General features: G+C 59.8%; 113 protein-coding genes, 1 tRNA gene, 1 other RNA gene and 1 pseudogene (2 of these 116 cut by a window edge). 51 read left to right on the top strand and 65 right to left on the bottom strand.

Translation table 11 applies throughout. From position 1 onward, the window contains the following. Nucleotides 1–203 carry the 5' portion of a DUF1330 domain-containing protein gene (locus tag ACQY8Q_RS14025; RefSeq protein WP_428427131.1) on the bottom strand. The gene continues 85 nt to the left of window position 1, outside the view, so 203 of the gene's 288 nt are visible here — the first part of the coding sequence; it begins with the start codon at nt 201–203; its stop codon lies beyond the left edge, outside the window. 221 nt (nt 204–424) lie between these two features. Between ACQY8Q_RS14025 and ACQY8Q_RS14020 the strand changes: the two genes are divergently transcribed. Continuing rightward, the gene (locus ACQY8Q_RS14020) at nt 425–1444 is read left to right on the top strand and encodes a right-handed parallel beta-helix repeat-containing protein (RefSeq protein ID WP_428427130.1); all 1020 of its coding nucleotides are present in this window, start codon (nt 425–427) and stop codon (nt 1442–1444) included. Here ACQY8Q_RS14020 and pyrF read toward each other — a convergent pair whose 3' ends face one another. The 4 genes from pyrF to dnaN form a co-directional block, all read right to left on the bottom strand. Further along, nucleotides 1445–2137, bottom strand: coding sequence for an orotidine-5'-phosphate decarboxylase (gene pyrF, locus ACQY8Q_RS14015; protein WP_428429784.1), 693 nt, complete (start codon nt 2135–2137; stop codon nt 1445–1447). It lies immediately after the preceding gene. Between the two features lie 2 nt (nt 2138–2139). Further along, nucleotides 2140–2730, bottom strand: coding sequence for a histidine phosphatase family protein (locus ACQY8Q_RS14010; RefSeq protein WP_428427129.1), 591 nt, complete (start codon nt 2728–2730; stop codon nt 2140–2142). Between the two features lie 9 nt (nt 2731–2739). After that, on the bottom strand, nt 2740–3336 hold the full coding sequence (pmtA, locus tag ACQY8Q_RS14005) for a phospholipid N-methyltransferase PmtA (RefSeq protein WP_428427128.1): 597 nt from the start codon (nt 3334–3336) through the stop codon (nt 2740–2742). A 237-nt stretch (nt 3337–3573) separates the two neighbouring features. Beyond that, nucleotides 3574–4692: a DNA polymerase III subunit beta gene (gene dnaN / locus ACQY8Q_RS14000; protein ID WP_428427127.1), complete on the bottom strand. Its 1119-nt coding sequence runs from the start codon at nt 4690–4692 to the stop codon at nt 3574–3576. A gap of 256 nt (nt 4693–4948) precedes the next feature. On the opposite strand from dnaN, the gene rsmI reads away from it, so the two are divergent. From rsmI to ACQY8Q_RS13945, 11 genes are all read left to right on the top strand, one after another. Continuing rightward, nucleotides 4949–5878 carry a 16S rRNA (cytidine(1402)-2'-O)-methyltransferase gene (gene rsmI, locus ACQY8Q_RS13995; RefSeq protein WP_428427126.1) on the top strand — a complete coding sequence of 310 codons (930 nt, stop codon included), beginning with the start codon at nt 4949–4951 and terminating at the stop codon, nt 5876–5878. After that, nucleotides 5868–6236: a YraN family protein gene (locus ACQY8Q_RS13990; protein WP_428427125.1), complete on the top strand. Its 369-nt coding sequence runs from the start codon at nt 5868–5870 to the stop codon at nt 6234–6236. Before rsmI ends, ACQY8Q_RS13990 begins: the two co-directional genes overlap by 11 nt. A gap of 104 nt (nt 6237–6340) precedes the next feature. After that, on the top strand, nt 6341–7639 hold the full coding sequence (locus ACQY8Q_RS13985; RefSeq protein ID WP_428427124.1) for an extracellular solute-binding protein: 1299 nt from the start codon (nt 6341–6343) through the stop codon (nt 7637–7639). Between the two features lie 441 nt (nt 7640–8080). Further along, complete coding sequence (locus ACQY8Q_RS13980) at nt 8081–8905, top strand: ABC transporter permease subunit (protein ID WP_428429783.1); 825 nt, start codon at nt 8081–8083, stop codon at nt 8903–8905. 14 nt (nt 8906–8919) lie between these two features. Beyond that, nucleotides 8920–9762, top strand: coding sequence for a sn-glycerol-3-phosphate ABC transporter permease UgpE (ugpE, locus tag ACQY8Q_RS13975; protein WP_426240054.1), 843 nt, complete (start codon nt 8920–8922; stop codon nt 9760–9762). A gap of 12 nt (nt 9763–9774) precedes the next feature. Next, nucleotides 9775–10890: a sn-glycerol-3-phosphate import ATP-binding protein UgpC gene (locus tag ACQY8Q_RS13970; RefSeq protein ID WP_428427123.1), complete on the top strand. Its 1116-nt coding sequence runs from the start codon at nt 9775–9777 to the stop codon at nt 10888–10890. Nucleotides 10891–10993: 103 nt separating this feature from the next. After that, nucleotides 10994–11314 carry an ArsR/SmtB family transcription factor gene (locus tag ACQY8Q_RS13965; RefSeq protein WP_428427122.1) on the top strand — a complete coding sequence of 107 codons (321 nt, stop codon included), beginning with the start codon at nt 10994–10996 and terminating at the stop codon, nt 11312–11314. Continuing rightward, a complete protein-coding gene (locus tag ACQY8Q_RS13960; protein ID WP_428427121.1) occupies nt 11311–11742 on the top strand; it encodes an SRPBCC family protein in 432 nt (143 codons plus the stop codon). Before ACQY8Q_RS13965 ends, ACQY8Q_RS13960 begins: the two co-directional genes overlap by 4 nt. A 43-nt stretch (nt 11743–11785) precedes the next feature. Then, nucleotides 11786–12028, top strand: a complete 243-nt coding sequence (locus tag ACQY8Q_RS13955; RefSeq protein ID WP_428427120.1) for a hypothetical protein — start codon at nt 11786–11788, stop codon at nt 12026–12028. A 33-nt stretch (nt 12029–12061) separates the two neighbouring features. Next, a complete protein-coding gene (locus ACQY8Q_RS13950) occupies nt 12062–12682 on the top strand; it encodes a YdeI/OmpD-associated family protein (RefSeq protein WP_428429782.1) in 621 nt (206 codons plus the stop codon). An 879-nt stretch (nt 12683–13561) separates the two neighbouring features. Then, nucleotides 13562–13795 carry a hypothetical protein gene (locus ACQY8Q_RS13945; protein ID WP_428427119.1) on the top strand — a complete coding sequence of 78 codons (234 nt, stop codon included), beginning with the start codon at nt 13562–13564 and terminating at the stop codon, nt 13793–13795. 115 nt (nt 13796–13910) lie between these two features. Here ACQY8Q_RS13945 and ACQY8Q_RS13940 read toward each other — a convergent pair whose 3' ends face one another. Next, nucleotides 13911–14330, bottom strand: coding sequence for a hypothetical protein (locus ACQY8Q_RS13940; RefSeq protein ID WP_428427118.1), 420 nt, complete (start codon nt 14328–14330; stop codon nt 13911–13913). 683 nt (nt 14331–15013) lie between these two features. Between ACQY8Q_RS13940 and gshB the strand changes: the two genes are divergently transcribed. Both gshB and ACQY8Q_RS13930 read left to right on the top strand, forming a co-directional pair. After that, nucleotides 15014–15961, top strand: coding sequence for a glutathione synthase (gshB, locus tag ACQY8Q_RS13935; protein WP_428427117.1), 948 nt, complete (start codon nt 15014–15016; stop codon nt 15959–15961). Between the two features lie 255 nt (nt 15962–16216). Beyond that, nucleotides 16217–17749 carry a YifB family Mg chelatase-like AAA ATPase gene (locus ACQY8Q_RS13930; RefSeq protein ID WP_428427116.1) on the top strand — a complete coding sequence of 511 codons (1533 nt, stop codon included), beginning with the start codon at nt 16217–16219 and terminating at the stop codon, nt 17747–17749. A 67-nt stretch (nt 17750–17816) separates the two neighbouring features. On the opposite strand, the gene cysK is transcribed toward ACQY8Q_RS13930, so the two are convergent. Both cysK and ACQY8Q_RS13920 read right to left on the bottom strand, forming a co-directional pair. Beyond that, complete coding sequence (gene cysK / locus ACQY8Q_RS13925; protein WP_428427115.1) at nt 17817–18785, bottom strand: cysteine synthase A; 969 nt, start codon at nt 18783–18785, stop codon at nt 17817–17819. Between the two features lie 132 nt (nt 18786–18917). Continuing rightward, on the bottom strand, nt 18918–19535 hold the full coding sequence (locus ACQY8Q_RS13920) for a LysE family translocator (RefSeq protein WP_428427114.1): 618 nt from the start codon (nt 19533–19535) through the stop codon (nt 18918–18920). A 154-nt stretch (nt 19536–19689) separates the two neighbouring features. Here ACQY8Q_RS13920 and ACQY8Q_RS13915 point away from each other — a divergent pair, with 154 nt between their 5' ends. Then, nucleotides 19690–20322 carry a LysE family translocator gene (locus tag ACQY8Q_RS13915; RefSeq protein WP_428427113.1) on the top strand — a complete coding sequence of 211 codons (633 nt, stop codon included), beginning with the start codon at nt 19690–19692 and terminating at the stop codon, nt 20320–20322. A 37-nt stretch (nt 20323–20359) separates the two neighbouring features. Continuing rightward, nucleotides 20360–20917, top strand: a complete 558-nt coding sequence (locus ACQY8Q_RS13910; RefSeq protein ID WP_428427112.1) for a cysteine hydrolase family protein — start codon at nt 20360–20362, stop codon at nt 20915–20917. 6 nt (nt 20918–20923) lie between these two features. Here the strand turns inward: ACQY8Q_RS13910 and ACQY8Q_RS13905 are convergent, their stop codons facing one another. Continuing rightward, on the bottom strand, nt 20924–21226 hold the full coding sequence (locus tag ACQY8Q_RS13905) for an NIPSNAP family protein (RefSeq protein ID WP_113313657.1): 303 nt from the start codon (nt 21224–21226) through the stop codon (nt 20924–20926). Between the two features lie 20 nt (nt 21227–21246). Then, the gene (locus tag ACQY8Q_RS13900; RefSeq protein ID WP_428427111.1) at nt 21247–22143 is read right to left on the bottom strand and encodes a DMT family transporter; all 897 of its coding nucleotides are present in this window, start codon (nt 22141–22143) and stop codon (nt 21247–21249) included. Nucleotides 22144–22276: 133 nt separating this feature from the next. Here ACQY8Q_RS13900 and ACQY8Q_RS13895 point away from each other — a divergent pair, with 133 nt between their 5' ends. Then, nucleotides 22277–22723 carry an Lrp/AsnC family transcriptional regulator gene (locus ACQY8Q_RS13895; protein ID WP_428427110.1) on the top strand — a complete coding sequence of 149 codons (447 nt, stop codon included), beginning with the start codon at nt 22277–22279 and terminating at the stop codon, nt 22721–22723. 3 nt (nt 22724–22726) lie between these two features. Here ACQY8Q_RS13895 and ACQY8Q_RS13890 read toward each other — a convergent pair whose 3' ends face one another. Both ACQY8Q_RS13890 and dut read right to left on the bottom strand, forming a co-directional pair. After that, nucleotides 22727–23620 carry a GNAT family N-acetyltransferase gene (locus ACQY8Q_RS13890; protein ID WP_428427109.1) on the bottom strand — a complete coding sequence of 298 codons (894 nt, stop codon included), beginning with the start codon at nt 23618–23620 and terminating at the stop codon, nt 22727–22729. Continuing rightward, a complete protein-coding gene (gene dut, locus ACQY8Q_RS13885; protein WP_428427108.1) occupies nt 23620–24090 on the bottom strand; it encodes a dUTP diphosphatase in 471 nt (156 codons plus the stop codon). Before dut ends, ACQY8Q_RS13890 begins: the two co-directional genes overlap by 1 nt. A gap of 96 nt (nt 24091–24186) precedes the next feature. Here dut and ACQY8Q_RS13880 point away from each other — a divergent pair, with 96 nt between their 5' ends. Continuing rightward, nucleotides 24187–25770 carry a peptide chain release factor 3 gene (locus ACQY8Q_RS13880; protein WP_428427107.1) on the top strand — a complete coding sequence of 528 codons (1584 nt, stop codon included), beginning with the start codon at nt 24187–24189 and terminating at the stop codon, nt 25768–25770. Between the two features lie 164 nt (nt 25771–25934). On the opposite strand, the gene ACQY8Q_RS13875 is transcribed toward ACQY8Q_RS13880, so the two are convergent. Further along, nucleotides 25935–27308: an FAD-dependent oxidoreductase gene (locus ACQY8Q_RS13875; RefSeq protein WP_428427106.1), complete on the bottom strand. Its 1374-nt coding sequence runs from the start codon at nt 27306–27308 to the stop codon at nt 25935–25937. A gap of 214 nt (nt 27309–27522) precedes the next feature. On the opposite strand from ACQY8Q_RS13875, the gene ACQY8Q_RS13870 reads away from it, so the two are divergent. Together ACQY8Q_RS13870 and ACQY8Q_RS13865 are read left to right on the top strand one after the other, a co-directional pair. Next, nucleotides 27523–28566 carry a ketopantoate reductase family protein gene (locus ACQY8Q_RS13870; RefSeq protein ID WP_428427105.1) on the top strand — a complete coding sequence of 348 codons (1044 nt, stop codon included), beginning with the start codon at nt 27523–27525 and terminating at the stop codon, nt 28564–28566. 3 nt (nt 28567–28569) lie between these two features. Next, nucleotides 28570–28926: pseudogene (locus ACQY8Q_RS13865) on the top strand (VOC family protein). 10 nt (nt 28927–28936) lie between these two features. Here the strand turns inward: ACQY8Q_RS13865 and ACQY8Q_RS13860 are convergent. From ACQY8Q_RS13860 to ACQY8Q_RS13820, 9 genes are all read right to left on the bottom strand, one after another. Next, complete coding sequence (locus ACQY8Q_RS13860) at nt 28937–29611, bottom strand: HAD family hydrolase (protein ID WP_428427104.1); 675 nt, start codon at nt 29609–29611, stop codon at nt 28937–28939. Between the two features lie 138 nt (nt 29612–29749). Beyond that, nucleotides 29750–30361 (bottom strand): LysE family translocator, encoded by a 612-nt coding sequence (locus tag ACQY8Q_RS13855; protein ID WP_428427103.1) that lies wholly within the window; start codon nt 30359–30361, stop codon nt 29750–29752. A gap of 77 nt (nt 30362–30438) precedes the next feature. Beyond that, nucleotides 30439–31233, bottom strand: coding sequence for an AraC family transcriptional regulator (locus tag ACQY8Q_RS13850; protein WP_428427102.1), 795 nt, complete (start codon nt 31231–31233; stop codon nt 30439–30441). A 14-nt stretch (nt 31234–31247) separates the two neighbouring features. Further along, on the bottom strand, nt 31248–31652 hold the full coding sequence (locus ACQY8Q_RS13845; protein ID WP_428427101.1) for a GFA family protein: 405 nt from the start codon (nt 31650–31652) through the stop codon (nt 31248–31250). Between the two features lie 44 nt (nt 31653–31696). Next, nucleotides 31697–32497, bottom strand: coding sequence for a 5-deoxy-glucuronate isomerase (gene iolB, locus ACQY8Q_RS13840; protein WP_428427100.1), 801 nt, complete (start codon nt 32495–32497; stop codon nt 31697–31699). Nucleotides 32498–32695: 198 nt separating this feature from the next. Continuing rightward, the gene (iolE, locus tag ACQY8Q_RS13835; RefSeq protein ID WP_428427099.1) at nt 32696–33613 is read right to left on the bottom strand and encodes a myo-inosose-2 dehydratase; all 918 of its coding nucleotides are present in this window, start codon (nt 33611–33613) and stop codon (nt 32696–32698) included. A gap of 147 nt (nt 33614–33760) precedes the next feature. Next, nucleotides 33761–35611 carry a 3D-(3,5/4)-trihydroxycyclohexane-1,2-dione acylhydrolase (decyclizing) gene (gene iolD / locus ACQY8Q_RS13830; RefSeq protein ID WP_428427098.1) on the bottom strand — a complete coding sequence of 617 codons (1851 nt, stop codon included), beginning with the start codon at nt 35609–35611 and terminating at the stop codon, nt 33761–33763. Nucleotides 35612–35792: 181 nt separating this feature from the next. After that, nucleotides 35793–37724 (bottom strand): bifunctional 5-dehydro-2-deoxygluconokinase/5-dehydro-2-deoxyphosphogluconate aldolase, encoded by a 1932-nt coding sequence (locus ACQY8Q_RS13825; RefSeq protein ID WP_428427097.1) that lies wholly within the window; start codon nt 37722–37724, stop codon nt 35793–35795. 104 nt (nt 37725–37828) lie between these two features. After that, nucleotides 37829–38692 carry a MurR/RpiR family transcriptional regulator gene (locus ACQY8Q_RS13820; RefSeq protein ID WP_428427096.1) on the bottom strand — a complete coding sequence of 288 codons (864 nt, stop codon included), beginning with the start codon at nt 38690–38692 and terminating at the stop codon, nt 37829–37831. 333 nt (nt 38693–39025) lie between these two features. On the opposite strand from ACQY8Q_RS13820, the gene ACQY8Q_RS13815 reads away from it, so the two are divergent. Next, nucleotides 39026–39853 carry a class II glutamine amidotransferase gene (locus ACQY8Q_RS13815; protein ID WP_428427095.1) on the top strand — a complete coding sequence of 276 codons (828 nt, stop codon included), beginning with the start codon at nt 39026–39028 and terminating at the stop codon, nt 39851–39853. Here ACQY8Q_RS13815 and coaBC read toward each other — a convergent pair. The 4 genes from coaBC to ACQY8Q_RS13795 all read right to left on the bottom strand — a co-directional run bounded on the left by coaBC (nt 39839) and on the right by ACQY8Q_RS13795 (nt 44802). Next, nucleotides 39839–41044 carry a bifunctional phosphopantothenoylcysteine decarboxylase/phosphopantothenate--cysteine ligase CoaBC gene (gene coaBC, locus ACQY8Q_RS13810; protein WP_428427094.1) on the bottom strand — a complete coding sequence of 402 codons (1206 nt, stop codon included), beginning with the start codon at nt 41042–41044 and terminating at the stop codon, nt 39839–39841. The genes ACQY8Q_RS13815 and coaBC overlap by 15 nt on opposite strands. A gap of 101 nt (nt 41045–41145) precedes the next feature. Then, entirely contained in the window at nt 41146–43704 is a 2559-nt protein-coding gene (locus ACQY8Q_RS13805; protein ID WP_428427093.1) for an HWE histidine kinase domain-containing protein, read from the bottom strand. Then, the gene (locus ACQY8Q_RS13800; protein ID WP_428427092.1) at nt 43691–44251 is read right to left on the bottom strand and encodes a biliverdin-producing heme oxygenase; all 561 of its coding nucleotides are present in this window, start codon (nt 44249–44251) and stop codon (nt 43691–43693) included. Before ACQY8Q_RS13800 ends, ACQY8Q_RS13805 begins: the two co-directional genes overlap by 14 nt. Nucleotides 44252–44379: 128 nt before the next feature. Next, complete coding sequence (locus tag ACQY8Q_RS13795; protein WP_428427091.1) at nt 44380–44802, bottom strand: MerR family transcriptional regulator; 423 nt, start codon at nt 44800–44802, stop codon at nt 44380–44382. Nucleotides 44803–44885: 83 nt separating this feature from the next. Between ACQY8Q_RS13795 and ACQY8Q_RS13790 the strand changes: the two genes are divergently transcribed. Then, nucleotides 44886–47204 (top strand): heavy metal translocating P-type ATPase, encoded by a 2319-nt coding sequence (locus ACQY8Q_RS13790; RefSeq protein ID WP_428427090.1) that lies wholly within the window; start codon nt 44886–44888, stop codon nt 47202–47204. A 36-nt stretch (nt 47205–47240) separates the two neighbouring features. Here ACQY8Q_RS13790 and ACQY8Q_RS13785 read toward each other — a convergent pair whose 3' ends face one another. The 4 genes from ACQY8Q_RS13785 to ACQY8Q_RS13770 all read right to left on the bottom strand — a co-directional run bounded on the left by ACQY8Q_RS13785 (nt 47241) and on the right by ACQY8Q_RS13770 (nt 52679). Then, nucleotides 47241–48887: an alpha/beta hydrolase gene (locus ACQY8Q_RS13785; protein WP_428427089.1), complete on the bottom strand. Its 1647-nt coding sequence runs from the start codon at nt 48885–48887 to the stop codon at nt 47241–47243. Nucleotides 48888–48931: 44 nt separating this feature from the next. Then, nucleotides 48932–49399, bottom strand: coding sequence for a nucleoside deaminase (locus ACQY8Q_RS13780; RefSeq protein WP_428427088.1), 468 nt, complete (start codon nt 49397–49399; stop codon nt 48932–48934). Nucleotides 49400–49476: 77 nt separating this feature from the next. Continuing rightward, nucleotides 49477–51423, bottom strand: a complete 1947-nt coding sequence (locus ACQY8Q_RS13775; protein WP_428427087.1) for a MacB family efflux pump subunit — start codon at nt 51421–51423, stop codon at nt 49477–49479. 11 nt (nt 51424–51434) lie between these two features. Beyond that, nucleotides 51435–52679 carry an efflux RND transporter periplasmic adaptor subunit gene (locus ACQY8Q_RS13770; protein WP_428427086.1) on the bottom strand — a complete coding sequence of 415 codons (1245 nt, stop codon included), beginning with the start codon at nt 52677–52679 and terminating at the stop codon, nt 51435–51437. 55 nt (nt 52680–52734) lie between these two features. Between ACQY8Q_RS13770 and ACQY8Q_RS13765 the strand changes: the two genes are divergently transcribed. Continuing rightward, entirely contained in the window at nt 52735–53205 is a 471-nt protein-coding gene (locus tag ACQY8Q_RS13765; protein WP_428427085.1) for a hypothetical protein, read from the top strand. 53 nt (nt 53206–53258) lie between these two features. Here ACQY8Q_RS13765 and ACQY8Q_RS13760 read toward each other — a convergent pair whose 3' ends face one another. The 3 genes from ACQY8Q_RS13760 to ubiE form a co-directional block, all read right to left on the bottom strand. Further along, the gene (locus tag ACQY8Q_RS13760) at nt 53259–53795 is read right to left on the bottom strand and encodes a GNAT family N-acetyltransferase (protein ID WP_428427084.1); all 537 of its coding nucleotides are present in this window, start codon (nt 53793–53795) and stop codon (nt 53259–53261) included. Between the two features lie 195 nt (nt 53796–53990). After that, entirely contained in the window at nt 53991–55565 is a 1575-nt protein-coding gene (gene ubiB / locus ACQY8Q_RS13755) for a 2-polyprenylphenol 6-hydroxylase (RefSeq protein WP_428427083.1), read from the bottom strand. 62 nt (nt 55566–55627) lie between these two features. Continuing rightward, the gene (ubiE, locus tag ACQY8Q_RS13750; protein ID WP_428427082.1) at nt 55628–56404 is read right to left on the bottom strand and encodes a bifunctional demethylmenaquinone methyltransferase/2-methoxy-6-polyprenyl-1,4-benzoquinol methylase UbiE; all 777 of its coding nucleotides are present in this window, start codon (nt 56402–56404) and stop codon (nt 55628–55630) included. 207 nt (nt 56405–56611) lie between these two features. Here ubiE and mutM point away from each other — a divergent pair, with 207 nt between their 5' ends. The 3 genes from mutM to dnaA all read left to right on the top strand — a co-directional run bounded on the left by mutM (nt 56612) and on the right by dnaA (nt 60508). After that, nucleotides 56612–57502 carry a bifunctional DNA-formamidopyrimidine glycosylase/DNA-(apurinic or apyrimidinic site) lyase gene (mutM, locus tag ACQY8Q_RS13745; protein WP_428427081.1) on the top strand — a complete coding sequence of 297 codons (891 nt, stop codon included), beginning with the start codon at nt 56612–56614 and terminating at the stop codon, nt 57500–57502. Between the two features lie 202 nt (nt 57503–57704). Beyond that, entirely contained in the window at nt 57705–57971 is a 267-nt protein-coding gene (gene rpsT / locus ACQY8Q_RS13740) for a 30S ribosomal protein S20 (RefSeq protein WP_113246161.1), read from the top strand. Nucleotides 57972–59056: 1085 nt separating this feature from the next. After that, on the top strand, nt 59057–60508 hold the full coding sequence (dnaA, locus tag ACQY8Q_RS13735) for a chromosomal replication initiator protein DnaA (protein WP_428427080.1): 1452 nt from the start codon (nt 59057–59059) through the stop codon (nt 60506–60508). An 81-nt stretch (nt 60509–60589) separates the two neighbouring features. On the opposite strand, the gene ACQY8Q_RS13730 is transcribed toward dnaA, so the two are convergent. Beyond that, on the bottom strand, nt 60590–61981 hold the full coding sequence (locus tag ACQY8Q_RS13730; protein WP_428427079.1) for a leucyl aminopeptidase family protein: 1392 nt from the start codon (nt 61979–61981) through the stop codon (nt 60590–60592). Between the two features lie 138 nt (nt 61982–62119). Here ACQY8Q_RS13730 and ACQY8Q_RS13725 point away from each other — a divergent pair, with 138 nt between their 5' ends. Further along, nucleotides 62120–62941 carry a tetratricopeptide repeat protein gene (locus tag ACQY8Q_RS13725; RefSeq protein ID WP_428427078.1) on the top strand — a complete coding sequence of 274 codons (822 nt, stop codon included), beginning with the start codon at nt 62120–62122 and terminating at the stop codon, nt 62939–62941. A gap of 18 nt (nt 62942–62959) precedes the next feature. Here ACQY8Q_RS13725 and ACQY8Q_RS13720 read toward each other — a convergent pair whose 3' ends face one another. The 10 genes from ACQY8Q_RS13720 to ACQY8Q_RS13675 form a co-directional block, all read right to left on the bottom strand. Further along, nucleotides 62960–63109: a hypothetical protein gene (locus tag ACQY8Q_RS13720; RefSeq protein WP_428427077.1), complete on the bottom strand. Its 150-nt coding sequence runs from the start codon at nt 63107–63109 to the stop codon at nt 62960–62962. 48 nt (nt 63110–63157) lie between these two features. After that, the gene (locus tag ACQY8Q_RS13715; RefSeq protein ID WP_428427076.1) at nt 63158–64147 is read right to left on the bottom strand and encodes a type II secretion system F family protein; all 990 of its coding nucleotides are present in this window, start codon (nt 64145–64147) and stop codon (nt 63158–63160) included. 13 nt (nt 64148–64160) lie between these two features. Beyond that, on the bottom strand, nt 64161–65171 hold the full coding sequence (locus ACQY8Q_RS13710) for a type II secretion system F family protein (RefSeq protein WP_428427075.1): 1011 nt from the start codon (nt 65169–65171) through the stop codon (nt 64161–64163). A gap of 8 nt (nt 65172–65179) precedes the next feature. Further along, nucleotides 65180–66646, bottom strand: a complete 1467-nt coding sequence (locus ACQY8Q_RS13705; protein WP_428427074.1) for a CpaF family protein — start codon at nt 66644–66646, stop codon at nt 65180–65182. A gap of 30 nt (nt 66647–66676) precedes the next feature. After that, nucleotides 66677–67966, bottom strand: coding sequence for a CtpF protein (locus ACQY8Q_RS13700; RefSeq protein ID WP_428427073.1), 1290 nt, complete (start codon nt 67964–67966; stop codon nt 66677–66679). Nucleotides 67967–67996: 30 nt separating this feature from the next. Beyond that, nucleotides 67997–68755: a CpaD family pilus assembly protein gene (locus ACQY8Q_RS13695; protein WP_428427072.1), complete on the bottom strand. Its 759-nt coding sequence runs from the start codon at nt 68753–68755 to the stop codon at nt 67997–67999. A gap of 12 nt (nt 68756–68767) precedes the next feature. Further along, nucleotides 68768–70306 (bottom strand): type II and III secretion system protein family protein, encoded by a 1539-nt coding sequence (locus ACQY8Q_RS13690; RefSeq protein WP_428427071.1) that lies wholly within the window; start codon nt 70304–70306, stop codon nt 68768–68770. Continuing rightward, nucleotides 70303–71115, bottom strand: coding sequence for a Flp pilus assembly protein CpaB (gene cpaB, locus ACQY8Q_RS13685; RefSeq protein ID WP_428427070.1), 813 nt, complete (start codon nt 71113–71115; stop codon nt 70303–70305). The genes ACQY8Q_RS13690 and cpaB overlap by 4 nt, the downstream gene beginning before the upstream one ends. A 177-nt stretch (nt 71116–71292) precedes the next feature. Next, a complete protein-coding gene (locus tag ACQY8Q_RS13680; protein WP_428427069.1) occupies nt 71293–71805 on the bottom strand; it encodes an A24 family peptidase in 513 nt (170 codons plus the stop codon). A 180-nt stretch (nt 71806–71985) separates the two neighbouring features. After that, nucleotides 71986–72159 carry a Flp family type IVb pilin gene (locus ACQY8Q_RS13675; protein ID WP_428427068.1) on the bottom strand — a complete coding sequence of 58 codons (174 nt, stop codon included), beginning with the start codon at nt 72157–72159 and terminating at the stop codon, nt 71986–71988. A 316-nt stretch (nt 72160–72475) separates the two neighbouring features. Here ACQY8Q_RS13675 and ACQY8Q_RS13670 point away from each other — a divergent pair, with 316 nt between their 5' ends. The 7 genes from ACQY8Q_RS13670 to ACQY8Q_RS13640 all read left to right on the top strand — a co-directional run bounded on the left by ACQY8Q_RS13670 (nt 72476) and on the right by ACQY8Q_RS13640 (nt 78092). Beyond that, the gene (locus tag ACQY8Q_RS13670; protein ID WP_428427067.1) at nt 72476–72901 is read left to right on the top strand and encodes a pilus assembly protein N-terminal domain-containing protein; all 426 of its coding nucleotides are present in this window, start codon (nt 72476–72478) and stop codon (nt 72899–72901) included. 203 nt (nt 72902–73104) lie between these two features. Then, nucleotides 73105–73722 (top strand): TadE/TadG family type IV pilus assembly protein, encoded by a 618-nt coding sequence (locus ACQY8Q_RS13665; protein ID WP_428427066.1) that lies wholly within the window; start codon nt 73105–73107, stop codon nt 73720–73722. A gap of 19 nt (nt 73723–73741) precedes the next feature. Continuing rightward, on the top strand, nt 73742–74341 hold the full coding sequence (locus tag ACQY8Q_RS13660) for a TadE/TadG family type IV pilus assembly protein (protein ID WP_428429781.1): 600 nt from the start codon (nt 73742–73744) through the stop codon (nt 74339–74341). 132 nt (nt 74342–74473) lie between these two features. Next, nucleotides 74474–75694, top strand: coding sequence for a phosphopentomutase (locus ACQY8Q_RS13655; protein ID WP_428427065.1), 1221 nt, complete (start codon nt 74474–74476; stop codon nt 75692–75694). After that, nucleotides 75691–76659: an adenosine deaminase gene (locus ACQY8Q_RS13650; protein ID WP_428427064.1), complete on the top strand. Its 969-nt coding sequence runs from the start codon at nt 75691–75693 to the stop codon at nt 76657–76659. The genes ACQY8Q_RS13655 and ACQY8Q_RS13650 overlap by 4 nt, the downstream gene beginning before the upstream one ends. A gap of 108 nt (nt 76660–76767) precedes the next feature. After that, entirely contained in the window at nt 76768–77397 is a 630-nt protein-coding gene (gene upp / locus ACQY8Q_RS13645; protein ID WP_428427063.1) for a uracil phosphoribosyltransferase, read from the top strand. A 179-nt stretch (nt 77398–77576) separates the two neighbouring features. Next, nucleotides 77577–78092, top strand: coding sequence for a retropepsin-like aspartic protease family protein (locus tag ACQY8Q_RS13640; RefSeq protein WP_428427062.1), 516 nt, complete (start codon nt 77577–77579; stop codon nt 78090–78092). Here the strand turns inward: ACQY8Q_RS13640 and deoA are convergent. The 7 genes from deoA to ACQY8Q_RS13605 form a co-directional block, all read right to left on the bottom strand. Next, a complete protein-coding gene (deoA, locus tag ACQY8Q_RS13635; protein ID WP_428427061.1) occupies nt 78082–79401 on the bottom strand; it encodes a thymidine phosphorylase in 1320 nt (439 codons plus the stop codon). The two genes, ACQY8Q_RS13640 and deoA, sit on opposite strands and share 11 nt — an antisense overlap. Beyond that, nucleotides 79398–80171, bottom strand: coding sequence for a deoxyribose-phosphate aldolase (gene deoC / locus ACQY8Q_RS13630; RefSeq protein ID WP_428429780.1), 774 nt, complete (start codon nt 80169–80171; stop codon nt 79398–79400). Before deoC ends, deoA begins: the two co-directional genes overlap by 4 nt. Nucleotides 80172–80308: 137 nt before the next feature. Continuing rightward, nucleotides 80309–81100, bottom strand: a complete 792-nt coding sequence (locus ACQY8Q_RS13625; protein ID WP_428427060.1) for a purine-nucleoside phosphorylase — start codon at nt 81098–81100, stop codon at nt 80309–80311. Beyond that, entirely contained in the window at nt 81097–81489 is a 393-nt protein-coding gene (locus ACQY8Q_RS13620; protein ID WP_428427059.1) for a cytidine deaminase, read from the bottom strand. The genes ACQY8Q_RS13625 and ACQY8Q_RS13620 overlap by 4 nt, the downstream gene beginning before the upstream one ends. 2 nt (nt 81490–81491) lie before the next feature. Next, complete coding sequence (locus ACQY8Q_RS13615; RefSeq protein WP_428427058.1) at nt 81492–82463, bottom strand: ABC transporter permease; 972 nt, start codon at nt 82461–82463, stop codon at nt 81492–81494. A 3-nt stretch (nt 82464–82466) separates the two neighbouring features. After that, nucleotides 82467–83600, bottom strand: a complete 1134-nt coding sequence (locus ACQY8Q_RS13610) for an ABC transporter permease (RefSeq protein ID WP_428427057.1) — start codon at nt 83598–83600, stop codon at nt 82467–82469. Continuing rightward, nucleotides 83597–85132 carry an ABC transporter ATP-binding protein gene (locus ACQY8Q_RS13605; protein ID WP_428427056.1) on the bottom strand — a complete coding sequence of 512 codons (1536 nt, stop codon included), beginning with the start codon at nt 85130–85132 and terminating at the stop codon, nt 83597–83599. Before ACQY8Q_RS13605 ends, ACQY8Q_RS13610 begins: the two co-directional genes overlap by 4 nt. Before the next feature lie 277 nt (nt 85133–85409). Here ACQY8Q_RS13605 and ACQY8Q_RS13600 point away from each other — a divergent pair, with 277 nt between their 5' ends. Further along, nucleotides 85410–85619, top strand: a complete 210-nt coding sequence (locus ACQY8Q_RS13600; protein ID WP_428427055.1) for a SlyX family protein — start codon at nt 85410–85412, stop codon at nt 85617–85619. Between the two features lie 84 nt (nt 85620–85703). Here ACQY8Q_RS13600 and ACQY8Q_RS13595 read toward each other — a convergent pair whose 3' ends face one another. The 4 genes from ACQY8Q_RS13595 to ACQY8Q_RS13580 form a co-directional block, all read right to left on the bottom strand. After that, nucleotides 85704–86696 carry a BMP family lipoprotein gene (locus tag ACQY8Q_RS13595; RefSeq protein WP_428427054.1) on the bottom strand — a complete coding sequence of 331 codons (993 nt, stop codon included), beginning with the start codon at nt 86694–86696 and terminating at the stop codon, nt 85704–85706. A 311-nt stretch (nt 86697–87007) separates the two neighbouring features. Continuing rightward, nucleotides 87008–89218 (bottom strand): TonB-dependent siderophore receptor, encoded by a 2211-nt coding sequence (locus tag ACQY8Q_RS13590; protein ID WP_428427053.1) that lies wholly within the window; start codon nt 89216–89218, stop codon nt 87008–87010. A 183-nt stretch (nt 89219–89401) separates the two neighbouring features. After that, nucleotides 89402–90286, bottom strand: coding sequence for a helix-turn-helix domain-containing protein (locus ACQY8Q_RS13585; protein ID WP_428427052.1), 885 nt, complete (start codon nt 90284–90286; stop codon nt 89402–89404). Between the two features lie 255 nt (nt 90287–90541). After that, nucleotides 90542–90859, bottom strand: coding sequence for a hypothetical protein (locus ACQY8Q_RS13580; RefSeq protein WP_428427051.1), 318 nt, complete (start codon nt 90857–90859; stop codon nt 90542–90544). Nucleotides 90860–91135: 276 nt separating this feature from the next. Between ACQY8Q_RS13580 and ACQY8Q_RS13575 the strand changes: the two genes are divergently transcribed. The 5 genes from ACQY8Q_RS13575 (at nt 91136) to ACQY8Q_RS13555 (ending at nt 93675) form a co-directional block, all read left to right on the top strand. Continuing rightward, nucleotides 91136–91225: transfer RNA gene (locus tag ACQY8Q_RS13575), tRNA-Ser, on the top strand. A 210-nt stretch (nt 91226–91435) separates the two neighbouring features. Further along, on the top strand, nt 91436–91678 hold the full coding sequence (locus tag ACQY8Q_RS13570) for a hypothetical protein (RefSeq protein ID WP_428427050.1): 243 nt from the start codon (nt 91436–91438) through the stop codon (nt 91676–91678). A gap of 227 nt (nt 91679–91905) precedes the next feature. After that, on the top strand, nt 91906–93180 hold the full coding sequence (locus ACQY8Q_RS13565; protein WP_428427049.1) for an alpha/beta hydrolase: 1275 nt from the start codon (nt 91906–91908) through the stop codon (nt 93178–93180). 110 nt (nt 93181–93290) lie between these two features. Next, nucleotides 93291–93482 carry a hypothetical protein gene (locus ACQY8Q_RS13560; RefSeq protein ID WP_428427048.1) on the top strand — a complete coding sequence of 64 codons (192 nt, stop codon included), beginning with the start codon at nt 93291–93293 and terminating at the stop codon, nt 93480–93482. Between the two features lie 10 nt (nt 93483–93492). Continuing rightward, a complete protein-coding gene (locus ACQY8Q_RS13555) occupies nt 93493–93675 on the top strand; it encodes a hypothetical protein (RefSeq protein ID WP_428427047.1) in 183 nt (60 codons plus the stop codon). Between the two features lie 165 nt (nt 93676–93840). On the opposite strand, the gene ACQY8Q_RS13550 is transcribed toward ACQY8Q_RS13555, so the two are convergent. Then, complete coding sequence (locus ACQY8Q_RS13550; protein ID WP_428427046.1) at nt 93841–94098, bottom strand: BON domain-containing protein; 258 nt, start codon at nt 94096–94098, stop codon at nt 93841–93843. Between the two features lie 72 nt (nt 94099–94170). Beyond that, entirely contained in the window at nt 94171–94425 is a 255-nt protein-coding gene (locus tag ACQY8Q_RS13545) for a DUF982 domain-containing protein (RefSeq protein ID WP_428427045.1), read from the bottom strand. 140 nt (nt 94426–94565) lie between these two features. Here ACQY8Q_RS13545 and ACQY8Q_RS13540 point away from each other — a divergent pair, with 140 nt between their 5' ends. Then, complete coding sequence (locus ACQY8Q_RS13540) at nt 94566–95510, top strand: AEC family transporter (protein ID WP_428429779.1); 945 nt, start codon at nt 94566–94568, stop codon at nt 95508–95510. Between the two features lie 84 nt (nt 95511–95594). Here the strand turns inward: ACQY8Q_RS13540 and ACQY8Q_RS13535 are convergent, their stop codons facing one another. Continuing rightward, the gene (locus tag ACQY8Q_RS13535) at nt 95595–96296 is read right to left on the bottom strand and encodes a c-type cytochrome (protein ID WP_428427044.1); all 702 of its coding nucleotides are present in this window, start codon (nt 96294–96296) and stop codon (nt 95595–95597) included. A 156-nt stretch (nt 96297–96452) separates the two neighbouring features. Between ACQY8Q_RS13535 and ACQY8Q_RS13530 the strand changes: the two genes are divergently transcribed. The 3 genes from ACQY8Q_RS13530 (at nt 96453) to ACQY8Q_RS13520 (ending at nt 99327) form a co-directional block, all read left to right on the top strand. Then, complete coding sequence (locus tag ACQY8Q_RS13530; protein WP_428427043.1) at nt 96453–97205, top strand: 3-deoxy-manno-octulosonate cytidylyltransferase; 753 nt, start codon at nt 96453–96455, stop codon at nt 97203–97205. Between the two features lie 12 nt (nt 97206–97217). Beyond that, the gene (locus tag ACQY8Q_RS13525; RefSeq protein ID WP_428427042.1) at nt 97218–98072 is read left to right on the top strand and encodes a prephenate dehydratase; all 855 of its coding nucleotides are present in this window, start codon (nt 97218–97220) and stop codon (nt 98070–98072) included. A 178-nt stretch (nt 98073–98250) separates the two neighbouring features. Then, complete coding sequence (locus ACQY8Q_RS13520) at nt 98251–99327, top strand: porin (protein WP_428427041.1); 1077 nt, start codon at nt 98251–98253, stop codon at nt 99325–99327. A gap of 55 nt (nt 99328–99382) precedes the next feature. Here ACQY8Q_RS13520 and nudC read toward each other — a convergent pair whose 3' ends face one another. Further along, nucleotides 99383–100357: an NAD(+) diphosphatase gene (nudC, locus tag ACQY8Q_RS13515; RefSeq protein ID WP_428427040.1), complete on the bottom strand. Its 975-nt coding sequence runs from the start codon at nt 100355–100357 to the stop codon at nt 99383–99385. Nucleotides 100358–100359: 2 nt separating this feature from the next. Next, entirely contained in the window at nt 100360–100764 is a 405-nt protein-coding gene (locus tag ACQY8Q_RS13510) for an HIT domain-containing protein (RefSeq protein WP_428427039.1), read from the bottom strand. Between the two features lie 104 nt (nt 100765–100868). Here ACQY8Q_RS13510 and ffs point away from each other — a divergent pair. The 3 genes from ffs (at nt 100869) to ACQY8Q_RS13495 (ending at nt 103276) form a co-directional block, all read left to right on the top strand. Further along, nucleotides 100869–100965, top strand: an RNA gene (gene ffs, locus ACQY8Q_RS13505) — signal recognition particle sRNA small type. A 67-nt stretch (nt 100966–101032) separates the two neighbouring features. Then, complete coding sequence (locus ACQY8Q_RS13500; protein ID WP_428427038.1) at nt 101033–102913, top strand: DNA polymerase III subunit gamma/tau; 1881 nt, start codon at nt 101033–101035, stop codon at nt 102911–102913. 39 nt (nt 102914–102952) lie between these two features. Then, the gene (locus ACQY8Q_RS13495; RefSeq protein WP_113313667.1) at nt 102953–103276 is read left to right on the top strand and encodes a YbaB/EbfC family nucleoid-associated protein; all 324 of its coding nucleotides are present in this window, start codon (nt 102953–102955) and stop codon (nt 103274–103276) included. A 111-nt stretch (nt 103277–103387) separates the two neighbouring features. On the opposite strand, the gene ACQY8Q_RS13490 is transcribed toward ACQY8Q_RS13495, so the two are convergent. Next, nucleotides 103388–104107, bottom strand: coding sequence for a DUF2865 domain-containing protein (locus tag ACQY8Q_RS13490; protein WP_428427037.1), 720 nt, complete (start codon nt 104105–104107; stop codon nt 103388–103390). Between the two features lie 352 nt (nt 104108–104459). After that, nucleotides 104460–105071 (bottom strand): MOSC domain-containing protein, encoded by a 612-nt coding sequence (locus ACQY8Q_RS13485; protein ID WP_428427036.1) that lies wholly within the window; start codon nt 105069–105071, stop codon nt 104460–104462. Nucleotides 105072–105129: 58 nt separating this feature from the next. Between ACQY8Q_RS13485 and recR the strand changes: the two genes are divergently transcribed. Then, nucleotides 105130–105735: a recombination mediator RecR gene (recR, locus tag ACQY8Q_RS13480; RefSeq protein ID WP_428427035.1), complete on the top strand. Its 606-nt coding sequence runs from the start codon at nt 105130–105132 to the stop codon at nt 105733–105735. A gap of 278 nt (nt 105736–106013) precedes the next feature. Next, entirely contained in the window at nt 106014–107234 is a 1221-nt protein-coding gene (locus tag ACQY8Q_RS13475) for a lytic murein transglycosylase (RefSeq protein WP_428427034.1), read from the top strand. A 53-nt stretch (nt 107235–107287) separates the two neighbouring features. Here ACQY8Q_RS13475 and ACQY8Q_RS13470 read toward each other — a convergent pair whose 3' ends face one another. The 3 genes from ACQY8Q_RS13470 to ACQY8Q_RS13460 all read right to left on the bottom strand — a co-directional run bounded on the left by ACQY8Q_RS13470 (nt 107288) and on the right by ACQY8Q_RS13460 (nt 109865). Then, complete coding sequence (locus ACQY8Q_RS13470) at nt 107288–107722, bottom strand: SRPBCC family protein (RefSeq protein WP_428427033.1); 435 nt, start codon at nt 107720–107722, stop codon at nt 107288–107290. Then, nucleotides 107709–108050, bottom strand: a complete 342-nt coding sequence (locus ACQY8Q_RS13465) for an ArsR/SmtB family transcription factor (protein ID WP_428427032.1) — start codon at nt 108048–108050, stop codon at nt 107709–107711. Before ACQY8Q_RS13465 ends, ACQY8Q_RS13470 begins: the two co-directional genes overlap by 14 nt. A 186-nt stretch (nt 108051–108236) precedes the next feature. Then, nucleotides 108237–109865, bottom strand: coding sequence for an MFS transporter (locus ACQY8Q_RS13460; RefSeq protein ID WP_428427031.1), 1629 nt, complete (start codon nt 109863–109865; stop codon nt 108237–108239). Nucleotides 109866–110129: 264 nt separating this feature from the next. Here ACQY8Q_RS13460 and rimP point away from each other — a divergent pair, with 264 nt between their 5' ends. Together rimP and nusA are read left to right on the top strand one after the other, a co-directional pair. Beyond that, nucleotides 110130–110747 (top strand): ribosome maturation factor RimP, encoded by a 618-nt coding sequence (gene rimP / locus ACQY8Q_RS13455; RefSeq protein ID WP_428427030.1) that lies wholly within the window; start codon nt 110130–110132, stop codon nt 110745–110747. A gap of 58 nt (nt 110748–110805) precedes the next feature. Further along, nucleotides 110806–111741: the 5' portion of a transcription termination factor NusA gene (gene nusA, locus ACQY8Q_RS13450; protein WP_428427029.1), read on the top strand. It continues 672 nt past the right edge of the window; the window shows 936 of its 1608 coding nt (coding positions 1–936); it begins with the start codon at nt 110806–110808; the stop codon falls past the right edge of the window.

Raw genomic sequence — 111741 nt, 5'->3', positions numbered from 1 at the left:
CAGTCGATCGCGGCCTGCAGCGACGGGAATTCGATCACAACATTGCGGGCACGCACATCACCCTCCAGACGCTGGAAAGCACCACCCCGCGCCAGAAAATTAGCGCCGTACTTCTCGAACGCCGGCTTGGCCGCAGCAACGTAATCCTTGTAACGCTCGGCATCGCGGACATCGACCCGCGCAATCCAGTACCCCTTGGCCATGGCAATCTCCCTCAATTCGTCGCAAGATGGCAGTATTCCCGTGGTTTCTCCGCCAAATTGTCTGGGCGGTCAAGACGGATAAAATGGCCCCTGCCGCAACCGCTGGTGGTCGGCAGCTGAGCGAGCAGTGGGACGTTTTTGTGAAGAACGCAGTATTTTTCAAAACAGTTGCATCACTCTGTACGCTGGCCTTCCTGACAACCGCCGGTTCAGGACGGGTGATGGCCCAGTCTACCCCCGTGACGGCACTAAAGGCTGCCGCATGCAGCGCTGGAGTGCGCTCGACATTGACAGCCCCGGCAACGGCAGCAAGCTCGACGATCAAACTGACCTGCAGCATCACGCTTCAACGGGATGACGTGATTACCAAACGGATCATCTATGCGGGCAGCAAAGCGTCGGGAACCACGCTCGACTGCGGTGGGGCAACCATCACCGAAGACACGCTCGAAGCGCTTGGCATCAACAAGCCGATGATCCAGATTCAGTCTGTGAAGAAAGCCGATGGCAGCTGGGACGTTCCCACCGATATGACCATCACCAATTGCAGCATCACGGGATCCATCCGCCTGCAGGGCCTTGGTGCGAATGGACAGGCCAAGCAGGTTCAGCTTTCATCGCTGAACGCCGACCACACCCAGAAGGCACAGGCGGCCGCACCCACCCGGATAATGTTTTCCCGATTGAAGCTGACCGGCGATGGTCCCATCCCGCTCTATCTCGGACCCGGGCTGACGCAGGTCACGCTCACCCGCTCGCAACTGACAGGCACCGGCGTGACAGCGATGTATCTCGATGCCGAATCTGCCAACAACACGATCACCAACAATACGTTTTCGGTGCAAACAAAATCGCGCGAACAAATTGCCATCGACAGCTCCGCCCGCAATGTCATTTCCGGCAATACGTTCACCAACCCGGTGAACGGCGGCATTTTCGTCTATCGCAACTGCGGCGAAGGCGGAACGATCCGCCACCAGAAACCGCAATACAACACGATTTCCGGTAATACCTTCCAATACCAAACAGCATTTCTGGCAAAACCTGCCGTCTGGCTGAATTCACGCCGTGGCGCGCAACGCTACTGCTTCCGCGACCCTGCCCATCCCTTCGGCAGCAGCCTCAGTTCGCAGGACTTCGCGCAGTTCAACACCGTGACAGGCAATCGCCTGATCGGTGGCGGAGCGGCGCTCATTCGCAATTCCGATCCGACAAACACCATCGAAAACAACAGCAATTGATCAGAGTGCACCGCTCATTTCAGCAAGGATAGCCAGGGCCGCAGCCTGCGGATCGGCGGCATGGACGATCGGGCGGGCAACGACGAGATGGCTGGAGCCGGCGCGCAAGGCATCGGCCGGTGTCATGACACGCTTCTGGTCGCCCTTGTCGCTGCCCGCTGGGCGGATGCCGGGGGTAACAATCGCCATATCCGGGCCGACAATCTTGCGGACGGCGGAGGATTCTTCGGCCGAGCAGACGATGCCGCCCATGCCAGCGGCGCGGGCCTGTTCGGCACGGCGCAGCACCAGCGCATGGGGGTCGTATTGATAACCGGCGTCGATGACGTCCTGCTCATCCATCGAGGTGAGCACGGTGACGCCGAGCAGGCAGAGATCAGAGCCTTTTGCCGCCTCAACAGCCGCTTTCATCGCCTTCGGATAGGCATGCAACGTCAGCATCGACATGCCCATCTTGGCAATGTTCTCGACGCCCTTGGCCACCGTGTTGTCGATATCGAGCAGCTTCATGTCGAGGAAAATCTTCTTGCCGTCTGCGGCGAGATCGCGGGCAAATTCGAGACCACCGGCAAAGGCCAGCTGGTAGCCGATCTTGTAGAACAGCACGTCATCGCCAAGTGCTTTGACGATAACCTCTGCTTCGCCGATGGTTGGGATATCAAGCCCGACAATCAGCCGGTCACGTGCGGTCACAGTCATTTTTGCCATCCTTGCCAGAGCTCCATGGCGGTCCAGTCGCATGCAAGGGAACGGTCTGCAAGGGAAAATGCGTAGAGACAGCCGCCACCCGCCAGCTGATCGTGGCTGCGTGAAATCGGCAGACCGACCAGGTGACATTTTAGCAGCGTGCCGACACCGCCATGTCCGACAAAGGCGATCGGCTTTGCCGGATCATGCCGGTCCAGCATAGACGTGACGGTTGTGACAATCCGTTTCTGGGCATCAATCGCCCGCTCCCAGCCATGGAAACTCTGTTCGGGATTGGCGAAGAACCAGTTGGCAGCCTTTTCGAATTCTTCAGGCACGAGAAAACCGGTGGCCGAGCGGTCATTTTCACCGGACTGCTCCAGGACCTCGACATCCACACCGCTCGAACGCGCAAGAATCGCGGCCGTTTCCAGTGCCTTGGTCTCGTCGCTGGAAAGAATGCGGGAAAGCTGCCTTGTCCAACTCTTCTGCGCCGTCCTTTCGGCCCGCGCAGTGCCGACCTCCGACAGTCCCCAGCGTGGCACGGGCACATCCGGCTCCAGTCGGATTTGCGGATGGGTTATGTAAACCCCGAACATCGACAGGCCTCAATGCGTCTTGCGGTAAACCCACAGCTGCGCCGGCGGAATGTTGCGGACAACGAAATCATAATGGGAAATCTGGTAGCGATCCGGCATCGCGACAACCGGCGAGAGCGGGCCGTAGGAAATCTGGATAACCGGGCGGCCGACCGGGATGCGCGACAAAAGATCGTCGATCAGCGAAACCCGCATATGCATCGGGAAGTTCAAAAGCGGCACGGCGGAAACGACGCTGTCGAACTGCTGGTCGCGCCGCGCGCCAAGCGTCTTGTCGAGATCGAAGGCGTCGCCGTTGATGAAATCGACCTCCGGGTAGGTCTTGACCAGATGCTGATAGAAATCGGTGGAAAATTCGATCGACACCAGATTTTCCGGCTGAACGCCCTTCTGCAGGATCGCCTTGGTGATGACGCCGGTGCCGGGTCCAAGCTCAAGAACGGGAAGGCCCGAATGCGGATTGACGACGCTGGCCATCCGCCGCGCGGTGATGCCGGATGTCGGCACGATCGAGCCGACAGCCTTCATATTGCTGCGCCAGCCCTTGAAGAAACGGATTTCCTCGTCGAATTTCTTGCCAAGCCGCTCTTTCAGACGAAAATTCATGCGTATCTCCAGCAAAACCTCGTCCGCGTCCCATACAGGCCTCATGCCTGCCGGTGCAAACGCAACGTCTCGAACTGCGAAATGATTATGTGTTGTCGGGCGCGACAAAAACAAGTCATTTCGCGTCATTATATCAGTCTGCCAACAACCAGTTAACCCCGCTCTCGCCGTTGGATAACCGGATACGAAAACGGCCGGATCAGATCCGGCCGCTTTCCATTTCAAATATCCCCGGGCCTAAACCCGCATTGGCATCAGAACATAGAGCGCATCATCGCCCGCCATGTCGCGCACCAGCGTCGGCGATCCGGCATCGGCCAGCATGAAAACGGCATCGGTGCCGGACAGCTGGGCGGTGATATCCAATAGGTACTTGGCGTTGAAACCGATTTCCAGCGGGTCGCTATCGTAGCCGACGGCCAGCTCTTCCGTCGCGCTGCCTGAATCCGGGTTGTTGACGGTCAGCGTCAGCTGTCCGTCCGATAGCGCCAGCTTGACGGCGCGGCCGCGCTCGGAGGAAATCGTCGAAACACGGTCGACGGCCTGTGCGAAAGACTGGCAGTCGATCTTCAGTTCCTTGTCGTTATTGGCCGGAATGACGCGCTGGTAATCGGGGAACGTGCCGTCGATCAGCTTCGAGGTCATGATGATCGAACCTATCGTCAGGCGGATCTTGGCATCCGACACTTCGACGGTGACGATCACATCGGGATTATCCACCAGCTTCTGCAATTCGCTGACGGTCTTGCGCGGGATGATGATGCCCGGCATGCCTTCCGAGCCCGACGGTGCTTCGAGATCGGCACGGGCGAGACGGTGACCGTCGGTGGCAACGGCACGCAGCTTCAGCTGGCCCTTGCTTTCGATCGTGTGGATATAGATGCCGTTCAGATAATAGCGGGTCTCTTCCGTCGAGATCGCAAACTGAGTGCGATCGATCAGCATCTTCAGGTCCGTCGCCTTCATGCGGAAGGTGTGGGTAAAGGCGCCAGCGGTCAGATCCGGGAAATCGGACTGCGGCAGGCACTGTAGCGAAAATTTCGAGCGGCCGGATTGGACGGTCATCGCCGTGCCTTCGGCATTGGTGGCGAGCGCCACTTCGGAGCCATCCGGCAGCTTGCGGACGATATCGTAGAGCAGGTGCGCGGGCACCGTCGTCGCACCGGGTGTTTCCACCTGTGCAGGCGTCGCCTCGGTGATTTCAAGGTCGAGGTCGGTCGCCTTCATTTCAAGGCTGGCGCCGTCGGAGCGCAAAAGCACGTTCGAGAGGATCGGAATGGTATTGCGACGCTCGACCACGCGGTGAACGTGGTTCAGCGACTTCAGGAGATTGGACCGCTCGAGAGTAATGCGCATGAGATGCTACCGCTTTCAACCATCGCCGGGCGGGCCGCGCCTCCCGGCTTGAACTTTAAAGTGTCCCCTTTCGGACGGGGAAGATGTGGACAGGCAAAATGGCAGAAACAAGCCGTCAAAAGCAAGGGGTAACGGTGGTTGAGCCCAGTATTGTTTGCATTGCCGCAAATCTGCGGCTCTTGCCGAAGCGATGCCGCTCACCCATAAAGACCGGGCGCCGGCTGAACGGCGGGTAAAGGCATGAAGGCAGACCGTTTTGGAAAAGCAGGCATCGGGCGAAACGCAGACGAACGAGCGGCAGAAGAGCTACCGCCTGCACAATGTTGCGGTGCCCGCACGGCCGCTGGAACCGGCGCTCTATCTGGTCTCAACCCCGATCGGCAATCTCTCTGACATCACCCTGCGCGCACTGGAAACACTGGCCGGTGCTGATGTGCTGGCCTGCGAAGATACGCGCGTTACCCGCGTGCTGCTCGACCGCTACGGCATCGTCAACCGGCCCTATGCCTATCACGAATACAATGCCAACGAAGTTGGCCCGAAGCTCCTGGCCGCACTTGACCAGGGCAAGTCTGTTGCGCTTGTCTCCGACGCCGGCACGCCGCTGGTCTCCGATCCCGGTTACCGGCTCGGCCAGATCGCCATCGAGGCCGGGCACCGGGTCGTGCCGATCCCTGGCGCTTCGGCGCCCTTGGCAGCCCTCGTCGGCTCCGGCCTGCCGAATGACGCCTTCCTCTTCGCCGGATTTCTGCCCTCCAAGGACAAGGCGCGCCGCGACCGGTTTGCCGAACTTGCCAATATTCCAGCGACACTGATGTTCTTTGAATCCCCGCACCGGATCGCGGCCACTATCGTTGCGGCTCATGATGTGCTCGGCGGTGAACGGCGGGCGTCCGTCTGCCGCGAATTGACCAAGACCTTCGAGGAATTCCGCCGCGGTACGCTGGCCGAACTCAAGGCGTTTTATGACGAAGGCGCCACCGTCAAAGGCGAGATCGTGCTGGTCATCGGCCCACCCGATGCACCGGCAGCACCAGAAGCCGACGATGTCGACGCCATCCTTATGAAGCTCGTCAAGGACATGTCGACTGGCAAGGCGGCGACCGAGGCGGCGAAACAGACCGGCCTCAACCGCAAGGAACTCTACGACCGGCTGCTGGAGCTCAAAGACCGGGATGAAACCTGAGCCGCCGGACCAGAAAAGACGAAAGGCGCTCAGGCGCGGCTCGCTTGCGGAATATCGCGCCGCCCTTTGTCTCCTTCTCAAAGGCTACCGCATCGTCGCATTCCGCTACCGCACGAAACTCGGGGAAATCGACATTATTGCACGCAAGGGCAATCTGATCGCCTGCGTCGAGGTGAAAGCCCGCCGCTCGCTTGAAGATTCTGTTTTTGCCGTTTCTGATTTTGCACAGCGCCGCATCCGCGCCGCAAGCGACCTCTGGCTCGCCAGACAGCCGGATTTTGCCGATCTTTCAGTCCGCTACGACATAATCTCCGTCACACCCTGGCGCTGGCCGGTCCATCTTGCCGATGCTTTTTGAACAGCTGTGCACAGTTGTAATCGTCGCGTCACAAAAGCGTTATGCGGACGTCATGAAAGGGCTTTAGCCGGTTCCTCACCTTAAACCTGGTGAAAGGAACGACAATGATCAGGAAATTCACGATGACCGGCCTCGCGCTGGTTTTCTCCGCCACCTCCTCGTTTGCCGCGACCAATATCAGCTGGTGGCACGGCATGGCCGGCCGCAACGGCGAAGTCATCAACGAGATCGCCACCAAGTTCAACGCATCGCAGACGGCCTGCGCGCTGACCCCGGTTTCCAAGGGCACCTATGAAGAAGCGCTTGCTTCCGGCATCGCCGCTTTCCGTTCGGGTGAACAGCCCAATATCCTGCAGGTTTTCGATGCGGGTGCAGCAACGATCATCAACGCCAAGGGCGCCGTCATCCCGGCTGAGGACCTGATCAACAACGCCGGCTACAAGTTCGACCGCGATGCCTTCATCGATGGCGTTCGCTATTTCTACGCCGATAGCGACGGCAAGTTCGTCGGCATGCCGTTCAACTCGTCGGCTCCGATCATGTACATCAACGACGAAGCCCTGAAGAAGGCCGGCGTCGAAGCCCCGAAGACCTGGGAAGAATTCGAAGCTGCCGCTCCGAAGCTGAAGGAAGCCGGATTCATTCCGCTCGTCCAGTCGCAACTGACCTGGCAGTTCACCGAGAACTTCTTCTCGCGCAACAACATCCAGTTCGCCACCAACAACAACGGCTATGACAGCGTCACCGATACGACGCTGAAAGTCACCGACCCGAACCTCGTCATGATGTTCGACAAGCTGAAGGCCTGGGCCGACGAAGGTTATTTCGCCTATTACGGTGCCGGCTGGAACGATAACCAGAAGATGTTCGAAGAAAACAAGGCTGCGCTCTGGATCGGCTCGTCCGGTTCGTTCGGCGGTCTGACCAAGACAGCCCAGATGCCGTTCTCGGCAACCTTCCTGCCGTACTGGGGTTCGATCAAGGGTGCGGGCACCTCGTCCTTCATCGGTGGTGCTGCCCTTTTTGCAATGGCCGGCAAGCCGGAAGCAGAAAACAAGTGCGTCGCCGACTTCTTCCAGTTCCTGACCTCGCCTGAAATCCAGGTCTTCTACCACAAGGCCACCGGTTACGTTGCCATCACCAAGGCAGCCTACGAGCTTGCCAAGAAGGAAGGCTACTACGCCGAGAAGCCGGCCGCAGAAATCGGCATCAAGCAGCTGATGCTGCCTGCCGGTGAATGGTCGAAGGGCTACCGCCTCGGCTTCTACCCGCAGATCCGCGAAATCATGGAACGCGAATACGGCCGCATTTTCGCCAACGAAGTCACCGTCAAGGACGCCTTCGACACGATCGAGAAGGAAGGCAACGAACTTCTCGCCCGTTTTGCAAAGACGGCTGGTTGATCTCTGATCTCCCTCCCCCTTGTGGGGAGGTCGGAGCGAAGCGACGGGGAGGGGTTCTTCTTTTTAAAAGTCCCCTCCCCAACCCTCCCACAAGGGGGAGGGAGTTCGCCCCTCATCCGGCCTGTCGGCCACCTTCTCCCCGTGAAACGGGGAGAAGGAACCAGCAGCAGCCTCTGTCATCCCCTCTCCCCGCCTGCGGGGAGAGGGCTAGGGTGAGGGGCAAAGCTGCCCCTCCGTAAACTCGGATATTTTGAAAGCCCGTTCATGACGAACACGCCCACATCCCAGGCAATGTCCGGAACAGTCGCCTCCCCCACACCAGGTGGGTTTCGGCGCGTGTTTGGCCTGAATACATCCGCCAGCAAGCCGCCGGAAGACACCGACGCCAAGCGCGTGCAGTTCAACTCGCGGCTCCTGCCCTATCTGTTTCTCGCTCCGCAGATGGCGATCATCTTCGTGTTCTTCTACTGGCCCTCGGTTCAGGCGATCCATTCGTCGTTCTACCTTGAGGACCCCTTCGGCTTCGGCTCTACCTTCGTCGGCATGGCCAACTATACCGACGTGCTGAAATCCGGCGAATATCTGGGCATTGCCCGCTTCACCGCCGTGTTCACAGCACTCGTCACCTTCTTTTCGCTGGCGATCGGCCTGCTGCTCGCCGTCAAGGCTGACGGCGTCATCCGCGGCAATGCCACCTACAAGACGCTGCTGATCTGGGTCTACGCCATCGCCCCGCCGGTTGCCGGCCTGATGGGCATGATGATGTTCGACCAGCATATCGGCCCACTGGTGAAGTTTGCCGCCTTCTTCGGATGGGATATCAAGGTCGGGCTGAACTACAACGACACGGCCTTCGCGATGATCGTCGTCTCGGTGTGGAAGCAAATCCCCTACAATTTCATATTCTTCCTGTCCGGCCTGCAGGGCATTCCGGTCTCGGTGCGCGAGGCGGCGCTGATGGACTGCCGCTCCGGCTTCCGCCGCTTCTGGACGGTCATCCTGCCGCTGCTCGCGCCGACCGCCTTCTTCCTCCTCATCATCAACACCACCTACGCCCTGTTCGACACGTTCGGCGTCATCGACGTGATGGTGAAGGACAAGGCCGCCAACAACCCGATCACGCTGGTCTACAAGGTCTACATGGACGGCTTCCGCGGCAATGATCTCGGCGGCTCCTCGGCCCAGTCGGTCATCCTGATGATCATCGTCTTCGTGCTCACCATCTTCCAGTTCCGCTTTATCGAGCGGCGCGTCCACTATAATTGAGCGGGGGCGAGATCATGCATCGCACGAAACTTTTCGACCACTTTATCCTGATGATGGGCGTCTTCTTCATGGTCGGGCCATTGCTCGTCGCCCTGATGACCTCCAGCCACGAGGCCGCCGATATCCATCGCAACGGGTTGCAGATCCTGCCCGGCGGCCATTTCATCGATACCTACACCACCGTGCTCACCAAGCAGGGGGGCTTTACCGGCAAGATCACCGGGCTCAGAATGATGATGAACTCGCTGATCCTCGGTATCGGCTTTGCAGCCGGAAAGATTATCCTGTCGATGCTGGCGGCCTATGCGCTGGTCTATTTCCGCTTCCGCTTTGCCACCATCACCTTCTGGATGATCTTCACGACGCTGCTCCTGCCGCTCGAAGTGCGCATCCTGCCGTCCTACGAGGTGATGAACACGCTGAAGCTGACCAATACCTATACCGGCCTGATCGTGCCGCTTCTGGCATCCGCCACCGGTACCTTCTATTTCCGCCAGTTCTTCAAATCGATCCCGGACGAGCTCTTGGAAGCCGCCCGCATCGATGGTGCCGGACCCTTCAAGTTCTTCATCGACGTGATCGTGCCTTTGTCAAAGACGATGATAGCGGCGATCTTCATCATCATGTTCGTCTATGGCTGGAACCAGTATCTCTGGCCGACGCTGATGACCACCGACGAGAGCTTCTTCACGCTGGTGCGCGGCATCAAGCAGATCCTGCTCGTCTGGGTCGGCTCCAACATTCCCGACTATAACGAGGCCTTTGCCCTGGCGATCCTTGCCATGGTGCCGCCTGTGATGATCGTCATGATCTTCCAGCGCTGGTTCATCAAAGGCCTCACCGAAAGCGACAAGTAGAGGAACGCCACCATGGCAGCGATCAACATCACCAATGTTTCGAAGATCTACGCAGGCGGCGTCGAGGCGGTCAAATCCGTCTCCATCGACATCACCGACGGCGAATTCATCGTGCTCGTCGGCCCCTCCGGCTGCGGCAAGTCCACGCTGCTGCGCATGGTGGCTGGCCTCGAGGCAATCTCGAAGGGCACCGTCGAGATCGGCGACCGGGTGATCAACGACGTGGAACCGGCCGAGCGCGATATCGCCATGGTCTTCCAGAACTATGCGCTCTATCCGCATATGACCGTCTATAACAACCTTGCCTATGGCCTGAAAAACCGTGGCACGCCGAAGGCCGAGATCGAGGCGCGCGTCGCGGAAGCCGCCCGCATGCTGGAGATCGAGCAGTACCTGACCCGCAAGCCCCGCGCCCTTTCCGGCGGCCAGCGCCAGCGCGTCGCCATGGGCCGCGCCATCGTGCGCAAGCCCGCTGCCTTCCTGTTCGATGAACCGTTGTCCAACCTCGACGCCAAGCTGCGCGTCTCGATGCGCGGCGAGATCAAGCAGCTGCAGAAGCGCCTCGGCACGACGTCGCTCTACGTCACCCACGACCAGCTGGAAGCGATGACGCTGGCCGACCGCCTCGTCGTCCTCAACGGCGGCCAGATCGAACAGATCGGCAAGCCGCTCGATGTCTACCACACCCCCGCCTCCACCTTCGTCGCCAGCTTTATCGGCTCTCCGGCAATGAATCTCGTCCAGGCAACGCGCGAAGGAACACGCATTCATTTCGGCAGCCAGGTGCTCGACACGGGTCGCACGGCAAGCATGCCGGGACTGGTGACCGTGGGCATCCGCGCGGAGGACCTGCGGATTGCGGCTCCAGGCGAACAATCACTCATCCAGAAGGTCGACTATATCGAGGAACTGGGCGCCCAGCGCCTGGTGCACGGCACCGTCGACGGCAAGAAGCTGACCGCCTCCCTCTCTCCCGACATCGAGATCGGCGAGACGATGGCGCTGACGATCGCCCCGGAACGTCTGCATTTCTTCGATGACACCACGGGCAAACGTCTGGCACAGCCATTCGCGGTATCCGAGGGCAGGCGCGACACGGCGCAGACGCTGGAGATGGCTGCCGGGTGAACGCTAACAGCGGCCACCTTATCTCCTGTTCAAAAAACACTTGACGAACCCATAACTGTTTGGCTATTGATCCGCACAGATAGCCAACGAGTTATGGATTGTTATGCCAGATCAAGCCACGGTTTTCAAAGCGCTCGCCGATCCGACGCGGCGCGCCATCTTCGAAGGGCTATGCCGCGACGGTGATCAGACCGTCGCAACATTGACGGCCCGGGCTGGCATTTCGCAGCCAGGCGTGTCGAAGCATCTGGCCATCCTCAAGGGGGCCGGACTGGTCAGCGACCGCCACGAAGGACGCCAAACCCAATACAGCGCCCAACTCGAGGCCCTTGCGCCTTTGACCGAGTGGACAGATCAGATGACGGGCTTCTGGCAGGGGCGATTCAACAAGCTCGAAGATTTGCTGAACAGGATGGATCAATGAGCGCGGCATCGGCTTTAACACGCACCGTCATTGTCGAGCGCGAAATCGCCCATCCGCCGGAAAAGCTGTGGCGCGCCCTCACCCAGCCGCATCTGATCTCGGAATGGCTGATGAGCAATGACTTCAATCCTGCAGTCGGTCACCGCTTTAATCTTCGCGGCGAATGGGGTGGCGTCCTCGACTGCGAGGTGCTCGTGGTCGAGCCGCACAAAACGCTGTCCTATACCTGGATTTTCAAGCACGACGATCCAGCCTTCGATCTGAACAGCGTCGTCACGTTTACGCTCACGCCCATCGCAACGGGGACCCATCTGCGCATGGAGCAGTCTGGATTCCGGCCGGATCAGAAGCTGGCCTATGGCGGTGCCAAAGCAGGCTGGCGCACGTTTCTCGCAAAGCTGGAACAGGTTGTCACGGAGACCGCTTGACGGCCTCCAAAGTCCTCAGCACCCATAACGGCAGGAGTTCTCAATGCGTTCGACTATGTGGATTCGCCAGGGTCACCGCTGGCTATCGATCCTGTTCACTCTTGCCGTCATTGCCAATTTTGTGGCGATGGCGCTGGGCGAGCCTCCACCGTGGGTGGTTTACGCGCCACTGCCACCGCTCTTTCTTCTGCTGTTCACGGGCCTCTACATGTTCGCCTTGCCATATGCGGCCAAGTGGCATGGATCCAAGGCTAGCCGGACGCACTGCTTCTTGTCCTTCCCCTGATGCAATCAATCGAAAGAGCTCCTGGCCGCCATGATGATCACGGACATTGAGGACTACTTCACAAAAGGATGCGGGCGCTGCGAGCGTTTTGCCGGACCGGACTGTTCCACCCGGCAATGGTCGCTGGGCCTGAACGGCCTGCGCCAGATTTGCACCGAAGCGGGGCTGGTCGAAATGGTAAAATGGGGCCACCCCTGCTACATGCACCAGGGACGCAACATCGTCATCTTCGGCGCCTTTCGCGGCGATTTCCGCCTGACCTTTTTCAACGCTGCACTGATGAAAGACCCCGAAGGCGTTCTCGAAAAGCAGGGCGCGAATACGCAACATCCCGACATGATCCGGTTCGTGGATAATGCTGACGTCGCACGGATGGAGAATGTGATCCGTTCGTATCTGAAGGAGGCAATGGATTATGCGCAAGCCGGTATCAAGCCACCACGTGACACGAGTGAATTGGAGCTGCAGGATGAGTTGATTGATGCACTGGACTCCGATCCCGAACTTGCAGAAGCCTTTTGGAGCCTGACGCCGGGGCGACAGAAAAGCTACGTCATCAATCTCGGCTCAACCAAGAACCCCGCAACGCGAATGGTCCGCATCGAGAAATTCCGGCCGAAGATCATCGCCGGAAAGGGCGCTCTGGATCGGTGAGCGGCGCGCCAGTCTTTCCCGGGCCTGATCACTACCGGCATTCGCGCCAAAGACCAGCGGAGCGCGGAAGCGCGTGGAGAGACTGGCGATCGCGAATGCATGCGCCGCAATCAGCACCACTGTCGGCTTGACGGTCCGAAACGATCCGCCCTGCGGTACTCAACTAATGGGTTGTGCGGCCTGACAGTCAGCGTCCGCTTGCTACGGTATATTTTTCCAAGATCAGATATGATTGTCAGATCGCAGTGAATTTTCGCCTGATCTGTGATGGCGAGTGTGATGAAAGCGTCCGCGAGCCAACCGTGTGGCATCGCATTCGATCTCATCATTCTTAGAATAGCATCATTGTAGAACTTAGTTGCAAACTCGAACGACTCATTTTCTGGGAGCGTGACCCCGTTTGCCAAACGGAACTCAATTTGACGTTGCTCTATCCCTTCAAGGAACGAACGGTACTGGCCCAAGGCCCAATACCCGCCCAGGTCATTATATCGACTGAGAAACGTCTCAAGGACGTCATGCGAGATACCCTGAAACTGGCGTCGGCGTCCCATTGTGCCCCGTGTGTTAGATGGAATGACATTCAATTTTTAGTAGTTCGAATAGGTCATTCATTCAACTGGGCAACGTCGTGTTGGTGTGGCGCCTTTTGGCACACCCGGCAGTGGACGAACTATCTGGACGGCCGCAATTGGCGCAGAACTGCCGGAGCGTTGCCCGCATGCGCCCGGTCCCTCTGATCTTCTCCATCACCACCTCCTTGAAAGCCGGCGCGATGCTCAATCCATCACCACCCGTTGACTTCAGCCTTTTTCACCGCGATAGGGTCAAGCCAAACGATCTGGCAAGCGCCAGCCAAACAACAGCAGGAGTGCAAGCGTGAGCGAACTGACCGTAGCGGATGCGACAAACCGCATTTATGAATCGCTCCAGGCTGATAACGCCGACATCGACGTGCATATCGCCAATCTCAAGGCAGCATTGGCGCAGGCGGGTTTGAAAGAAGCCGTGTTCGACCCGGCCAGGCTGGTGCAGAACAACCGTTCTGGCCGGAAGCTCATGCAAGCCTATTTTCGCCAGCGCGGCGTGACGGTCAAATTCTCGGCGTCATGAAACTTCCTATGACGTCAAGGCCACGCCTACGGAGGCGAATTGAAGTGCCGTTTCCGTTACCAGGCACACCTCTGCCGAGGTGACTTGGCGGTTTTCGGGCGCATACGCAGGCAGCTCAGCGAGAAATCGACACCTTTTTGCATAGGGCAGCGATTTCGCAACCATAGCTGCTTGTCAATTCAAAGAGAACCAGTTTGCCGATGAGGATTTCCTCCCGCTTGTCATCCATTGCTTTGCGATATGCGTCGTGGAAGTCTTTGGCTGCTGACTGATGAGGGGACGGGTACAAAGCTGCAAGCCGATCTCTGGTAACATCGGTGCCTGTGGAGAGGCGTATGTCGGATACAATGTTACCCAACTGAAAGTCATTAGCGACAAATGCCACCGTGTCGCAAAGCGTCAACGAGAAATGCTGGTCATCGACAGTCTTCAGACCCAAATTAACGACATCGTCTGCGACCGCGATACTCGTTAAACCACCGTCGTGAAACCACGGGCTGTGAAGGAAACCAAGTTCGCTTAGCTGGTAATCCAAAGGCAGCTCCCGTTTTCAAAGAGGCTATGCCTAACGCAATGTTCGCGGAACGCAACACCGCTTCTGGTGCGCAGCCGCCACTGCCTCCATCTTCCCCTTAAAAAAATCATCCCCGCAAATCCCCGCCCTCAAAACCCGTGCCATACTTCTTTCCGTCCCATCACGGATACACCGGTTTGCGTTGCCGGCGAGGTGGGGCCGGTGCCCGGATGGTTTGGCGAAACGCGCGCGAAATCCCCGGGGCTGCGTGAAAGGTGGTTCTCCTCCGGTTCGCAAATGAGCCGGGCGTGCCGGGTGGTCACGCCGTCTTTTGACGGCCCAGGGCCAAACCCCGCCACATTGGAAGGCCTGGCGGATAAGCGGCCAGGCTGGGGCATTGGAGGCTTTCTCCTCACACGGGAAAGCGCAGAAGAACCTGAGAAGCGCGGCAAAAGACACTGAAACGGGGCACATCGTGTGTCACCTACTCCTATCTACTGCGGCACCCGATGTGCCCCGGCCAATTCCGCCAGGCAAGAGCCTGGCGAACCTGCAGATGTTTCAAGCCACGGGCGAAAAAGCCGCCGCGTGACGGAGAAGGCGTGTTCGATGGAGACGGCAGCAGAAATCTGTATGGCGTCCCCGATGCCATTTGATATAGACAAGCTCTCTCAACGATGCCGACGATCAACAGGGAATGTCTCATGGCGAAAATCGTAAATGTCGCGATCCAGATGGATCATGTCTCGGGCATCAATATCGCTGGCGACAGCACGTTCGCGATGAGCCTTGAGGCGCAGTCGCGCGGCTACAAGCTCTTCCATTATACGCCCAACCAGCTGTCGCTGCGTGACGGCAAGGTGATTGCCACGGTCGAGCCGATGACCCTTCGCGACGTCAAGGGCGATCACTACACGCTGGGTGACGCCGAACGCATCGACCTGTCGACCATGGACGTGGTGCTTTTGCGCCAGGATCCGCCCTTCGACATGGCCTATATCACCTCGACGCATCTGCTGGAGCGCATCCATCCGAAGACGCTGGTGGTCAATGACCCGGCCTGGGTGCGCAACTCGCCGGAAAAGATCTTCGTCACCGAATTTCCCGACCTGATGCCGAAGACGCTGATCACCCGCGATCCGGCCGAGATTGCCTCGTTCCGCGCCGAAATGGGCGACATCATCCTGAAGCCGCTCTATGGCAATGGCGGTGCCGGCGTCTTCCATTCGACACGCGACGACCGCAACATGTCGTCGCTCCTGGAAATGTTCGGCCAGATGTTCCGCGAGCCCTTCATCGCGCAGGAATACCTGCCGGCGGTGCGCAAGGGTGACAAGCGCATCATCCTCGTCGATGGCGAGCCGGTCGGCGCGATCAATCGGGTGCCTGCCGAACACGACGCCCGCTCCAACATGCATGCGGGCGGCACGCCGATGCCGACCGAACTGACGGCGCGGGAAAAGGAAATCTGCGCCCGCATCGGACCAGCACTTCGCGAGCGCGGCTTCCTGCTCGTCGGCATCGATGTGATCGGCGACGTGATGACCGAGATCAACGTCACGTCTCCCACCGGCATCCGCGAAGTGAAGAAATTCGGCGGCGCCGATATCGCCGCCCTGCTCTGGGACGCAATCGAACGCAAGCGCGCCTGACGCTCTCTTGAACAGACCGGGGCGGATAGCCGTCCCGGTTCAGCCGATGCAACCCGATTTCATCTCCCGGATGTTCGCGGTTGTTCCGCTCCGTTCCTGAATCACAACCGAGCCACAACCTGGCCGATTGGAATGGTCGAATCCGTTCGATAATTGTTCTTGTTTTATTCCGTTATTCGTGCAAGATTTTACACCACAACCGGAGAAGGTTGTGGTGGCGGCTTGTCGGCCTGCCTCGCGGCGAGAGGGGCAATCATGGTCGCGCGTGTCAGTACGGTTGCATTTCAGGGCATAGAAGGCGTGCCTGTCGATGTTCAGGTGATGGTTGCACCGGGCAAAGTCGGCATGCAGATCGTCGGCCTTCCGGACAAAGCGGTGGCGGAAAGCCGTGAGCGGGTCCAGGCAGCGCTGCACGCATCCGGCCTGTCGCTTCCCGCCAAGAAGGTGACGATCAATCTCGCTCCCGCTGATCTTCCCAAGGAGGGCTCGCATTTCGACCTGCCCATCGCGCTCGGCCTGATGGCGGCGCTCGGCGCCATTCCCGGCGATGCGCTGGATGGCTATGTGGTGATCGGCGAACTCAATCTCGACGGCACCATTGCCGCCGTCTCCGGGGCGCTTCCCGCCGCCATCGGCGCCAATGGACTTGGCAAGGGCCTGATCTGCCCATTTGACAGCGGCGCCGAGGCCGCCTGGGCCGGATCGGAGATCGACATTCTGGCGCCGCGCAGCCTGATTGCGCTCGCCAATCATTTTCGCGGCACGCAGGTTCTGTCACGTCCCGAACCGGCCGTGCGCGCCAGCCCGGCCAACATGCCGGATCTCGCCGATATCAAGGGCCAGGAAAGCGCCAAGCGGGCGCTCGAGGTGGCGGCTGCCGGAAACCATAATTTATTGATGGTCGGCCCGCCCGGCTCCGGCAAGTCGATGCTGGCCGCTCGCCTGCCCTCGATCCTGCCGCCGCTGTCGCCGACCGAACTGCTCGAAGTGTCGATGATCCACTCCATTGCCGGGCAACTGGCAGGCGGTAAGCTGTCGGACCGCCGGCCGTTCCGCACCCCGCATCATTCGGCCACCATGGCGGCAATGATCGGCGGCGGCCTGCGCGCCAAGCCGGGAGAAGCGTCGCTGGCGCATAATGGCGTGCTGTTCCTCGACGAGTTTCCGGAATTCACGCCGCAGGTGCTCGATGCGCTGCGCCAACCGCTCGAAACCGCCGAGTGCATCATTGCCCGCGCCAACCACCGCGTTACCTATCCGGCTGCAATCCAGCTTGTCGCCGCGATGAACCCCTGCCGCTGCGGCATGGCGGGGGAGCCCGGGCATAGCTGTGCGCGTGGACCGCGTTGCGTCTCCGATTATCAAGGCCGCATCTCCGGGCCGCTGATGGACCGGATCGATATCCGCATCGATGTGCCTTCCGTCACCGCCGCCGATCTGATCCGCCCGGCACCGGCCGAACCCAGCAGCGTCGTTGCCCGGCGGGTGGCGCGTGCCCGCAACATCCAGATGGACCGCTTCATCGCCCTCGGCATGCCGCACATCCTGTCCAATGCCCGCTGCTCGACAGCGATGATTGAAAAGATGGCCGAACCCGACGCTGGAGGACTGCAATTGCTGCGCGATGCGGCAGAAAAGATGAAGTTTTCGGCGCGCGGCTATCACCGTGTTCTGAAAGTGGCCCGCACCCTTGCCGATCTCGATGAAAAATTGACGGTCGGCCGCATTCATCTGGCTGAAGCGATCTCCTACCGGATCGCCGGAGAACGTCTGACGGCTGCTGCGTAGTCCTGAACTGAAAAGACCGCCTCTTTCGGAGGCGGCCTTTCAGAGCTTTACGGGATCAGACCTGCAATCAGCCGCCGAGGCCTTCGAACAGCGCCGTCGACAGATAGCGTTCGGCAAACGACGGGATGATGACAACGATGGTCTTGCCTTCGTTTTCCGGGCGCTGGCCGATCGTGATCGCGGCCTTCAGGGCGGCACCCGACGAGATGCCGACCGGGACGCCTTCAAGACGCGCCACGTGGCGGGCGGTCTCGATCGCGTCCGGGCTCGAAACGGTAACGATCTCATCGTAGATTTTCGTATCGAGAATGGCAGGCGCAAAGCCGGCGCCAATCCCTTGAATCTTGTGCGGGCCGGGAGCGCCACCGGACAGGACAGGGGATTCGGCCGGCTCGACGGCGATGACCTTGATCGATGGCTTTTTCGCCTTCAACACCTGGCCGACGCCGGTGATCGTGCCGCCGGTGCCGATGCCGGACACGAGGATATCGACGCCGCCGTCAGTGTCGTTCCAGATCTCTTCGGCCGTCGTCTTGCGGTGGATTTCCGGGTTGGCCGGGTTTTCAAATTGCTGCGGAATGATCGCGTCAGGCAGCGTCGCGGCCAGCTCTTCGGCCTTGGCAATGGCGCCCTTCATGCCCTTCGGGCCTTCGGTCAGCACCAGTTCGGCGCCGAGCAATGCCAGCATCTTGCGGCGCTCGACCGACATGGTTTCCGGCATGGTGAGGATGAGCTTGTACCCCTTGGCGGCAGCGGCAAAAGCCAGCGCAATGCCGGTATTGCCCGAGGTCGGCTCGATCAGCGTCGTCTTGCCGGGGGTGATCTTGCCCTGCGCTTCCAGCGTTTCGATCATCGCGACGCCGATACGGTCCTTGACGGAGGCGATCGGGTTGAAGAATTCAAGCTTTGCCAGCAGGTTGGCCTTGACGCCATTTTCCTTGGCCAGCTTGTCGAGACGCACGATCGGCGTATCGCCGATGGTCTCGGTGATCGAGGAATAGACGCGGCCGCGGCCGGGCTTGCGCTGGTCTGACATGAAGATCTCCCTTTTTCATCAGTTGCAGGGAGAATAGGGGCAAAGCCCTCAGCTTGCCAGAGTGTCCTTCTCCGGCACTTTGTCGCGGTTGGAAAAAACGATTGCAGAACCGCCTGTTTCAGAACGATTTTTTCAGGCGGCGCGTGTGGCGATATAGGCGGCGGTGGTTCCGATGATACCGGCGGCGATGCGGTTCAAAGACTTCAAAGCCCTGGGCTGCTTGAGAAGCAGCCGTGCCCGCGACGCCAAAAGGATGTAGGGGATCAGAACCGCCATCAGCACCGTAAACGTTGCGATCACAAGTACGGCATATTCGTTGAGGCCGATCGTATGCACGTCGATCAATGTCGGAACTAGAGCCACGTAGAACAGCATGGTTTTCGGGTTGCCAAACGTCACCAGCAGGCCGGACAGGAAGGACAAGCCCATGCTGGTGCTTTTCTTGGCTTTGATATCCTGCGGCAAAAGCCCGGCGGTCCACAGTTTGTAGGCGATGTAGACCAGATAAAGCGCACCGAGGATCTTGATGACCATGAAAGTCGTGGTGAAGGTCTGCGCCACAAGCGCCAGTCCCAGGATCACCGCCGTCAGATAGACGAGATCGCCCAGCGCAAGGCCAAGTCCCATGAAGAAGGTCTCGCGGAAGCCTGAGCCGAGCGCTCGCGCCACGATCGCAGTCATGCCGGGACCGGGGATTGCGGCAGCGATGAAAAGCGCGGTGCAATAGGCAAAAAGTGTGGTGAGGCTCATCATCGGCTCCGTAGACCTTAGAAGGGAACATCTAGCCGGTTTTCTGGATGCTGGCAATTTGCGCGGCATTGATCGAAACATCCGTTGCCGCTAATGCAATGCAGATCACAGACGGAATTCCCGCCTCATACGCTCTTCAATGGAGATACCGTTCATGCCTGAAGCAGCAAGTCTTGCAGCCTTTGCCCTGGTGGCACTTGGCATGGTGCTGACGCCCGGCCCGAACATGATCTACCTGATTTCCCGCTCGCTCTGTCAGGGGCCGATGGCGGGACTGATCTCGCTGATCGGCGTCGCGCTCGGCTTTCTCGTCTACATGCTGTCAGCCGCTTTCGGCATCACCGCGCTGCTGTTTGCCGTGCCTTATGCCTATGATGCGCTGCGGATCGGTGGCGCGCTCTACCTGCTCTATCTCGCCTGGCAGGCGGTGCGTCCGGGCGGGCGATCGGCCTTCGAAGTTCGCGATTTGCCAAAGGATTCACCCAAGCGTTTGTTCCTGATGGGCTTTGCGACCAGCCTGCTCAATCCGAAGGTCGCCGTGCTCTATCTGTCGCTGCTGCCGCAGTTCATCGATCCGTCGCTCGGCCATATCTTTCTGCAGTCCGTCGCCTTCGGAACGATCCAGATCGTCACCAGCGTCTCCGTCAATTCACTCTTCGTGCTGACGGCAGGCTCCATCGCCACCTTCCTCGCGGGCCGTCCGGCCTGGCTTTCTATCCAGCGCTGGCTGATGGGCGGCGTGCTTGGCGCGCTTGCCTTGCGCATGGCAACGGACAGCCGCCGTTAAGGCCATTTCCTTTTTGACAACCAGACCAGAGAATATCATGACAACTGCACTTCTTATCATCGACGTCCAGAACGCCATTCTTGACGGCGAAGGCACCCCAGAGCGCCAGCCGGCCATCGATGCCGCACTCACCGAAACCATCGGCCGCCTGCAATCAATCCAGGCCCGCGCCCGTGCCGCGCATATCCCAGTCATCCTCGTGCAGCACGATGGTGGCCCCGGCGACCCGCTGGCGCGATCCTCCCAGGGCTGGGGCTTGCGCCGCGAGATCGCGCCGGTGCTCGGAGAAACGATCATTCACAAGACAAGCTGCGACAGCTTTTTCCAGACCGCCCTTGAGGAAGAGCTTGTGAAACTGTCGGTCACCCACCTGGTGATCGGTGGCTGTCAGACGCAGTTCTGCGTTGATACCACGGCGCGGCGCGCTGTGACGCTGGGCTATGATGTCACCCTTCTGTCCGACGGCCACACGACCGGCGACATGGGCCAACTGACCTTTTCGCAGATCATCGCCCACCACAATCGCGTGCTCGGCGGCTTCAATGCCGGTGGGCATGCGATCGAGCTGCGCGGGTCGGGCGAAATCACGTTCTGAGTTTGCCTAAAAGACCGGCCGCATGAAGCTGCGCTCGTAGCTGACGATGCAGCGGGTCTTTTCGGCCAACGCAAAAGCTGAGAGGCATTCGGCATCCACGGCCATTTTCTCGCGGTAGTCTTCATAGGCAGCGAGACTGGGAAAGCTGAACAGGGCGAGCGCGATGTTGTTCGTCCCTTCATGCGGCATGAAATAGCCGTGATGCGTGCCGCCGAGACGGTTGACCAGCGGGATCCACAGCTTGGCGTATTCCTCGAATTCGGCAAGCTTGTATGGATCGATCGTGTAGCGCAAATAGCAGGTGATCATGCGGGCCTCCATGGGTGAACTCAGCTTGCCTGATGCCGCATCCGGCGGGGCCATGTCCAGCCAAATGTCATGCCGGCAGCCGCAATCAGGATCGCCGCCGAGCCGAGAAGCTGGGCTGGCTGCAACTGATGCCCGAAGGCGAGGCGATCAACAACGAGCGCTGCGACAGGATAGATGAAGGACAGCGCGCCGGTCAGGTGCGTGGGCAGCTTCTGGATCGCACCATAGAGCAGCACATACATCAACCCGGTATGAACAGCCCCCATCGTCACCAGCAGCGCCCATTGATAAGCCTGCGTCGGAAGGCCGGAAGCGCCAGCGAAGGGTGCGAGCATGATGAGGCCGGTCACCACCTGGATGAGGGCGATCAGATGCGGCGGAGTTCCTTTCAGCCGCTTGGCGACAAGCGCCGCTAGCGCGTAAAAGAACGCGGCTGCCAGAGCCATGGCGATGCCCATCAGGTAATCGCTGCCCGCGTAACCACCCGCCGGCTTTGCCTGAACGATCGCGACCATGCCGGCAAAAGCGACGGCGAGCCAACCGAGCTTCGTGGCCGTGATCTTTTCCCGGAAAACCAGGCCACCGATGGCCAGCAGCATGAAGGGCTGAGTGTTATAGACCATGGTAGCGATCGAGATCGACGAACGCGAATAGGCGCCGAACAAAAGCAGCCAGTTGGCGACGATGGCGACGCCGCCGAAGACGGCAAGTGCGAACAGTTGCCATGTCAGGATACCGGAGCGGAAATGGCCAAGTGCCGCGCAGATCGCCAGCAGCGTCAGCGCCCCGAACAGGCAACGCCAAAGCACGACATCGATCACCGGCTGGCCGGACATCAGCACGAACCAGCCGATCGTGCCTGAAATCAGCATGGCAGCCGTCATTTCGATACTGCCGGTCCGGATATCCTTTTCCATCACATCCACTCCTTTGAACGATGCAGAAGAATATGATGCGGCAACGCCGGAATATATGGATATCATAAGGCAATGACGATAAAATACCTTATCATTGAAGGACGATTGCCAATTTAACCTTCCGGAGTTCCCGATGCTTGATGATCTCGACCGGCGCCTGCTTGATATCCTCTCCCTCAACGCACGCATCTCGCTGAAGGAGCTGGCGCAGGAGGCGGGGCTTTCCTCGCCCAGCACCGCGGACCGGCTGCGGCGGCTGGAAGATCGCGGCGTCATTACCGGCTTTACGGTTTCCATCAATCCCGTGGCGCTGGGATATGCGCTGCAGGCGATCGTGCGTGTTCGCCCCATGCCCGGCATGCTGCATATCGTCGAGAAGATGATCCAGGAGACGCCGGAATTTGTCGAATGCGACAAGGTGACGGGCGACGACTGCTTCATCGCCAAGCTGCTGGTGCGCGACATGGAGCAGCTCGATACGATCCTCGACCGGATCGCCGAACGATCCCAGACCAACACGTCGATCGTCAAATCGTCACCGGTCAAGCGCCGGCTGCCGCCACTTGGCGTCAATAAGTAGGCGTCAGAACTCGGCCATGGGCGACAGCATGACGGGTCCGGACAGGCCGGCAGCGCTGCCGCGAACCATCAGGCTGATATCGGATTCGAAGGTCGCCGGCGTGTCCGGCCAGTCCAGCCGGTCTGAAGGAAAGCAAACCTCGACATGATCAGGACGCTGATCAAGCGCAGAAAGAATGGCGGAGAGCGGCGGGATCGTTTTGCCGGCAATATCGAGAAGCTGGAAGGATGCTTCGTCGCTCTTCCACGCAACCACCACGTCGAACTGCTCGAGATAGGTGAGCCTGATGTCCGGATCAAAGACACCGTTGAGCAGGAACATTTCCGCCTGCGCCGTGACCGCGAAAACAGAGGAAACGGGTGTTCTTTCGCCCAACGCCCGACGGATCAGGGCAATGTCAGCGGCATTGCCCAAGGACAGAGCACGCGCAATCCCGGCCAGCCTTGTTTCCAAAGGTGGCGCGCCAACGAACTTCTGCTGCGGCAGGATCGTAAAGCCATAGGGCTCATACAACGCCGGTTTGTCGGTGAGAAGAAGACCGAGCTCAAATCCCTGTTCGTCACACCAGCCGAACGCGCGGTTCATCAGATCCCGATAAAGCCCGCGGCCCCGCCATTGCGGCCGTACCGCGCCCGACTGGAAACCGGCAACCTTGACCAGACGGCCATCGATCATCATCGGCATGGAGAAGGCGCTGAAATTGGCGGCGCAAACACCGTTTGCGTCGAAATAGCCAAACGGCATGCTGGTCGGATCCGGGCCGCCGAAGCGATCCTGAATGCTGACATCGATACCGAACGTATCCTCAAGCAACGCCACAAGTGCTGCCCAGGCAGCCGGATCGCTGAAATAATCCTGGCGGAATGTCAGGGCGTGGCTGTTCGCAGCGGCGGCCATCAAACGCCGGTGGAGCCGAAGCCACCTGCACCGCGTGCGGTTTCGCTGGCGCCGGACGCTTCGCGAACGGAAACCTGCGTGACCGGAGCAATCACCATCTGGGCGATGCGCATGCCGCGCTCGATAACGAAATCCTCGTCGCCGAGATTGATCAACAGCACCTTCACTTCGCCGCGATAATCGCTGTCGATCGTGCCGGGTGTATTCAGGCAGGTGATGCCATGCTTGAAAGCCAGGCCCGAACGCGGGCGGATCTGCGCTTCATATCCTGCCGGAACCTCGAAGATGAAGCCGGTCGGCACCAGCGCCCGCTTGCCCGGGCCGAGAAACAATGGCCGGTCTGCCTCGACGGCAGCGCGAAGGTCCATGCCGGCAGCGCCGGCAGTCTCGTAGGCGGGAAGATCGATGCCCTCGCCGTTTTGCAGGCGAACGAGGCTGAGGATTGGGAGTGTCTGCGATTGATGGGTCATGTCTCTCCTTAGCAATTCCGGCGGCAGCGCGGTCAATGCGAATTGCAAGTTATCCACGGCTCCGCTACATACGCGGCAATTCACAGGATTCATATCATGGCCGAAAGTATCGCCGAGGCGGTTTCCCGCCGCCGCACATTTGCTATTATCGCACACCCGGACGCCGGTAAAACGACGCTCACGGAAAAGCTGCTGCTGTTCGGTGGCGCCATCCAGCTTGCCGGTGAAGTCAAGGCGAAGAAGGATCGTATCCAGACACGCTCCGACTGGATGAAGATCGAGCGCGAACGCGGCATTTCCGTCGTCACCTCGGTGATGACCTTCGAATATCACGGCAATGTCTTCAACATTCTTGATACGCCCGGCCACGAAGACTTCGCCGACGACACCTATCGCACGCTCACCGCCGTCGATGCGGCCGTGATGGTCATCGACGCTGCCAAGGGTATCGAGCCACGGACGCTAAAACTGTTCGAAGTCTGCCGCATGCGCGACATTCCGATCATCACCTTCATCAACAAGATGGATCGTGAAAGCCGCGACCCCTTCGAGGTTCTCGATGAAATCGAAGAGAAGCTGGCGCTTGACTGCGCGCCGGTGACCTGGCCGATCGGGCGTTCGAAAACATTCTGCGGCTCCTATCACCTGGCCGACAATACCGTTCGCAGCGCCGATACGCAGGAAATCCCCACCAAGGTCAACGGCCCGGAAATGGTTGCCCACCGCCTGCCGGAAAACGAGCGCGAGGCCTTCATCGAAGAAACCTCGCTCGCCATCGAGGCCTGCAAGCCGTTCGACAAGAAGGCCTTCCTCGAAGGGCATCTGACGCCGGTCTTCTTCGGCTCGGCACTGAGGAACTTCGGTGTTCGCGACCTGATCAATGCGCTTGGCGAAATCGCCCCGCCGCCGCGCGACCAGGTGGCCGATATCCGCACCGTGCACGCGACCGACGAGAAAATGACGGCCTTCGTCTTCAAGATCCAGGCCAACATGGACCCGAACCATCGCGACCGTATTGCCTTTGCCCGCGTCTGCTCCGGCAAGCTGGAACGCGGCATGAAGGCGCGGCTGGCGCGCACCGGCAAGCAGCTCGGCCTCACGGCGCCGCAGTTCTTCTTTGCCTCGCAGCGGCAGTTGGCTGACACAGCCTATGCCGGCGACGTGGTCGGCATTCCGAACCACGGCACGCTCAGGATCGGCGATACGCTGACCGAAGGCGAACAGCTGGTGTTCCAGGGCGTTCCGAACTTCTCGCCGGAAATCCTGCGCCGCGTGCGTCTGGAAGATGCGATGAAGGCAAAGAAGCTGAAGGAAGCGCTGCAGCAGATGGCCGAAGAAGGCGTCGTGCAGCTGTTTTCGCCGGAAGACGGCTCGCCTGCCATCGTCGGCGTCGTTGGCGCGCTGCAACTCGACGTGCTGAAGGAACGGCTGCAGTCTGAATACGGCCTGCCCGTGTCTTTCGATATCGCCCGCTTTTCCGTCTGCCGCTGGATTTCGGCCGACCAACCGGCGGAGCTCGACAAGTTCATCACCGCGCGGCGCGGCGACATCGCCCGCGATCTCGACGGTGACCCGGTGTTTTTGGCGCAGGACGCATTCTCGCTGCGGTACGAGGCGGAACGGTATCCGGCCATCAAGATGATCGCCATCAAGGAATATCACGTCGCCAAGGCGGCGTGATCGGCCCCGATCTGCCCTTCTCTCCGGCGGGGAGAAGGTGGCCCGGAGGGCCGGATGAAGGGGGAACCACAAGCTCCAAACCTGCCGCGCCCCCCTCATCGCCTCACTTCGTTCGGCACTTCTCCCCGCTGGGGAGAAGAGGGAATTTGCCGCGCGCCCGCGCTTTATCTGATCCTTACGCCTTGCCGTTCGAGTTCGGCCTGCACGGCTGAAAGGTCGACTTGGCCGAATGATTTTCCGCTCCGGACCGAAACGGCCGCAGCAACACCTGCACCCTGCCCGGCCACCGCGCAACACGCCATGTTGCGTGTCGCGGCATGGGCGATGCGGTCGCCGCCGATGGCGCGGCCTGCGACCAGCAGGTTTTCGATGCCCTTCGGCAAAAGCGACCGGTAGGGGACATGCATGTAGCGCCCGGTGGTCGGCAGGATCAGCACGCCGTAGCCATCGATGAATTCCGGATAGATGCCGATCGTATCTTCGAACCGGCCTTCGTTGCGGACATCGCTTTCGGTCATGTTGTAGGCGGCATCGATCTTGCGGGTATCGCGAATGCCGATGCTCATGCCGAAATTGCGCAGACGCGCGCCCTCGCACCCCGGCGTGTAGCGGCGCAAGGCCTCGATCGCCAGCATCGACTGGCGCCGGCCCTCGATCTCGAACCGGGTCATGCTGTCCGGGTCGGTGCCATCGCAGCCAGCGAGATGGATGAGGTTCATATAGGTCAACTCGCCGGTATCGTGCAGCGCGCCCCAGGTGCCTGAAATCGTATTCAGATGCGCCGGAATGATGCCGTCGCGGATCGCCTGGGCGAAGGGTTTGCCGAGGAACGGCGAGAACATCTGGTCTTCCTTGCCGGAGGTTTCGATCTGCCATTCGCCGGTTGACCAGTCGCTATAGGTCTGCGGGTCGGAGCGGACGCCGGCCATGAAGGCTTTCTTGTCGACCCCTGCCAGGTGAAACATCACAGATGCTGCCTGCATCTGTTCCACCGGCGTCTTGAATGCCGGCGCTCCAGCGCGATGGGCGACGTCGGCATCGCCGGTTGCATCGATCATCCGGGCGGCGAGAATGGCTTCGCGTCCGGCCTTGGATTCGACGATGATGCCCTTGATGACATTGCCATCCATGATCGGCGCGACGAACTGGCGGTGCAGCATCGCATGGACGCCGGCCTCCTCGACCAGCCGGTCGGCGACGAGCTTGAAGCCTTCCGAATCCAGTTCATAACTGAGCGATTGGCTTTCAGGCACGGCAGCCCCCATCGCCTTGGCGCGCTCTTCGAATTCCCAGCCGATACCGCCCGCCTCGACCGTTGCCTCATGCCGATACCAGGCGAAGCCTTCGACGCCGACGACGGTGATATTACCGCCGAAACAACCGAACCGCTCGACCAGGGTGACGGAAACGCCGGCCCGCGCAGCAGCAAGCGCTGCTGCCAGACCACCCGGACCGGAACCGACCACCAGCACCTCGGTTTCATGGATGACATCGATCTGGCGGGCCGGTTCGGTGATGAAGGCGGTTTTCTGGGACATTGAGCATTCCGGCTGAAAAGAGAAGGTTTGACCGGAGCTTAACGGTGCCTTTCGACCCTGTCGACGTCTGGGAACGACCTCCTGCTGCGCGTTCGCTCTTCCATGATCGCGCGGTTGCAATCACTTTTCGGAGGCAGGGAGATTTCGGCGCTGGCCGCATGCTTTGGCCATTGCTACTAACGGTATCATCTACGGAAACGCCTGGAGGGATCACATGGACAAGACCGAAACGAACAGCCTGGGCCAGTTCCGCAATATCTGCATCTTCGGCGCGGGTGCCATCGGCGGCGCGCTGGCGGCGCGGTTGGCCTCCTCTCCCATGCTGAAGGGCGCAAAAATCACGGCGATCGCCCGTGGGGCGCATCTGAAGGCAATCCGGGACAATGGCCTGCATCTGCATGAGCCGGGCAAGACCGAGCCGCTGGTGGCAAAATTTTCCGCCACCGACAATGCCGGCGACCTTGACCCGCAAGACCTCGTCATCGTTACGCTCAAGGGGCATCAGCTGACCTCGGCCAGTGCCGATATTGCCCGCCTGCTGAAGCCCGAGGGGCGCGTGGTGATGATCCAGAACGGCATTCCGTGGTGGTATTTTCACGGCGACAAGGCCAGCGGCCTTCAAGGCCGGCAGGTCGAGGCGCTCGATCCGGATGGCCAGGTCTGGCAGCGGATCGGTCCGGAGCGCGTCATCGGCGGGGTGATCTATCAGGGCGCGCAGATGCTGGAGCCCGGCCATATCCGGCTGACCAGTGGCGGCCTGCTGCATCTTGGCGAGCCCTCGGGCACGATGTCCCCGGAACTCGGCGCCATCGCCGATCTGCTGCAGGCCAGTGGCTGGACGATCAAGACGACGGACCATATCCGCGATCAGATCTGGCTGAAATTTCTCGGCAACGCTGCTTTCAATCCGATCAGCGCGCTGACCCGAGGGCGAATCTCGGAGATCATGGATGGGCCGGCCGTTGACCTGGTGAAGCAGGTCATGACGGAGGTTCACGCTGTGGCTGAACGCCTTGGCTGCCATGTCAGAGAAACGGTGGAAGAGAAGATGGAACATGGCCGAGGTCTTGGCAATGCCAAGACTTCGATGCTGCAGGATCTCGAACAGGGCCGACCGATGGAGATCACACCGCTGACCCGCGCCATCACATTGCTGGGGCGCATGGCCGATGTGCCGACACCGGCGAACGACATCCTGCTGTCATTGATATCGCAACTCGACGAATCGATGGCGAAAGCACGCACGGCGGAGGCCTGACCGGTGACCGTGCTTCGTATCGTCGCCAATATTCAAGCCGCCGATCCGCAGGCCGGGCGGGCTTTCTATGGCGAACTCCTCGGCCTCGATCTCGTCATGGATCACGGCTAGATCCTGACGTTCGCATCCGGAGAGCACGCGCTGGCGCAGGTTTCGATCGCCAGCCAGGGCGGCTCCGGTACGCCGGTGCCGCAGCTATCGATCGAGGTGGACAATGTCGACGAAATCCATGCGCAGGCCGAACGGATGGGCCTGGAGATCGTCTACGGGATCACCGACGAGCCCTGGGGTGTGCGGCGTTTTTACATCCGCGACCCCTTCGGCACGATCGTCAACATTCTCTCCCATGGAGAACGTTGACGCGGTTTGATCAGCGGCGATCCGTCAGTGTTAGATCGCCGTTTTCGTCGACCGAGACTTCGATGCCGATATAACCCGGGATCGTCGGATGCGCCGTTTCGAACGGATGCGTGTGCGTGGCGGTAATGACCATCACATCGGACCCGGCCGCTTCGCCGGCGATAACGCCAGCGGCAACGTCTTCGAATACGAGGCAATCCTTGGCATCAAAGCCAACACGCTTGGCGCCGAGCAGGTAGCATTCCGGGCTCGGCTTGCCGCGCGAGACATCCTCGGCGATGACGATGAATTTCGGTTCCGGCAGGCCCGCAGCAGCAATACGCACCTTGGCCAGTTCGCGCGGCGACGAGGTAACGATGGCCCAACGCTCCGGCGGCAGGCTTTTCAGGAATTCGATGGCGCCCGGCAGCGGCTTCACACCGTCGGTATCGTCCATTTCCAGCTGCGTGATCAGAGCCGCTTCGGCAACCGGATCGACGCCCGGCAGGCCGAGCTGGCCGATCGTATCGACGCCGCGCTTACCATGCATGGTCGGCAGGAAGGTTGCGACGTCAAGGCCATGGCTTTCAGCCCATTTCCCCCAGACCCGTTCGGCCGCTTCGATGGAGCTCAGGAGCGTTCCATCCATATCGAACAGGAAGGCGGAGTATTTCTTGCCGAATACCGGCGAGGACGCTGAAGACACGGGGACAGGCTCCTTTGAAGGTCTGGCGAGCCGCATGTCTTGTGACCACGCGGCGACCCCGTTCGAATAGGGGGATTCCCCCTCAAGATCAAACGGATATCGCCTTTCGGCCGGTGCCGATGTGCTTTCTTGCAGACCTCATCGCGCCGATAGCGCCAGCCGCAGCCCCATCAGCCCGAAGGCGCCAGCAAAACCGCGCCGCAGCCATGTGGTGACGCCCGGCCGGGAGATGACATAGCGCCGCGCCGCTGCGGCAAAGACGCCGTAAAACACGAACACGACGAAGGTCAGCACCATGAATATGGCGGCGAGCCACAGCATGAACAGGGTCGGCGACAGCGTACCATCCGGCACGAACTGCGGCAGGAAAGCCAGAAAGAACAGCGACAGTTTCGGATTGAGACTGTTGAGCAGAATAGCCGTTGCGATGATCTTGCCTGGCCGCATCGGCCGGGCGTCTTCCGTCACCTGCAGGCTGTCTGCATCGCGAAGGACGCTCCAGGCCATGTACAGCAGATAGGCGACGCCGAGATATTTGATCACTTCAAAGGCCGGCGCGCTGGTGTGCAGCAGGGCGGCCAGTCCCGCGACGCTGGCGATGATATGCGGCAGGATCCCAAGCGTGCAGCCGAAGGCAGCGAGAACGCTGGCGCGAGCACCGGAATTGAGGCCCGTCGCCAGCGTGTAGAGCACACCTGTGCCGGGCAGCAGGATGACGACGATGGATGTCAGCAGATATTCGAGGGTCACGATGCACTCCGTTCAGCTAGGAAGGCCGCAGATAAGCCGATAGCCATGCCTCCGGTCTTGAACGAAATTGCAGGATGTCAGTTGTGGGCCAGCGCGTAGGCTCCAGGCGTTATGCCATAGGCGCGGACGAAAGCCCGGGTCATGTGGCTTTGGTCGGCAAAGCCACCGTCAAACGCGGCGTCGGCGAGGGGCGTGCCCTTGGCGATCATCCGGCGAACAGCCCTGATCCGGCTCTGAACCAGATAAGCGTGTGGTGTCATGCCCGTTGCTTCCGAGAAGGCGCGCACCACCTGAAAGCGGCTAAGCCCACTTGCAGCGGCAAGGTCGGCCAACGTGGTTACGGCGGCCGGATCGTCATCCAGCAGGGCCTTTGCCTGGCCGATGGACGGCGGGATAAAACGGGACGCAGGCTTGCGATCCATCAGCGACGCCACCAGTTGGAGAAAGCCGGTTTCCGGCGCCAACGTTTCGCACATCTGTGTCATCGCCGCATAGACCGGCAGGAGACGCCGGGCGGCGCTCCTGTCGCTCATAACCGGCCGTGAAAACACAAAATCCTCTGGCCGGCCTTCGCCGATATCCAGAACCGCCTGGGCAATCACGCTCGGATCAAAATAAAGCATCCGCCACGAACGCCCCTCGCCCCCGATCGGATGGCCATCGTGCACTTCGCCCGGATTGACGGTGATCATGTCGCCCGGACCGGCTTCGACCGGGCCACGGCCACTGGCAGATTTCTGGGCGCCGCGGAGTATGACGCCGATGCCGAACTGGTCATGCGTATGGCGGCCGAAGCTGTGCGCCGTTTCGGCCTCAACGGCCTCGACACCTTCGATCGCACATTTTTGCATCCGGAACTGGCCGGTTCTCATCCGTCGAATGCTCCTCAGTCCCGCTCCCGGCCGGGCAGACGGCCGATGTCATCGACCCATGGGAGCGCCGAAGAACACCAGATTTGATGACCGGGTGCAAGATCACGGCGCTGGTTGATCGTACCGAGCCGGATGCCGATTTCTGCAGCCTCTTCCCCCTCCCCTGTCCGGTAGCAGGGAGAGCCACAATTGGGACAGAAAAACTGGATGCTTTTGAGGCCATTATCGCCGAATTTGACATATGTCTTCGGCTCGCCGCCGGTTAGCCGAAAAGCCTCCCGCAGAGCCGTGGCGCTGACGCGGTAGGCAGCCCCCGTCAGCCTTTGGCAATCCGTGCAATGACAGATCGATACGCTTTTCGGATCGATCTCGGCCTCGTAACGAACGAACCCGCAATGGCATTGTCCATCGATCTTCATGCCAGCCTCCCGCAACATTGGTATTGACGGAAGTAACTAGCGCATCAGACGCCGGTGAACAGCCACGCATGCTCCTTGGCATTGTTGAATTTCCAGACGCGCGACGGACCGGCCATGACGTTGAGGTAATAGAGATCATAACCATGGATCGCGGCGACCGGGTGATAACCCTTCGGCACCAGCGTCACATCGCCATCCTCGACCGCCATCGTCTCGTCCAGCGAGCGATCATCGGTATAGACGCGCTGCATGGCAAAACCCTGGGACGGATTGAGGCGGTGATAATAAGTTTCCTCAAGAAAACTTTCGGCCGGCAGATTGTCCTCGTCATGCTTGTGCGGCGGATAAGACGATGTATGGCCGCCGGGCGTGATGACCTCGACCACCAGCAGCGAATGCGCCGCATTATCGTCTTCCGGCATGATGTTGGTGACGTAGCGCGTGTTGGTATTCTTGCCGCGCGTCATCTGCGGATGGCGTCCGGGCGCGATCACATGGGCCTTGTAGCCCTCGCCACCCGGCGCGGTGCAGATGGCGAGATCGAGCGCCGTCGTCGCCGTGGCTTCCCAGCGGCTGCCCTTCGACACATAAACCGCATAAGGCTGCCCCTCAAACGGTGTCATGCGTTCGCCGAGTTCGCCAAAATCCTCGCCATCGACCGAGATCTTCGCCTTGCCGGAGACCAGCACGAGGCAGGTTTCGCGGTCAGCACTTTCGCCAGCCGTCTTTTCGCCTGCAGCCAGCCGGTTGAGGCCGAAGCCGACATAGGTCCAGCCAGCGCTCTGCGGCGTGATGTCGTGGACGAGGCCGGCGGTGCCGGCCGGTTTGACGAGAAGGTTCGGCATGGTGTGGCTCCTGTTCAGTTTCCACCCTCCCCTTGAGGGGGAGGGTCGGCACGGAGTGCCGGGGTGGGGTGATCTCCTGCGACAAACAACGGGTCACCCCCACCCGCAGCTTCGCTGCGACCTCCCCCCTCAAGGGGGAGGTGGCCTACGCCGGATCCAATCCCGTTTCCCGCGCATAGGCCCAGCACCCAAAGGACATCACCCCTTCGGAAAACCTTCCGTTTCGACCGTATAACCTGCAGCGGTCATGACGCGCATCAGTTCGGCGTGGCCGATCTCGGCCATCTTTTGCGGCGGCGACTTGCGTGGGTCCTGCTCGGCCTCGACCACGAACCAGCCTTCATAGCCATAGTCGGCGAAACGCTTGACGATGGCGCCGAAATCGAGCGAGCCGTCGCCCGGCACGGTAAAGGCGCCAAGTGCTACGGCGTCGAGGAAGGATTGCTTGCTGCGATCCAGACCGTCGATGACGGCTTGGCGGATGTCCTTCACATGCACATGGTTGATGCGGGCATGGTGGTTGTCGATGGCGCGCAGTACGTCGCCGCCGGCGAAAGCCAGATGGCCGGCGTCCAAAAGCAGCGGAATGCCTTCGCCCGAATTCTTCATGAAGGCGTCGAGTTCCGGCTCGGTCTCGACGACGGCCGCCATGTGATGGTGATAGGAGAGCGGCATGCCCTGATCGGCGCACCATTCGCCAAATTCGGTGACGCGGCGGGCATAGGCCTTCATCTCGTCATCGCCAAGGCGCGGCTTGGTGGCGAGCGGCTTTGAGCGGTCGCCCTGGATCGACCGGCCGACTTCGCCATAGACGATGCACGGCGCATTGACGGCCTTGAACAGCGCGATCATCGGTGCGATGCGGTCCTTGTTGGCCGACAGATCCTCATTGACCAGCGTGCCGGAGAACCAGCCGCCGCAGAGCGTAACGTCGGCTGCGCGCAGGATCGGCAGCATCTCATTCGGATTGTTCGGAAAACGGCGGCCCTGCTCCATGCCGGTGAAACCGGCGCTGCGCGACTGGCGCAGGCATTCTTCGAGCGACACGTCGTCGCTGAGTTCCGGAAGGTCGTCGTTCCACCAGGCGATGGGCGACATGCCGAGTTTGGCTTTCATGAAAATTCTCCCTGGAGGAAGGCGATCAGCCTTCCTTATCATCTTGGATTTCCCGTCATCCTCGGGCTTGACCCGAGGATCCATAGTCCGCGGCGGCGCCTTCCGGTTGGATCTTCGGGTCAGACCCGAGGATGACGGAGTGTGTGCTTAACCGATACGCTGGGACGCGAGCGCCTTTTCGTAGCCTTTGCGGGCCTCGTTGACCTCGGGCCGGGCGGAGACTTCCGGTACCGCCACATCCCACCAGTTGCCACCCTCGTCCGTGGTGATCAGCGGATCGGTATCAATGACGATGACGGTGGTGCGGTTTTCGCCGGCGGTTTCCTTCAGCGCGATTTCCAGCTCGCTGATCGAGGCGACCTTGCGGGTGAGCGCGCCCATGGCGGCGGCATGACCGGCAAAATCGATGGCTGGCAGCGTAACGTGATGGGTGTCGCGCAACAGGTTGTTGAAGTTGGCACCGCCGGTCGCCATCTGCAACCGGTTGATGCAGCCGTAGCCGGCATTGTCGAGCAACACGATGGTGATCTTGGCGCCGAGCATGATCGACGAGGCGATTTCCGCGTTCAGCATCATGTAGCTTCCATCGCCGACCATCACGATGACGTCGCTATCGGGCCTGGCAAGCTTGACGCCGAGACCTCCGGCCACTTCGTAGCCCATGGTCGAGAAGCCGTATTCCATGTGATAGCTGCCGGGCGTTTCCGCCTGCCAGAGCTTGTGCAATTCGCCGGGCAGACCACCGGCGGCGCAGACCAGCGTGGTGTTTTCCTTGCGCGCACGCTGGACGGCACCGATGACCTGGGCGTCGGATGGCAGCGCCGCATTGGTCGTTGCGGTCGCCTTGTCGGCGGCCTTCAGCCATTCGGCCTTGCCGTCCGTTGCCTTCTGCGTCCAGCTCGCGTCAACCTTGTGCGAACCGAGACCGGCGCTGAGCGCATCGAGACCGACGCGGGCGTCGCAGACCAGCGGCAGCGCCTCATGCTTGGCGGCATCGAAGGCCTGGGTGTTGAGGCCGATGATCTTCAGGTCGTCGTTCTTGAACAGCGACCAGGAACCGGTGGTAAAATCCTGCAGGCGCGAGCCGACGGCGAGAACGACATCGGCATCCTCGGCCATCTGGTTGGACGCCGATGTGCCGGTGACGCCGACCGAGCCCATGTTGAGCGGGTGGCTGTGTGGCAGCGACGACTTGCCGGCCTGGGTTTCGACGACGGGAATGCCATGCCGTTCCGCAAAGGCGGCGAGCGTCTTGCTGGCTTCGGAATAGAGCACGCCGCCGCCGGAAATGATCACCGGCTTCTTGGCTGCCTTCAGCACCGTAATCGCGTGGGCCAGTTCGTCCGCATCCGGATGCAGGCGGCGGGTCGTCCAGACCTTTTCGTCGAAGAAGCTTTCCGGATAGTCATAGGCTTCCGCCTGCACATCCTGGCAGAGCGAAAGGGTAACCGGGCCGCACTCAGCGGGGTCGGTGAGCACCTGCATGGCGCGGCGCAGCGCCGGGATAATCTGTTCCGGACGGGTGATGCGGTCGAAATAGCGCGACACCGGGCGGAAGCAATCGTTGACGGTCATGGTGCCGTCGCCGAAATCCTCGATCTGCTGCAGGACCGGATCGGGGCGGCGATTGGCAAAGACATCGCCGGGGAGAAGCAGGACCGGCAGGCGGTTAACATGGGCGAGTGCTGCCGATGTCACCATGTTGAGCGCGCCGGGGCCGATCGAGGTGGTGCAGGCCATGAAGCGGCGGCGGAAGCTTGCCTTGGCAAACGCGATCGCCGCATTGGCCATGCCCTGCTCGTTCTGGGCGCGGTATGTCGGCAGTGTGTTCTTGATACCATGCAGCGCCTCGCCGATACCGGCGACATTGCCGTGGCCGAAAATGGCAAAGACGCCGCCGAAGATCGGCGTCTTCTCGCCATCAATCACGGTCATCTGCTGGGTGAGAAACCGCGCGACGGCTTGCGCCATGGTCAGGCGAACGGTTTTCTGGCTCATCGTTTCCTCCTCGAACGAGGACATTGCCTCGGTTTTCTACTTCACACCCTCCCCTTGAGGGGGAGGGTCGGACCGCAGGTCCGGGGTGGGGTGACCTCTGCGACACCCAACGGATCACCCCCACCCGCAGCTACGCTGCGACCTCCCCCCTCAAGGGGGAGGTAAACTCACCACCACCCGATCAAGCCGCCTTTGTTTCCGCCAACCCCAGCCAGAGGTTGACCAGAGCCTCGAACCTGCCGGCCATGTCAGCGATCGCCTGTTCGTCGTCGATCTCGCCAGCCAGCCAAGCCTTGCTGGCCTCGGCAAAGATCGTCCGGCCGACAGCAAAGCCCTTGACGGTTTTTGACGTACGCGCTGCGGCAAAGCCTTCTTTCAGCGCCTCATATGGTGCTTCCAGGCCCAACAAAACAACACCGCGGCAGAGTGGGTCGCGTTTCTCGATGACGGCATCGATGGCGGCCCAGGCGGCACGGCTTGCCTGCGGCTCAAGTTTCCACCAGTCCGGCTTCAGGCCGGCATCGTAGAGTTCGTTGAGCGCACGCGGGATCGTATTGTCATCGAGCGTGCCATGCTTGCCGGCGATGATCTCGATCAGGATCTCGCGGCCGACCTTGCGAGCAGCCTCGAAAGCAGAGCGGAGCTTGGCGATCTGGGTCGCCTTCATCTCGGCCGGATCGTCCGGGTGGAAGAAGCTCAAAACTTTGATGCAGTGATCGACGGGCCATTCGATGAGCCGGCTACCGAGATCCTGGCTGAACTCGAACTGCAGCGGCCGCGAACCTGGCAGCTCGATCGGCTTGCCGATCCAGAAGTTCTTGTTGACGGCATAAAGCGCATCGCGGCCATACTTGTCGTCGATCAGCATGCCGAAACCGGGGCGGCCGTTGGCGATGCGCTCGGCGGCCTTGACAGCGAGAACCTTGAAGGCAGGGATGCGCGCCAGAAGCTCGGCGTCGCCACCGGCCAGATCTTCCAGCTGGCTGCGGTGATCGATGGCAAGCGCCATCAGTTGCGGGATTTCGCGGCGGCGGGTGGTCGCCCAGTGAACGTGGTTGATCGCCTCGTCCTTGCGCAGCGCCTTTTCCGTGCTGCCGTTTTCGAGGAAAAACTGCAGTTCGGTCCAGGTCGGAATTTCCGGCGCACAGAGAAGGCGCGACACGGCAAACGCACCGCAGGCATTGGCCCAGGTGGCCGACGTCGCATGCGGCTCGCCCTTCAGCCAGCCGCGCAGGAAGCCGGACATGAAAGCGTCGCCGGCACCGAGCACGTTGTAGACTTCGATCGGGAAGCCCTTGCCGATGATGCCGTCTTCGAGATCATCGGAGATCGCGCCGTCATAGACGATGCAGCCCATCGGGCCGCGCTTCAGCACGATCGTCGCCTTGGAATTGGCGCGGATGGTTTTCAGCGCTGCCAAAAGATCGCTATCGCCGGACGCGATCAGCACTTCCTCTTCCGTGCCGACGATCAGGTCGCAATCGGCCAACACCGTCTTCAGGTGTGCCGATACCTTTTCGGAAGCGATATAGCGGTTGTCACCGGCGTCATGGCCGGCAAGGCCCCAGAGGTTCGGGCGATAATCGATATCGAAGACCACCTTCGCGCCGCTTGCCTTGGCAATGCGGATCGCCTTGCGCTGGGCGGCATCGGTGTGCGGCTTGGCGAAATGCGTGCCGGTCACCAGGATAGCGCGGGCAGAACGAATGAAGTCTTCGGAGATGTCGTCTTCACAGAGCGCGCTGTCGGCACAGTTGTCGCGGTAGAACAACAGCGGGAAGGAATGATCGCTTTCGACAGCAAGGATAGCCAGTGCCGTCAGCCGCTCAGGGTCAGTCACGATACCCTTGGTCTCGACACCCTCGCGCTCAAGCTGCTCGCGGATGAAACGGCCCATCTGCTCCTTGCCGACGCGGGTCAGAAGTGCTGATTTCAGGCCAAGCCGTGCGGTGCCGACGGAGATATTGGTGGGGCAGCCACCAACGGATTTGGCGAAGCTGGCGACGTCTTCGAGCCGGGTTCCGATCTGCTGGCCGTAAAGATCGACCGAGGCGCGGCCGATGGTGATAAGGTCAAGTGGCTTGTCCGCCTGCGTCCCGTTGATCTGGCTCACTGCTTCCTCCCGGCGGACGCTTGCGTCGCGCCGACATTTTTATTGGCTGGTGGGGTGTCGCCTTTATGAAACATAAATTCCGCCGTTTAGTCAATGTGGAATTTTCATTCTATTAAATGATCTTCGCTGACCCGCCGCCTTTTTTCCGCTACCGCAACCGTCAAGGCCATGGCGAAAGCCATGCTGGCCGAGAGCGAGCGAAACCCGGCGTGATCGGCCTCGACCAGTTCAAACCAGACCTTCGAGGATTCTGCCAGCGGCGAGAAGGCCGAATCGGTTAGTGACACGACAGGCACCTTGCGATTGGCAAGCAGCTTGGCCTGATTGACGCTTTCGGACGCATAAGGCGAGAAACTGACAGCAAACGCCGCATCCTTCGGGCCGGCCATTGCCAGAATATCGTCATCGATCCCAGCTGCCGTGCCGACCATCTGGTATTTGACCTTCAGCTTGCCGAAGGCATAGGCCATGTAACCGGAGATCGGATAGGACCGCCGCTTGGCGACCAGATAGATGGTTTCGGCACCGGCCAGAATGTTGACGGCGCGCTCGAACGCCTCGGGCTCGACGGAGCTGGCGATATTGTGCAGCGAGCGATGGGCGGCAGCCACGAACCCGTTGAAGATGGAGCCGCTTTCCAGCTTGCTGTGATCGTTGCCGCTCAGCGCCTTGAGGCGTTCGTCATAACCCGGCGTTCGCTCGCGCAACCGCGCGCGAAAGATCTGCTGCAGGCTGGAAAACCCTTCGAAACCAAAATGCTGGGCAAAGCGCACAAGCGTCGAAGGCTGGACATCCGCTGATGTGGCGATGCTGGCCGCAGTACCGAAGGCGATTTCGTCAGGATTATCGAGCGCGTAAGCTGCCACCTGGCGAAGCCGCTTCGGCAACTGGGCCTTACGCTCCAGGATGATCGTCTTGAGCCCGTCGAAATCCTGCGGAATGGCGATGCTGTTTTCGGTTTCGGCCATTGTATCCGGGTCTCTTCCTGCGATTGCTCTGTCGCCAGGACCTTATGCAAAGATTCCCCGCAAGAATAGAACAGACATTCCACATCTGCATTTTTCTTGCCGTTTTGCATTTCCCCTGGCCACACAGCATATTCCGGCGGCGGTTGGACTGGTTTCCCGGACGACGTTCCTGAAGAAACAGCCCCAGCACCCAAAAATGGTAGATTGAACAGCAAGATTCGCAAATGATCCTGTTCGTTAACGCATTTTTACCATGTTCGGCCGGATGATCGGGCAATATCATGGTTAACGAACCATCAAGGCGGGCTATCCCCGCGATCCGGAGTATCCTGCATGTGCCGCTGGGCAGCCTATCGCGGAGAGCCGCTCTATCTGGAAGAACTGGTGTCGTCGCCGGCCCACTCGCTGATCGAGCAATCCCATTGCGCCACCCGCGCCAAGACGGCGACCAACGGTGACGGCTTTGGTATTGCCTGGTACGGCGATCATCCGGAACCCGGCCGTTACCGCGATATCCTGCCCGCCTGGTCGGACTGCAATCTGAAGAGCATTGCCCGGCAGATCCGCTCGCCGCTGTTTCTCGCCCATGTGCGGGCTGCGACCGGCGGCGGCACACGGCGCGACAATTGCCATCCCTTCGTGCACGGCCGCTGGTCCTTCATGCACAACGGCCAGATCGGCGACTTCGAGCATCTGCGCCGACCGATGGAGGCGATGCTCGACAACGACCTCTACACGGCCCGTACCGGCTCGACTGATAGCGAGCTTTTGTTTCTGCTGGCGCTGCAATTCGGTCTTGAGCAAGACCCGCTGGGGGCGACTGCCGAAACCCTGGCTTTCGTTGAACGGTTGGCCGAGCATCTGGAGCGCAAGGTTCTGGTGCGCTTTACTGCCGCTCTTTCCGATGGTCACAATCTCTATGCCGTGCGCTATGCGTCCGACTGGAAGGCCCCAACGCTTTATGCGGCACCGATGGGGCCGAGCGGCGGCTATTGCCTCGTTTCCGAACCGCTGAACGACGACGACAATGCCTGGGTGGAAATCCCCGACGGAACCGCTGTCATCGTTGGTGAGAACGGCGTCGACGTACGGCTGTTCGGAACTGCAGGTGCCGCCCCGGATACGGCCCGGATGGAACGGGTGTCCTCAGGAAAAATGTGAGGCGATCAGTGTGCCGAGCCGCTCGGCAACGGCCTGCTTGTCCATTTCCGGCCAGTCCTCGTCGCCCGACTTGCCAATCACCTTCACCGTATTGCGGTCACCGCCCATGATGCCCGTATGGGGTGAAACATCATTGGCGAGAATGTAGTCAGCGCCCTTGCGTTCCAGCTTCGAGCGGCCGTTTTCGGCGACATTCTGCGTTTCCGCAGCAAAGCCGACCACCAGTTTCGGCCGCTTGGCGTGATGGCCGATGGTTTTCAGGATATCCGGATTTTCGGTGAGTAGCAGGGGCGGTGGCGCTTCGCCGGGCTGCTTCTTGATCTTGTTGCCGGAAGCGCTGGCGACCCGCCAATCGGCGACGGCCGCGACCATCACGGCGATATCGGCCGGCAATGCCGCGATCACAGAGTCGCGCATCTCTTCCGCCCGCTCGACATGGATAACCTTCACGCCCTTCGGATCGGCGATCGTCACCGGCCCGGAGATCAGCGTCACATCGGCGCCGAGCCGGGCAAGTTCGGCGGCGATGGCATGACCCTGCTTGCCGGATGAGCGGTTGGCGATATAGCGCACCGGATCAATCGGCTCATGCGTCGGTCCGGATGTGACAATGGCTTTTTTGCCCGCCAGAGGTTTCGGGCCTGTATCAAGCAATGCCTCGGCTGCGGCGGCGATCTCCAAGGGCTCAGCCATCCGGCCCTCGCCTTTTTCGCCACTTTCAGCCATTTCTCCAGAGGAGGGCCCGATGAAGCGGATACCGTCAGCAATAAGCGTCGCGTGGTTGCGGCGGGTGGCGGCATGCGACCACATTTTCGGGTTCATCGCCGGTGCGACAAGCACCGGCCTGTCCGTCGCCAAAAGAATGGTCGAGGCCAGATCGTCGGCCAGGCCGTTCGCCATCTTCGCCATCAGATCGGCGGTGGCAGGCGCAATAACGATCAGGTCGCAATCGCGGGCAAGGCGGATATGGCCGACATCCTGTTCGTCCTCACGGGAAAAAAGCTCGGTGAACACCTTGTCGGCAGCGAGTGCACCAACAGCGAGCGGCGTCACGAAAGCCTGTGCTCCCGCCGTCATCACCGGCCGCACGGAGGCGCCGCGCTCCCGCAGGCGGCGGATCAGATCGAGGCTCTTATAGGCCGCGATACCGCCGGAAATGATGAGGAGGATGCGTTTTGCCTGAAGCGTCATGACGAATTCCGGTTTCGGCGGGCCGTTGCGCCCTGCCCTTTCGGCTGGACCCTATCCGACCGGCCGGTGGGAGGCAATCAGGCCATCGGCATCCAAGCGGATCACCGGCCGTCCCTGCTCTCCAGAAGCCCCACAATCGTGGTGATCAGCGACGTGCTGTCATACGGTTTGCGAATGACCGGTACCCAGGAAAAATCAGGGGGGATCATTTCGCTGTTTCCGTAGCCGGTGGCAAACAGGAACGGAATGCCCCGCCCAACCAGTTCGCGCGCCACGGCAAGAGAGGTCCCGGCACCGAGATTGACATCAAGGATCGCCACATCCGGCGTGTAGTCCACAAGCCTGCTCAGTGCATCATCGGCGGAGGCAGAGGTCATGACATCCAACACGCCGTGATCACCAAGCATGCCTTCGACATCGAGCGCGATCAGCATCTGGTCCTCGACCAGCATGACCTTGAGATCTGCGGCCAGCATTCCCTTAGACGGCTCCTTGTCAGCGACTTGGCCGGCTGCCGCGTGCGACGGCTGTTCAGCCAGGGAAATATGCTTTGCCGGCAACAGGAACCGGGCCACCACACCTTCGCGCGCATAGGAGACTTCACTGTGGCCATCGAGGTCATAGGGCACGCTGCGATCAATAAGCGCGGTGCCAAAGCCGGTGCGGGAGGGTGGAGACACGAGAGGACCACCGGTTTCCCGCCAGATGATTTCGCAGTCACCGTGCACCGTCAGTGACCATGACACGTCCAGCCGGCCACCGGGCCGCGACAGAGCACCGTATTTGGCTGCGTTCGTGGATAGTTCATGCAGGACAAGTGCCATGACCGAGAAGGCGCGGGAATTGAGTAGGACCGGCGGGCCATTGACGGCGATCGCTATGGCCGGTTGCCGGTAGGGTGATAGCTCCGCGTTCAGCAGGTCCGTCAGCGGCCCGCCGCCATCACCGCGCACCACCTGATCGTGGGCGAAAGACAGTGCCTGGATACGGCCCTTCAACGAGGCAACATAATCGGTCAACGCCCGGCCCTCCTGTATCGGCTGGCCGACCAGTGACTTGATCAGAGCCAGGATGTTTTTGACCCGATGGTTCAGCTCCTCATTGAGCATGCGCTGGCGCACATCGGCGCGGCTGCGCTCTTCCGCCATCAGTTCGCTGTGGCGCAGACCGACTTCGACCAGGGCTGCCCGCGTGACTTCGGCGATTTCCCGGTCCGCTTCCGTCCACGGTTGCGCCTGCTGATGCACGGTCTGCTTCCAGATGGCAAAACTCTGGCGCGGTGTCAGCCGGTCACCCAAAGGACCCGCCGTATAGGTCTTATCCGGATTGCCGGCCCAATTCAGCGTCTGCACCAGCTCCTTGCGGAAGAAGAACATATAATCCCGTCTTGTCTGTGCCAGAGGTATGGCGAGCACGCCGGCCGCCTGCGCGCAAAAATCCTCCGCTTCCGGCATGCTCTGCGACAAGGCGTGTGTGGCCCAAACGCGGGTCTCGGCAAGTGTGCCGATGTGGCGCGAAAGTGCTGCAATGGCGGCAGCCGGGGGCACCGAACCAAACGACGTCCAGACACCGTTCATCCAGAGCCCGATCCCGTCACATGGCACAAGTGCATTGAAATCCGGCAGGTTTTCCGTCAGCAACTGGCCGATATCGGCGTGATGCGAGGCCAGGCGCAGGAAACGATCGAGCGAGGCGCGGGCGCGGGTGGCGGTGGCAAGCCTCGATTTCTGCCTCAGTGAAGTCAGGTGCAGCGAGAAAAACTCGCCAAACATTTCGGCAGCGACCCGCTCGGCCATCGACAGGGTACGGGGCTGGTAATGGTGACAGGCAATCAGGCCCCAGAGGGCGCCATCGACGATGATCGAAATCGACATGGAGGCTGCGACCCCCATATTGCGCAGATATTCGCAGTGGATCGGCGACACGCTGCGCAGGTGCGCCAACGACAGGTCCAGCGCCTCGCCCGATGCGTCGAACACCGGCACAAGCCCGACCCGCTCGCCGCTGGCGTCACCGATAATGCGAATGGTATTTTTCAGATAGAGGATGCGGGCCTGCTGGGGGATATCGTTGGCCGGGAAATACTGGCCGAGAAAGCTCTCCAGATCCCCGCGCTTGGCTTCTGCTGCAACCTTTCCGGATCCATCCTGCTCGAAGCGATAGATCATCACACGGTCATATTCCAACATGCCACGGATCAGCCGTGCCGCCTGGCGTACCAGGGGTTCGATGTCGCCGATATCGCTGATGCGGCCGATCAGACCACGGGCAAGCTGCAACGGCTGGCCGGGTGAAGCCGGTTCGAACTCGATGATGACGGTCGAGCGGAAGATGTGGATCGAGACATCGAAGACACCACCCGGCACCGTCAGCCCGGACAACAGGGCCGGACGGACGCCGTCACGCAGCGTCGCAAGCGCATTGCGCAATGTGTGCGTTGCTTCGGCGCCAAGCAGCTGCTCCAGCGGCAAACCATTGATATCGCCGGAAACACCCAGCAGGGTGCCGGTATTGGCAGAATGCCGAAGAACCGTTGCAGCCCGCGCATCGCACGCGATCAGGCAACCATGCGGCTGGATGCTGCCGGGGAGATGGATCGGTTCACGGTCGCAATTGGTCAGATTGACCGGCTCAGCCGCGTTGATGTCATGCTTGTTCATGGGATGCCTGACGAAATGCCTGTTCGGCTGTCTGAAATGTTGCCCGCGAGGCATTGGCCACCCGCTCCATGTCGATGGAATCGGCATTTTCGAGCAGGGCGAGAAAAGCAGGCCAACGATCGCTGCGGCGGGATTGTACGGCGAGATGCCGGGCACCGAAATCGGCGTCGAAGCCGAGGCTCTGTGCACGCTTGTAAAGGACGCGAGCGCCGAGCGCTGACCCTTCCAGCACGTAAAGCATGCCGAGGAGCACCTCGGGGCTCTGTTCCAGGTCGGGCGCATCCACCGGCAATTGCGGCTTTACATCCAGGTCGCGCAGATCATCGGCGATGAGGTTTGAAAACAATTCTGCCTGCCAGCCGTCACATTGCTCCGGCCAGACTGTTGAGACCAGCTTGCGCTCAACTGCCTCACGGAACGTCGAAACTCCGCGCAGGTACTGTCTGTAGTCGTCGAGATTATCGAACGAGCCAACCATCCGGTCGAGCGAGGCATGGGCTTGCGACGTACTTTCGCGCAACTGGGCTCGGCGGGACCGTTCGGGCATGTATATTTTCCGGATGCGCAAAATTGGATGGATACGTCTATCGATAAGACATCAAACCCGCGAAAGATCGAAAAGTTCCAAGAAATCGGAAATATTTCTTTCTGTGGGATGATCAGCGATTACCCGTCTCAATGACCGTGATGTGTGCATTGGGCATGATCGGCCAGCACTTCGATCACCCGGCATTGATCGACCCGGCCGTGGCCGCAGCCTTCCACCATCATTTCCAGTTCCGCCTTCAGCGCCATCAGGCTGCGGATACGCTGCTCCACCTCGATAAGCCGGGCCTTGGCAATCGCATCGGCTGTGGCGCAAGGCTGGAGAGGATTATCCTGCAGGCTCAGAAGCGTGCGAATCGCTTCCACTTCGAAACCGAGTTCGCGGGCGTGGCGGATGAAAGTCAGGCGATTGAGATCGGATTGTTCGTAGGAACGCTGGTTGCCTTCACTGCGGCTCGGCTCCCGCAGCAGGCCGATACCCTCGTAATAGCGGATGGTCGGCACCTTGACGCCACTTTTGCGCGCAGCCTCGCCAATACTGATGTTTTTCATCGATTTTCCTCTTGCACCTCTAGTCGCTAGAGGATGTAGGAAAGATGCCAGAGTTTGACAAGCACGCATACAGGAAGCGGACAATGGCAGAGGCGACACAGACACGATACCGCGTGGAGGGCATGGATTGCGCCTCTTGTGCATCAAAGATCGATACCGCAGTCCGGCGCATGCCGGGCGTCACGGATGTTTCGGTTTCGGTGACGGCAGGCACAATGACAGTGAAGCACGATGCGGTCAGCGACCTCACGGCAATCGCCAAGAAAGTCACCGGCCTTGGGTATTCGGTGTCGCAGCTGGCAGGCAAGGCGGCTCCGGTCACCGAACTCAAACAACCCAGCTGCGGCCATGACCACGGCGATCACAGCCATGCCGGACACGACCACGCCGATCATAGCAAGCACGATGGCCATGATCATGCGGATCACGATCACAGTGGACATGATCATGCCAGCCATGCCGGGCACGATCATTCGAAACCTGCGGCCCCAGCGGCAATCGAAGGTCTCCACGGACAGGAAAGCCGTCCCACGGTTGGCCCTTGGTGGGCCAGCAAGAAGGGCAAGCTGACCATTTTCTCAGGTGCGGCGCTAGTCATTGCCTATGCCGTCGGCCATCTCGTGCCGTCGATCGCATCCTATGCCTTCATCATTGCCATGTTGATCGGGCTCATCCCGATCGCCCGGCGCGCCATTATGGCGGCGCTGGCCGGCACGCCGTTTTCCATCGAGATGCTGATGACAATCGCCGCCATCGGCGCGGTCTTTATCGATGCCGGAGAAGAGGCCGCCGCCGTGGTCTTCCTGTTCCTTGTCGGCGAGCTTCTCGAAGGTGTTGCCGCCGGGAAGGCGCGCCAGAGCATTCAGTCCCTGGCCGAACTGGTGCCGAAGGAGGCGCTGCTTGAGGAAAACGGCCAAACGCGTTCGGTTCCGGCTGAAAGCCTTGCCGTCGGCGCCACCATTCTCATTCGCCCCGGCGACCGCATCTCGGCGGATGGTCTGATCCTGTCTGGCGAAAGCGCTATCGATGAAGCCCCGGTGACCGGCGAAAGCACGCCAGTGCGCAAGGGCGTCGATGAAAAGGTCTTTGCCGGCACGATCAACGGCGATGCCGCTTTACGTGTCCAGGTGACGGCAACGGCCGCCGACAACACGATTTCCCGTGTCATCAAGCTGGTCGAGGAAGCGCAGGAGTCCAAGGCGCCGACCGAGCGTTTCATCGACCGGTTCTCGCGCTATTACACGCCAGCCGTCGTCCTTGTCGCCGCACTGGTGGCGATCATTCCACCGCTGTTTTTCGCCGGTGTGTGGGACGAATGGATTTACAAGGGCTTGGCCATCCTGCTGATTGGTTGCCCATGCGCTCTGGTGATCTCGACGCCTGCCGCCATCGCGGCTTCGCTGTCCGCCGGTGCCCGGCGCGGCCTGCTGTTGAAGGGCGGCGCCGTGCTGGAAACCTTGGGTTCCATCACTGCCGTTGCGCTGGACAAGACCGGGACGCTCACCGAAGGCAAGCCCAAGGTCACCGATATCCTCGCCTTTGGTCATTCCGAAGCGGACGTGCTGACCTTTGCAGCGGCTCTTGAAACCGGATCGAGCCATCCACTGGCCAAGGCGATTCTTGACCGGGCCGCAGACGACAAGGTGGCTATTCCCTCAGTCTCCGATGCCAAGGCGCTCGGCGGCAAGGGCGTGACGGCGACGGTCAACGGCAAGGCCGTGTTCCTTGGCTCGCCACAAGCGGCCGGTGACCGTATTCCGCTGTCGGCGGAACAGACAGCGGCCATCATCGCGCTGAACGACGACGGCAAGACCGTCTCGGTCCTGATCATCGGCGACACGCTGGCCGGTGCGATCGCCATGCGTGACGAGCCGCGTGCGGATGCAAAATCCGGCCTGAAAGCACTGACAGACGCCGGCATAAAGATCGTCATGCTGACCGGCGACAACAAACGCACGGCCACTGCGATCGGCAAGCAGCTCGGCATCGAGGTCCGCGCCGAACTGATGCCCGAAGACAAGCAGCGGATCGTCGGCGAGATGAAGCAGCAGGGCTTTATCGTCGCCAAGGTCGGCGATGGGATCAATGATGCACCGGCACTGGCAGCCGCCGATATCGGTATCGCCATGGGCGGCGGCACCGACGTGGCGCTGGAAACCGCCGATGCCGCCGTGCTTCACGGCCGGGTCGGCGACGTTGCCCAGATGATCGACCTGTCGAAACGCACGATGGGCAATATCCACCAGAACATCACCATCGCGCTGGGTCTAAAGGCGGTGTTCCTGGTGACGACCATCGCCGGCATTACCGGACTGTGGCCGGCGATCTTGGCCGATACCGGTGCTACCGTGCTGGTGACGATCAATGCACTGAGGCTGCTCGCACCCGTGCGCAGCGCCTGACATCCAATAGCCGGCGGCATCGCTGCCGCCGGCTCCTCAATCCCGCTTCGAAACCATTTCCTTCAGGCGCCCTATATCACCGGGCGCCAACCCTTGGGGATCGGTCACAGCCACCCACGCATCGATATAATGTTCCGGCGCATAGACATGGCCGTAACCCATCGGCGATGTCGTCGCCATCGCCATATCGAGCGCCAGCTGCAGCATGGTGACGACCGGATACCAGGCGAGGTAAGGCGAGACATCGGGACCACGCGGCTGCTTCATCCAGTCCGGCTCGCGGTAGAAGGAATGCGGATCGAAAAAGGTCACGGGATCGCTGGCATATTGCAGATAGACGATCCGCATCGGCCCCCATTTTGCTCCGGGAACATCCAGCGCATTCTTCTGTGCCGTCAAGCGGATGACGGAGCTATCACGGAAGCGTGGCAGCCAGGCCGGAGATTCTGGCTCGCGGCCAGCGGTGACCGATTTCCACCCAGTGCTTTCGAAGGGCGGGCCGCTCCAGAGAGCGCCTTGAAAGGGATCGCCGATCACATCGAAGAGGTCGGCCGAGCGCTCGGAGTTCAGCGCACCGAGGCTGAGGCCATGCAGATAGAGTTTCGGGCGTTTGTCCTTCGGCAGTGTCGTCCAGTAGCCATAGACCGCCTTGAACAGTGCTTCTCCGGCCTCTGCGCCATAGCTCGGCTCGACCAGCAGCGACAGCCAGCTGGTGAGATAGGAATATTGCAGGGCGACGCTCGCCACATCTCCCTTGTGCAGATATTCGACCGTATCCATCGCCGCCGGATCGACCCAGCCGGTGCCGGTCGGAACAACGACGATCAGCGTCGTGCGCTCGAAGGCGCCGGTCCGTTTGAGCTCGGCGAGCGCCAGTGCCGCCCTCTCCTTCGCCGTTTCCGCCGCATTCAGGCCGACATAGACGCGGATCGGCTCCTGCGCAGGCTGGTGCAGGAAAGCGCCGATCTTTTCGGCCGTCGGGCCGGAGGTGACGAATTCACGGCCGCGAAATCCCAGGTCGTGCCAGGAGACAAGCGATGCAGCGCTGCCGGTCTTCAGCGGGCCTGCTGGAGGTGCCAGATCGCTGTCAATCAAGGCGTCCAGCTCGCGGAAGGATGAATCGGCAAGCCTCAGACCGGCCTTGAGCAGCAGGCCATCGGCGACTGACCAGAACAGGGTGAGAGCCAGAAGAACACCCAGCAGCCGGGCGATGGGTCTCGGGGTAACGTGCTCGAACTTGCGCGACAAAAGGGCGAATGTCATCCCGAACAGGCGGGCAAGCGCGATCACGACGGCGAAAATGAGCAGGGCAATCAACGCGAGCTTCAATGGCTCGGCGGTCTCGACCGGATCGAGCCCCATCAGGCTGCGGACAGAGTTTTGCCAGCGGGCGGCCTGCCAGAGGAATGCGATCGCTATTGCAGCACATCCGACAACAGCCAAAGTCTTGACGAAGCGCTCTATCCTTGGCGGAAGGGAAGGAAGCTCCAGATAGTGCCAGAGCCAGCGGCCGAACACGCCAAGACCATATCCGGCGGCCAGCGAACAACCGGACAGCACGCCCTGCAGCACGTAGGGCCGTGGGATGAGGCTTGGCGTCAGCGACACCGCGAAGAACAGGGCGCCGATCAGCAAGCCCGGCAGTGACAGCGATGCCCATACACGCAACAGATAGTTTTGCATCTCACCCCTCTGGCTGGATCAACCGCCGATCAAAACGTGCTGGCTCAGCCCTGCTGCATTTCCCGCCAAAACTCATAGATGTCCACCTCTCCTTCCGGCCGCACCGGACGGTAGGAAAATGTCATCTGTTGCTCGGCAAACGGTTTGCGCAGATCGGCGTAGAGCGGCGCCGATGTCAGCCCATAGGCCGCACCGTCCTCGTTCGAATAGGCGTAGGAAATATCGGTAATGCCGGCAAGCCGCATGGCTGCGAGGCACATCGGGCATGGATGGCCGCTGGCATAGACGGAAGCACCTTTGAGCGTGGCCGTGCCGCGCTTGATGGCCGCCGAACGCACCGCGAACAGCTCGGCATGGGCGGTTGGATCATGTGTCTCCAGCACGCCATTGACGCCCGTTGCTACCACCTCTCCGTCGATCACCAGCACGGCACCAAAAGGCCGCCCGCCCTTGCGGACATTGTCACGGGCAAGGGCGATGGCCTGGGTCATGAAACGATCTGTGTCGGACATGGTTTCCTCCTCGTGCGTTTGCACCAGTGGAAACGATCAGGTAGGCGGCGTCAACCGGTGACGGTGCGGCATGCTACTTAGGTGGAGGCTAGCGCCACAGCGGGCTGCAGACGCGAGGCGTTGTAGGCGGGCAGATAGCCGAAGATCAACCCGGTGAGGAAGGCGCTGCCAAAGGCGAGGATCACAGGGCCGGGGGCAAAGCTGACGGCGACGCCGAAAGCTTGGGCCACCGCACCGATGCCGAGACCCAACCCCACCCCGATCAGGCCGCCGAGCGCGGAAACCACCAGCGCCTCGACGATGAACTGGGTGAGGATGTCGCGGCCGCGCGCGCCGGTCGCCATCCGAATACCGATCTCGCGGGTACGCTCGGTGACGGAGACCAGCATGATGTTCATCACGCCGATGCCACCGACGAGCAGCGAGATGGCAGCGATCGAGCCGAGGAAGACTTTCAGAATGTTCGAGGTTTCGGTGAAGGTCTCGCGGATCGCAGCCATGTTGATGATCTGCGTATCCTGGCGCTTGTGGCGCTCGTCCAGCAGAGCCTGGATCTGATCCTGCGTCACGTTGATGGCGCTGCCATCCTTCACCTGCACGGTGATCGAGCGGACGTTCCTCGCCCCGAACAGGCGCAGGTTGCCCGTCGACAGCGGCACCAGAACCGTATCGTCCTGATCGTTGCCGCCGGCGCTGGCGCCCTTCTTCGACATCACACCGATGACCTGGAAGGGGATGTTCTTGATCAAAATATACTGGCCGAGCGGATCGGCACCGTCGGGAAACAGCGCATCGGCAACAGTCCGGCCCAGAACGGCGACGCTCGCATAGGCATCCATGTCGGTCTTTTCGAGGAAGGCGCCATCCTCGACAGTCCAGGATTTGGCCTCCGGGAACTGCGGCACCGTGCCGTTGACCGTCGTCTGGGTATCCAAGTTACCGGCACGCACCGTCAGTGTGCTCGACATTTCCGGCACCGCGAAGCTGATATTGGGTAGCTCCAGAATGGCATCGGCATCGGACGGGATCAAGGAGACGATGCTGCCCCCCTCGCCGCCGCGGAAATTCGACATGTTGGGCCGCACGACCAGCAGATCGGAGCCCATCGCGGCAATGCGGCTCAGCACGGAATCCTGCGCGCCTGTGCCGATCGCAAGCATCGCTACGACGGAACTGACGCCGATGACGATGCCAAGCAAAGTCAGGATGGTGCGAAACAGATTGGCCCGAAGTGCCCGGAACGACATGCGGACGGCTTCGGCTACATCGGTGATAATAGCGGCCCTGCCGACGCTCTTGGCGGCAAGAGGAGGCTTGGTGCGGCCGATCCGCCTGATATTGCCGGGGATACGGTCGGCAACGATCAGGCCATCGCTGATCTCGATGACGCGGTCGGCGGATTCGGCCAGTTCAGGCGCGTGGGTGATGATGATGACGGTATGGCCGTCCTCGTTCATCTGCCGCAGCGTCGCCATCACTTCCTTGCCGCTCTGGCTATCGAGCGCGCCCGTCGGCTCGTCCGCCAGAATGATCTGGCCGCCGTTCATCAGCGCGCGCGCAATCGACACACGCTGCTGCTGGCCGCCGGACAGCTGGTTGGGCAGGTGATCGAGGCGGTCGCCGAGACGCAGCGAGCGCAAAAGCATGCTGGCCCGCTCCTCCCGCTCCCGTGACGGCATCCCTGCATAGATGGCAGGGATTTCGACATTTTCCTGCGCCGTTGCGGTCGCCACCAGATTGTAACTCTGGAAGACGAAGCCGAACATCTGGCGGCGGCGGGCCGCAAGCTCGTCGGCGTTCAAGTCCGAGACGTCCTCGCCGTCGAGCAGGTACGCGCCGCCCGTCGGCGTATCGAGACAGCCGAGGATGTTCATCATCGTCGACTTGCCCGAACCGGACGCGCCGACGATGGCGACGAATTCGCCCGGCTGGATATCCAGCGAGACGCCGCGCAGCACCTCGACGGCCACGTCGCCATTGACGAAGGTCTTGCGGATATCCTTGAGCGAAATGAGCGGGGTCATCGGGTGTGCCCTCAGAACATCGGCGGCATGCCGCGCCGCGAATTGCCCCGACCAGACGATGCCTTGTCACCGGAACCTGCGCTGACGACGATGGTGTCTTTTTCGCCAAGGCCCTGCTTGATCTCGATGCGGACGCGATTGCGGATGCCGGTCTCGACCTGACGGGCTTCATGAGCACCGGAGGCGGCCACAACGGTCACTTCGCCGGACGTGCCATCCTTGCCGAAATGAACAGCGGCGACCGGAACTGTCAGCACGTCCTTCGCCGCCGACTCGACGAAAAACACCTGCGCCGTCATGTTCATCATCAGTGCGCCATCCGGATTGGGCACGTCGAACAGGGCGTAATAGAGCACGACATTGTTTTCGGTCGCGGGCGTCGGCTTGATCTGGCGCAGCGTGCCGGGATAACGCTTGCCAGGCTGACCGAGCAGGGTGAAATAGGCGTTCATGCCGACTTTGAGCTTGCCGACATCGGCCTCGGACACCTGGGCTTCGACCGTCATGGTCGAGAGATTGCCGATGGTGACGATCGTTGGTGCCGTCTGGTTGGCATTCAGCGTCTGGCCTTCCTTGGCCGAGGTATTGATGATCGTTCCCGTCAGTGGCGCATAAATCTTGGTATAGCCAAGGCTGATGCGGGCATCCTTGAGTGTTGCCTGCTGCTTGCGGACCTGCGCCTTCAATGAATCGACATTGGCCTCGGCTGCGGCAAGGGCCGCCACCGCCTCGTCGAGCGCCGACTGGGCGGCACTGTTGCCCGCAACAAGGGCGCTCTGGCGCGTCAGGGTGGCATTGGCCAGAACGACCTGCGCCGATTTGTCGATCATCTGCGCCTCGAGATTGGCAAGTTCTGCCTCGGCGATCTCGATCTGCGTTTCGATGGAGGCACTGTCGATCTCGGCGATCAACTGGCCTTCCTTGACGCTATCACCGATCTCGACCTTGAGGCTCTTCAGCTGGCCGGACACCTGGGCGCCGACATCGACATCCTTGATCGGGCTCAACAGACCGGATGCCGTGACGCTGTTTTCGATATCGCCGCGCACCGGCGCCTCGGTAACAACGGCCTGTGCCGCCTCCTCCTTGCCGTAGACCGACCAGCCGTACCAGCCGGCGGCGGCAAGGATCAGGGCGGGAAGGATGAGCCAGCGCCTGCGCGTGCGTCCACGCTTGCTGCGCACCGGCAGCGGCTGCGCGGCGACGGCATCCTGTTCTTCGACTGCAGGGGCAATTTTCCGGGTGGCGTCCGCCATTCACATCTCTTTCGGCTTCATTCGGGCATTGGCCGTCATTCCCGCGACAGCTAGATTGAAACTACGCCATAATGAAGTCCAACAGCATGAAATCTCTGTAATCTTCCCGTTTTTCGTTTCGCAATGTTTCCATGCCAACCACAATGCAATGGATTTTACAGACGAAAAACCGGCGGGGCGAACCGCCGGTTTCGTCGATGGCAACATCTGCGGGAAGGCGGCCTCAGTCGCAGACCCGGATGCGCCTGACGACCAGATTGCCGTAATGGTCGTATTTGCGGATTTTCTTGATCCAGCAATTCGGCTCGTAATAGCGCTTTTTGTAGTGCTGGCGCCTGTGGCCGTAGTAGTGATCGGCCTGACTGTAACCACCGCCATAATAGCCGTCATTGGAGCCGCCATAATAACCGCCAGCCTGCGACGGGCTGCGAAGGAAAGAGCCGCGCTGACGGCAACGATGGAAGCGATGATCAGTGCGCGCATGGTGGTCTCTCCTCTTGGCTGGATGAGGCCACCTCATCCTTGAGAGGGACAATCGCATACTGAAAACAACGCGGCAGTTCCCGACGGAACAAGGCGTCAACCGGCCGATGTCTTGATCCGGGCCATCGCGAGCACATCGGCAAACGCTCCGTCGCGAAACGCGTAAGCCTTATGAACGCCCTCGGTGACGAAGCCAGCGGTCTCGTAAAGCGCGATCGCTCCGGTATTGTCTGTAAAGACGGTGAGTTCGATGCGGGTGATGTTCAGCCAGTTATCCGCCGCATCGATCAGCTCACGCAACAATGTCTTGCCGATGCCCTGCCGTTGGTAGGCGTCGTGGACGCTCATGCCGAGCATCGCCACGTGATGCCGCCTTCCCGCCTGACGATGGAGCCCGGCTGCCCCCAGGATGACGCCGTTCCGTTCCGCCACTAGCTGAAGCCCGCCGTCTGACGGCTTCTCCAACCACGAGCGAACGTCCTCTGGTCGCGTATGAGGCAGCCGCAGCGTTCCCCGCCGCACACCCGGCTGGTTCAACATGGCGGCCATCTGTTCATAATCGCCGGGGCGAGAAGCCCGGATGAGCAGTTCACTGTTCGAGGGTAAAACGGCGGGGTTTTCTGTTTGCTTCATGACGATCCTCGTCTTCGAATGCGAGGAGGTGAGAAGCTTGCGACCCTACCTGCCTCGGCAGGGTCCACAGGATGAAAGCGCTTTTAGCCCAGCACCGATCCCGCGCACCCCGAAAGGTCCGTGCAGGTCACAATAAGGGTGTTGGCCACGCTGTTCATGTCCTGAAATTGAACGAACGTGGCGGCGAAGGCAAGCTCAAAAAACCCGCCATGCGATAACGACCAGTGTGAGTGCGATCACCCAAAGCGCCGCACGGCCCGAACGGCTGTGACGCGCCTCGGCGCGGCCGATGGCTTCGGCGGTCTGGGCGTCGAAACGCATACCGTTCTCGGCCATGGCCGTGATCTCGCGCGAAAACTTCTCCGTCTTGGCGGCGATCTCGGGTGCTGCCTCGGCAAGCCTGACGGCCGCGTGAAAAGCTTCCTTGACGTCTCCCAGAATGCGCTTGGGGCCAAGATTGTCGCGGATCCAGGCGCCAACGACCGGCTCTGACGCCTTCCACATGTTGAAGCGCGGATTGAGCGTGCGGGCGACACCTTCGACGACGACCATGGTTTTCTGCAGCATGACCAGTTCAGGCCTAGTCTCCATGTCGAACAGCTGGGTGACCTCGAACAACAACGTCAGCAGCTTGGCCATCGAGATGGTTTCGGCCGGCTGGCCATGGATCGGCTCGCCGATGGCGCGGATGGCCTGCGCAAAACTTGCGACATCGTGATGGGACGGCACATAGCCCGCTTCGAAATGCACGTCGGCGACGCGGCGGTAATCGCGGGTGATGAAGCCATAGAGGATTTCGGCAAGGAAGCGGCGCTCCTTCTTGCCGAGCCGGCCGACGATACCGAAATCGACGGCAACGATCATGCCCTGCGGATCGACGAATAGATTGCCCTGGTGCATGTCGGCATGGAAGAAGCCGTCACGCAGGGTATGGCGCAGGAAGGACTGGATCAGCGTATCGGCCAGTGCATCGAGATCGTGGCCGGCGGCGCGCAGGCCCTCGACATCCGACATCTTGGTGCCGTCGATCCACTCCATCGTCACGACGTCGCGGCCGGTGCGTTCCCAGTCGACCTTCGGCACCCGGAAGCCCGGATCATCGGCGGAATTTTCGCCGAGTTCTGACAGGGCGGCGGCTTCAAGCCGCAGATCCATCTCGATCTTGGTGGTCTGCTCCAGTGTCTTCGTCACCTCGACCGGCCGCAGGCGGCGGCTATTGGGCAGGAAACGCTCCTGCAGCCCGGCAACGAGGAACATAGCTTCCAGATCATGGGCAAAGCGCTGGCGAACGCCGGGGCGGATGACCTTGACGGCGACCTTGTGTTCGGCGCCATCCTTCAGCACCGTGGCCGGATGTACCTGCGCAATGGAAGCGGCGGCGATCGGGTCGCCAAAATGAGTATAGAGTTCGGCGACCGGACGGCCGAGCGAACTCTCGATAGCGGCGCGCGCTTCCTCCACAGGAAACGTCGCCATGCGATCCTGCAGGAAGGACAGATCTTCGGCAAAATCAGCGCCGACGACATCCGGACGGGTGGCGAGGAACTGGCCGATCTTCACGTAGGATGGACCAAGCCGTTCGATCGCCCGGGCCAGCCGGTCGCTGCGATCCTCATTTCTGGCACGGCGGCGCGCGAAAAGACCGGCGAAGGACTGCGCGGCCTTCGGCAATGCCGGCAGGTCTTCCGAAGGCAGTGCCGAGATGACGCCTTCGCGGACCAGTACCCAGCCGATGCGGATGAGGCGAAGATAGGCTCCTGGCGTGCTCATAGCGGCTGGCCGCCGCGCCGGGGCAGCCCGTCAGAGCGCTTCACGAGAATGGATATCATGCGTCAGATCTTCCAGCCGGAATGCAGCGCGGCAATGCCGGCGGTGTAATTGGTATAGGTGACACGCGAGAAGCCGGCCTTGGTGATCATGGCAGCGAAATCGCGCTGATTGGGAAACTTGCGGATCGATTCCACCAGATACTGGTAGGGCTCGGCCTCGCCGGTGACCATCCGGCCGAATTTCGGGATCGCGTTGAACGACCAGGCATCGTAGACCTTGTCGAGCAGCGGCATCTCGACTTCGGAGAACTCCAGCACCAGCAGGCGTCCGCCGCGCTTGAGGACGCGGTAGGCTTCAGTGAGGGCCACGTCGATGCGCGGCACGTTGCGAATGCCGAAGGCGATCGTATAGGCGTCGAAGGAATTGGCCTCGAACGGCAGTTCCTCGGCATTAGCCTCAACAAACGTCAGATTGGGCGACAGGCCCTTCTTTTCGGCGCGCTCGGCACCGACGCCGAGCATCGAGCCGTTGATATCGAGAACGGTTGCATGCGCCTTGCGATCGGATGCCTCGACGATGCAGAAGGCAATGTCGCCGGTGCCGCCGGCAACGTCGAGAACCTTGTAGTCCTCGGAGCGGCGCGGATTGAGCGAGGCGATCATCGCATCCTTCCAGGCGCGGTGCAGCCCCATGGACATCACATCGTTCATGATATCATAGCGCTTGGCAACCTTGTGGAAGACATCGTTGACAAGTGCCTGTTTCTCGCCCTGACCAACCTGGCGAAACCCGTAGGAGGTTTCCATGCCGCCATCGGCAGAGGTGCGCTCACCAGTCATCAAGGCCTACTCCATTCAATCGCTGTTGCGCCAACCATAGCGAATTCGCTTCATCCACGCTATCTCTGCGGCAGATAGCGGCCTGCGGCATTCGCGCCCGTGGTTAAGGCTGACCCGCTATAGGAACCGGCCTGCTATAGGATATGTGCGCTGCGAATGGAATTGCCAAATGACCCCGGTCGGTTGGCGGATGGTTAGGAGATAGGAATGCCGGAACTTCCCGAAGTGGAAACGGTGAGGCGGGGCCTGACGCCCGCAATGGAAGGCGCGCTCTTGGTGCGGGCCGAACTGCGCCGTCCGGATCTGCGCTTCCCCTTCCCTGCCGATTTCGCGACGCTCGTCTCAGGCAGGCGGATCGTCTCGCTCGGACGGCGGGCGAAATATCTCCTGATCGACCTTGAGGGTGGCGACGTGATCATCGCCCATCTCGGCATGTCAGGCTCTTTTAGGGTGGAAGACGGTCCGCTGTCCGAGACGCCAGGCGACTTCCATCATCCGCGTGGCAAAAGCGAAAAGCACGATCATGTCGTTTTCCATCTGGAGGGGGCAAAAGGCCCGGCCCGCGTCATCTATAACGACCCGCGCCGGTTCGGCTTCATGGACCTTGCCCGGCGTGAAGTGCTGAGCAACCACGCCTTTTTCCGCGATCTTGGCGAAGAACCGACCGGCAATGTGCTCGATGCCGCCTATCTCGCCGCACGGTTTGCCGGCAAGGCGCAGCCGCTGAAATCGGCGCTGCTCGACCAGAAGAACATTGCCGGCCTTGGCAATATCTATGTCTGCGAGGCGCTGTGGCGCTCCGGCCTGTCGCCGCTGCGGGCCGCAGGGACACTGGTGGATGCCAAGGGCCGGCCCAAGGCTAACCTTGTGCTGCTGACCGAGGCCATCCGGGCGGTCATTGCCGATGCCATTGCTGCCGGCGGATCGTCGTTGCGCGACCATATCCAGACGGATGGCACGCTCGGTTATTTCCAGCATTCGTTCTCGGTCTACGATCGCGAAGGCGAACCTTGCCGGACGCCGGGGTGCGGCGGAACCGTCGCCCGTGTCGTTCAGGCGGGCCGATCGAGCTTCTATTGCCCGAAATGCCAGAAATAGCGGACCCGGCCGGGAGTTCCACCGGCCGTGTTTTCGAAAATATCGCGTTGACGCACGCAGTGTTTAAGGCTATATGCCGCCCACAGTTTGGAAAGCCGCTCCAAGGTTTTCCGATATTGCTCCCTACTTGCTTGGACGACAGGTCGCAGTGACCCGGCACGACGGTAGAGAGTTTTTGTCAGATTTCGAAGAGAGACACCAAATGGCCAATACAACTTCGGCGAAAAAAGCGACCCGCAAAATCGCCCGCCGCACGGAAGTCAACAAGTCCCGCCGTTCGCGCGTTCGCGGCTTCATCCGCAAGGTTGAAGAAGCCATCGCTTCCGGCGACCAGGTTCTTGCCCAGGCAGCCCTGAAGGCAGCCCAGCCGGAACTGATGCGCGCCGCCACTAAGGGCGTGCTGCATGCCAATACGGCATCGCGCAAGGTTTCGCGTCTTGCGAGCCGCGTAAAGTCGATTTCGGCTTAAGCCGGCTTATTAAAATATCGTCAATGATTTAGCCCGGTCTATGACCGGGCTTTTCAGATTCATACTTCCCGGCACGATGATGGTTAATCCTTGTGCAAGTTATTGTGTCACCGCAATGACAGAGATTTTTAAGTAAAATCAAATGGTTGCGGGAGGACACTCAGACTCACCCGCCTCTTGGCCGGGCCTTTTAAGGCTCCAAACGAGTCAAGAAATTTTTTATTTTTCTTGTTTTTCGCCAGCTAAGTTCTAGTCCGAAATTCAAAGCCCTTGATTCAAAAGCGATTCTCTTCTGCCGGGCCACCGTCCATGCAGGACACGCTATGAGAGTCAACGCCCGAGCCTTTCCAAGTGTTAAAAATCGCGATTGATCTTGTGCCACGATCCTGCCTAAATGCCCTCACAGAAGGCGCGGGACAAACCTGTGGACAAGATGAGAAAGCAGCCTTTCAACAGGCGTTGCAATTTCACTTAAGCCTTTTGTAACGGGGTGGTTCCACAACGTTCCATCAATCAGAACAGAGCGTTTTTGGCTGTGCAATTTGTTTGCCCGGAATGACACTCTGTGACTTCTGATTGTGAATGGGGCTGCCTGATACGCCGGACTTTTACATCGCGGGTTTTGCTGCGCGGTAATGGAATGGTGGCCGATATGCGGATGAGGACGCATTGTCGGCAAACTGGCCTGCTCTTCTTTTAACGAGGGTCGGGAGGGCCGGTTAGGACATAGACGGATCTGGAAAGGACACGAGGCCTGACCGGACCCTGGAATGAAATGTGCAAGCGGGACATGCGTTTGGCTCTGCCAAACGAATTTTGCACGAAACCGTATGCTGAGAGGAGGATGAGGATTCCTCTTAATTGTACGGAGAGCGTTTGAATTGAGCGGCATGCCTTGGAAGAGGGCCGCACGAGACAGACATAAAGGCTGACGCCGACAGCAATGTCGGCGTCGCGGAATGATATTGGAAGGCGGCAATATGCTTGGTAATTCGGTGACGGCGGCGATCGTGTTTGAAAATGGGGAGAATGCACGTCAGATTTCGGTAAAACAATCTGACGGGACGACGGGGGAAAAGGGCGACATGATACAGAGCGCACTTTTCGAACGGGTCAGTGCGCGTTTGAAGGCCCAGGTCGGTCCTGATGTTTTTGCCAGCTGGTTTGGCCGGCTGAAGTTGCAGTCCGTTTCCAAAAGCGTCGTGCGGCTTTCCGTTCCGACGACCTTTCTGAAATCCTGGATCAACAACCGTTACCTCGACCAGATCACCACCATCTTCCAGCTGGAAGATGCCGAGATCCTGAAGGTGGAAATCGTCGTTCGCAGCGCAACCCGCGCCGTTCGTCCGGGCCTGCAGGATGATGCACCGCAGGCAAACCACAGCGATACGGCAACGCCCGCGTCTTCGCGCCGTTCAGCGCCGCAGTCGCTTGCCCATCATGCTGCCAACACAGTCGGCAATTTGCAGAAGATGCAGCCGGTTGCAGGTCCGTTGTTCGGTTCGCCACTGGATTCACGCTACACATTCGAGAGTTTTGTCGAAGGCTCCTCGAACCGCGTTGCCCTTGCCGCCGCCAAGACAATCGCCGAAGCTGGCGCTGGCGCTGTGCGTTTCAACCCGCTGTTCATTCATTCGACGGTCGGCCTCGGCAAGACCCACCTTTTGCAGGCGATCGCCACCGCAGCGATCCAGAGCGCCCGCGCGCCCCGCGTCGTCTATCTGACGGCGGAATATTTCATGTGGCGTTTTGCAACAGCCATTCGCGACAATGATGCGCTCTCCTTGAAGGAAACGCTGCGCAACATCGATCTCCTGGTCATCGACGACATGCAGTTCCTGCAGGGTAAGTCGATCCAGCACGAATTCTGCCACCTCCTCAACATGCTGCTCGATAGCGCCAAGCAAGTCGTCGTTGCTGCCGACCGCGCACCTTGGGAACTGGAATCGCTCGATCCGCGCGTCCGTTCGCGTCTGCAGGGGGGCGTCGCCATCGAGATGGACGGGCCGGATTACGAGATGCGTCTCGAAATTCTCAAGCGCCGCCTCGAAGTCGCCCGTCTGGACGATTCCTCGCTCGACATTCCCGCCAATATCCTGAGCCATGTCGCGCGCAACATCACGGCCAGCGGCCGCGAGCTCGAAGGCGCCTTCAATCAACTACTCTTCCGCCTGTCGTTTGAGCCGACCCTGTCGATCGAACGCGTCGATGAATTGCTCGGCCACCTGGTCAATGCCGGCGAACCACGCCGGGTACGCATCGAAGACATCCAGCGTGTGGTTGCCAAGCACTACAATGTATCGCGCCAGGAACTGGTGTCCAACCGCCGCACCCGCGTCATCGTCAAGCCGCGCCAGATCGCCATGTATCTGGCAAAGACCCTGACCCCCCGCTCCTTCCCGGAAATCGGCCGCCGTTTTGGCGGGCGCGATCACACCACGGTTTTGCATGCCGTGCGCAAGATCGAAGACTTGATCACCGGCGATACCAAGCTGTCGCATGAGATCGAGCTGTTGAAGCGGCTGATCAACGAATAGAACCGAGGCCCTCGGACTGTTGTTGGAAACATGCCCCTGTTCACGCGAACAGGGGCATGTTCTTTTCAAGCTGCGTGCAGGTTACTTCTTCCTGTTCGCAATCAGATGATACAGCGCCCGGATGGCTTGCGCCTCGCCACCGAGAGGCGAATGCGGACGCTCTGCCGGTGCCCAGCCGAAGATGTCGAAATGCGCCCAGCTTTTCGCATTGGTGACGAAGCGCTTGAGGAACAAGGCCGCAGTGATCGACCCGGCCATGCCGCCTGAAGGGGCGTTGGTGAGGTCGGCTATACGGGCCGAAATGTCCTTCTCGTAACCCTTGTAGAGCGGCATGCGCCACATCGGATCATCGACCGTCAGGCTCGATTCCGTCAGATCGTGGGCCAGATCCTCGTCGTCGGTGTAGAACGGCGGCAGGTCCGGACCAAGAGCAACACGGGCAGCACCCGTCAGCGTCGCCATGTCGATCAAAAGATCGGTTTCCTCCTCATCTGCGTAAGCCAACGCATCCGCAAGGATCAGCCGGCCCTCGGCGTCGGTATTGTCGATCTGCACCGTCAGGCCCTTGCGGCTGCGGTAGATATCGCCTGGACGGAACGCATTGGCAGAGATCGAATTCTCGACCACCGGCACCAGCACGCGTAGATCGACCTTCAGCTTGGCATCCATGATCATCAGGGCGAGGCCCATGACATTGGCAGCGCCGCCCATGTCCTTCTTCATCAGCAGCATGGAGGCGGCCGGTTTGATGTCAAGACCACCGGTGTCGAAGCAGACCCCCTTGCCGACCAACGTCACCTTACGGTGACCCTTCTTGCCCCAGCGCAGTTCAAGCAGGCGCGGTGCCTCGGCGCTGGCGCGGCCGACAGTGTGGATCAGCGGGAAATTCTGCTTGAGCAGATCGTCGCCGGAGACGACGGCGACCTTGGCCTTGTAGTGGTCTCCCAACGCCCGGAACACGTCTTCCAGCGCATTTGGCCCCATGTCGTTGGTCGGCGTGTTGATCAGGTCGCGGGCGAGGAAGATGCCTGCGAGCTGCCGTTTGATATCGGCGGCATCGGCATCGGCCGGGATCATCAGGGTCGGCGCTTCCTTGATCGCCGCCTTGTAGCGGTCGAAGCTGTAGGAGCCGAGGCCGTAACCCAACGCTAACCGGTTTGCCGTCAGCGGCGCAGTTTCGATATGCCATTTCCCGGCCGGCAATGTCCGTGCCAGCTTACCCGTCAGGAACGGTGCTTCGGATGGATTAGCCCCAAGCCCGAACAGTGCGCCGCCAAGATGGCCATCCTCGGATGGGATCAACAGGACAGCGCCGGGCTCTGCCTTGAAGCCTGCCTTGCGGGCCCAATCGAGCGCAATCGGATCGATGGCGCCGATATCGATATGGGCCGGCGTTACCGCGAAGATCGGCAGGGTTTTGCCACCGCTGGTATTGAACGGCGACGGACGGTCGATGAATTGATAGGAGGCCATGGAAATCCTTTGGAAGGAACGGTGCAGAATCACCCGATTAACACTCTGTTAGGGTTAACAGATTATTGCTGGAGTGAAGATTGCGCCGATATGTTGGGGATTTGTCCGGTGCTTTGAAAATGCTTAGGGGCATTGGTGATGAATTCACACGGACGGACGTCTTTTTCGAGCAACCGGTTCCTGCAGGGCACCGCGATGGTGATCCTTGCGGTGACGTTGGCCAGCTGCGGCACGCAGAAGAAGGAGCTGACGACCGGCTCCATTCCCTCCGCCAATTTTTCCAAACCCGTCCAGTCGATGAACGCAACCGAACTCTCTGCAGCAGCGGAAAGCATTGGCAAGGCCTATGAGCGCAACCCGAAGGATCGCGCCGCTGGCCTGAACTATGCCAACATGCTGCGCATGACAGGCCGCAACGAACAGGCGCTGGCCGTCATGCAGCAGGTGGCGATCAATTTCCCGACCGACCGCGAAGTTCTGGCCGCCTATGGAAAATCGCAGGCCGCTGCAGGCCAGCTGGAACAGGCTCTGAGCACCATCACCCGCGCCCAGACACCCGACCGCCCGGATTGGAAACTGAAATCAGCCGAAGGTGCGATCCTCGATCAACTCGGCCGCGCCGGCGAAGCACGCCAGCGATATCGCGAGGCTCTCGACATCCAGCCGAACGAACCGACTGTCCTGTCCAATCTCGGCATGTCGTATCTGCTGAACAAGGATTTGAAGACGGCGGAGACCTATCTGAAATCAGCCGTCAGCCAGCCCGGTGCCGATAGCAGTGTGCGCCAGAACCTGGCGCTTGCCGTCGGCTTGCAGGGACGCTTCCCCGAAGCCGAGCAGATTGCCCGCCAGGAGCTTTCGCCGGACCAGGCCGAAGCCAATGTCAAATATCTCCGCTCTATCATGTCACAGCAAAATGCCTGGCAGAAGCTTGCCAAGGACGACAAAGGCACGAACTGATCCCTCCGGATGGCACCTTCAGTGGGGCAACAACCGCTTCGCAGCAATAATATGCGCAGCGATCAGTTCAGCCATCCGCCACGCGTTCGTATGCCCAACGGCTTGAGTGCTGCGTGCAGCTGCTTCAAAACCAATCGATACAGAATACCATCGATGGAAGATGCGCATTGCGCATCCCCTATCCTGACCTTGCTGTTGGATTGTACGGAAACCAGATCAGAACTTGTCGGAAACCTGGATACCGGCCGGGCCGAGGATGACCGCGATCAGGACGGGTAGAAAGAACAGGATCATCGGCACGGTGAGCTTGGGCGGCAGGGCCGCAGCCTTCTTTTCGGCCTCGTTCATCCGCTGGTCCCGGCTTTCCTGGGCAAGCACACGCAGGGCCTGAGCGATGGGCGTGCCGTAGCGATCCGCCTGGATCAGGGCCTGGACCACTGATTTCACATCGTCGAGCCCCGTCCGGATACCGAGATTTTCCAGCGCGATGCGCCGGTCTGGCAGAAACGACAGTTCTGCAGTAGTCAGAACCAGTTCTTCCGCGAGCGGCGCTGATTGTTCAGCAATTTCATCGGCCACCCGCCGCATGGCGAGCTCCATCGAAACGCCGGATTCCACGCAGATCAGCAGAAGGTCGAGCGCATTCGGCCACGCCCTGCGGATCGACTGCTGACGCTTGGATACGGCGTTGGAGATGAAAATGTTCGGCGCATAAAAACCGACATAAGCACTGGCGATGACCGCCAGAACCCGCATCATGAATGGTTTTTCGGCGAGGTAACCCAGAAAGAAAATATAGAAGGCGCCGACAGCAAGAAACAGGAAGGGCAGGCAAAAGCGGGCGACCAGAAACATGTTGAGTGCGTTTTGAGACCGATAGCCGGCCGACTTCAACCGATTGACGGTATTGTCGTCGACAAGTGCCTTGCGCAGGTTTAAACGCTCAACGAGTTGGCGGACCGACGTATTGTTCTGGGACCGCAGCGATGCTGCCTTGCCACCACTGATCTCGGCATTCAAGCGGACGCGCTCGCGTGCCCGGATGACGTCTCGCTCCGTGGCAACTGACTTCATCCGTTTTCCCAGATTCCCCCGCTCCAAGAAGGGGACTGCTAGCGAATAGAAGGTAGCCAGAACGGCCACTGCCACCAGGAAGGTAACGATGACGTTCGGATTTGTCAGGTTACTGATCATGCCCTCGCTCATGCCGGACCCTTTCCTAAATGTCGAAATTGATCATGTTGCGCATGACCCAGATGCCGATGCTCATCCACACCGCCGAAGCGCCCATAATGAGGTGGCCACGCGGATCGGTGAACAGGATCATCATGTAGTCCGGCGACGTCGTGTAGACCAAGAACGCGACGATGAACGGCAGCGCGCCGATGATACAGGCCGAAGCTTTGGCCTCCATTGATAGCGCCTGGACCTTGGCCTTCATCTTCTTGCGCTCACGCAGTACCTTGGAAAGGTTGCCGAGCGCTTCGGAAAGATTGCCACCAGCCTGCGCCTGAATGGCGATGACAATGGCGAAGAAGTTAACCTCCGGCAGCGGAATGGTGTTGATCATGCGCGCGCAGGCTTCAGGAATATTCAGGCCGACCTGTTGCGCCTCGATGATGCGCTTGAACTCAGTCTTGACTGGCTCCATGCCATCGCTGGCAATCAACCGGATGGCATCATTGAGCGGCAGGCCGGACTTGATCGAACGTACCATGATGTCGAGTGCATTGGGAAATTCGCTAAGAAACGCCTTGGCGCGCCGTTTGATCATGAAACTGATAAACCAGCGCGGCAAGCCGGCGCTGGCAACCAGAAAAATCCCTGCGATGACCGGCAGACCCATCCCCGCAATCAGTGCCAGAAAGCTAGCCGCACCACCGAACACCACACTGGCGATATAAAACTGCGAGATCGAAATCTTGAAGCCGGCCTGGATCAGTCTGACCTTCATGCTCGGCTTTGCCTTGGCCGATTTCTCCTGCTGCTTTTTCTCAAGATCCTTCAACGAATCCTGAACGGACTTTCGCCGTTTCGACATCTCGTTCACGCGGTCGCGGGCAGCCTTGACCTGTACCCTGTCGGTTTCGGCGGATTTGACCTTGCGGACGCGGCTTTCGGCCCTCTTTTCAGTTTCAATGCGTGTGAACAGAATGCCATAGGCGAGCCCCGCCGTCGAAAGCGCGACGAGACCAACGATCGCCAGAATGGTGATGTCTATTCCGAACATGAAGGCCCTCAGTCCTTTTCCATCGAATCGAGCGTCGCAGCCAGCCGTTTATCTTCGTTAAAGTAGCGGGCCCGATCCCAAAAGTGCGGACGGCCAATACCTGTCGACTTGTGCCGGCCGATGATCTTGCCGTTGGCGTCTTCGCCTTCCAGCTCGTAGCGCATCAGGTCCTGCGTGATGATCACGTCACCTTCCATGCCGATCACCTCGGTAATGTGGGTGATACGGCGCGAGCCGTCGCGCAGGCGGGCGGCCTGGATAATGACATCGATGGAACCGGCGATGATTTCACGTACGGTCTTTGCCGGAAGCGTGAAGCCGCCCATGGCGATCATCGATTCCATACGGCTCAGGCATTCGCGCGGTGTGTTTGCGTGGATGGTTCCCATCGATCCATCGTGACCGGTGTTCATCGCCTGCAACAGGTCGAAGACTTCCGGTCCGCGGACTTCGCCGACGATGATGCGTTCGGGCCTCATACGCAGGCAGTTCTTGATAAGGTCCCGCATGGTGATTTCGCCCTCGCCTTCAATATTCGGCGGACGGGTTTCAAGGCGAACCACATGCGGTTGCTGCAGCTGCAATTCAGCCGTGTCCTCGCATGTAATAACGCGTTCTTCCAGATCGATATACCCGGTCAGGCAATTCAGGAGTGTCGTCTTGCCGGAACCGGTACCGCCTGAGATAACGATATTGCAGCGGACGCGGCCGATAATCTGGAGAAGGACAGCACCTTCCGGCGTGATGGCACCGAACTTGACCAACTGGTCAAGCTTCAGCTTGTCTTTCTTGAACTTACGAATAGTCAGTGCCGTGCCATCAATGGCGAGCGGCGGAGCAATGACGTTGACACGGGAACCATCTGGAAGTCGGGCGTCGCAGATCGGTGAGGATTCATCGACGCGGCGGCCGACCTGGGAAACGATACGCTGGCAGATCGATAGAAGCTGCGCATTGTCGCGAAACCGCACTTCGGATTCGATTGTCTTGCCGTTCACTTCGATGAAGGTCTGACCTGCACCATTGACCATGATATCGGCGATGTCGTCGCGCGCCAGAAGCGGCTCCAATGGACCATAGCCGAGAACGTCGTTGCAGATATCCTCGAGCAGTTCTTCCTGCTCGGAGATCGACATCGCAAAATTCTTGATCGTGATGATGTCATTGACGATATCGCGAATTTCTTCGCGTGCGCTCTCATTGTCGAGCTTGGCGAGTTGCGACAGATCGATGGTATCGATCAGCGCCGAGAAGACCTGGGATTTGGTATCATAATAGTCTTCGGTGCGGGCGGTCTTCTTGCGAACTGGCAGTGGAGATGGCTGTGCGCGGGTAACAGGGATCGTCTCGCGAACGGGCTCGGCAAGCACCGGCGCGCTTGGGCGCTCGGCAACCGCCACGGACGCAGCCGGTTGCATGGCGGAACTGATGGACCCACCCTTTCCGAAGCCGTCGTTTCCTCGTTTACCAAACATGCGCTCAATCCGGTTTCGTTTGACTATCAGTTACTTGCGGCCAAGTATCCCGAGAATTTTGCCAAGACCGCCATTTTTGGCTTTTTTGGCTGTTGCCCGGCCGGTCAGGAGATGAGCCAGCTGCGAGAAGGTTTCGGCCGTCGGCGCTTTCTTGTCGATCTCGGCAATCATTCGGCCGCTGTTGGCGGCATTCCCGAACAGGACCACGTCGAACGGGATAATGGCGACGGGCTCGATCTCGAGGGAATCGCAGAAATCACCGGGCGATATTTCAGGCCGTTTCGGCAAGCCAACCTGATTGAGCACCAGATGCGGCGTCTTGTCGTTCGGCCGGATCTTCTTCAGTGAATCAAACAGGTTCTTGGCATTGCGCAGGTTGGCCAGATCGGGCACGGCGGTGATCACAACCTCATCCGCCTCAGCCAGCACCGTCCGGGTCCAGTCGGACCATTGGTGTGGCACATCGAGTACCGAAACTGGGGCGTTGCGCAGTAGGATTTCCATCAATGGCTGGAAGGCCGTCGCATCGAAGTCATAGGGCCGATCCAGCATCGACGGCGCAGCGAGCAGCGACAGGCGCTCGGAACATTTCGTCAAAAGCCGGTCAAGGAACACTTCATCGAGCCGCTCCGGGGAAAAAACCGCCTCGGAAATGCCCTGCGGCGGGTCCTGATCGAAATTGATGTTGGCGGTGCCATAGGGGAGATCGAGATCGGCCAGCACCACTTCGGTTGAAAACAGGTTGGAGATGCCCCAGGCGCAATTATGCGCCAGCGTCGAAGAACCGACACCACCCTTGGCACCGATGAAGGCGATGCTGCGCCCCAGCGGTTCGGCATCCGGATCGACGAAGATCGCCGAAATTGCGCCAAGCACGTCGGACATGGCGACCGGCGAAACGATGTATTCGGAGATGCCGTTGCGGATCAGGTCGCGATAGAGCGGGATATCGTTGTAACGGCCGATGATGATGACCTTGGTGCTGGGATCGCAGACGGCCGCTAGCGGCGCCAGTTCCTGCATCAGCAGACGTGGTTCCGTTGCCGTTTCAATAATGATCAGATTGGGCGTCGGTGTCGTAGAGAACATGTTCGCAGCAGCAGTGATCGAACCGCTGTTGATCCTGAACGTGACCTTGCTCATTCGGCGGTCCTGACCACACCGCTCCATCACCCGCTGCAAAGCCTCCGTCTCGCAGAAGGCATGGACGGATATCCGCGGAAGCGGCCGCAGATGGTCGACTTCGCTCGGGCGAGCGGCATCGGAAAAGGCATCCGGTTCACCCGATGCGGTCTCAATCTTGTAGTCAATCGTGCTCATGGTGCTATCCCTTCAAACCGCTCAGATGTGTCAGTTGAAGTTGATTGTGGGGCCAGGCTCGCCGCTGCCGGAGTCTATTCCGCGGTAGTCGCTGATCACCTTGCCGCGCTGAACGGCATCGATCGGCGACATGGCGCGCGGGCCGAGCAGATCCAGCGGATTGGCAATCTGTGCCGCAAGGTTAGCCTGGCTCGAGCAGCCGAAGTTCTCGTAATTCTTGTTCTGGACTGTGTTGGCGACCAGATCTTTTGGCCAGTTGCCGCAAGGGGCGGTCTTGGCAGTAATCGCCGTATAGCTCAGCCGCACCGGCGCTGCGTCGCCATAGGGATCGGCCTGATAACTGACCTCGATCAACCGGCTTGCCGGTATCCCTCCCCCGACGAGGACACCTCGGATTTCCTTGCGCAATGATGAGACAGACTCGGCGTTGGCAGACCCGCGCGGCAGCATAATCTGCACCGTACCCGTCGCGGAATTGGTATAGCCCTGCGCGAAGCCACGAATGACGTCGCGCGCGCCTTTGGTCAGGTGCCTGTCACTGGAACCGACTGGCACATCGATCGTGTGTTCCGCTTCGGCGATCACGATCGGGTGACGTGTCCGGTAATCGTCGGGCAGAGCTCCCGTGGACATGTTGTCCCGGTTGGCGCAGCCGGAAAGGCTTGTCCCGGCAACGAGCAAAACGCCAATCGCCAGCAGGCGTGCGAGACGGACCGGGCCTGCAAAAGTATTTGGCCGCATGAGCATGTGCCTTTTCATATCGCGGTTCAGGATGATGGTCGTTGTCATGTCCGCTCCCGCCTACTTGTAAATGAAGCCGACATTGCCGTGATACTGCCCGGTGGGGGCGGCCTGACGGGTGCCGTAGATGCGATTGACTTCACCGAGGAATGCGCTGGACAGGTCATCGGTCGGATTGAAATTGTCATCCGGACGCGACAGGGCGCTACGCGCGACCGGCTGAACCAGGTAAGGCGTCGCGATGATGACCAGTTCGGTCTCGTTGCGAATGAAATCCTTCGAGCGGAACAGCGTGCCGAAAATCGGGATTTTCGAGGCACCGGGAAGACCCGACATAGCCTGGCGGATATCGTCCTGCACAAGACCACCGATCACGATGGAGCCGCCGGACGGAAGCTCGACGCTGGTCGATGCCTTGCGGCGGCGGATCGACATGTAGGTCTGGCCAGGAATATTGATCGCATTTGCGTTTACGACCGACCCCTCGAACGTTGGTTCAGAAACCTCAGTTGAAATTTCCAGACTGATGCGGCCCGGCCCCAGAACGACAGGTGTGAAATCCAGCCCGATACCATATTCAACGGTTTCCACGGTTCTCTTCAGCGCACCCTTTTCGTCAACTTCCTGCTCGGATGGCAGTCGATATTCGCCACCGACGGAGAAGCTGGCCTTTTTTCCGGAAATTGCCGTCAGGCTGGGTTCGGCCAGAGTACGCATGACGCCGGCCTGCTCCATCGCGTTGAAATAGCTGCTGAAGCCCATGGAACCCGACCCGATGGCGCCACTGATCTGGGATGCAAACGCGTTGACCGCGTTGCCGAGGTTTGACGGGTTGCGGAAGGTGATGCCGTTTCCGCTGGTCGAACTCTTGATCGAGCCGCTAAAGCCAAGCTGCTTGAGCACCTGGCGCGAGACTTCGGCCACCGTCACCTTGAGCATCACCTGGTCTTCACCATCGATCCGGAGAAGATTGACGATCTGCGAAACCTGACGGCGCTCGGCAAAGATGTCCGCGTCACCGTTGTTGCCCTGGGCGGTGATATTGCGTGTTGTCGCCTCACCACCCTTGATAAAGGCCTGCGCAAGCTCCTCTACCCGGGTCGAGTCCAACGGTGTGCGAACAGTGCCTGTTAGGACGATGTTGTCAGAGATGATTTCAACCTTGATATCGGAATCGGGCAGAAAACGCCTGAGATTGGCTTCCAAGCCGGAAATATCGCGTTCAATCTCCAAGTCGAGGCTGACGATTTCCTCGCCGCCCGGACCGAACACAAATATATTGGTTTGGCCGACCGCTTTTCCGAAAAGATAGATACGGCGGGAGGTTCGTGTGACAGCATCCGCCAATCCTGGATCTGCAACAAGTATGTCATGCGCGTCCCTCGGCAGATCGACAACCACCGCCTTGTTCAGCCCTATCTTGATGGTCTTCTTGACGCCTGGTCCGCTATCGACGATGCGCACCAGCGACTGTGAAGCCGCCTCAGCGACAAAAGTCCCGGCCGGCAAGCCCGAAAAAGCGAGGCAAAAAGCCAGTCCGCCTGCGACAGAGCTCCGAAATTTATTTTCGATCCGCTTCACGTTCCGCTCCCGCATCATTTCGCCTGCCCCATGGATGAGCTTTCGTCGCTCTTGACGATAGAGCCCGATTTGATGACCTGAATGGATGGCCGCCCCTCGCCACTCAACAGATAGTCGGCCCCGATCGTATCCGGCTCCTGCGCGTCGGCGATGCTGCGCAGCACCAGCGACAGGCGTTCCGCCATCTGCTGGGCCACCGTCATAACCTTCGACTGGTCCGGGGTCAGTTCCAGTGTTGCAGTCGTACCGACCACGGACTTGGACCCGTCTTCCTTTTCCTCAACCTGCTGGTCGATGGCGAGCACGCGGACATTGCTGAGCACGGTTTCCGTCAGGAAATTATCCTGGTTCTTGCGGACCATGATGACATCGACGCGGTCGTTCGGCAGGATAAAACCGCCGGCGCCGGTCGCAACGGTAATTTCGGTAGCGACCGCACGCTTGCCGGCTGGCAAAAGCGACGACATGATCCGGCTCGACGAATCAGCCATCTTTTCTTGACGCACCGGTTCGCCATTAAAAATCGGCAGGCGGACGACGACGCCCTGAAGATCGGCGACTGCGTTCGGACGGAGATCTTCAGTAATCAGGCCTTCGACGACACCGTCCTTGGGCCAGGAGATCCAGTGCACGGCATCCGGATCAAGTCTCGACCCCACCGGCAGGCTCTTGCTGGCGACCAGAACGTTGACGGTCGGTTCGCGTTCGATCACCGGCTCGGCTGTGCTGGTGACGGTTCTGCCACTCGTCAGCTTAAGTGCCAGGAATCCTGCCAGCCCTGCCGATGCAACAGCCACTGCCAGAATAATAACGCGCACCGGTTTCATGATCTTTCCCTGCAGCCCGAGAATATGCTCGCTGCAGATTGATCAGGAATTGGTGTAATTATAGTTAACGGACCACTTACATTCGTGGTTAATAAACAATGCTCTTCAAATGCGCTCGTGCAACACGACAGCGAAGCCTCGTCTTATGAGCGACTGGCTCACAACGATCCGAAGATATTAACGCATCTGCCCCAGCGCAACCTGCATAAGAGGCGACGACGGATAAGCAAAGAACGCACCAAAGCCGATTGCGATGCCGTACGGGACCTTCGTTGCGGTCAGCAGAAGCTGCGGAACCGGGAGCCCATACATCAGGATCGCGTCTTCCTGCTTGCGCATAACCAGAATGGCAAGAGTTAGCACTCCGCCAAAGATCGACACCCAGGTGATGAATTCTATTAGGGAACTGTTAAATCCGAACCAGACAGCACTCGCAGTCAAGAGTTTGGCATCGCCCCCGCCCATAATATTGAATGCAAAAAGAGTGAAGCATGCCGTGAATACAACTAGACCGGCAATAATGTGCATACCAATTGACGCGAAGTTTAAACCCGCGAAAGGTGCGACAATCAGGAAAGAACCCAGCAGTATGGCTGAGATGCGATTTGGGATCGTCATCGTGAACAGATCGGAGAATGCGGCAAAGGCCAGACACAACGGGAAAATCACAAAAATAGCTGCTTCAGTCATGACGTCTTCCATTAATTCGTGTGTGACTGGGGAAGTTTATCGAACTTTCGTTACCGAATACCGACCGGCCTAAAGCACCTTGAACCGATATTTTTCGTATTGAACCGTACATCCACTGAATTGACAAAGGCTGCCCTGTCACCAGAGGCAGCCTTTGATCAATATGCGGCAAATTCTATATTAAGGAGCCAGCGTCATCTTGGTGCTTAGAGCGGTGAACTGGCCGTTGATCTTGGTGCCGAGCGCCGTGGCACCGGTGATGAGGGCTACGGAGATCAGGGCGGCGATCAGGCCGTACTCGATAGCGGTCGCGCCAGACTCATCCTTCATGAAACGTGCAAAAATCTTGGTCATGGTATCTCTCCTACTTCACTTGTTTGTTCAGCACTTCCGCCAACTGTTTCCGTTGATCGGATGGCCAGAACCTACAGAACGTGAATTTCAATTCGCTTAAGGAAAAGAGTTACCGGCGCGTTAACAGTTGACCCCGGTTTTCCATGGTTAAAAACTCAACAACGTAAAGTATAAAATGCCATATTTTTGCGATCGTTCTTTAGAGTCCGCGATACAGGCATAGCGAACGCCTTTAAGCGTTGGCGATCGCAGCGATTTAACGCTTCATTCACCAAAACAGTGGATGCTATGAGTATCGCATCATCAGGAAACAGCCATGAATTTGCAAATCACAGCCATCGGCGTCCGGTTGCTGACTGCGGCCTTCGCAATTCTGGTTTCCATCGGTTCGTTTTCCGCGTCTCCGGCCCGTGCTGCCGATGAAATGCTGAACGTCTTCATGAACCAGGCGCGCGTGCTCAAACTCGACCGGCCGGTCAGCAAGGTCATCATCGGCAATTCTGACGTCGCCGATGCCACGGTTGCCGATGCAAAGACCATCGTGCTGACAGGGCGCTCTTTCGGAACGACGAACCTTGTCATTCTCGATATTGACGGAAATGCCATCGTCGACGAACGCATTCTGGTCTCAATCGACGAAGGAAATACCGTGCGTGTGTTTCGCCAGACAGTCCGCTCCGTATTGTCCTGCACACCCAACTGCGAAGAGCATGCAACGCAAAAGACGACTATTGCAAACTGAAGAGCCGCGTCACCGCGCAATGCGCGCGGACACGATGAGCACCAGAGATACAGATGTAGACCTCACGATAGGGGGCCAAATCTGGCCGCCAATCCTTATCATCTGGTAAGTGTTTCCATTCAAATTATTGTCGTCATTGCATACGAAATATCAACAGTCGCTTCCTAATATGCCTCATCCTAGGGCGCATTGCGGATGGCGAAATGTTCAACACACATAATGAAGATGTGACGGGCGGTCAGGTTGACGAGCCTGCGCAGAATAAACGCAATCGAGGCCTGCTCCGGCGTCTGTTCAAAGACAAATCCGGCACATCGGCAATTGAATTTGCGCTTCTCGCCCTGCCGTTCATGGTGGTCATTTTCGCCTCGCTCGAAACCTTTGCGGCATTCACGGGAGAGCAACTTCTCGCCAACGCCACGGAGACGATGGCCCGCAAGGTGCGAACCGGCGAGATCACCTCATCGACGTCCCAGGAAGACTTCCGCAAAGCCTTTTGCGCCGAGATTTCAGTTCTTATGACTTGCTCTGCAACCGAAGCCAAAACGCCATCGAAACTGTTTATCGATGTACGAAGCTTTGCGGATTTCTCCAAAATTCCAAGCACTCTGCCGCGGAAGAATGGTGATCTTGACACGAGCGGCTTTGCGTTTGCCCCAGGCGGGCCGACGACGATCACCATCGTGCGCGCCTACTATCGCTGGGAAGTCATCACCGATCTCGTGCGCCCCTACATCACCAATTTACGTCCTGCCGGTAGCAGCATGCCGAAAGACTATTTGATGGTGGCAACGGCCGCCTTCCGCACCGAAAGCTACTGAGGAACAAGCCATGAAGGCTATGCGATATCATAAAGCGTTGCTCTCCTTGAAACTGGACACTTTCAGCGCTTTTTGGCGTGACCGGAAAGGCACGGGCGCAATCGAGTTTGCCATCATCGCTCCCTTGCTGATCATGACCTATATCGGCTGTTTTGAAATCTCGGTCGGCTTCAACGTGTCCCGGAAAGTATCGCGCGCGTCTAGCACGGTCGCAGATGTGCTGACACAGATGGGAAACGTCGATAAAGCCAGTCTCGACGGGATGAAAGCCGTTGCAAAAAGCGTCATGTCACCATTCGAGTTGAATGACCAAGGATACACACTGAAAATGACCGGCATCAAGATGACCGGCCCAGGCGTCGGCGTCGTATCCTGGTCGTATGATCAGGCTGGCACTGCGCCCTATCAAGCTGGATCAAGCGTTAAAATGCCGAGCGATATTTCTGCCGTGAACACCTTCATTGTGCGATCGGAGCTGGTTGTTCCGCACGAAATACTGCTCTTTGCGCCGGGGCTCTCCAAAAGCACGGTGAATAGCATCAACATTTCCAACACCTCCTATTTCCGCCAGCGCATTGGCAGCGAAATAAAATGCAGTGACTGCCCAACCTTCAAATAAGAAGGTCACTGCCACGGCTTAACAGAAATCTCACAACCATTTGCAATATGCACGCCGTCAGAGTAATTCTGCGCACTTTCGCCTTCGCTGGGACTGCGTTGGATAAAGAGTTTTAGTTGTTCTGGGTGGTTCATGGCGCGTGCCTTTCTGTTCGTTCTTGATTCCTTCGGCATCGGCGGCGCGCCGGACGCGACCGAATTTGGCGATGATGGCGCCGATACACTTGGCCATATTGCCGAATTCTGCGCTGCCGGAGCTGGCGACAGGGCGGGGCTGCGGGATGGACCGCTGATGCTTCCCAACATGTCGGCACTCGGTCTGCTGCATGCTGCAAAACTTGCCAATAAACGCCTGCCTGCGGGCATGTCTCTGCCGGAGCGCGTGTTCGGGCTTTACGGCGCTGCAAGCGAAGTCTCGCGCGGCAAGGACACACCGTCAGGCCACTGGGAAATCGCCGGAACGCCCGTCACTTTCGATTGGGGCTATTTCCCTGCAGAAGGCGACGCCTTCCCGGCCGAACTGATCGAATCGATCTGCCGTGAAGGCGAAGTGCCTGGTATTCTTGGCAATTGCCATGCCTCGGGCACCGATATCATCGCCCAATATGGCGAAGAGCACATGCGGACAGGCAAGCCGATCTGCTACACGTCGTCGGACTCGGTTTTCCAGATCGCTGCACACGAACAGTCCTTCGGTCTCGAGCGGCTGCTCGAATTCTGCCAGACGGTCCGACGGCTGCTCGACGACTACAATATCGGCCGCGTCATTGCCCGGCCCTTCGTCGGCGCGACGCCCAAGGATTTCGTGCGCACCGGAAACCGACGCGACTATTCCGTGCTGCCGCCGGAACCGACGCTTCTCGACAGGCTGACGGAGGCGGGGCGCACCGTGCACGCTGTCGGCAAGATCGCCGACATCTTCGCCCATCAGGGCATCGGCCGGATGATCAAAGCGAATGGCAATATGGAGCTGTTCGAGGCGACGCTGAAAGCCATGGACGAAGCCGAAGACGGTGATCTTGTTTTCACCAATTTTGTCGATTTCGACATGCTCTACGGTCATCGCCGCGACGTGCCGGGTTATGCTGCCGCCCTTGAGGCCTTCGACCAGCGGCTGCCTGATCTGGACCGCAAGCTGAAACCCGGCGACATCGTCATCCTGACGGCCGACCATGGCTGCGATCCGACCTGGCGCGGCACCGACCATACCCGTGAACGCGTCCCGATCCTCGTCTTCGGTCCCGACATCCGCACCCGTTCGATCGGCGTGCTGCCAAGCTTTGCCTGGATCGGCGAGACGATTGCCAAACATCTGGGCCTTCCACCGGGCCTCCATGGGAGAAGTTTTCTGTGACCGCATATCTGAAAAAGGCCGAGCTGCATTGCCACATTGAGGGTGCGGCGCAACCGGCGCTCGCCCTGATCATGGCCAAGAAATATAATGTCGATATCGGCGGCATCATCAAGGACGGGGCGTATGTCTGGGCAAATTTCAGCGAATTCCTGAAATGCTATGACGCCGTTGCCGAGCTTTTCCGGACAGAAGAAGACTATGCGCTTCTGGCCGAGACCTATCTGACGGAGCTGGCAGCAGCTGGCGCGATCTACAGCGAGATCATCGTTTCCCCTGATCACGGCAATACGATCGGCAGCGGCAGCGACGCCTATATTCGCGGCCTTGCCGCCGGTATTGGCGCAGCCAAGGAAAAGACCGGCATCGAAGGCCGGATGATCATCACCATCATCCGGCATATGGGTCCGGAAGCGGCGGAGCGGACGGCGCTCTATGCGGCCAAGCGTGAACATCCGCTGGTCACCGGCTTCAACCTTGCCGGCGACGAGCGCATGCATACGGTCGCCGACTTCTCCCGTGCCTTCGATATCGCCCGGGATTGCGGGCTGGGCCTGACCATCCATGCCGGTGAGATGGCCGGTGCCTTCAGCGTCCGCGCTGCGCTCGATCACGTGCGGCCGTCACGCATCAGCCACGGTGTGCGTGCCATCGAGGACGCCGATCTCGTCAAGCGGATCGCCGATGAAGGCGTTGTGCTCGAAACGTGCCCAGGCTCCAACGTGTCCCTGCAGGTCTTTCCGGACTTTGCCTCGCATCCGCTACGTGCGCTTCATGAGGCCGGCTGCCGGGTGACGCTGAATTCGGACGATCCGCCGTTCTTTCATACGTCGCTGAAGCAGGAATACGAGATCGCTTCGCAGGTAATGGGTTTCTCCGATGAGCAGATCAACGGCATGACACGCACGGCGATCGAGGCCGCCTTTGTCGATGAGCCGACACGCGCGCGCTTGCTCGCTGCTCTTTAAGCCGCACGGGCTGGGGATGACGTGGTAAAGCAACGCTCAGGCCTTGCGGCATCTCGCCTTTCCGTGAAAAAAGGATTTAAAATCCAGATCCCGCAGGAGGGCTTGGCCATGGACGGCGTTACAGTCATCAATCACCCGCTTGTTCAACACAAGCTGACCATCATGCGCAAGAAGGAGACCTCGACAGCGGGGTTCCGCCGCTTGCTGCGCGAAATCTCCACGCTGCTCTGCTACGAGGTCACCCGCGACCTCGAGCTGACGATGGAAACCATCGAGACGCCGATGGAGACTATCCAGGCACCGGTTCTCGAAGGCAAGAAGCTGGTTTTCGCGTCCATCCTGCGTGCTGGTAACGGCCTGCTCGAAGGTATGCTGGAACTGGTCCCCTCCGCCCGCGTCTCGCATGTCGGCGTCTACCGTGACCATGAAACGCTGGAAGCCGTTGAGTACTATTTCAAGGCACCGGAAAGCCTGTCCGAACGGCTGGTGATCGTCGTCGATCCGATGCTGGCGACCGGCAATTCCTCGATTGCCGCCATCGACAAGCTGAAGGAGCGCGGCGCGAAGAACCTGCGCTTCCTCTGCCTGCTGGCCGCCCCGGAGGGCATCAAGAATTTTCAGGCGGCCCATCCGGATGTGCCGATCTTCACCGCATCGATCGACAGCCATCTCAACGAGCAGGGCTATATCGTGCCCGGTCTCGGCGATGCCGGTGACCGGATGTACGGCACGAAGTAAGGTCAAACGGCCGGTCTGACACATTCTCGACAGGCAGCCGGCCGAACAGAAACTTGCCAGTTCCTTAACCAGTTTCCCAACTCTGCACGTAGCCGCCGGAAAACCCGGCGGCTTTTTGCATCCTGTTAGTAGGCCTCGTGCTTAACTGCGGATAATTTTCTTGGTGTGGAGTATGATCAATGCTGGTTCGTATGGCTGTCTTTGCCGGAGGCATCGTTGCCGCCGCCATGGTGCTGCCGGGCCTTGCCACGTCCTATCTTGCGCGTCCGCAGACCGACGCTCCGGCCGAAACCACCCAGGCCAGTCCGGCGAAGTATGCCAGCAGCAAGGGTGTCATCATGCAACCGGGTCCAGGGGGACATTTCCTCGGTACCTTCACCATCAATGGACGCAAGGCCGATGGTATGGTCGATACCGGTGCCAGCATGATCGCCATCAATATATCGACGGCGCGGAGACTGGGCATTTCGACAGGATCCCTCTCCTTCAATGCCAGAGCCAATACCGCAAACGGCGTCGTCAAGGGCGCTACCGTCATGCTCGATCGCGTCGAGATTGGTACGATTACCGTCAAGGACGTCGAGGCGATGGTTTTGCCCGACAAATCGCTGTCGGGCATGCTGGTCGGCATGAGTTTTCTCAACAAGCTCTCGTCCTACCGGGTCGAGAACGGGGCGTTGCACCTTACCCGCTGATTTTGGAAACAATCACCGGTCGCTCAGGCAACGCGTCGTCACCGATCGTATAGATGTGCTGCAGGCGGGCGCGCGCCTTCAACGCCTGATCCTCGTTCGGCGCATGGACAAAAGCGAAGGGCTCGCCCTTTTCGACCTTGCTTCCAAGCGGTTTCAGACTGCTGAAGCCGACCCGGTGATCGATGGCTTCGTCCGGCCTTGTGCGACCGCCACCGAGTGCAATGACTTCCATCCCGACATCGCGGGCATTGCAGGATTGAAGATAACCGTCACGTGTCGCTTCGACGGGGAGAATGACCGGCGCCTTGACCAGATAGGCCAGCGGACGTTCGATGAAATCACCCGGCCCGCCCAGCATATGGACCATGCGGCCAAAGCGCTCCAGCGCAGCACCCGACTGCAATACCCGCCGGGCAAGATCGGCGCCCTCCGTGGGGCTGGCTGCAAAACCGGAGGTCATCAGCATTTCGGCAGCAAAGGTCATCACCACGGCTTCCAGGCGGGTTCCAGCTTTTTCTCCACGCAGAAAGGCGACGCAGTTTTCGATTTCAACGGCATTGCCGGCCGCATCCGCCAGCGGCTCGTTCATGTCGGTGATCAGCGCCGTCGTCTTCACGCCCGCACCATTGGCGACGCCAACCAGCGAACGGGCCAGCGTCTCAGCCTCCTCCAGTCCGACCATGAAGGCGCCATTGCCGATCTTGACGTCGAGCACCAGCGACTGCAGGCCGGCGGCGAGTTTCTTCGACAGGATCGAGGCGGTGATCAGCGGTACGGAATCGACCGTCGCCGTCACGTCACGAATGGCGTAAAGCCGCCGGTCGGCAGGCGCGAGGTCGGCAGTCTGGCCGATAATGGCGCAACCTGCTTTCTGAACGGTCCGGCGAAACAGTGCTTCGGACGGCTTGATATCGTAGCCCGGGATCGATTCCAGCTTGTCGAGCGTGCCGCCGGTATGACCGAGGCCCCGGCCGGAAATCATCGGCACGGCAAGCCCGCATGCGGCAACGATCGGTGCGAGCATCAGGGAGACATTGTCGCCAACGCCGCCGGTCGAGTGCTTGTCGGCGATAGGGTGGCCGATATCCGCCCAGGATAGCACATCGCCGCTGTCGCGCATGGCAAGCGTCAGCGCCACGGTTTCCTCAAGGCTCATGCCGGAGAACCACACAGCCATGGCGAAGGCCGCCACCTGTCCCTCGGAGATCGATCCATCCGTCAGGCCACGGATAAAGCTGGCGATATCCACTGTGTCCAGCGCTTCACCGTTCCGCTTTCGCCGGATGACCTCCTGCGGGATCATGATCAATAGGCCGTCGCGCCAGCGACAGGCTCGCGGCCATCAAGCACCGACAGGATATCGCCGAGCAGGCCGGAGGCACCGAAGCGGAACGTCGATGGCATCGGCCAGTCCGGGCTATGGATCGTGGCGGCAAGGTTGAGGTAGAGGCGGGCGTCACCGACGGTGCGCACGCCTCCGGCCGGCTTGAAGCCAACCTTGCGGCCGCTTTCGCGGATGCAGGTCAGCATGATATCCGCAGCCTCCAGCGTCGCGTTGACAGCGACCTTGCCTGTCGATGTCTTGATGAAATCGGCGCCTTCCTGGATGGCGATGTGGGACGCATTGCGGATCAGGCCACGATCCTTCAATTCTCCAGCTTCCAGAATGGTCTTCAGCAGGACGGGCGCCGGGCAAGCCTTCCTTACCTCGGAAATCATCGTGCGCACGGCCTGTTCGTCGCCCGCCATGAAGGCGCGATAGGGGATGACCAGATCGATCTCGTCGGCGCCATCGGCAATCGCCTGCTGCGTTTCAGCGACGACGGTTTCAACCGGCAGTTCACCGGAGGGGAAATTGACCACGGTGGCAATCTTCACTGCGCTGTTGGCCCCAAGAATTTCGCGCGCCTGAGCGACGAAACGCGGCCAGATGCAGATAGCCGCGGTATGTCCATGCGGCGTGCGTGCAGAAGCGCAGAGTTTGACAATCGCCTCCGGCGTGCAGTCGTCCGTCAGGTCGGTGAGATCCAGTAAGGACAGCGCAAGGGCGGCTATCTGACGATTGGAAGCTTCGAGCATCATGGGGTCCGTCCATTTCTAGATCGCGATCAATCGTGAGCGGAGCTGCGGCCGGTCACGAACGGTTGTTCTATACGCTTGAGACGGTCGCGCAAACCCGTCTTGCGCGCTGCCAGAGGCGCGAAAGCCTGATCAGCCTATGCCGAAATCATTTCTGCAAGGATTGAAGCCAGCCGCCGGCCGCCGATGGGGGCCATGTCCTTGGTCTCGTGATGACTGAGTTCGCCACCTGTCATGCCCGCACCGAAATTGGTGATGACGGAGGCGGCGGCAACCTTCAGGCCGAAGAACCGGGCGAGAATGACTTCCGGCACGGTCGACATCCCCACCGCATCGGCGCCGAGAATGCGGGCCATGCGGATTTCCGCCGGTGTTTCGAAATTCGGGCCGGAAAACCACATATAGACGCCGGAACCGAGCGGAATATCCAGTTTGATCGCTGCGGCGCGCATGCGCTCCGTCAATTCCGGATCATAGGCTGATGTCAGGCCGACGAAACGGTCGTCGCTGTCAAGGCCGATCAGCGGGCTGGTGCCGGAGAAATTGATGTGATCGGTGATCTGCATCACCGAGCCCGGCGGCAGGTCTTCGCGCAACGAGCCTGCGGAGTTGGTGAGAATCAGCGTCTCGACGCCCAGTGCCTTCAGCGTTTCGATCGGCGTGCGCATCGCATTGGCATCACCCCGTTCATAGAAATGCACCCGGCCGGACAGAACGATCACCGGGGCGCCGCCGATTTTACCTGCTACCAGTTCACCGGCATGGCCCGATACGGCGCTGACCGGAAAGCCTGGAATGTCGGCATAGGAAATCCGTACGGGATCAGCCACAGCTTCGACCAGCGATCCGAGGCCGGAGCCGAGCACGATGCCGTAACTGGGCGACAGGCCGGCAAGCCTGGCCTTCAGCATATCCGCAGCGGCCGTCATCCGAGGATCTCGGTTTCGAAGGAATGCGGCAGCAAGTCCGAGAGAGCGAGTGTCTTCTTTACGCCGGTCTCGTCGCAGAGATAGATGCGGGTGCTGGCGCCGGAAAACTCGGCAAGCCGCTGACGACAGCCCCCACAGGGCGGGCAAAGAGCCAGTTTCTCGGCAATGACGGCGACCTCGAGGATCTTGCGCTGGCCGGCCATGACCATATGGCTGATCGCCGTCGTTTCGGCGCACCAGCCCTCCGGAAAGGACAGGTTCTCGATATTGGCGCCCGTATAGATCTGGCCATCCTCGGCGCGGATGGCAGCGCCGACAGGGAATTTCGAATAGGGCGCATGGGCTTTCGCCATGGCCTTGCGGGCTGCCTCGAAAAGTTCGTTTTCCATGGTCAGCGCTCCTTCACATAGGGTACACCACCTGCCTTGGGCGGGATCGCCTTGCCGATGAAACCAGCAAGCAGGATGACCGTGAGGATATAGGGCAGTGCCTGCATCAATTGTACCGGCACCTGACCGATCAGCGGCAACGGATTGCCCTGCAGACGAATGGCAAAGGCATCAAGGAAGCCGAACAGCAAACAGGCCAGCATGATATTCAGCGGGCGCCACTTGGCAAAGATCAACGCGGCAAGCGCGATATAGCCCTTGCCCGCCGTCATACCCTTGACGAACCCGGCGCTCATGGCGAGCGACAGATAGGCCCCCGCAAAGCCGCAGAGAATGCCGCAGCAGATCACCGCCCGGTAGCGCAGCCAGATCACCGAAATACCGGCGGTATCGACGGCACTCGGATTTTCGCCGACGGCGCGAAGGCGCAGGCCGAAGCGGGTGCGGTAAAGGATCCACCAGCTGAACGGCACCAGCGCGAAGGCGACATAGGTCAGGATGAAATGGCCGGATAGCAATTCGGAATAGATCGGCCCGAGAAACGGCACGTCCCTGACTGCATCGGCAAACGGCAGGGTCACCGTCTGGAAGCGGGCATCGCCGGAAAGGGCCGGCGTGCGGCCGCCCTGGCGGAACCAGGCTTCGCCGAGAATGACTGTGGAACCCGCAACGATGAAGTTGATGGCAACGCCGGAGACGATCTGGCTGCCGCGCTGGGTGATCGAGGCATAGCCATGCACCAGCGACAGCAGCACGGAGATGAGGACGGCGGCCAACAGGCCCATCATCACATTGCCGGTGACGGCAGCGACGGCACCGGCGGCAAAGGCGGCGCCGAGCATCTTGCCTTCAAGGCCGATGTCGAACACCCCTGCCCGCTCGGTGAACAGGCCAGCGAGCGCTGCGAAAATCAGCGGAACGGAAACGCGGATGGTCGATTCAAGGATCGCGATGATCGTGTGGAAAAGATCCATGGCTCAGGCTCCCCTTGTCTGCGCGGCGGCTACAGAGCGGCGGCCGATACTGGCGAAGGCGCGGCCGATGGCCGGGCGGAACATGTTTTCGAGCGCCCCGGCAAAGAGGATGACCAGACCCTGGATGATGACGATCATGTCACGCGAGATGGCCGGCATTTCAAACGAGATCTCGGCGCCGCCCTGATAGAGCATACCGAACAGGACAGCGGCCGGAATGATACCGGCCGGATGCGACCGGCCCATGAGCGCCACCGCGATGCCGACGAAACCGGCACCCTGCACGAAGTCCAGCTGCATGCGGTATTGCTCACCCATGATCGGATTGAGCGCCATCATGCCGGCGAGACCACCGGAGATCATCATGACGATGATGGTCATGCGAGCCTCACCGATGCCGGCATAGCGCGCCGCCGACGGGCTGTGGCCCATGGTCCGCATTTCGTAGCCGAGCTTGGTGCGCCAGATCAGCACCCAGACCCCGAAGGCTGCGAGAAGAGCCAAAAGGAAGGAGACATTGAACGGCGAATTACCGAGATTGAGCCCGAAGATCGACATCAACCAGTCCAGCTTCGGCAGCTGCCCGCCCGCCTCGAAGGTGCGGGTCTGCGGCGCCATCTGGCCGAGCGGCTTCAGCACCTTGGTCAAGAGATAGACCATGAGGCTGGAGGCGATGAAATTGAACATGATGGTGGTGATGACCACGTGGCTGCCGCGCTTGGCCTGCAGCCAGCCGGGCAGGAAGGCCCACATCGCGCCAAAAGCGGCCGAACCGATGATTGCCAGCGGGAACACCACGAACCAGGGCATGGTCTTGTCGAGCCAGAGACAGGCAAGGGCCACGCCGATGCCACCAATATAGGCCTGACCTTCGCTGCCGATATTGAATAGGCCAGCATGGAAGGCAACGGCAACCGACAGGCCGGTGAAGATGAAGGTCGTGGCGTAATACAGCGTGAAGCCGATATATTCGCCCCGGCCAAAGGCGCCGTTGATCATGTGATAGGCGGCCTTCAGCGGATTTTCGCCGACCAGAAGCACGACGAGACCAGCCACCATGAAGGCGACGATCAGGTTGACCAGCGGGATCAGGCCGTATTCGGCCCAGGCCGGCAGTTTTGCGTATGGATTGCTCATTCGGCGGCCTCCTTGCGGCCTTCGACACCGGCCATCAACAGGCCGAGTTCCCCTTCGGTCGCATCAGGATCGCGCTCGCCGACGACACGGCCGGCAAACATGACGATGATACGGTCGGACAGGGCGCGGATTTCATCGAGTTCGACGGAGACAAGCAGGACAGCCATGCCCTGATCCCGCATTTCGATGATCCGCTTGTGGATGAATTCGATGGCGCCGACATCGACGCCGCGCGTCGGCTGGCCGATGATCAAAACGTCCGGCCCACGCTCCATTTCGCGCGCTAAAACGATCTTTTGCTGGTTGCCGCCGGAGAAATTTGCCGTTTTCAGCCGCGGATTAGGCGGTCTGATATCGTATTTCTTGATCTTTTCCTCGGCATCCGCCTGGATTGCCTTGGTGTTGAGGAAGACACCCTTGAGATAACGCTTGTCGTGGTGATAGCCGAGAATACCGTTTTCGGCCTCTTCGAATTTCAGCACGAGACCGACATGGTGGCGGTCTTCAGGCACATGCGCGAGACCCCTGTCGCGCAGGTCGCGCGGATCGACATGGGCGGTGACATCGATCGGCTGGCCATTGAGCAGCACCTTGCCGCCGAGCGCCCTGCGGATACCGGAGATCGCTTCCAGCAGTTCGGACTGGCCGTTGCCCGCCACACCCGCAATGCCGACGATTTCGCCGGCGCGCAGGTTGAAGGAGACGTTGTCGACCATGGTGACGCCACGGCCATCGCGCACCGTCAGGTTTTCGACCGCGAGCTTCACTTCACCCGGATTGGCAGCGCCCTTTTCGACCCGCAGCAATACGCGGCGGCCGACCATCAGTTCGGCCAGTTCCTCGACCGAGGTTTCCTTGGTCTTGCGGGTCGCCACCATCTCGCCGCGGCGCATGACGGAGACCTCGTCGGTGATTGCCATGATCTCGCGCAGCTTGTGGGTGATGAAGATGATCGTCTTGCCCTGGTCCTTCAGCTGGCCAAGGATGCGGAACAGGTGATCGGCCTCGGGCGGCGTCAGCACACCCGTCGGCTCGTCTAGAATGAGGATATCGGCCTTGCGGTAGAGGGCCTTGAGGATTTCGACGCGCTGCTGCAGCCCGACCGGCAATTGCTCGATCAGCGCATCCGGATTGACCTCCAGCGCATATTCCTTTTCCAGCCGCTTCAGCTCGACGCGGGCCTTGGAAATGCTGGTATTAAGGATCTGGCTCTCTTCGGCACCGAGCATGACATTCTCAAGCACGGTAAAATTCTCGACCAGCATGAAATGCTGGTGGACCATGCCGATGCCGCTGGCGATCGCCGCGTTCGGATCCTTGATCGTCACGATATTGCCGTCGATGATGATATCGCCTCTGTCGGCCTGGTAGAAGCCGTAGAGAATCGACATCAGCGTCGACTTGCCGGCGCCGTTTTCACCGATAATGCCGTGAATGGTGCCCTTGCGGACGGTCAGGTTGATATTCTTGTTGGCATGGACAAGGCCGAAGCTCTTGTCGATGCCACGCAACTCGATGGCAATATCGCTCATATTGACCCATGTTCCCCAAGTCGGCCCGGTTATCTCCGCTTTGACAGCGGTAGCCCGGGCATCGATTTTTTTACCAGTTGGTATAAGTTTAGCATCGAATTCCGGACACGTAAGTCAGAAAATCAAAAGCGCGTCTACTCTTCCCAGTTCATTCTGGAGAGTCCAGCGCGATTTACGCACTTCCGGGCGAAACGCAATATAGCCGTGCCGCAGACTGTATCGATCATGTGGATATGATAGGGACATCCCACATAAATGGCCGCCTTAAGGAAAAACCATGAACAATGACAGCGAGCGGATCACCCGGCTTGAGGAAACGATCGCGCATCAGGCACAGACGATCGAGGAACTGTCTGATCAATTGACGCAACAGTGGACGGTGGTCGAACAGGTCCGGGCCAAGCTCGACCGGCTGACCGAGCGCTTCCTCAGCCTTGAGGAACAGAGCATCGACGCGCCGGCGAATACCCGGCCGCCGCATTACTGAAGCCGGCTATTCAACTGCCGCCGAATGCACAAAAAAGCCGCCGGCCCGAGGGACCGGCGGCTTTTTTCATTCAATTACTCAGGATCAATAGGGGCAGGCTTCATCCGACATGTAGTCGTGAACCTGGACTGTACCGGCAATGATGTCGGCCTTGACCTTGTCAACTGCGGCCAGCATTTCAGGCGTGATCAGCGCCTTGTTGTTGTCGTCGAGAGCAAAGCCGACGCCGTCTTCCTTGAGGCCGAGGTTTGACGCGCCGAATTCGAACTTGTCGTCCTTGGCGGCCTTGAAGGCTTCGTAGACAGCAACGTCAACGCGCTTCAGCATCGAGGTCAGAACCTTGCCAGGCTGAAGGGCGTTCTGATTGCTGTCGACGCCAATGCCGAGCTTGCCAGCGTCCGCAGCCGCCTGCAGCACGCCAACGCCGGTACCGCCGGCGGCGTGATAGACGACGTCAGAACCCTGATCCATCTGCGACTTGGCGATTTCGCCGCCCTTGACCGGATCGTTCCAGGCATCCGGCGTCGTGCCGGTATAGGCTTCAAGCACTTTGACGTCAGGACCGGTAGACTTGGCGCCACCGATGTAGCCACAGGCGAATTTGTGGATCAGCGGGACATCCATGCCGCCAACGAAACTGACGGTCTTCGACTTGGAGGCGAGCGCAGCAAGAACGCCGACGAGATACGAGCCTTCCTGTTCCTTGAAGACGATCGACTTGACATTCGGCTTGTCAACGACGGTGTCGATGATGGCGAACTTCGTGTCCGGGTATTCAGCCGACAGCTTTTCGAGCGGCGGCGCCCAGTTGAAACCGACAACCACGATCGGGTTGTTGCCGTCACCGGCGAAACGACGCAGTGCCTGCTCGCGCTGGGCGTCGTTGCTGATTTCGAACTCGCGGTATTCAATGCCGGTTTCGGTCTTGAACTTTTCCGCGCCGTTGAAGGCTGCTTCGTTGAAGGATTTGTCGAACTTGCCGCCGAGATCGAAAATCAGCGCTGGCTTAATGTCGGCGGCGAGCGCCGTGGCCGACATCATCGATAAAGCAAAGAGACCGAGGAGGGTTTTTTTCATTGTGCAGCCCTGTTGTTGCTATTGATCTTGTTGGGTCCTCCCGCAAGCTCCTCTGTGGGAGCATGTCTGCGGAACCACCACTCCCTTTTTGGGGATGTCTGGCTGGCGCGCATCCTTACATGCCTCAAATCAAAATTCACCCGAAATTTTTCAATTGGTAAAAAAAGGTAAACGGCTCAAAAAACCGGCAAAATCATCGGCTTTACGAGCAAAGCGGCGGCATTGTTTGTGCAACGACCATCGGCACCGAACACGGAAGGGGTCGCGGCAGCGGTGCACCGCGACCCTCCAATGTTTCAATCCGCTCGAGCTTACCAGGACTTGCTGAGCTTCAGCGTCACCGTCCGCTGGTCGCCGTAGCCGCAGGTAAACAGGCCCTGGCAACCCTTGACGTATTCCTTGTCGAACAGGTTGGTGACGTTGAGTGCCGCACCCCAGCCGTTCTTTTCGTAACGGATCGCCGCATCGGCGACCACGGCATCCGGAACCTTGGCGGTGTTTGCCATATCGGCGAAGGATTCACCATGATAGCGCAGGCCGCCACCGAGGCTGACGCCCTCCAGCGCACCATCGGTGACAACATAATCGAGCCAAAGGGCGGCTTGATGCTCTGGGATAAGATACGGCCGGTTGCCGATGAAGGCCGGGGTGCCGTCCTCAGTGATCTCCATATCAGTGTAGGTATAGGAGGCCAGCAGCTTCCAGTTCTGGTTGATGTTCAGCTTGCCTTCGATTTCCAGGCCCTTGGATTCGATTTCACCGACCTGCTGCTGAATGAAGCCGGCGGGTACGAGGGCATTCTGCTTGGTGATGTGGAAAAGCGAAGCCGTCAGAAGGCCATCCACGAAAGTCGGCTCGTACTTGATACCGGCCTCGTATTGCTGCCCTTCCTCGGCAATAAGTGGCGCAACCTTGGACGGATTGAACGGATCGGCAGGATCAGTCGCCCGCGTTCCGACAAGCGGGTTGAAGAAGGTTGCGGCACTGACATACGGCGTGAGGCCGTTGTCGAAGGTATAGGCGAGACCAGCACGACCACTGAGCGAGCTATCATCGGTGTTGTAGTCGCCACCAACCAGGCGCGAGTCCATGTCCTGTTTTACAAAGTCATACCGGCCGTTCAGAGTCAGCAGCCACCCATCACCGAACCGGATTTGATCCTGTGCGTAGACGCCGACCTGCTGCATGCGCGCGACGCTGTCGAGATAGGTGTTGTAAGGGGCCAGCGGCCGACCATAGACCGGGTTCTCGGGATTGAGATTTGATGCCGGAAATGCAGATGCCTGCGTTTGATCGATCTTGAAGTTCTTGTAATCGAGGCCAAGCAGCAGGGAATGATCCAGCGGGCCGGTCGAAAACTCCTTCTCGGCCCGGTTATCGACGTTGAAGCTATCGATACTGGTTTTATGCTTGAAGCCGAGACGCGCAAGTTCCTGTTTACCGGTCAACGGGTTCACGGCCAAGCCGTAGGGATAGATCAGTTCTTCGGCCTTATCGAGATGTGCATATCGAAGATTCTGCGAAACTTTCCAGCCATTATCAAACTCGTGCGAGAATTCGTAGCCGATCATTTCCTGATCATAACGGCCAAAATCGTGGTCCGGCTCGCCGAAGAAGAGATCCCGGTCAAGCTTGCCGAATGATGCATTGGTGACCGTGCCCTGATAGGGCAGGAAACCGTTGCCGACATGGGTCTGATCGAGCGAAGAAACAATCGCATACACCGTCAGCGATGTCGCATCATCCGGCGCATAGGTGATCTGCGGCATGATGAACCCGCGCAGGTCTTCCGAGTAGTCCGAATAATTGTCACCGCCAGCGACCTTTCCGGTGATCCGGTAGGTGATGGTGCCATCGGCATTCAGCTTATCGTTGGCGTCGAAGCCGAAGAACGCATTACCGAAATTGTTGATGCCGATCTCGGTCGAATAGGCGGGCTCTGCCTGCGGGCGCTTGCGCACGAGATCGACGATACCACCGGGATTGGAGCCACCATAGAGAACGGATGCGGGGCCTTTCAGCACCTCGACGCGCTCGAGCATGTAAGCGTCCGTCTGGAAGCCGCCAAAACTATAGCTGAACAGATTGAGACCATCGAGGAAGACGCCGGTCTGGGTGGCGTCGAAGCCACGGATGTAGAACCAGTCGGTATCCGGATCACTGCCGAAAGGCTCGGTCGAAACGCCGGCGGTGTAGCGCAGGGCCTCGTCGATCTTGGTGACGACACCGCGATCTTTCAGCTCCTGGCGGCCGATAATCGAAACGGATTGCGGAATTTCCGAAATCGGCGTCGCTGTCTTCGATCCGGTTCCCGTCGCCGTCGGCACGTAGCCATCGACCGGACCGGTTGCGTCTCCGTCGCTGGGCTTGCCGCCCTTGCCACCTTCGACAGTCAGGCGTTCCAACGTCGTGGCGTTGCCGGTTGCTGCATCCTGCGCATAGGCCGGCTGCGCGACAGCGATCGCCGCAACAGCCGCACTTGCCATCAATACCCGATAGAGATCAGTCCCCTTGATCTGCATGAATTCGTCACCCCAGCTTAGAGCCGGGCGCTTGCGCCCCCGTCGGCGAAACGCGATCCGGCATTTCCATGAATATAAGCGGAGTATTTAGCTCAACTATGATGGATCAGGATTGTCTCTAACTGCGGTTCTTGAACGTTTCTGGTCCATATTCCGCATTGTGCCCAGGCAAAGCGCAAATGCTCAGAACCGCTGACTTTTCGCCCAGGTCGCGGGCGTTGCCCCCACAGACTTTCGGAACACACGGGTAAAGTGCGCCTGATCCGCAAAGCCCGTTTCGGCGGCAACGACACTCATCGGCAACTCGCCCGTCAGCATCAATTGCTTGGCACGCTCGATGCGCGCCTTCATCTGCCATTGATGCGGCGGCAGACCGGTGGAGGCTTTGAAGGCGTGGCTAAAATAGGATTGCGACAGGCCGGTAAGGGTCGCCAGCTCTTCAAGCCGGATGCCACGCAGGCAATTTTCCTCGATATAGTCGATCGAGCGGCGCAACTGCCACGACGCCAGTTCGCTGCGCTTGCGTGTTCGCACGGGCGCCAGCTTCATGACATCGACAAACAGCGCCACAGACAGACCATCGCCATAGAGATCGTGCAGCGGCTGCGGGTTGACGCATTCGGCAGCTATCAGCTCGGCCAGAGCCAGGAAACGCGGCTCGGAAAACAGCAGGCGCGGCGTATTGAGCTTGCGCGCGTCGAGATCCTCCATCAGCCGGCGGCTGAGAACCTCGGCATTGAAATGCAGATCGAGATGGCGGACATAGTTGACATCAACCATCTCGGCCCACAATTCCATACCGGCCGGAATGTAGGAAATGATCTGCCGGCGGCTGTCTTCCGCGACAGCCTGATGCGCCTGCCGCAGCCGGATATTGCGCCGGCCGCCGCCCTTGGCATCAAGCACGATGAACAGCCGGGGATCATCCGCCACATAAAACCCGCCAGCGGCTGGCGTGCATTCGACATTCCAGACATCGGCAACGATACCGTTCCACTCGCGCCGGTTCAGCCCGCCAATGACGGAAAACCCGGAAATCCTGTTGTTCATGCGCGGCTGGAAAGTCATGACATCTCGGCAGAATCGGCCCTGATTGCCGATCGAAATAAACCTACTTTTGATAATCAAGTTTATATTGCCAATACAGCATCTTTGCAATTGCTGAAACGCCAGAGAAACCCTTGTTTGTCAGGCGTTGTGTCTTTTTCGTCATGCCGGGCCGGATCAGCGGCAGAAAATCGCAAAGCGCATGCCTTGCGCGTAAAAACCTGAACTACCGGAAATGAGCAGCTTTTTGCCGTTCTCGCGCGAAACCGCCGATGGTCAAGCCGAAAACCGGCCTGCGGCGGGCGGGCGTTTATAGGCTATCACCCAAAGGAACAGCGCGATCAGCAGGAAGAAGGCAAAAGCCGGCTGCTGCAGCGACCAGCGGATCAGCGGATCGAAAAAGGCCCCGTTCGCATGGGGCCGCTCTAGGCTCTGCACGATCGACTGCGTCGAAGCCCCGCCGGCCGCAAGCGCTGCGGCCAGGGGCGTCAACACCGGCTGGGATGCCGAGACAGACTGGATTGCATCGACGGCTGCGACAAGCACACCCATGACCAACGCCAGAAAACTCGCAAACCGCAGCAAAAACCGCATTCCGCCTCCACCATCCGGCGTATTTTCCGGGTCCAGCAAGCAATAAGCATAGGTCAGGCCAAGTGCAATCCCACCTTTTCAGAGGTACGGATCGGAAGAAGTCAAAAAACTGTCAGAAATCAGTTGATCCCACGGAATTCATCGGTATATATCGCGCCGGTCCGCAGGTTTTCACCCGCGGCCTTCCCGGTTTGGTTCAACCGAACGGGTTTTCAGGAGAAAGCAAGCGCTTGTCTCTAATCCACCGGCCCCAACCGCCAGTGGATTGATAAAAACGGACAGGTGGCCGAGTGGTTGAAGGCGCACGCCTGGAAAGTGTGTATACGTGAGAGCGTATCGCGGGTTCGAATCCCGCTCTGTCCGCCAGCTCTTCCCCTGACTATTCCTCATCCTTCCTAGCGTTTACCGACCTCGACATCCTTGTCGCGTTGCATCGCGGCATAAGACGTTTCGGCTTGCGTCAAGTTGAGCTTTCCGCAAGCGCACACCTGCGCTACACCATCAGGGCAATCGATAGTCTGCTTCTAACGCGAATTTCCAGTCCGGCCCCTATGCCAACGCCAAGGAGAAATGAGCATGACTTATATCGCATCCCCCAAACGCCCCATTGGTCATCCGGAACGCGCGCTCGACTGTGAAGAAGTGCTGCAGGTGGCGCTGGAACACCTATCGAGCGAGGCCTCGCTGACGGAGGAGGACGTCGAGGCGAAGCTGGTTGCAAGCGGCCTGACGGCCGGATGGGAAGAAGCGGAACTGAAGATCGCGATCGCGGACCTGCGCCGCAATGCAGCGCTCGGATTACAGGGCCTGTCGGGATAGACTGGCCAGCCAACCTATCGAATTGCACCACCAACCCTGAACCTGCCCCGGCAACACGGGCGACACCCGGCTGTGTCAAAAATACAATATGAACCTGTGTCATGAATCAGCCGGGCCGGGCAAGTTGCCCTGTGCAGGCTTGACGGCGGCATCTGACTGTGGACTGAGTTCAAGCCACAATTCCAGGCTGTCGTGTCAAATCTTGTGTTTTTGTCGGAAGCGTATCCATGAGCTCAGCATCGATCGGCAAGCCTGTTCCATCTTCATCGCACGGATTCTTCCGGCGTTTGACGATCGCGCTATCCCTTGTTGCGACGCTCACCGCCTGCGGCGGGCACGCCAAAGGCGTCATGCAGCCGCTCAACATTGTCGCCGAGCCCAAGGGAAACGCAGTCGTCGATATGCTGGTGGCAACCAGCCGGCAGCCCTCCGGCGATCCGGCAACCTTGTTTTCCGGCGAGCGTAGCGTGCAGGCCTCGCTGACTGATGTGGCGGTTTCCATTCCATCGAGCAAAATTCGCGCCTCGGGCACGGTGCAATGGCCAAAGAAGCTGCCACCCAATCCGGACACCGATTTCGCGGTGGTCCGTGTCCAGCCGGTGCCAGACGTTCCGCAGGCGCGTGAATGGGTTCGCAAGCATTCGTCCGGCGGCCATGCGATGGTCTTCATCCACGGCTTCAACAATACCTATGAGGATTCGGTTTTCCGCTTTGCTCAGATCGTCCACGATTCCGGGGCTGACGTAACACCGGTCCTTTTCACATGGCCATCGCGCGCCAAGGTGTTTGACTACAATTACGACAAGGAAAGCACCAACTACTCGCGCACCGCGCTGGAAAACACACTGAAGGCACTGGTCGAAGACAAGAATATCAAGGACATCACCATCCTTGCCCATTCGATGGGAACCTGGCTGGCGATGGAATCGATCCGCCAGATGGCAATCCGGGATGGCGGCCTTCCGAAAAAGATCGAAAATGTCATTCTCGCCTCGCCGGATATCGATGTCGACGTGTTCTCCCGCCAATGGAACGAGCTTGGCAAGAACAAGCCGAATTTCACCATTTTCGTCTCGCAGGACGACCGCGCATTGGCGCTGTCGCGCTATATTTCCGGCGACGTACAGCGGCTTGGACAGATCAACCCTGCCGAAGAGCCATACAAGACCAAGCTCGAAGCGGCCGGCATCACCGTTGTTGATCTGACCAAGGTGAAATCGACCGATCGCCTCAACCACGGCAAATTTGCCGAAAGCCCGGAAATCGTGCAGCTGATCGGTCAGCGGCTCGTCACTGGCCAGACATTGACGGATTCCGATGTCAGCCTGGGCGATGGCATCACTGCTCTGGTGGCCGGCACTGTCAACACCGTCGGCCAGGTGACAGCAACAACGGTTGCGACGCCTGTTGATCTTCTCTCGGGCAATCTGAAGCTGCCGAAGAAGAAAAAACCCGCAGACGTCGACGGCGCCTTCCAAACGCAAAATACCCCGTCCCAGTGAACGGAACGACGCTCCAACGGCCTTGAACAGGCCGAAGATCCCGCTGGAACAACCTCGGTGGAACCATCCGCCGCTGAGCATCGTTTTGCTCCCGATAAAGGAGAACGATGATGCCGACAACAATCCCGACGCCACAGGACGATAGCCCGCGTGGACCGCAATCGAGCCCCGGCCTGCCGGATCGTTCGCAGGAAAAACCTGCCACACCGCCGGTGATAGACAAGGGCGACACCAAAAACCCCAATGACCCTGTTCTGGAGCCTGCGCTGTTGCCGATCGGCGACCCCGCCGGCATGGCTTGAGGAGAGTTTCATGTCCACCGAAGACAGCAACGTAACACCGGAGCAGAGGAAGCCCAGCGACGTTCACAGGCCGCCCGGCCTGCCGTCGCATGCTGACGAGAGATCGAAAGCGCCGCCCATGGTCCAACCAGCCGGTGGCAAGGACGAAGGCGAGAAGCCGGTGATCAACCCGGTAACCGGTGGAGCGATCTGAAGATCATTGTGCCAATTCTCAACAATAAGATGAATGCCGGCCGCTGATAGCGCGCCGGCATCTGTCGTTTTAACCTTTAAAGGCTGAAAGCGCCGGGAAGGATCAAGCCCGTTTCGTGGCGCTAATAATCGCCAGACAATGGCGAACTCCCAGACAATGGCGAACTCAATGTCTCAACACTTCCACCTTGTTCTCGACGAGATGTACGCCGATCACCGAGGCGGCAGCCTGCTCGATGCAGCCGATTTCGGTTTCGCAGGAAACATACCCACTGAGAACAACTGTACGGCCAAGCGCCATCACAGACAGCCGGGACGTATCAATCAGCGCCGAATACTGGATGTAGCGCATGACCTTGCTGGCCAGTTCGTCATCGGTAAGATCCGAATGATCATCCTGGTGAATGTAAATCTGTTTGTGCATGGCAATTGTCCTTCCGGGGGGACAACGCAAGTTTTTCCGGAATGTTCCGATTTTCTTTAATGAGATTAAACGTCAGGCGCCCGGCTGCACGTGGATATAGGCTTCGACTGCGGCGGCGATGAAATCCTGGCGGGCATAGTCGATCGGCTGCTCTCCCCGCAGGACACAGCGGCATGTCTGGATGGCGGCCTGATACGCTGTGCCGTCATGAACCGGCCACTTGTCGAGAAGGCATTGTGCCGCTTCGCTGGTGTTTCGAATGATGCGGTAATGTCCTATTCCGTCGAGTTCGAGGACGACGGGTTCCAGCCACCATTTTTCGTTCATCTGGCAACCTCCTGCCGCACTCTGGCATATGAGCCTTGCGTGAAATATGCGGTGCGCCCGATACTTGCCCCGCACCGGGTTGCGACAGCTTGGCGAATGGGTCTATGGCGGACGTTCCTTTTGCCAAGAGGCTGCGCCTGATGTCCGATGTCTTCCTGAATGTCGTGCCTATCTTCGTCCTGATCCTGCTCGGCTGGCTGATCGTCCGGATGAATTACCTGAAGGCATCGGTGGGAGAGGCGCTCGGAGATTTCGTGTTTCGGGTCGCCGTACCGGTTCTTCTGTTCCGCACCATTGCCGAAGCAGATTTCAGGGATGGCTCACCCTGGCCGCTCTGGGTTGCCTATTTCTCCGGCGTCTGCGTGACGTGGACGCTTGGACATCTGGCGGCAACACTGTTTTTCAAGAAGGATGCGCGGATCGGCGTTTTGGCCGGGGTTTCATCCGCTTTTGCCAATACCGTTTTCATCGGCCTGCCGCTGGTGTCGAGCAGCGTCGGCGAAGAAGGTATCGTGGCTTTGTCCATTCTCCTGTCCGTGCATCTGCCGGTCATGATGATCGCCGGTACGATCCTGATGGAGCGGGCCGAGCGCAAGACCAGCGGCAAGCCCGGCCAGAGCCCGTTCAAGCTTCTCAAGGGCATCCTACGCAACCTGGTGCGCAATCCACTGGTCATCGGACTCGTGCTCGGGGCGCTGGTGCATCTCATCGGCATGCCACTGGGCAGCCCAGTCAAGATCGTCATCGATCAGCTGGCCGGTGTTGCAGCCCCTGCGGCCTTGATCTCGATCGGCATGGCGGTCGATAAATACGGCCTTGGGGGCAATACCGGCCTTGCCTCGGTCACCAGTGCGCTGAAGTTGATCGTCCTGCCCGCAACTGTCTACGGCGCCTGCCAGCTGCTTGGCCTGAACAGCAACTGGACGGCAGCGCTGGTGCTGACCTCATCGGTTCCCACCGGCGTCAATGCCTGGCTGATCGCCAATCATTTCAACGTCGGTCACGGCCTTGCATCATCGACGATCACCATCACCACCGCACTTGGCGTCATATCGGTGTCCACCTGGGCCTATATCCTGCTTTAGCGGTAACGGCTGGAGCCCGGACAAGAAAAAGCCCGGCACATCGGCCGGGCTTTGTTCATTCTGTCATTGCTCCGGACGGTGTCCTTATGGAGCAGGTGCCGTCTCGGTGGCAGGTTTTGTTGCGTCGCCTTCAGTGGCAGGCTTTGCAGCTTCGGTTTCCGTCGCAGGCTTGGCAGCAGCATCAGCCTCGGCAGCCGGCTTTGCGGCTTCGCCTTCAGCGGCAGGCGCTGCAGCAGCCGTTGCGGATGGCAGTGCCACCGGCGTATCGGCATGCTCGCGCAGCCAGGCAATCAGGTTGGCGCGCTCGTCCGGCTTCTTGACGCCGGCAAAGCCCATTGCTGTGCCGGGAACGTGCTTCTTAGGCGCTTCGATGAAGAAGCTCAGGTGATCGTAAGTCCAGGTCTTGTTGGCTTCGGCAAATGTCTTCATGCCGGCCGAATAGGAAAAGCCTTCATGCGAAGCGATCGGACGCTCGACAAGACCCCACAGGTTAGGACCAACCTTGTTGGCCCCTCCCTTATCTACGGTATGACAGCTTGCGCATTTTTTGAAGACGGTCTCGCCGGCCGACGCATCAGCCGATGCCAGCAGCGGCTTGATATCGACTTCGACCTCTGCCGTGGCGCCTGCGCCAGCATCCGAAGCGCCTTCTTCGGCGATGATGGCGAAGCCTTCCTTTTCGGGAGCTTCCGACTTGAAGATGCCTTCCGATGCGATCGATACGGACATCAAAACAAAGACCGTACCGAGGAAGGCACCCACGCCCATGTTTACATACGAGTTCATCCGCAAATGCTCCCCTTGCAACCGGCGCGAACAAAACGCCAGCCTATCTTGAAATCGCGCGGAACCTATGTCTTTTGGCTTTGTGTTGCAACAGACATTATAAGCCCCGGTCTGAGACCTTTTGACACTTTTCCGGCGCGTTTTGAAGGGCTAAGCATGAATAGCGACAATTTGGACAAAACCCTGATTCTGATCCCCGCGCGCATGGCCTCGAGGCGACTGCCCGGTAAGCCTCTTGCCGACATCTGTGGCCTGCCGATGATCGTCCAGGTCGCCTTGCGGGCAAGGGACGCGCAGGCAGGACGGATCGTCGTTGCCGTCGATCATCAGGACACGTTCGATGCCGTCACTGCTGCAGGTTTCGAGGCTGTCATGACCCAGGTAGACCATCAATCCGGCTCCGACCGCATTTACGAGGCGCTTTTGAAGAGCGACCCGGAAGGCAAGGCCGAGATCATCATCAACGTCCAGGGCGATCTTCCGACCATCGAGCCCGAAACCATCCGCGCCGCACTTCGGCCGTTGGAAAATCCCGACGTCGATATCGCCACCCTGACCGTCGAGATCGAGGAAGAGGCAGAAAAGACCAATCCGAACGTCGTCAAGGTCGTCGGTTCGCCGCTCTCGGAAACCCGGCTGAAGGCCCTCTACTTCACCCGCGCCACCGCGCCGCATGGCGACGGCCCGCTCTATCATCACATCGGGCTCTACGCCTACCGGCGCGCAGCGCTTGAAAAATTCGTCGCGCTGAAACCATCGCCGCTGGAAAAGCGCGAATCGCTGGAACAGTTGCGGGCGCTCGAAGCCGGCATGCGCATCGACGTGGAAATCGTCAAATCGGTGCCGCTCGGTGTCGATACCCCGGCGGACCTTGAAAAAGCCCGGCGCCTTCTTGCCGCTAAAGCCTGATCGGACTGCATCATGATTACCAAGACCAACCGGATTTCCTTCCAGGGCGACTACGGCGCCAATTCCGACATGGCTTGCCGCGACATGTTCCCGGACATGGAGCCGCTGCCCTGCCAGACCTTCGAGGACGCCTTCCTGGCCGTCGAAAATGGCGAAGCCGACCTGGCGATGATCCCGATCGAGAACACCATCGCTGGCCGCGTTGCCGATATCCATCATCTCCTGCCCGAATCACGGCTGCATATCATCGGCGAGTATTTCATGCCGATCCGCTTCCAGTTGATGGTGCTTCCGGGAGTTTCGCGCGACGAAATCCGCACCGTGCACAGCCATATCCATGCGCTTGGCCAATGCCGCAAGATCGTGCGGGCCAATGGCTGGAAACCGGTGGTAGCGGGTGATACCGCAGGTGCTGCCAAGCTGGTTGCAGAAATGGGCGACCGCTCGATGGCCGCTCTCGCGCCAAGGCTAGCCGCCGATCTCTACAAGCTCGAGATCGTCGCTGAGAATGTCGAGGATACGGAAAACAATGTGACGCGTTTCGTGGTCCTCTCGCGTGACCCGAAGAACATCAAGCGGCAGGCGGACAGCGACGTCATCGTCACCACATTCGTCTTCAACGTCCGCAATATCCCAGCCGCCCTCTACAAGGCGCTGGGCGGCTTTGCCACCAACGGCATCAACATGACCAAGCTGGAAAGCTATCAGCTCGGCGGCAAATTCATTGCCACGCAGTTTTATGCCGATATCGAGGGGCATCCCGACGACGCGCATGTGCGCCAGGCGTTGGACGAATTGCGATATTTTTCCGAGAAGGTTCGCATCCTGGGCTCCTATATGGCCCATCCGATGCGGCTCGTCTTGTAAACAAAATACTGCCGCAACACCCGCGAGAATTAGCGGCTGGAAATGAAAGCTAAAACGTGGTTGTTTTGCGACGAACCCATTTGTTCGTCGCATTGCGCGCTACCTGATTCGCAGCGCGCCATGCCTCCCCGGCAACGACAGGCGCCTGCGAATTCAGGGGCGCGGCAAAGGTCGACACATGGCAATCAGGACACGTCTTCTCTACTCTTCCGCCGCCTTGATGATCTCTACCGGCGCGCACGCCGCCGACGCGATCGTCGTCGCCGAGCCAGAGCCCATGGAATATGTTCGCGTCTGCGACGCATTCGGAAAGGGCTATTTCTATATTCCGGGCACGGAAACCTGCCTGAAAATCGGCGGCTACGTCCGCTTCGATTCCAACTATGGCGAAAACCCTTATTCGGGCAAAAACAACGGCTGGGATGCCTTCACCCGCGGCAACATCACGTTCGATGCCCGCTCGGACACCGAATATGGCACGCTACGCAGCTTCATCGACCTGCGCAGCGACGCCAACAACATCACCGACACCCGAACCTATCTCAACGGCGCCTATATCGAGATCGCCGGCTTCCGCGCCGGCTATGCCGATTCGCATTATGACACCTGGCTGAACTCGGCCGGCAATATCATCAACGACGACGTCATCGACTATACCGGCGACCGGACCAACCAGGTCAGCTATGTCTATGGCGGAGATCTCGGCGTTTCCGCCCTGATCGGGCTTGAAGAAGGCGCCGGCAGCTATGATACCGGCTTTGGCCCTGTGCCGTCCGCCTCCTATCGTGGTGACGACTTCCCGCATATCATCGGCGGCCTGCGTTACTACAAGGAAGCGGGTATGGGGATCGCTTTCGTTGGCGGTTATGACACCGAGGCGGAAGCCTTTGGCGGCAAGCTGCGTGTCGACGTCAAGCTCAACGATACTTTCGGCATCTTCGTCATGGGTGGCTACCAATCGGACTGGGATAATGACAAAGGTCCCGGCGGCTCCCGCAAACGCAATTATTATGGCCCATGGGATGGCGACTGGGCCGTTTGGGGTGGCGTCAGTGCACAGGTAACCGACAAGGCTTCGCTGAACGCCCAGGCCGCCTACGAAGAAGACGGCACCTTCGCCGCCGCTCTGAACGTCGATTACACCGTGGTGGAAGGCCTGACCTTCCAGCCGGAAATCAACTACACGGAATTCGATGGCTTGCGCGGCACTGGCAGCGCAGTCGGTGGCACCGTCCGTATCCAGCGCAATTTCTAAACCAGAAACCAGCTGACATTCGATCGGCGTCCGCCCTGGCGGGCGCCGATTTCGTTTATTTCGGCCAGTCCAGCCAATCGCGCATCAACTGATGGGCGATGGCACCCTTTGGTGGCGGGCCGAGTTCACCGGCCGCCAGCGTCACGCCAGTATTGCGCGCCAGCATCGCCGCGGTTTCCTCGCGCGTGAACCAGCGGCAATCTTCCAGTTCCTGATCGTCGCGATGAATGTCACGGGACTTGGCTTCCGCATAACAGCCGATCATCAGCGTGTGCGGCATCGGCCACGGCTGCGAGGCATGGTAACGGACGCGGCCGAGGCGGATGCCGGATTCCTCAAGCGTCTCGCGCCGGACGGCATTTTCCATGGTTTCACCCGGCTCCACGAAACCTGCAAGGCAGGAATACATGCCTTCGGGAAAATGCGGGCTGCGGCCGAGCAGGCAGAGATCGCGCTCCAGATCGATCGCCAGCATGATGACGACGGGATCGGTGCGCGGGAAAACCATGTGGCCGCAAGCGGTGCAGACGCGCCGGTAGCCGCCGGCCTTGCCTTCCATGACTGAACCGCATTTGCCGCAGAAACGGTTGGTGGCATTCCAGCTAATCAGGCTCGACGCCTGTGCAAACTGACCAAGCAGCTCGTCCGTCAGCATCTGCTGGCGATAGAGCGTGCGGCCATCGGCGAGCTTGAATGGCTCCGGCAGTGTCTCTTCGGTCATCCCGATGGGGACCGCCAGTCGCGGCTCGCCATTGGGGAGAAAGCCGAGCAGGATGGCGTCGTCGAGAACCGGCTCCAGACCCGCCAGCTCATAGGGCGCAAACAGCGGGTCGATGATTTTCTCGTCATGCTTGACCACCAGTTTGCCGCCGGAGAAAGCGAAGACATGCGCGCCTTCCTTGCGGAAGGCGGCTTCAAGACAATCGTCGGGACGATGTTCCGACTGTCTGTCCAGGTGGTTTTCGGAAAAGGCGACGAGCGTGCTCGGCTCGGGATGCGGGCTGTGCAGGTCGAAGATCGATTTCGTCATGGTCAGAGATTTTCCACTATCCGTGCTGCGAATGCCTTGCGCGCCTCGTCGTCCCAGGGCTCGGCGGAACCGAAACCCCAGACCGGCCCCGGCCAGTTGGCGTCACACTCGCTGCGGGCGATAACATGAACATGAAGCTGGCGAACGATATTGCCAAGAGCGCCGACATTGATCTTCGTCGCCTGTGTCACTTTTTTCAATGCGGCGGCGGCCATGTTGGTTTCGAATGTCAGCATCGCCTGGTCAAGCGGCGTCAGATCAAACACTTCCGATATGCCGTTGCGCTGCGGGATCAGCACAAGCCAGGGCCAGCGGCGGTCATTGTTGATCCGCAGCTGGCAAAGGCCGAGCGTGGTGATCAGCAATCCATCGCGTTGAAGGCGTTCATCAATATCGAAGGCAGGCACGTGGATCTCCCGGGAACAGTGATTTTCCTTTTGTTTCAACAACGATAGCAGTTTTTTGAAGGCGTGGCTTGCATTTGGTTTCGATATTGCCGATATGAGAGCCGGGAGGTTGGTGGTGGACGAGCCACTCGCCAACCGGGTCAGGTCCGGAAGGAAGCAGCCCCAACGAGCCAGGCACGGGTCATCGTGCCAGCCTCCCACCCTTTTCCTTCTGTCCTTACCGGACACGATTTGCAACCAAGCGGCCCCGTTTGGGGAAAAAAGGGCGATGAGCGAAGATAGTCTGATCCCGACATCCGAAAAACCCGCCGCCTACCGCGTGCTTGCGCGCAAATACCGGCCGAAGGATTTCTCCGACCTGATGGTCGGCCAGGAACCGATGGTGCGCACGCTCACCAACGCGTTCGAGACCGGCCGTATCGCGCAGGCCTATATGCTGACCGGCGTTCGCGGGGTCGGCAAGACCACCACCGCCCGCATCCTTGCCCGCGCGCTGAATTACAAGACAGCCGAGATCGACAAGCCGACGATCGACCTTCGCATTCCCGGCGAACATTGCCAGGCAATCATGGAAGGCCGCCATGTCGATGTGATCGAGATGGACGCCGCCTCGCATACCGGTATCGACGATATCCGCGAGATCATCGAGCAGGTGCGCTATCGCCCGGTTTCGGCCCGCTACAAAGTCTATATCATCGACGAAGTGCACATGCTCTCGACCCAGGCCTTCAACGGCCTGTTGAAGACGCTCGAAGAGCCGCCGGAGCATGTGAAGTTCATCTTCGCCACCACTGAAATCCGAAAAGTTCCGATCACGGTGCTGTCGCGCTGCCAGCGCTTCGACCTGCGCCGCATCGGTGCGTCCGATCTCGTCGGCCTGTTTACCACCATTCTCGGCAAGGAAGGCATTTCTGCCGATCCGGATGCCATGGCGATGATTGCCCGTGCCGCCGAAGGCTCGGCGCGCGACGGCCTGTCGCTGCTTGACCAGGCGATTGCCCATGGCGGCGGCGTGGTCGAAGTCGAAGCCGTGCGCTCGATGCTTGGCCTTGCCGACCGCGCCCGCATCGTCGATCTGTTCCAGCACATCGTCAAAGGCGACGTGGCCGCCGCTCTCGATGAATTTGCCGGGCAATACGAGGCAGGCGCCAGCCCCTCCGTGGTGCTGACCGATCTCGCCGACTTCACCCATCTCGTTACCCGGCTGAAATACGTGCCGGATGCTTCCAATGACCAGTCTCTGAGCGAAATCGAGCGCACCCGTGGCGCCGAATTCTCCTCCAGCATTGCCGTGACGACGCTGTCGCGGATCTGGCAGATGCTGTTGAAGGGCATTCCGGAAACCGAAAGCTCCTCACGCCCGGCAGGTGCTGCCGAAATGGTGCTGATCCGGCTTGCGCACGCTGCTCACCTTCCCTCGCCGGAAGATGCGGCCCGGCGTTTGCTCGAAATGTCCAGCGGCGACGCGCCGCGCCAGCCGTCCGCCCCGAATGGCGGCAATGGCGGTGGTGCGCAGGCCTCCATGGGCGGATCCGTTCAAGCACGCGGCAACGACATGCCGCCTGCACAGCGCGCGACCGGAAATGGCGCGACCATGCTGCGCGCCGTGCCAGACGTGGCGCCGCCCCAGGTCATGCCTGTTGGACAGATCGAGCAACGGCCGGTCGAAGCACCGGTGGCGAAGGCTGAGCCTAAAGTCCCGGTGCGCTCGGTCAGCGACATCGCCGACCTCTGCGGCACTAACCGCGACATCAAACTGAAGACCTTGGTGCGCGGTTTCGTACGGCTGGTGAATCTGGAACCCGGACGGCTGGAAATCAACCTGCCGGAAGACGCCCCGAAAACCCTGGTTGCCGAGTTGCAGAAGAAGCTCGAAGACTGGACCGGCATCCGCTGGATGGTCATCCTCAGCCGCGAGCCTGGCCAACCGACATTGCTTGAAGCCGAGACGCGGGCGCAGGAAAAGCGCGTCAGCGATGCACGCCAGGATCCGGACGTTGCTGCCATTCTCGCCAAGTTCCCCGGCGCCAAGATCACCGACGTTAGGATCAAGGGACCGGAGCTGGAAGAGGAAAACGAGCCGGTGGCAGTCGCCGCCGCCGAATCCGAAGAGGGCGACATCCTTCCCGGCGACGATATCGAGCACTAGTTTAAGATTTATCGAGACATTGAAGAAGAGGACATGACGATGCGCGACATCATGGGCATGATGGGCAAGGTCAAGGAAATGCAGGCCAAGATGGAGAAGATGCAGGAAGAGATTTCTGCGCTCGAAGTCGATGGTGCCTCCGGCGGCGGTCTCGTCACCGTACGCATGGACGGCAAGGGCAATCTCAAGGGCCTGAAGATCGACCCGTCGCTCTTCAAGGAGGACGATGTCGAAATCCTCGAAGACCTGATCGTTGCTGCCCACAAGGACGGCAAGGACAAGGCCGAAGCCATCACCGCCGAAAAGACCCGCGAACTGACCGCCGGCCTGCCGATCCCGCCCGGTATGAAGCTGCCTTTCTAGGCCGCTTTCGCTGACAGGCGGCCAGATCCCGGCCGCCTTCCGGATGGGTTGGAAACCCGCCAACCAGACCAGCTGCCAAAAAACGCGGGCATCCGTGCGGTCAGGACCGTCTTATTCTTCCGGCAGGAAAGCCGCGCCGACGATGCGGATTTTACGCGGCGGCGCAGGTACGAAGCTCGTCGTTCCGCGAAGACCGGCATCCCCGAGCAACGCCACAGTCATCACAGCATCTTCTGCCATTTGCGAACCCGAAGCCTCGGCATTGGATAAGGCTGTATGGATAACCGGCGTTTTTGCCAGGACGCTTTTGTAGAACCGGTTCATGTCACAGGTCTTGAGCGGCGATGCCGTCCGGTAGGCTCCGGCATGCGGCAGCTCGGCATACCGTGCCCCCGTCGTCACCGAGATCATCTCATCAGTATTCCGGTCGGCACTGGTGATCCTGTACACGTCCATCGCCGGATCATCGCAGATGAATTTGCATTGAGCCGATATCGCCTCCAGATCGCTGGCGGAGTTGTAGCCGGAATTCGGGGTCGGAAAGGAATAGCCGTCCGAGAGCCGGACGCATCGTGTTTCGATCTTGGCCTTCAGACCATATCCAGCTGCTGTGCCGCGTGCCGTCGGTTGGATACGGCGGACTGGAGCGCGTTCAGCGACGGCCGGCCTCGCGCAAACCTGCTGTGAAACACCGGACAGGCTCTCTAATCGGGCGTTCGTTTCCGCAATACGGCCGGCGATCTCGCGGCAGACAAAATTTGCCCCGGCGGCGCAATTGTATTTCACTTGAAAGGCCCGGTTGGCGGCGATCTGGCGCTGCAGCCGGGACATCTCCGGGTTGCCAGATGCCCGGATCGCAGAACAACCTCCGGCCTCGACACCGCTTACACAGACCATCAGCGTCCAAAAGGCGGCGGCGATGATCGCACCTATTCGCCTCGCATTTTCCGTGAACCCGTTCATGGTGACAGCCCTGTCCCGCTCACGCCTGCAGACGCAGCTATCCCGGCGCCCCTGTCCTTGCCAAGTTCGCTACGGTCTCGCGGTGTCTGTAAAGGCATCGATATCTCGCAGCAGGCCCGAATGCCCTGTGCGACAGGCTTTCTCATAGGTTGGGAGCGGCTTGAAAGAAAGCGGAACTTCAGCAGATGGTTAAGGTCGCAGGCGGAGAAGCGGACCGGATTCAGCCGCTGATCATGGCTCTCAGCTTGTGGTGGATCGGCGCGGCGATATAGCGGGCGCGGTCCTCGTCGGAAAGGTTTTTGCCATAGGTGTGCAGCAGTTCCGGCATCAGCACGGGAGAGCCAGAATAGGCATGATAGCTGACGGCATCTCCAGCCTGCACGACACCATCCTTGAGGACGCGGCAATAGAACCCCGGCCGCCCGGCCTTGGCGAAACGTTTGGCAAAGCCGGGATCGTCCATGCGAACCGCCAGTGTCGCGCAGGGGATACGGGCAGAGGTGACCTCGAGTTCGACCGAATCCGTTTCGAACCGGTCGCCAACCGAGATCTTGCGGCTATCGGCGCCTTCGATCACCAGATTTTCGCCGAAAATGCCTAGCTCCAGGTCCCGGCCAAGCTCCTTCGACCACCAGTCAAGATCGACCGAGCCGAGTGCATAAACCGCCTGATCGACGCCGCCATGGTGTTTGCGGTTGCAGATTTTGTCGCCGATCAGCCCCTCGCGGTCGATCATCACACCAGCTTCTATCGGATGCTTGAAGATGCCGGTCCGATAGGATTTGCCGGGCAGCATTTCGGCATTTCCGGTGCAGACGGCGCGGATTTTCATGGGCGGCACTTTCTTTTCAGCGATTCCGTTCTGCGGAGATATGGAGTAGAAACCCCGCATGGCAAAGCGAGTCACCGGTCCCGAAATTGAAAAACTCATCCAGCTGCTGGCAAAGGTGCCCGGGCTCGGGCCGCGTTCGGCCCGGCGCGCCGCCCTTCACCTCGTCAAGAAGAAGGACCAGCTGCTTGGCCCTCTAGCCGACGCCATGGGCGAAGCGCACCGCAAGGTCCGCATCTGCTCGTGCTGCGGCAATGTCGATACAATCGACCCCTGCAGCGTCTGTTCCGATGACCGCCGCGACAATTCCGTGATTATCGTCGTCGAAGACGTCTCCGACCTCTGGGCACTGGAGCGGGCGAGCACGATGAACACGGCCTATCACGTGCTCGGCGGCAGCTTGTCGCCACTGGACGGCATCGGGCCTGACGATCTGAATATCAAGGGCCTTATCGAGCGGGTGGCAAAAGGCGGCGTGCGCGAACTGATCATCGCCGTCAACGCCACCGTCGAGGGCCAGACCACGGCCCACTATATCACCGACCAGCTCGACGGCCTCGGCGTCAAGATCACCCGTCTGGCGCATGGCGTGCCAGTAGGTGGCGAACTGGATTATCTGGACGAAGGCACGCTGACGGCGGCACTGAGGGCGAGGACGGCGATTTGAGGAAGAAACTGCTGGTGACGCAAGACGGCCTCCCTACCAACATTGCTACGGCAAACTCCGCATTCAAACAGGGAGCAGCAACAATCTCTCCCGTCATTCCTGTGCCCGTCACAGGAATCCAGCCACGCGACGTCCGTCGCGTGAGAGACTCATTCGCGCCATTGACATGGCGCGGCTGGATCCCCGCCGCAAGGGCGAGGATGACGGAGTGTGAGAATGCGCCGCTTCAAACCCAGAAAAGCCCTCTTAAGCCCGGTAAGGCACGGCAAACACTGGCGATGGTGGTTGCGGCAATCGTCTCGCTGATGCCTCTACCTGCTCTCGCCGCCTCCAAGGCCGAGACCGAAGCCCAGTTCCGCCAATGGCTGCAGACCGATCTCTGGCCGCAAGCGCAGAAATCCGGCATCACTGCAAGCGCCTTCAAGGCCGCCTTTGCCGATGTGAAGCTCAACTGGGACCTGCCGGATCTGGTGCCTCCCGGCAGCAAGCCGCCCGGTGAGCAGAAGCAGAGCCAGGCCGAATTCTCTTCACCCGGCGCCTATTTCTCCGAACAGCGGCTGCAGGGCCTGGCGGCAACCGGCCGCAGCCTCGCCAAGGAAAATGCTGCGACGCTCCGGCGGATCGAGAAGACCTACGGCGTTCCGGGGCCGGTCATCCTTGCTATCTGGGGCCGCGAATCCGGGTTCGGCCGGGCGAAGATCCCGCATCCGATCATGGATGTGCTGGCCACCAAGGCCTTCATGTCGACGCGTGGCGATCTCTTCACGCGCGAACTGATCGCCGCCCTTCATATCCTCGACAGCGGCGATGTGAAGGAGGCCGATATGCGCGGCTCCTGGGCCGGGGCCATGGGCCAGCCGCAGTTCCTGCCGACCAGCTTCCTAAAATATGCCGTCGATTTCGATGGCGACGGGCGCCGCGACATCTGGAAATCGACCCCGGACACGCTGGCGTCAATCGCCAACTACCTGTCGAAAAAGGGCTGGCAGCGCGGACGCGACTGGGGTTTCGAGGTCTATATCCCCGCCAACGTGACCTGCGCGCAGGAAGGCCCGGATCTCGCCAAACCGATTTCGAAGTGGGCATCCGATGGTATCGAGCGGGCATCCGGCAAGGCGTTTCCAGCCAGCGAAGCCAAGGCCGAAGGCATGATGCTGGTCCCCGCCGGCCGCAATGGGCCTGAATTCATCGTTACGCCGAATTTCTACGTCATCAAGGAATATAACAATTCCGACCTCTATGCGCTGTTCATCGGCAACCTTGCCGACCGGATCGCCTCGGGCGGAGGCGCGTTCAGGCGTGAGTTTGGCGATGTCGGCAAGATGCTGCGCTCGGACGTCCTGAAGATGCAGAAGGCGCTGGAAAAACAGGGTTACGATATCGGCAAGGCCGATGGCCTCGCCGGTTACAAGACCCGCCGCTCGATCGGTGCCTGGCAGGCGAAGAACGGCATCGAGCCCACATGTTTCCCGCAGAAAAACCTCTTGGGAAAACTGTAGCAGGCTTCACCGAGGCCGGACGAGACCGCATGCGATCCCGCTCGGTCTGATCATCAGGCGGCGGAGAGGCTGGTTTCGAGCAGGTTGAGGATCGCGGTCCAGCCCTGTTCGTGGCCTTGGCGTGCTTCCTCGGACTTGAACTTCACCTGCTTCAAGGTGATTTCCGTGGTGCCGGCATCGACCGTGGCCAGATCGATGGTCACGACGCTGTCGTCAAGCGAATATGGCGATTCCCAGGTGAACGACAGATGGGAATGCGGATCGATCGCAAGATAGGTGCCCGCATGCGGAATTTCCTTTTCCGGTGTCACCATGACGATCGAAAACCGGCCGCCCTTCACCGGGTCGTTCTTGACCTTGCTGGGCTGCGGACTTCCGAACGGCGGGGCCATGAATTTTGCCAGCATCACCGGTGAAAGCCAGGCGTTGAACACTTTTTCGCGCGATGCCGCGATTGTGCGGCTGACCGTCAGCTCAAGCTCCTTCATTGTCCTCATCCTTTGAAACGAGTAAGTTTTCCAGCGCCGCAAGGCGCAGTTCCCAGATCGACTTCAATTGCGCGAACCAGTCCTCGGTCAGCTTCAGCGGATCGAGCTCGGCTGCGATGAAATGCTCGCGGCCCAAGGTCCGGCGGGTGACAAGCCCTGCCTCCTCCAGCACCTTGATATGCTTGGAGACGGAATTCAGCGACATGTCGAAATGGGCGGCAAGCGCCGTCACTCTCAATGCACCCTCCTGAACAAGCAGCGTCAGGATGCGTCGCCGGGTCGTATCGCCGGCGGCCTTGAGAACCCGTGACAGATCATCTTCGTCCATTTATTCACCCTAGCAGTTGAATATATAAAACTTACTTGATAGTCAACCATATGGATGAATATTATTGAACAGGCAAAATTCCGCCCTCCCCCGGTTTTTGGGCACCGGCGCGACAGGCAATGAAAAGGCCGGCGTTGCGGATTGCAAAGCCGGCCCATCGAAAGATTACACCTGCTGTGTCCGCGCTCAGTGCATGTCCATCTGCTGCTTGTAGCGCTCGTACTCGTAAGGAAGGATCGTCTGGCGCTCGATCATCCGGTGCACGCGGGGAGCGGCAGCACCGCGATGCAAGGCCGTCAGCCTGTCGCCGATCTCGGCGTCGGCCTGCGTGCGTCGCTGGTTGTGGCGGACATACTCCACCCAGGTCGGCACGTGGTAGGTCTCTGTCCAGGTGGTCGGGTTTTCCAGATCGCGCATGAGGCCCCATTGGCCTGCTCCATCTCTGATCCGGATACGGCGGCGCTCGGCCATGGCTGTCAGGAACTCCGGAACGTCGTCATCGGCGATCTCGTAATCGATCATGACAACGATCGGGCCGCTGCGGGGTTTGAGGTCCAACTTCAGCAAAGGTTCTGAAAAACGGTTGAGCGGATCGAGATTGAGCGACTGGAACTCCGGCAGCGGCAGTTTCAGCCCGATGGCGGCACCAACGACCATCAGCAGTGCCGAGGCAATCAGGGCAATGGCCGGGCCATAGTTTTCCGCCGCCTGCCCCCACATCCAGCTGCCTGCCGCAATGCCGCCAAATGTCGTCGTCTGATAGAGCGACAGTGCCCGTCCGACCACCCAGCGCGGCGTCGAGAGCTGCACGGTCGTGTTGAACAGCGACAGCGCCAGAACCCAGCCGGCACCCGACAGGAGAAGCGCAAGGCTGGTCAGCCAGCCATAGGGGCTGATCGCCGTGACCAGGCTGCTGACGGCAAAACCCGCAAAAGCGATGCGCACGACCCATTCGCTGGACATATGTTCGCGCAGCCGGGCGCTGAGCAGCGCGCCACCGATGGCACCGAGGCCGAAGGCACCGAGCATGATGCCGTAGGTGAGCGGTCCGCCGGCAACCAGATCGCGGGCGACCAGCGGCAGAAGGGCGAGGATGGCACTGGCGGACAGGCCGAAGAAGAAGCCGCGCACCAGCACCTTGCCGATATTCGGTGACATCGCGACATAACGCAGACCGGCGGAAATCGCCCGGCCCATCGATTCGCGCGGCAGCGTCGACAGCGTCTCCTCCCGGCGCCAACGCAGCAGCGCATAGATGATGGCGAAATAGCTGAGCGTATTGGCAGCAAAAGCGGCGGCTGCCCCGGCTGCAGCAACAATCACGCCGCCGATGGCGGGGCCGACCGAACGGGTGATGTTGAACCCCATGCTGTTCAGCGCAACCGCTGCCGGCAGCACCTCGCGCGGCACCATGTCCCCGACCGAAGCCTGCCAGGATGGATTGTTGAGCGCCGTGCCGCAGCCGATCAGGAAGGTGAACAGCAGAAGCAGCCATGGCGTGATGAAGCCGAAATAGGCACAGAGCGTCAGAAGCGCCGAGACGCCAAGCATGAAACACTGGCCGATCAGCATGATGCGGCGGCGGTCGAAATTATCGGCAAGCGCGCCGGAGATCAGCGAAAACAGCATGATCGGCAGCGAGGTCGAGGCCTGCACCAGCGCCACCATGTTTACCGAGTCCGTAATCGAGGTCATCATCCAGGCGGCGCCGACGGCCTGGATCAATCCGCCGAAGTTGGAGGCAAGGCTTGCCACCCAGATGACCCGGAATGTGTCGTGCTTGAACGGCGCCAATGGCGATAATCGATGCGGCAACGCGCTTTCCTACCCTATGTGTGATTGAATCGTCTTTGACACCCAATCTAAGCCAGATGACAGGCCGGGCAAGCAAAAGCGCTATCGTCGGCAGGATTTCACCACTTCACGGTCTGCATCCGGGTTTTGCGGACCCGAGAGCGGGATATCTTGCATTTGCGGATAATCGAGCGTATATGACCCTCAAATTCTTGATCGGTTGATGAAGAGTGGGCCCGTCAGGACCCGCTCTTTTTTGTTACCGATGTTTTGGGAGAACATCGTTTGTCCGATACGACAACGGCAGAAAACACACAGGAACCGCGCCTGGTCACCGAGACCGGGATCGACCGGCGCGTCGCCGATATCATCGAACCCGTCCTTATTCCGATGGGCTACCAACTGGTGCGCGTGCGCCTGTCTTCGCAGAACGGCGCGACGTTGCAGATCATGGCCGAGCGGCTTGATGGCACGATGACCGTGGAAGATTGCGAAGCGATCTCGACGGCGATCTCGCCCGTGCTCGACGTGGACGATCCGGTCGAGAAGCAATATCATCTGGAAGTATCGTCGCCGGGCATCGACCGGCCGATGGTGCGCAAGTCGGATTTCACCCGCTGGACAGGTCATCTGATCAAGTTCGAAACGTCGGTGCTGGTCGATAGCCGCAAGCGTTTCCGCGGCAAGATTCTTTCCGCCGACGCCGACGGTTTTACGATCGAGCGCGATCAGCCGGCACCCGGCGAAGAACCGCGCGTGGTCATTCCCTTTACGGCGCTGGCTGAAGGCAGGCTGATCCTTACGGATGACCTGATCCGCGATGCGCTGACAGCAGACAAGAAGGCAAAGGCAGCCCAGGCTGCCAACGAAAACTTCGAAGACGAAGATTCGCCGATCAATTGAGTTCATGGGCGCGGGACGCTTCCAAGTGAGGCCCCGGCAATCAGACGGAGACTTTAATATGGCAGTGAGTGCTAACAGGCTCGAACTTCTGCAGATCGCGGATGCCGTCGCGCGCGAAAAAGTGATCGACCGCGAAATCGTTCTGGCCGCCATGGCCGATGCGATCCAGAAGGCCGCCCGCTCGCGCTACGGTTCGGAAAGCAACATCCGCGCCGACATCAATTCCAAGACCGGCGAGATCCGGCTTCAGCGTCTGCTCGAAGTCGTCGAGGTTGCCGAGGACTACGCGACCCAGATCCCGCTGGAACTGGCCCGTGACCGCAACCCGGACGCTATTATCGGCGACTTCATCGCTGACCCGCTGCCGCCGATGGATTTCGGCCGTATCGCCGCCCAGTCGGCCAAGCAGGTCATCGTCCAGAAGGTTCGTGAAGCCGAGCGTGACCGCCAGTTCGACGAATTCAAGGATCGCATCGGCGAAATCGTCAACGGCACGGTCAAGCGCGTCGAATATGGCAACGTCATCGTCGATCTCGGCCGTGGCGAAGGCATCATCCGCCGCGACGAAATGATCCCGCGCGAAAACATGCGCTACGGCGACCGCGTCCGCTCGTACGTCTATGACGTGCGCCGCGAACAGCGTGGCCCGCAGATTTTCCTGTCTCGTACCCATCCGCAGTTCATGGTGAAGCTGTTCACCATGGAAGTTCCGGAAATCTACGACGGCATCATCCAGATCCGCTCTGTTGCCCGTGACCCGGGTTCGCGCGCCAAGATCGCCGTCATTTCCAACGATTCGTCGATCGATCCGGTCGGCGCCTGCGTCGGTATGCGTGGTTCGCGTGTTCAGGCCGTTGTAGCCGAATTGCAGGGCGAGAAGATCGACATCATTCCGTGGAATGAAAACCCGGCTTCGTTCATCGTCAACGCGCTGCAGCCGGCAGAAGTCTCCAAGGTCGTTCTCGACGAAGACGCAGAACGCATCGAAGTCGTG

Source organism: Pararhizobium sp., from assembly GCF_965279435.1.
Taxonomy (GTDB): Bacteria; Pseudomonadota; Alphaproteobacteria; order Rhizobiales; family Rhizobiaceae; genus Pararhizobium.
The sequence above is the reverse complement of the archived record's forward strand: the minus strand, read 5'-3'. Positions and strand labels throughout refer to the sequence as shown.

Bases quoted from the DNA above. Each gene is read 5' to 3' on its own strand.
- ACQY8Q_RS14020 (WP_428427130.1), top strand. From the start codon at position 425: ATGGCCCAGTCTACCCCCGTGACGGCACTAAAGGCTGCCGCATGCAGC.
- ACQY8Q_RS14010 (WP_428427129.1), bottom strand. From the start codon at position 2,730: ATGTTCGGGGTTTACATAACCCATCCGCAAATCCGACTGGAGCCGGAT.
- pmtA (WP_428427128.1), bottom strand. From the start codon at position 3,336: ATGAATTTTCGTCTGAAAGAGCGGCTTGGCAAGAAATTCGACGAGGAA.
- dnaN (WP_428427127.1), bottom strand. From the start codon at position 4,692: ATGCGCATTACTCTCGAGCGGTCCAATCTCCTGAAGTCGCTGAACCAC.
- ACQY8Q_RS13990 (WP_428427125.1), top strand. From the start codon at position 5,868: ATGAAACCTGAGCCGCCGGACCAGAAAAGACGAAAGGCGCTCAGGCGC.
- ACQY8Q_RS13985 (WP_428427124.1), top strand. From the start codon at position 6,341: ATGATCAGGAAATTCACGATGACCGGCCTCGCGCTGGTTTTCTCCGCC.
- ACQY8Q_RS13980 (WP_428429783.1), top strand. From the start codon at position 8,081: ATGGCGATCATCTTCGTGTTCTTCTACTGGCCCTCGGTTCAGGCGATC.
- ugpE (WP_426240054.1), top strand. From the start codon at position 8,920: ATGCATCGCACGAAACTTTTCGACCACTTTATCCTGATGATGGGCGTC.
- ACQY8Q_RS13970 (WP_428427123.1), top strand. From the start codon at position 9,775: ATGGCAGCGATCAACATCACCAATGTTTCGAAGATCTACGCAGGCGGC.
- ACQY8Q_RS13965 (WP_428427122.1), top strand. From the start codon at position 10,994: ATGCCAGATCAAGCCACGGTTTTCAAAGCGCTCGCCGATCCGACGCGG.
- ACQY8Q_RS13960 (WP_428427121.1), top strand. From the start codon at position 11,311: ATGAGCGCGGCATCGGCTTTAACACGCACCGTCATTGTCGAGCGCGAA.
- ACQY8Q_RS13955 (WP_428427120.1), top strand. From the start codon at position 11,786: ATGCGTTCGACTATGTGGATTCGCCAGGGTCACCGCTGGCTATCGATC.
- ACQY8Q_RS13950 (WP_428429782.1), top strand. From the start codon at position 12,062: ATGATCACGGACATTGAGGACTACTTCACAAAAGGATGCGGGCGCTGC.
- gshB (WP_428427117.1), top strand. From the start codon at position 15,014: ATGGCGAAAATCGTAAATGTCGCGATCCAGATGGATCATGTCTCGGGC.
- ACQY8Q_RS13930 (WP_428427116.1), top strand. From the start codon at position 16,217: ATGGTCGCGCGTGTCAGTACGGTTGCATTTCAGGGCATAGAAGGCGTG.
- cysK (WP_428427115.1), bottom strand. From the start codon at position 18,785: ATGTCAGACCAGCGCAAGCCCGGCCGCGGCCGCGTCTATTCCTCGATC.
- ACQY8Q_RS13920 (WP_428427114.1), bottom strand. From the start codon at position 19,535: ATGAGCCTCACCACACTTTTTGCCTATTGCACCGCGCTTTTCATCGCT.
- ACQY8Q_RS13915 (WP_428427113.1), top strand. From the start codon at position 19,690: ATGCCTGAAGCAGCAAGTCTTGCAGCCTTTGCCCTGGTGGCACTTGGC.
- ACQY8Q_RS13910 (WP_428427112.1), top strand. From the start codon at position 20,360: ATGACAACTGCACTTCTTATCATCGACGTCCAGAACGCCATTCTTGAC.
- ACQY8Q_RS13905 (WP_113313657.1), bottom strand. From the start codon at position 21,226: ATGATCACCTGCTATTTGCGCTACACGATCGATCCATACAAGCTTGCC.
- ACQY8Q_RS13900 (WP_428427111.1), bottom strand. From the start codon at position 22,143: ATGGAAAAGGATATCCGGACCGGCAGTATCGAAATGACGGCTGCCATG.
- ACQY8Q_RS13895 (WP_428427110.1), top strand. From the start codon at position 22,277: ATGCTTGATGATCTCGACCGGCGCCTGCTTGATATCCTCTCCCTCAAC.
- ACQY8Q_RS13890 (WP_428427109.1), bottom strand. From the start codon at position 23,620: ATGGCCGCCGCTGCGAACAGCCACGCCCTGACATTCCGCCAGGATTAT.
- dut (WP_428427108.1), bottom strand. From the start codon at position 24,090: ATGACCCATCAATCGCAGACACTCCCAATCCTCAGCCTCGTTCGCCTG.
- ACQY8Q_RS13880 (WP_428427107.1), top strand. From the start codon at position 24,187: ATGGCCGAAAGTATCGCCGAGGCGGTTTCCCGCCGCCGCACATTTGCT.
- ACQY8Q_RS13875 (WP_428427106.1), bottom strand. From the start codon at position 27,308: ATGTCCCAGAAAACCGCCTTCATCACCGAACCGGCCCGCCAGATCGAT.
- ACQY8Q_RS13870 (WP_428427105.1), top strand. From the start codon at position 27,523: ATGGACAAGACCGAAACGAACAGCCTGGGCCAGTTCCGCAATATCTGC.
- ACQY8Q_RS13850 (WP_428427102.1), bottom strand. From the start codon at position 31,233: ATGAGAACCGGCCAGTTCCGGATGCAAAAATGTGCGATCGAAGGTGTC.
- ACQY8Q_RS13845 (WP_428427101.1), bottom strand. From the start codon at position 31,652: ATGAAGATCGATGGACAATGCCATTGCGGGTTCGTTCGTTACGAGGCC.
- iolB (WP_428427100.1), bottom strand. From the start codon at position 32,497: ATGCCGAACCTTCTCGTCAAACCGGCCGGCACCGCCGGCCTCGTCCAC.
- iolE (WP_428427099.1), bottom strand. From the start codon at position 33,613: ATGAAAGCCAAACTCGGCATGTCGCCCATCGCCTGGTGGAACGACGAC.
- iolD (WP_428427098.1), bottom strand. From the start codon at position 35,611: ATGAGCCAGAAAACCGTTCGCCTGACCATGGCGCAAGCCGTCGCGCGG.
- ACQY8Q_RS13820 (WP_428427096.1), bottom strand. From the start codon at position 38,692: ATGGCCGAAACCGAAAACAGCATCGCCATTCCGCAGGATTTCGACGGG.
- ACQY8Q_RS13815 (WP_428427095.1), top strand. From the start codon at position 39,026: ATGTGCCGCTGGGCAGCCTATCGCGGAGAGCCGCTCTATCTGGAAGAA.
- coaBC (WP_428427094.1), bottom strand. From the start codon at position 41,044: ATGACGCTTCAGGCAAAACGCATCCTCCTCATCATTTCCGGCGGTATC.
- ACQY8Q_RS13805 (WP_428427093.1), bottom strand. From the start codon at position 43,704: ATGAACAAGCATGACATCAACGCGGCTGAGCCGGTCAATCTGACCAAT.
- ACQY8Q_RS13800 (WP_428427092.1), bottom strand. From the start codon at position 44,251: ATGCCCGAACGGTCCCGCCGAGCCCAGTTGCGCGAAAGTACGTCGCAA.
- ACQY8Q_RS13795 (WP_428427091.1), bottom strand. From the start codon at position 44,802: ATGAAAAACATCAGTATTGGCGAGGCTGCGCGCAAAAGTGGCGTCAAG.
- ACQY8Q_RS13790 (WP_428427090.1), top strand. From the start codon at position 44,886: ATGGCAGAGGCGACACAGACACGATACCGCGTGGAGGGCATGGATTGC.
- ACQY8Q_RS13785 (WP_428427089.1), bottom strand. From the start codon at position 48,887: ATGCAAAACTATCTGTTGCGTGTATGGGCATCGCTGTCACTGCCGGGC.
- ACQY8Q_RS13780 (WP_428427088.1), bottom strand. From the start codon at position 49,399: ATGTCCGACACAGATCGTTTCATGACCCAGGCCATCGCCCTTGCCCGT.
- ACQY8Q_RS13775 (WP_428427087.1), bottom strand. From the start codon at position 51,423: ATGACCCCGCTCATTTCGCTCAAGGATATCCGCAAGACCTTCGTCAAT.
- ACQY8Q_RS13770 (WP_428427086.1), bottom strand. From the start codon at position 52,679: ATGGCGGACGCCACCCGGAAAATTGCCCCTGCAGTCGAAGAACAGGAT.
- ACQY8Q_RS13760 (WP_428427084.1), bottom strand. From the start codon at position 53,795: ATGAAGCAAACAGAAAACCCCGCCGTTTTACCCTCGAACAGTGAACTG.
- ubiB (WP_428427083.1), bottom strand. From the start codon at position 55,565: ATGAGCACGCCAGGAGCCTATCTTCGCCTCATCCGCATCGGCTGGGTA.
- ubiE (WP_428427082.1), bottom strand. From the start codon at position 56,404: ATGACTGGTGAGCGCACCTCTGCCGATGGCGGCATGGAAACCTCCTAC.
- mutM (WP_428427081.1), top strand. From the start codon at position 56,612: ATGCCGGAACTTCCCGAAGTGGAAACGGTGAGGCGGGGCCTGACGCCC.
- rpsT (WP_113246161.1), top strand. From the start codon at position 57,705: ATGGCCAATACAACTTCGGCGAAAAAAGCGACCCGCAAAATCGCCCGC.
- dnaA (WP_428427080.1), top strand. From the start codon at position 59,057: ATGATACAGAGCGCACTTTTCGAACGGGTCAGTGCGCGTTTGAAGGCC.
- ACQY8Q_RS13730 (WP_428427079.1), bottom strand. From the start codon at position 61,981: ATGGCCTCCTATCAATTCATCGACCGTCCGTCGCCGTTCAATACCAGC.
- ACQY8Q_RS13725 (WP_428427078.1), top strand. From the start codon at position 62,120: ATGAATTCACACGGACGGACGTCTTTTTCGAGCAACCGGTTCCTGCAG.
- ACQY8Q_RS13720 (WP_428427077.1), bottom strand. From the start codon at position 63,109: ATGCGCATCTTCCATCGATGGTATTCTGTATCGATTGGTTTTGAAGCA.
- ACQY8Q_RS13715 (WP_428427076.1), bottom strand. From the start codon at position 64,147: ATGAGCGAGGGCATGATCAGTAACCTGACAAATCCGAACGTCATCGTT.
- ACQY8Q_RS13710 (WP_428427075.1), bottom strand. From the start codon at position 65,171: ATGTTCGGAATAGACATCACCATTCTGGCGATCGTTGGTCTCGTCGCG.
- ACQY8Q_RS13705 (WP_428427074.1), bottom strand. From the start codon at position 66,646: ATGTTTGGTAAACGAGGAAACGACGGCTTCGGAAAGGGTGGGTCCATC.
- ACQY8Q_RS13700 (WP_428427073.1), bottom strand. From the start codon at position 67,966: ATGAGCACGATTGACTACAAGATTGAGACCGCATCGGGTGAACCGGAT.
- ACQY8Q_RS13695 (WP_428427072.1), bottom strand. From the start codon at position 68,755: ATGACAACGACCATCATCCTGAACCGCGATATGAAAAGGCACATGCTC.
- ACQY8Q_RS13690 (WP_428427071.1), bottom strand. From the start codon at position 70,306: ATGATGCGGGAGCGGAACGTGAAGCGGATCGAAAATAAATTTCGGAGC.
- cpaB (WP_428427070.1), bottom strand. From the start codon at position 71,115: ATGAAACCGGTGCGCGTTATTATTCTGGCAGTGGCTGTTGCATCGGCA.
- ACQY8Q_RS13680 (WP_428427069.1), bottom strand. From the start codon at position 71,805: ATGACTGAAGCAGCTATTTTTGTGATTTTCCCGTTGTGTCTGGCCTTT.
- ACQY8Q_RS13675 (WP_428427068.1), bottom strand. From the start codon at position 72,159: ATGACCAAGATTTTTGCACGTTTCATGAAGGATGAGTCTGGCGCGACC.
- ACQY8Q_RS13670 (WP_428427067.1), top strand. From the start codon at position 72,476: ATGAATTTGCAAATCACAGCCATCGGCGTCCGGTTGCTGACTGCGGCC.
- ACQY8Q_RS13665 (WP_428427066.1), top strand. From the start codon at position 73,105: ATGTTCAACACACATAATGAAGATGTGACGGGCGGTCAGGTTGACGAG.
- ACQY8Q_RS13660 (WP_428429781.1), top strand. From the start codon at position 73,742: ATGCGATATCATAAAGCGTTGCTCTCCTTGAAACTGGACACTTTCAGC.
- ACQY8Q_RS13655 (WP_428427065.1), top strand. From the start codon at position 74,474: ATGGCGCGTGCCTTTCTGTTCGTTCTTGATTCCTTCGGCATCGGCGGC.
- upp (WP_428427063.1), top strand. From the start codon at position 76,768: ATGGACGGCGTTACAGTCATCAATCACCCGCTTGTTCAACACAAGCTG.
- ACQY8Q_RS13640 (WP_428427062.1), top strand. From the start codon at position 77,577: ATGCTGGTTCGTATGGCTGTCTTTGCCGGAGGCATCGTTGCCGCCGCC.
- deoC (WP_428429780.1), bottom strand. From the start codon at position 80,171: ATGCTCGAAGCTTCCAATCGTCAGATAGCCGCCCTTGCGCTGTCCTTA.
- ACQY8Q_RS13625 (WP_428427060.1), bottom strand. From the start codon at position 81,100: ATGACGGCCGCTGCGGATATGCTGAAGGCCAGGCTTGCCGGCCTGTCG.
- ACQY8Q_RS13620 (WP_428427059.1), bottom strand. From the start codon at position 81,489: ATGGAAAACGAACTTTTCGAGGCAGCCCGCAAGGCCATGGCGAAAGCC.
- ACQY8Q_RS13615 (WP_428427058.1), bottom strand. From the start codon at position 82,463: ATGGATCTTTTCCACACGATCATCGCGATCCTTGAATCGACCATCCGC.
- ACQY8Q_RS13610 (WP_428427057.1), bottom strand. From the start codon at position 83,600: ATGAGCAATCCATACGCAAAACTGCCGGCCTGGGCCGAATACGGCCTG.
- ACQY8Q_RS13605 (WP_428427056.1), bottom strand. From the start codon at position 85,132: ATGAGCGATATTGCCATCGAGTTGCGTGGCATCGACAAGAGCTTCGGC.
- ACQY8Q_RS13600 (WP_428427055.1), top strand. From the start codon at position 85,410: ATGAACAATGACAGCGAGCGGATCACCCGGCTTGAGGAAACGATCGCG.
- ACQY8Q_RS13595 (WP_428427054.1), bottom strand. From the start codon at position 86,696: ATGAAAAAAACCCTCCTCGGTCTCTTTGCTTTATCGATGATGTCGGCC.
- ACQY8Q_RS13590 (WP_428427053.1), bottom strand. From the start codon at position 89,218: ATGCAGATCAAGGGGACTGATCTCTATCGGGTATTGATGGCAAGTGCG.
- ACQY8Q_RS13585 (WP_428427052.1), bottom strand. From the start codon at position 90,286: ATGACTTTCCAGCCGCGCATGAACAACAGGATTTCCGGGTTTTCCGTC.
- ACQY8Q_RS13580 (WP_428427051.1), bottom strand. From the start codon at position 90,859: ATGCGGTTTTTGCTGCGGTTTGCGAGTTTTCTGGCGTTGGTCATGGGT.
- ACQY8Q_RS13570 (WP_428427050.1), top strand. From the start codon at position 91,436: ATGACTTATATCGCATCCCCCAAACGCCCCATTGGTCATCCGGAACGC.
- ACQY8Q_RS13565 (WP_428427049.1), top strand. From the start codon at position 91,906: ATGAGCTCAGCATCGATCGGCAAGCCTGTTCCATCTTCATCGCACGGA.
- ACQY8Q_RS13560 (WP_428427048.1), top strand. From the start codon at position 93,291: ATGCCGACAACAATCCCGACGCCACAGGACGATAGCCCGCGTGGACCG.
- ACQY8Q_RS13555 (WP_428427047.1), top strand. From the start codon at position 93,493: ATGTCCACCGAAGACAGCAACGTAACACCGGAGCAGAGGAAGCCCAGC.
- ACQY8Q_RS13550 (WP_428427046.1), bottom strand. From the start codon at position 94,098: ATGCACAAACAGATTTACATTCACCAGGATGATCATTCGGATCTTACC.
- ACQY8Q_RS13545 (WP_428427045.1), bottom strand. From the start codon at position 94,425: ATGAACGAAAAATGGTGGCTGGAACCCGTCGTCCTCGAACTCGACGGA.
- ACQY8Q_RS13540 (WP_428429779.1), top strand. From the start codon at position 94,566: ATGTCCGATGTCTTCCTGAATGTCGTGCCTATCTTCGTCCTGATCCTG.
- ACQY8Q_RS13535 (WP_428427044.1), bottom strand. From the start codon at position 96,296: ATGAACTCGTATGTAAACATGGGCGTGGGTGCCTTCCTCGGTACGGTC.
- ACQY8Q_RS13530 (WP_428427043.1), top strand. From the start codon at position 96,453: ATGAATAGCGACAATTTGGACAAAACCCTGATTCTGATCCCCGCGCGC.
- ACQY8Q_RS13525 (WP_428427042.1), top strand. From the start codon at position 97,218: ATGATTACCAAGACCAACCGGATTTCCTTCCAGGGCGACTACGGCGCC.
- ACQY8Q_RS13520 (WP_428427041.1), top strand. From the start codon at position 98,251: ATGGCAATCAGGACACGTCTTCTCTACTCTTCCGCCGCCTTGATGATC.
- nudC (WP_428427040.1), bottom strand. From the start codon at position 100,357: ATGACGAAATCGATCTTCGACCTGCACAGCCCGCATCCCGAGCCGAGC.
- ACQY8Q_RS13500 (WP_428427038.1), top strand. From the start codon at position 101,033: ATGAGCGAAGATAGTCTGATCCCGACATCCGAAAAACCCGCCGCCTAC.
- ACQY8Q_RS13495 (WP_113313667.1), top strand. From the start codon at position 102,953: ATGCGCGACATCATGGGCATGATGGGCAAGGTCAAGGAAATGCAGGCC.
- ACQY8Q_RS13490 (WP_428427037.1), bottom strand. From the start codon at position 104,107: ATGTCCCGGCTGCAGCGCCAGATCGCCGCCAACCGGGCCTTTCAAGTG.
- ACQY8Q_RS13485 (WP_428427036.1), bottom strand. From the start codon at position 105,071: ATGAAAATCCGCGCCGTCTGCACCGGAAATGCCGAAATGCTGCCCGGC.
- recR (WP_428427035.1), top strand. From the start codon at position 105,130: ATGGCAAAGCGAGTCACCGGTCCCGAAATTGAAAAACTCATCCAGCTG.
- ACQY8Q_RS13475 (WP_428427034.1), top strand. From the start codon at position 106,014: ATGGTGGTTGCGGCAATCGTCTCGCTGATGCCTCTACCTGCTCTCGCC.
- ACQY8Q_RS13470 (WP_428427033.1), bottom strand. From the start codon at position 107,722: ATGAAGGAGCTTGAGCTGACGGTCAGCCGCACAATCGCGGCATCGCGC.
- ACQY8Q_RS13465 (WP_428427032.1), bottom strand. From the start codon at position 108,050: ATGGACGAAGATGATCTGTCACGGGTTCTCAAGGCCGCCGGCGATACG.